Raw genomic sequence first — 115,343 nt, forward strand, 5'->3', positions numbered from 1 at the left:
CTCAAGGAACGGACGCTTCCTTTGTACTCACCCGAGTGTTTCTCGGGCTTTCCTCCGGGCGCTTCCCTTCGGTCTTGCGTTTCCGACTCTATCAGTGTTTTTCCGTCTCCCTGACCACTCTCCCGCAGACATGCAGAAGGGACCCCGAGATAGGATCTGACAAGTTGGATGCCGCTTGGGGCGGTACGCGCAGTTGCGCCGCTCGACCCCGAGCAGGTCTACGACTGTACAGCGGGCTCCGGAGCGCGTGCAAATCGGCTGGACTGGTGGTCTAGACCACTAGGCTGTATCTTCCGTGCGGAACCCTGCATCTGACATACGCTGCTGGGCAGAGCCGCCCGATACAAGCGGTGACGGCCGTACACGCAGCTCCACCCTGGGAGGCTTCCCATGACCACCGTGACGTCCCCACTTGCCGGACGTGCCATCGGACTGGCCGCCGTGCCGGACCCCGTGTTCTCGGGAGCGATGGTGGGCCCCGGCACCGCGATCGACCCAGCGCGTGACGCGTCCGAGGCCGTCTCCCCCGTCGACGGAGTCATCGTCTCGCTGCACCCGCACGCGTTCGTCGTGGTCGACAGCGAGGGGCACGGTGTGCTGACGCATCTCGGGATCGACACCGTGCAGCTGAACGGCGAAGGGTTCGAGCTGCTCGTCAACAAGGGCGACACCGTGCAGCGTGGTCAGGCCGTGGTCCGCTGGGACCCGGCTGCCGTCGAGGCCACCGGCAAGTCGCCGATCTGTCCCGTCGTGGCCCTGGAGGCCACGGCCGACGCCCTCTCCGATCTCCGGCTCGACGGCGATGTGAAGACCGGGGACGCGCTCTTCGGCTGGCAGTGACGCCAGGTCCGTACCGCACGGAAAGTTCGACAACCACCGCGGCGGCGGGGCCCGCCGCACTACCGGAGACGGGTGAGATGGAGACAACGCTGCGAGGCGTCGGTGTCAGCCACGGTGTGGCGATCGGCGAGGTTCGGCACATGGGCACGGCGGTACTGGAGCCGCCGGCCAAGCAGATACCGGCGGAGGACGCGGAGCGCGAGCAGGGGCGGGCCCGTAAGGCCGTGGACGCCGTCGCGGCCGACTTGACGGCGCGCGGCAATCTGGCGGGCGGCGAGGCGCAGGCGGTGCTCGAGGCCCAGGCCCTGATGGCCCAGGACCCGGAACTGATGGCGGATGTGGAGCGCCGAATCGCCGTGGGGAGCACGGCGGAGCGGGCGGTCTACGACGCCTTCGCCGCGTACCGGGCTCTGCTGGCGGGTGCCGGGGAGTACCTCGCGGGCCGGGTGGCCGACCTCGACGACGTGCGGAACCGTATCGTCGCGCGGTTGCTCGGGGTCCCCATGCCGGGGGTGCCGGACAGCGACGAGCCGTATGTCCTCATCGCCCGCGATCTCGCGCCTGCGGACACCGCGCTGCTCGACCCGACCCTCGTCCTCGGTTTCGTCACCGAGGAAGGCGGGCCGACCAGTCACAGCGCGATCCTGGCGCGGGCACTCGGTGTACCGGCCGTGGTGGCGCTGCCGGGGGCCGGGGAACTCGCCGAGGGCACGGTGATCGCCGTGGACGGCAGCACCGGTGAGATCTTCGTGAACCCGAGTGCGGAGAAGAAGGCCGAGCTGGAGGCCGCCGCCGCGGAGCGCAGGGCGGCGCTGGCCGCGTCCAGCGGGCCGGGGGCCACCTCGGACGGGCACAAGGTGCCGCTGCTGGCCAATGTGGGCGGTCCCGCCGACGTGCCGGCGGCCGTGGAGGCCGGGGCCGAGGGTGTGGGCCTCTTCCGGACCGAGTTCCTCTTCCTGGACGACAGCAAGCAGGCGCCCTCGGAGGAGAAGCAGGTCGAGGCGTACCGGAAGGTACTGGAGGCGTTCCCCGAGGGGCGCGTGGTCGTACGCGTGCTCGACGCGGGCGCCGACAAGCCGCTGGACTTCCTGACTCCGGCCGACGAGCCGAACCCCGCGCTGGGTGTGCGGGGGCTGAGGACGCTGCTGGACCACCCGGAGGTGCTGCGCACGCAGTTGACGGCGCTCGCCAAGGCCGCGGAGGGGCTGCCGGTCTACCTCGAGGTCATGGCGCCCATGGTCGCTGACCGCACGGACGCGAAGGCGTTCGCCGACGCGTGCCGTGAGGCCGGATTGCGGGCCAAGTTCGGCGCCATGGTCGAGATCCCGTCGGCGGCGCTGCGGGCGCGGTCGATTCTGCAGGAGGTCGAGTTCCTTTCGCTGGGGACCAATGACCTCGCGCAGTACACGTTCGCGGCCGACCGGCAGGTGGGTGCGGTGTCACGGCTGCAGGATCCGTGGCAGCCCGCACTGCTCGACCTGGTGGCGCTGTCCGCGGAGGCGGCGAGGGCCGAGGGCAAGAGCTGCGGTGTGTGCGGTGAGGCTGCTTCGGATCCGCTGCTCGCGTGTGTGTTGACGGGTCTGGGCGTCACCTCCCTGTCCATGGGTGCGGCGTCGATTCCGTATGTGCGGGCGACGCTCGCGAAGTACACGCTGGCGCAGTGCGAGCGCGCTGCGGCAGCCGCTCGGGCGGCAGACACGGCCGAGGAGGCGCGCGGCGCCGCCCAGGCGGTGCTGTCGGGCGAGTGACATCGCGGTGATCGGTCGGGCGAGGGGCGCTCCACCTGCGGGTGGGGCGCCCCTCGCCCGTTCAGCCGAGGTGTCCGTCCGTGGGGGCGCCTCCCCGGCCGAGGTCGTCCCCGAGGTCGGGCGGGGTGCAGTAGTCGACGCCGGACTCCGGGGAGACGAGGTCTCCGGAGTCCACGTCGGTGCAGTAGGCGTCGAAGACCTCACCCGCGGTGAGGGGTTCGAGGCCTTCGCCGCGCAGACGCCAGCCGTAGACGCGGTCGGTGGTGTCGGGGGCGCTGGTGCGCATGACGAGTCCGCCGGGGCTTCGGGTGGCGATACCGAGGGCGAGTACGGTGGCGAACTCCAGGGCTTCTGCCTCGTCCAGGCGGCTGGCTCCGTCGGTGTCCTGGTCCGCGCGGAGGGCGGCGACGAGTGCCTGGGGCTTGGCGGAGACGCTGCACACGAGGTGGCGCTCGCCGGGGTCCGCCGTGTCGAGGATGCGGGTGAGCAGTTCCATGGCCCGGGCGAAGGCCGCGCGCCCGATGTCCTCGCCGCAGCAGGCGCAGGAGCCGATCTGGGCGAGGAGTGTGGTGGCGTATTCCCAGGTGGCCTGGCGGACCGCTTCGTCGATCAGGTCGGGAACGAGTTCGGTGAGGGGCTGCCCTTCGTAGGGGACGGCGGCGCCCGTCGCGGCCAGTTCGGCGGTGAAGCGGGTGCGGCTGGAGGGCGTGTCCGGTTCGAGGCCCGTGTCGGCGCAGAACTCCGCGTACTCCTCGGGGTCGAAGAGGGCGACGGTGGTGTGGTCGCCCTGCTCGGCACGAGTGCGCAGCAGGGCTTCCACGGCGTCGAGGTAGGTCGTGTGGTCGTCGAAGGCGAAGCTGCGGTAGCGCCGCATCGCCGTGAAGTCGTGCTCGTCCGCGAGCAGGCCGATGGTGCCCGCGATCTCGCGGCGCAGGATCATTCGCATGCTCCGGTGGCCGGTGTGTGCCATGGTTCTCCCCCTGTGCGAGCAGTCGATCAATGCTCACTCACAGTAATCGGGGGCACTGACAACGGGTGCCGGCCCGGCCATCGGCGCATGGCTCCCGGTGCCCGTCAGGCTCGTTCGCGGGCCAGGTCCTGGTAGAAGTTCAGCAGGTCGAGGTTGTCGATGGAGCCGGGGTTGACCGCCTTCTCCATGGGGGTGCCCTGGAGGAGACGCTTGACGGGGACCTCGATGCGTTTGCCGGTCAGGGTGTGGGGGATTCCCGGGACCTCGATGATCTCGTCGGGAACGTGGCGGGGGGAGAGCTGTTCACGGATGGTCCGTTTGATGCGGTTCAGCAGGGCTTCGTCGAGGGTCGCGCCCGGGGCGAGGTGCACGAAGAGGGGCATCCAGTAGCCGCCGTCGGGCTGTTCGATGCCGATGACGAGGGATTCCTTGATCTCCGGGAGCCGCTCGACCGCTTCGTAGATGTCGGCCGAGCCCATGCGGACGCCCTGGCGGTTGAGCGTGCTGTCGGAGCGGCCGTGGATGACGACGGAGCCTCGTGAGGTGACGGTGATCCAGTCGCCGTGGCGCCAGACGCCGGGGTAGGTGTCGAAGTAGCTGTCGTGGTAGCGGGTGCCGTCGGGATCGTTCCAGAAGTGGATCGGCATGGACGGCATGGGGTTGGTGACGACGAGTTCGCCGACCTCGTCGGTGAGGGGTTTGCCGCTGGGGTCCCAGGACTGGAGGTCGGTGCCGAGGCAGGGGGCCTGGAGTTCGCCGATGTGGACGGGGAGGGTGGGGACGGCTCCGGCGAAGCAGGAGCAGACGTCGGTGCCGCCGCTGACGGAGGCGATCCACAGGTCTGCTCCTGCTTCTGCGAACTCGTCGTGGAGCCAGCGGAAGCCGTCGGGCGGGAGCGGGGAGCCGGTGGTGCCGACGCACTGGATGCGGGAGAGGTCGTGGTCGCGGCCGGGGTGGACACCGGCCTTGCGGCAGGCCATGACGTAGGCGGCGGAGGTGCCGTAGAGGGTGGCGCCGGTGCGTTCGGCGACGCTCCACTGGGCGCCGGTGTCGGGGTATCCGGGGCTGCCGTCGTAGAGGACGACCGTGGTGCCGGTGAGGAGGCCGGAGACGAGGAAGTTCCACATCATCCAGCCGGTGGAGGTGTACCAGAAGAAGCGGTCCTCGGGGCCGAGGTCGCAGTGCAGGCCGAGCTGCTTGAGGTGCTCGACGAGGATGCCGCCCTGGGACTGGACGAGGGCCTTGGGCAGGCCCGTGGTGCCGGAGGAGTAGAGCACCCACAGGGGGTGGTCGAAGGGGACCTGTTCGAAGGCCGGCTCGACGTCCGCCGAGGTCAGGGCGGACCATTCCAGGGCGCCGTCGGGGGCGTCGGTGCCGAGGAGGGGGATGTGGACGACGGCGCGCAGGGTGGGCAGTTCGCGGCGGAGTTCGGCGACGGTGTCGCGGCGGTCGTGGTCCTTTCCGCCGTAGCGGTAGCCGTCGACGGTGAAGAGGACGGCCGGTTCGACCTGCTGGAAGCGGTCGAGGACGCTGCGGGCGCCGAAGTCGGGGGCGCAGGACGTCCAGACGCCGCCGACGGCGGCGGTGGCCAGGAGAGCGACGACGGCCTGGGGGATGTTCGGGAGGTAGCCGCTGACGCGGTCTCCCGGGCGCACGCCGAGGGCGCGCAGTTCTGCGGCGAGGGAGCCGACCTGGCGGCGCAGTTCGGCCCAGGTCACAGGGCGTGGTTCGTGGGTCTCGTCGACGTGCAGCAGGGCCGGTTCGTCGGCCCGGGTGGCCGCTGCGCGGAGGGCGTGTTCGGCGTAGTTGAGGGTGGCTCCGGGGAACCACTGGGCGCCGGGCATGGCGCGTTCGCCCAGGACGCGCGTGTAGGGGGTGGAGAACCGTACGTCGAACCACTCGGTGACGGCCTTCCAGAAGGTCTCGAGTTCGTCGACGGACCAGCGGTGCAGGGCGGCGTATCCGCCTTCGGCGGGGGCGCCGTGGTGCTCGGCCGCCCAGGTGTGGAACTGGGTGATCCGGGCCCGGGCGATGCGGTCCGCGTCGGGCTGCCAGAGCGGCGAGGGGTTCGCTGAGGTCATGGGTCGGCTCCCGGACTGTGCGCGTCGTGTGCGTCTGGCGCGCACGAGCGGGGTGTGCGCGTGACGCGGCCACCACGGACGATGCCATGTGATCGACTTCGGCACCAGGGTTCGCCGCGGATGGCCGGCGACATGAAGGGTGCCGTCACCATGGGTGAACGGAAGTTGAACGACTCACACAAACGGGCCGGTCAGTGGCAGGGTGAGCGGCATGGAGGGTCGTGACCTGGTGCGTTCGGTGAAGGCGATCGGTTCGGCGGGGGTGGCGCAGGGGCTGCGTACCGTCCGGGCCGCGTGGCGCAGGAGGCGTTCCGACGCCACCGGGCTGGCGGCGCGGGGGGCGGAGCGGGCGCGGGTGCCGGGACTGGTGCGGGATGTGGAGCCGGGGCCGGGCGGTGGGGTCGTCCGGTTCGACCGGTCGGAGCTGCGGATCACCGTCGATGTGAACGGGGCGGTGTTCTGGGGCTGGGACGGGGCGCGGCAGGAGCCGTCGTACGCCCTCGCGGGCCGGTGCCCTGAGCCGGATCCGCGGGCCGTGCTGGAACCGGACAAGGACGGCGGCTGGCGGGTCGTGGCCGAACGGGTGACGGTCGTGGTGTCGCGGTACGGGGCCGTCGAGGTGTGTACGCCCGGTGGGGTGATGCTGCGGCGTGATCTGCCGCCGCGGTGGTGGGGGCCGGTCGGCGGGGGCGAGGCGCGGTGGACACAGCGGTCGGAGGTCGCGGCCGATGCCCGGTTCTTCGGTCTGGGCGGGCGCGCGGCCGGGCCGCGACTGCGTGCCGGAACGTATCGGCTGTGGAACACGGACCCCGGGCACGCGTTCGCGCCCGGTGATGATCCGCTGTACATCACGATGCCGGTGCAGATGGTGGTGGCCGACGCGGGGACGCATCTGGTGTTCCACGACACCACGTGGGACGGCGCGGTGACGTTGCGCGAGGGTGAGGAGGGCGCGGGGTCGGGGCACGACCGGGTCGGCACGTCGGAGCTGCGGATGTCTGGGGGGCCGCTGCGCTGCTGGGTGATAGTGGGTACTCCCGCGCGCGTGCTGCACGCCTGGGCGGCGCTGACGGGGGCTCCGGCGCTGCCGCCGGCGTGGGCGCTGGGGCACCATCACGCGCGGTGGGGGTTCGGCGGCGAGCAGGAGGTGCGGCGGATCGTCGCGGGGTACCGGGAGCACGGGCTGCCGCTCGACGCGGTCCATCTGGACATCGACCACTACGACGGCCACCGGGTGTTCACGGTGGACGCCGAGAACTTCCCGAAGTTGCCGGATCTTGCCGCGGAGTTGCGGGGGCAGGGGATCCGGCTGGTGTCGATCGTGGACGCTGCGGTGAAGGCTCAGCCCGGCGATGCCGTGTTCGACAGCGGGACGGCGGAGGACGTGTTCGTGCGGGATGCCGCCGGGCGGGTCGTGAAGGGGCTGGTGTGGCCCGGGGAGTCGGTCTTCCCGGACTTCACGCGGGCGCGTACGCGCGCGTGGTGGGGCGGTCTGTACGAGGAGAGGCTCGCGCAGGGCTTCGCGGGGTTCTGGCACGACATGAACGAGCCGACGTCGTTCGTGGCGTTCGGGGAGAACACCCTGCCCCGGTCGGCCCGGCACGATCTGGAGGGCCGGGGCGGCGACCATCGGGAGGCGCACAACGTGTACGCGTTGTGCATGGCGCGGGCCGGCTTCGAGGGGCTGCGTGAGCTGGTGCCCGGAGGGCGGCCGTTCGTGTTCTCGCGGTCCGGGTGGGCCGGGATGCAGCGTTATGGGGGCGCGTGGTCCGGGGACGTGGCGACGGGCTGGCCGGGGCTGCGGGCGTCGCTGTCGCTGGTGCTGGGGCTCGGGTTGTGCGGGGTGCCGTACTCGGGTCCGGATGTGGGCGGCTTCGACGGGAGCCCGTCGCCCGAGCTGTTCCTGCGGTGGTTCCAGCTGGGGGCGTATCTGCCGTTGTTCCGCACGCACGCGAGCATGCGGGCGGGGCGCAGGGAGCCGTGGGAGTTCGGGGACGAGGTCGTCGGGCATGCGCGGGCGGCGCTCGTCGAGCGGCGTCGGCTGCTGCCGTACTTCATGACGCTGGCGCATCTGGCGCGGCGTACGGGGGCGCCGTATGTGCGCCCGGTGTGGTGGGGTGCGCCGGAGGACAGGGCGTTGCGGGACTGCGAGGACGCGTTCCTGCTGGGTGGCTGTCTGCTGGTGGCGCCGGTGCTGGAGCCGGGTGCGGACAGGCGTGCGGTGCAGCTGCCGCGGGGGCGCTGGTACGACACGGTGACCGGGAGGGCGTATCAGGGGCCTGGTCGGGTGATGGTCGACGCGCCCCTTTCGCGGATTCCCGTTCTCGCGCGCGCGGGTGCCGTGGTGCCGGTCCGGGGCGCCGACGGCGGCCTGGAGCTGGAGGTGTGGGCACCCGCGCGCGGGCGGACGGGGGGCGGGCTCGTGGTGGCGGACGCGGGCGACGGCTGGGACGAGCCGGAGGTCGAGCGGTACACGACGCGCTGGGAGGGGCGGCGTGTGGTGGTGGAGCGGGACGGGGAGGAGGGGCCGGTCGAGCCCCTGTACCCGGTGCGGGTCCGGGGGCTCGACCGGGAGTGAGCGGGGGTTCGGCTCAGATGTAGCGGCCGTCGAAGAACGCCTGTACCGCCAGGGTGTGCAGCGGGAAGGCGAGTTCGGCCGGTCTGCGCAGCAGGTGCCAGCCCTCCGTCTCGTCCGTGGCCGCGGGTGGCGGGAGGTTGGCCGCCGGGCGCTCGGGGAGCAGCCCGAACAGGAGCAGATGGCCGTCGGGTGAGCTCATGGCGTCGGCGAGGCGGACGTCGCGGTCGGCCGCGCTGATGCCCGTCTCCTCCTTGAGCTCGCGGACGACGGCGTGCCGCCAGTCCTCCCGGTGGTCGACGAAGCCGCCGGGCAGGGCGGTGCCCCCGCGGGCGGGGGCGATGGTCCGTGTGATCACGACGAGGGCTGTGCCCTTGGTGTCGTACACGGGCTGGAGGGCCACCGCGACGGGGAGCGGGTTGCGGTAGGCCACGGTGTGGCAGGCCTCGCAGGTGCGGGGCCAGCCGGAAACGCCCTCACCGTAGGGCGCTCCGCAACCGGAACAATGCGAGTCCGGTGCGGAGTTGGCGGTTGGGTGTTGATTTGCGGACACGCGGCGGACTGTATCCGATCATCTGCTGGTCGTCCTGCTCGGGCGACGCAATGCGCCATCTCGGCGGTGGGCCGGCGCGGGTGAAGGGGGGCCGGAACCACCCCCGTGGGTCCCGGCCACCCCTCCGGATACTGCGACGCCGACGGGGGCCGGATGGTTCGCTCCGGGGCCTGCTCATTTCCCGTGGCCCGTGACAAACTTCTGACGGTTCATCAGATCTGTTGCCGGGGAGGGGCTTTGTCGCGTAGTCGCACACCTGTGGTCGCCGGCTGGTTCTCCGGGGAGGGGGACGAGTTCCGTCTGCTCGGCACGCGCTGCTCGTCGTGTGCCTCGGTGTTCTTCCCCCGGGAGGACGTCTTCTGCCGCAACCCGGGGTGCGGCGGGGGCGACCTGCGGGAGGTGGCGCTGTCCCGGCGGGGGCGTGTGTGGTCGTACACCGATGGCCGGTACCGGCCCCCGCCACCCTTTGTGTCCGATCCGGGCCGTCCGTGGGAGCCGTACGCGTTGGTCGCCGTGGAGCTGGCCGCGGAGCGACTCGTGGTGCTGGGACAGGCGGTTCCCGGGGTCACCGTCGCCGATCTGGCGGTGGGCATGGAGGTGGAGGTCGTCCCCGGTGTGCTGAACGAGGACGCGGAGACGACCTGGACGACGTGGCACTGGCGGCCGACGGGGGTGACGGTGTGACGGACGAGGTGGCGGTGCTCGGTGCGGGCATGCACCCGTGGGGCAAGTGGGGCAGGAGCTTCGTCGAGTACGGCACGGCGGCGGCGCGGGCGGCGCTGGACGACGCCGGGGTCGACTGGCGGGACGTCGGCTCGATCGTCGGGGCGGACACGGTGCGTGGCGGATATCCGGGGTACGTGGCGGGGGCGACCTTCGCCAGGGCGCTGGGCTGGCAGGGGGCGCGGGTCGCGAGTGTGTACGCGGCCTGCGCGTCGGGGGCGCAGGCGGTGGGCGCCGCCAGGGCACAGATCCTCGGCGGTCTCGCGGACGTCGTGCTCGTGGTGGGTGCGGACTCGGCGCCGAAGGGGTTCTTCCGGCCCGCGGGCGGGGATCGCCCGGACGATCCGGACTGGCTGCGGTTCAGGGTTCTCGGCGCGACCAACCCGACGTACTTCGGGCTGTACGCCCGGCGCCGGATGGCGGTGCACGGTGACACCGTGGAGGACTTCGCCCGGGTCAAGGTGAAGAACTCGGCGCTGGGGGCGCTCAATCCGTACGCGCGGTACCGCAAACGGGTGACCGCGGAGGAGGTCGCGGGTTCCGCCGTCGTCGCGGACCCGTTGCGGCTGCTGGACATCTGCGCCACCTCGGACGGGGGCGCGGCGCTCGTGCTGTCCAGCATGGAGTTCGCGCGGCGCCACGGCGCGGCCCGGCCGGTGCGGATCCGGGCGGTGTCCACGGTGACGCCGCGCTACCCCAACACGGTGCTGGATCTGCCGGACATCGCGACGGACTCCGCGGTGGCGGTGGAGCCGGGTGCCGAGACGTTCCGGGCGTCGATAGCGCGGGCGGCGTACGAGGAGGCGGGCCTCGGGCCGGACGACCTGTCTCTCGCCGAGGTCTACGACCTGTCCACCGCGCTGGAGTTGCAGTGGTACGAGGACCTGGGGCTGTGCGGCGAGGGCGAGGGGGCGAAGCTGCTGCGGGACGGGGTGACGGCGCTCGGCGGACGGATACCGGTGAACACGAGCGGCGGTCTCGCGTCCTTCGGTGAGGCGGTTCCGGCGCAGGCGATCGCCCAGGTGTGCGAGCTGGTCCGGCAGTTGCGGGGCGAGGCAGGTGACCGGCAGGTCGCGGGAGCGCGGGTGGGGATCAGTGCGAACCAGGGGTTGTTCGGGCACGGCTCGGCGGTGGTCGCGGTCCGGTGAGGCACCCCGGTCGGGAGCCGGAGCGGAGCCGCCGGGTCGCCATGGTGTCCGAGGCAGTCGGGCAGGTGTGCGCACATCCGCGTGCGGTGCGGGAACCACGCGTGAACAGCTCATGAACCGGGTTCCGGTCGGTCCGGGCGGCGTCATCATGCTGGCGTGCCTTCCTGGTCGGACACGCTCCGCTTCGCCTTTCAGCCGATCGTCAATCTGACGACCGGAGGGGTCTCGGCGCTGGAGATACTCGTGCGTCCCGAGAGAGGTGACGTGCTGGCCGAGGCCCGCCGGGACCCCGAGCTCGACGGCCGGCTGGCCGCGTCCGCGATCCGGGCGGCCACCCGGATGGAGACGCTGCTGCCGCTGCATGTGAACGTCTTCGCCGCGACACCGGCCGACCTGGGCGGCCTGGCCGCGCTGCGGGACGCCGTACGGGAGGCGCGGCGGCTGCCGTGGGAGGTGACCGTCGACATCGTGCCGCCGTATGCGCACGTGCCGCGGTCGGCCCTGGTGGAGGCGGTGGCCGGACTGCGGAGCGAGGGATTCCGGATCTGTGTGGACGGGGTCGGGGACGGCGACGTGCCGCTGCGCTTGCTGGTGGACCTCGCGCCCGACATGGTGAAGCTGGACGCGTCGCTGCTGGCACGGCCCGCGGCGGTGCGGGCGATGCGGACGCTGTGCGACGAGGCGGGCGCGCTGTTGTCGGTCGAGGGGGTCGAGACGGAGGCGCAGTGCGCGGCGGCGATGGCTGCGGGCGCGCAACTGGCTCAGGGCGTGCTGTTCGCGCCGCCCGCCCGCCTGCCCGCGGCGGACGTGTACGTTCCGCGGCTCTCCCCCGTGGTCTCGGCGCCGGTCGCCGGACCCCCGGTGCGGCAGTTCCTGCGTCCGGCCGCACTGTTGCCCGCGTCGGCGTCGGCGGGCGAGGTGCGGGCGCTGCTCACCGGGGCTCCCGAGGTGTCGGGGGTGCTGCTCGTGGACGGCAGCGGGAGCCCGGTGCGGTCGGTGCACCGGTCGCGGTTCCTGCTGTCGTTGTCGGGGCGCTACGGGCACGCCCTGTACGCCGACCGTCCGGCCGCGAGGCTCGCCGATCCACCGCGTACGGTCGGGGTCGACGCCACGGCCTGGGAGGTCCTCGACATCGTGAGGGCCGGCGACCGGGACCGCACCTCGGACGACGTCGCGGTGGTCGACCGGTCCGGGCGGTGTGTGGGCGTCGTACGGCCGGCGGATCTGCTGCGGGCGCTCGCCGAGAGCCGGGTCGAGGAGGCCGCGGGGCTCAATCCCCTCACCCGGCTGCCCGGTTCGGACGCGATCACCGGCGAGGTGGACCGGTGGATCTCGGAGGGGCGCGCGTTCGCGTTGAGCTGGCTGGACATCGACCACTTCAAGCAGGTCAACGACGGGGCGGGGTTCGCGGCCGGGGACGAGTTGATCCGGTCCGTGGGGCGGGCGTTGCAGCACACCGCGTCCCGGGTCGCCAGGGTGGGTCACATCGGCGGTGACGACTTCCTGGTCCTCGCCGAACCGGACGGACTCGATCCGCTGGCCGGGACGATGCTCGACACACCCTGGTCGGCGGGCGGGCGCGCGGTCACGCTGTCACTCGCCACGGTCGTGTGCGCCCCCGGCAGTGTCACGGACCACCGGGAGGCCGCCGCGTGCCTGGCACCGCTCAAGCAGGCGGCCAAGGCGCTGGGCGGCGCCAGTTGGGTGCTGGGGCGGGCCGGACGACCGGGGCACGAGGTGCGGCGCGGCGGTGAGGCGGTGGGGGCGGGGGCCGGGCAGCCGGGTCGGGGCCGAGCCGAGTGACGGACACGGGCGCCGGGCAGGCCGGCGGCGGGCGGCGCACGGCGGGTGGCGGGCGGCGGTACGTGTGTGGGCGTCGGCGCCGGCGTCCCGAGCGACCAGTCGCCCCCGACGCGGCGGAGCAGTGGCCCGCGGCTGTGCGTCGGCGGTTCCCCACAGTGGGTGGTGCCATGCGATGGCGCGTCAGAGGCGGTCGGTGTCCCAGAGGCTCTCGGTGTCGGTGATGCGGTCAGTGTCGGTGAGGTTCCCGTGGCGGCTCGCTTCACCGCCTTCATGTCGGTCGGTGTGCCGGTCGGTCCGCTCCTCACCATTGTTGGTCCTTGTTCTTGACGCCCCCTGGGTGCCGGTGAACACTTCCGGTGTCAGTCGGCATCGCCGCATTCGGGCGTCTTTGTGCACCGCGCCGCTCGGGTCTCCCGCCTGCCTCTCGGGCCGTCCCCCACGGGCGATTCGGCTGTTACGGCACGCTCGTCACGGACGCCGGGCGGGGCGCGGGACTCTCCCTGCCTTCGGCTGAAGTAGCCATGGGAACGCACCCTGCACGGATGGTCCGGGGTCGATCACTCCGGGCCGGGCCTAGGAGCCGCCATGAGCAACGGAGACATCTTCCTCGGCGAGGTCATCGGTACGGCGATCCTGATTCTCTTCGGCGCCGGCGTGTGCGCCGCCGTCACCCTCGGGTTCTCGAAGGCGAGGGCATCGGGCTGGATCGTCATCGCGTTCGGCTGGGGCTTCGCCGTCCTGGCCGGTGCCTACACCGCCGCACCCCTGTCGGGCGGGCATCTGAACCCGGCGGTGACCCTGGGGGTCGCGGTCGACACGGGGACGTGGGACAAGGTCTGGGTGTATCTGCTGGGCCAGATGGTGGGCGCGATGCTCGGCGCGGTCCTCGCCTACCTCGTCTACCTCGCGCAGTTCCAGGCGAACGTCCGCGAGGAGGGCACCACGCAGGGCACGGCGGGCGAGCCGACGCCGACCCTCGGGATCTTCTCCACCATCCCGGAGATCCGGAATCCCGTCGCCAATCTGATCACCGAGATCATCGCGACGATCGCGCTGGTGCTGCCGATCCTCGCCTTCGGCCGGAACACCGGGATAGGCATCGGTCAGATCCCCGGGGAGGAGGCCGGGGTCTACGGCTCCGGCATCTCGGTGCTGCTGGTGTCGTTCCTGGTCGTCGGCATCGGCCTCTCGCTGGGCGGGCCCACCGGCTACGCGATCAACCCGGCGCGCGACCTCGGCCCGCGCATCGTGCACACCTTCCTGCCGATCCCGAACAAGGGCACCTCCGACTGGGGTTACGCCTGGATCCCGGTCGCCGGCCCGCTGGCCGGCGGGGTCCTCGCGGGCCTCGTCCACAACGCGGCCTTCTGACCCACCGACGCAAGACGTGTACCGACGTAAGACGCGTACCGACGCAAGACGTGAGGGGATGTCATGCCGGACAACGCCCAGAAGTACGTCGCAGCCATCGACCAGGGCACCACCTCGAGCCGTTGCATCATCTTCGACCAGGACGGTGCCATCGTCGCCGTGGACCAGCGCGAACACCGCCAGATCTTCCCCAAGCCGGGCTGGGTGGAGCACGACGCCACCGAGATCTGGTCGAAGGTGCAGGCCGTCGTCGCCGGGGCCATCGCCAAGGCGGGCCTGCGCCCGGACCAGATCAGCGCACTCGGCATCACCAACCAGCGCGAGACGACCGTCCTGTGGGACCGGGCCACGGGCAAGCCCGTGCACAACGCGATCGTCTGGCAGGACACGCGTACCTCCGCGCTCTGCAACGAACTCGGCGGCACGGACGGCCAGGACCGGTTCCGGGAGCAGACCGGTCTGCCGCTGGCCAGCTACTTCTCCGGTCCGAAGGCCGCCTGGCTGCTCGACCACGTGCCGGGCCTGAGGACCCGCGCCGAACGCGGCGAGATCGCCTTCGGCACGATCGACTCCTGGCTGATCTGGAACCTCACCGGCGGCACGGACGGCGGCCGGCACGTCACCGACGTCACCAACGCCGGGCGCACCATGCTGATGAACCTGGGGACCCTCCAGTGGGACTCCTCGATCCTGTCCGCGATGGACGTCCCGGAGGCGGTCCTCCCGGAGATCAGGTCCTCCGCCGAGGTGTACGGCACCGCGGTGGGTCAACTCGCGGGCGTCCCCGTGGCGTCGGCGCTCGGCGACCAGCAGGCGGCGGTGTTCGGACAGGCCTGCTACGACGTCGGCACCGCGAAGAACACCTACGGCACCGGCAGCTTCCTGCTCCTCAACACCGGCAACCGGCCCGTGGCCTCGAAGAGCGGGCTGCTCACGACCATGGGGTACAAGATCGGCGACGAGGCGCCGGTGTACTGCCTGGAGGGGTCGATCGCGATCACGGGCGCCCTGGTGCAGTGGTTCCGCGACCAGCTCGGCATCATCCGTACCGCCGACGAGATCGAACCGCTGGCGGCGAGCGTCGAGGACAACGGCGGGGCGTACATCGTGCCGGCGTTCTCCGGGCTGTTCGCACCGTACTGGCGCTCCGACGCCCGCGGCGTCATCACCGGGTTGACGCGGTACGTCACCAGGGCGCATCTCGCCCGCGCGGTGCTGGAGGCGACGAGCTGGCAGACGCGGGAGGTCGTGGACGCCATGTTCCAGGACTCGGGGGTGCGCATCACGACCCTCAAGGTCGACGGCGGCATGACCAGGAACAATCTGCTGATGCAGCATCAGTCGGACGTCCTGGACGTGCCGGTGATCCGCCCGCGGGTCTCCGAGACGACCTGTCTGGGTGCCGCGTACGCGGCCGGGCTGGCGACCGGGGTGTGGAACGACCTGGACGAGCTGAAGTCGCACTGGAGCAAGGACGCCGAGTGGACACCGTCCATGGAGGCTTCCGTCCGCGACCGCGAGTACCACAACTGGCGCAAGGCGGTGGAGAAGAGCTTCGGCTGGCACGAGGACGACGCCGGTTGAGAGCGCGCCCGAGGCCACGGCCCGTACCCCGGTCGGCGGGGGTGCGGGCCGTGCTCAGGTCGTGACGGTCTGGCGGTGCTCCGCGGTGTACGCCATCGCGTGCCGGACGACGGCGACCAGCACGTCCTTGACGGACTCCCGCCGGCGCGCGTCGCACAGCACGACGGGCACGTCGGGGTCGAGGTCCAGGGCCTGGCGGACGGTCTCCGGCGGGTAATGCGCCGCCGTGTCGAAGCAGTTGACGCCGATCACGAAGGGGATGGAGCGGCGCTCGAAGTAGTCGACGGCGGCGAAGCAGTCCTCCAGGCGGCGGGTGTCGGCGAGCACCACGGCGCCCAGGGCGCCGGAGGCCAGCTCGTCCCAGAGGAACCAGAAGCGGTCCTGGCCGGGCGTGCCGAAGAGGTACAGGACGAGGTCCTCGCGCAGGGTGATGCGCCCGAAGTCCATGGCCACGGTGGTGGTGTGCTTGCCCTCCACACCGGTGGTGTCGTCGACCGGGCGGCCCGCCTCGGTCAGCACCTCCTCGGTGCGCAGCGGCTTGATCTCGCTGACCGCGCCGACGAGGGTCGTCTTGCCCACGCCGAAGCCGCCGGCCACGAGGATCTTGAGCGTGACGGGCTCGACCGGGGGTGTGCCGCGCTCAGTGCGCCCGAGGATCATCGGTCTCTTCTCCTGCTGGATGGTTGTCGCGCGACGGCGGACCGCGGCCCGCTCACAGGGCCCGGAGGCCGTTGATCACGTCGCGCAGAATACTCTCGTCCACCAGTTCGGCAGGCGGAACCGGACGATTCACATGGACCAGTTCCTCGTCGACGAGGTCGCCGACGAGGACCCGGACCACTCCGACGGGCAGGTCCAGTTCGGCGCCCAGTTCGGCCACCGACTGCGGGGTGTCACGGCACATCTCGACGATGCGGACGTGCTCCGGGGAGAGCGAGTGGTCCTCATCCGGGTCGTCGACATGCGGCTCGGTGACGACCACGGCGATCAGATCGAGGCGGTGCTGCACCGCGTGGCTGGTCCGGCCGCGCGTCATGGCGTACGGACGGACCACCGGTCCGGCCTCGTCGTCGAACCAGTGGCTTCTTCCCTGACCGTCTCGGCTCATGCCATCCCACTACCCGCCCTGGGGCAGATCGGTGCGTGGGGCGGAGCCCAGATGTACGCCGACCCGCTTGACCAGCAGCGTCATCTCGTAGGCGACCTGACCGATGTCGGCCTCCGCGTCGGCGAGGACGGCGAGTGCACTGCCGTCCCCGGCCGCCGTGACGAAGAGGAAGGCCTCGTCGAGTTCGACGACGGTCTGGCGGACGTTGCCCGCCTCGAAGTGGCGGCCGACGCCCTTGGCGAGGCTGTGGAAACCGGAGGAGACGGCGGCCAGGTGCTCGCTGTCCTCCCTGGTGAGCTCCTTGGAGACGCCCGTGGGCAGTCCGTCGCCGGAGAGCACGAGCGCCTTGCGGATGCTGGCGACGCGCTCCACCAGGTCGTCCAGGAGCCAGTTCAGCTCGCCGGACGTGCCGGTCGCGGTGGGCCCTTCGGCCTTCGGTGCGGTCATCGACCGTCCCCCTCTGTCGTTCCTCGTGGTGCTGAGACGTCTCGGGCGTCGTCGCCCTCGGCGTTCTCCTCGCGGCCTCGCTGCCAGCCTCGCTGGAGCGAGGCCATGCGGCTGCGTACTTCGTCGGCGTCGCGTTCGGCGGTGTCCGGCCGGCCGGTCGCGCGAGCCCTCTCGCGCTCGACCCGCCGGGCGAGGCCGTCCTTCAACTGCGGGGCCAGATTGGCCTGTCGGACTCGACGGGGCAGCGGGCTCGGAGCTGATTCTGCCTGGTCGACCGTCGGGTCCGTACGGGGGGTGGGCGCACCGGGAACCGGCCTCGGTGTGACCGGGGCCGCGCCGTCGGCCGCGGTCGTGCGCCGCCGTTGGGGCAGTGCCGGGGGCTCGTCCCCGCCGGGCAGGGCCCCCGGGCGGTACGCGTCGGGCGGCGCGGCGGGTGCGGTGCGGTCGACGCCGGCGCGGTCCCCGCGCAGGGCGGTGAACGGCCGCGGGTCGGTGATCCCCGCTTCGCGGCCCCGCGGGGGATCGTCCTCCGGGCGGCGCGGCTTCTGGCCCGTCACCGGGCGGCCGTGCGAGCTGACCAGGTGCGGCGTGCGGCGCTGGGGCAGCGGTACGGGGCCGACCGTGGGGTCGGGGTCGGTGAGGGGCGTCCGCTGCGCCTCGCCGTCGTGGGCCTGCCGGGGGTCGCCGTCGACCCCGGCGAGGGGGCGGCGCGACCTGAAGAGCTCGCCGCCCTCCGCGTCGTCGCCCAGGGGGTTCGGGAAGCCGGCGAGGGGGTCCAGGTCGACCGGTGCCTCCAGTTCCACCGGACCGTCGAGGATGGCGGCGGAGAGACCGGGCAGCCGGACCGGCACCTGGGAGAGGGCGGCGTTGCGCTCCTCCTCCAGCTGGGCCTCCCGGGTGGGGTGGGCACGGTCGAGGCGGAAGCCGATGCCGTTGGTGTCGGGGACGTCGTCGGTGAGGAGCGCGTCGGGGATGAACACCACGGCCGTGGTGCCGCCGTACGGCGAGGGCTGGAGGGAGACGCGGACCTTCTGCCGCTGGGCGAGCCGGCTGACCACGAACAGACCGAGCCGGTCGGTGTCGGAGAGCTCGAAGTCGGGGGTCTCCGCGAGCTTCAGGTTGGCGTCGAGGAGCGCCTCGGCCGCCATCCCGAGGCCCCGGTCGTGGATCTCCAGGGTGAAGCCGTTGGCCACGCGCTCCCCGAGGACCTGAACCGCGGTGTGCGGCGGCGAGAACACCGTGGCGTTCTCGAGGAGTTCGGCCACGAGATGGGTGAGGTCGGCGACGGCGGGGCCGGTGACGGCGACCCGGGGCAGCCGTCGGACCTCGATGCGCTCGTAGTCCTCGACCTCGGCGACGGCGGCGCGGACGACGTCCATGAGCTGGATGGGCTTGCGCCACTGCCGTGAGGGGGCGGCGCCGGAGAGGATGACCAGACCCTCGGCGTGCCGGCGCATACGGGTGGTCAGGTGGTCGAGGCGGAACAGGTCCGCGAGTTCCTCGGTGTCGTCGGTCCGCCGCTCCATGGTGTCGAGGAGGGTGAGCTGCTTGTGGAGCAGGACCTGGCTGCGGCGGGCGAGGTTGACGAAGACCTCGGAGATGCCGCTGCGGAGTTCGGACTGCTTGACGGCGGCTTCGACGGCGGCCCGCTGGAGGGTGTTGAGCGCCTGGCTGACCTCGCCGATCTCGTTCTTGTCGTACTCCAGGCGGGGCACTTCGGTCTCGACGTCGACCTGTTCGCCCGCGGCGAGCCGGCGCATCACGCTCGGCAGGCGCACATCGGCCGTCTCGTGGGCCTCCTGGCGCAGTCGGCGCAGGTCGCGGATGAGGACGCGGCCGATGCGCACCGACATGAACAGGGAGACCAGGAGGGCGACGAGACCGAGGACCCCGGCGACGACGGCCTGGAGGATGACGTTGGTGGCCAGGGGGCGCACCCGGTCCTGGTAGCGGTCGCCCGCCTCGATGCTGAGGTCGCGGAGGTCGGAGAGCACCGGTTCCACCGCGCTGTCCCAGCTCTTGGCGCTGACGCCCGCGCGCTGTCCGGCGGCGGAGCCGATGACGTCCTGCTCGACCGAGCGCAGGGGCGCGGTGTTCGCGTTCCGCCAGTAGCTGGAGAAACGGTCGCGCTCGGAGGAGGGCAGCAGCGGCAGGGTGATGTCGTACAGCAGGGTCCGCTGGGCCACCAGGTCGGAGAAGTCGCGGATCTCGTCGCGGCTGATCCGGCCGGCCACGAGGACGGAGCTGAACAGGGCGTCCTCGCGGGAGAGCAGTTCGCGCGCGCGGCCGAGGTTGACCAGGGCGCGGCCCTGCTTGTCCATCTCCACGTTGTCCAGCGCGGGGAGGTTGGACAGCAGGGCGAAGCAGGGGTCCACCAACTCGTTGTAGAAGTCGAGGCCTTGGGTGACGGTGACGGTGCCGTCGTCGACGCCCGTACGCAGGGCCGGGAGGCCGTCGAGTGCGTTGAGGATGGTGGTGAGCCGCAGCGCGGTGGACTCGCCCATCTCGTCGCGCAGTTCCGCGTCCGTGGCGTGGTCTCGGAACTCCGCGACGGCCTTGTCGGTGGCGGTGCGGCTGCGCTCGAGGGCCTCGGTGGCGTCGGAGCCTCGCGGATCGGCGAGATGGACCAGGGTCTGGCGGCGTTCCTGCTGGAGGACACGGATGGTGTCCTCGGTGGGGAATCCGATCTCCTCGACGATGTCGGCCACCCGGAACAGGTCGCCGGCCGCACGCCCCGTCAGCACCGTGGCGAACGCCCAGACGCTGGTCAGGGCGATCAGGGGCACGAGCAGCAGTGCCACGATCTTCCGGCGGATCGACTTCCCGCGAAAGCGCATGGCCTCCCCCAGCTCATCCCCCGCCGGCCCGGGGGCACACATGTGCGTCAACAAACGGCGTGAGCCTACTACCGACACGTGGGTATCTCGAAGAGCCGTCCGGACGCACCTCGCGCCCATGGCGAACCAGACATGGGGAGTTGTCCGTTCATTGGGGGAGATTGCCTCCCTCTGTCGGGCAGTTGAACCTCTGACATCCCGTCGGGAAAGTTGGCCGGTTGGCCGGATTTTTGCGTTCCTTGGGAATCTTTCGACGTACCTCGATCGTCTTTCTGTACGGGAACGGGGGACGGAAGGGGCGACAGGCCCCGCGAACCGTCCCCCGGGTGGCGTAATTCGGAGGAAGTCGGGCACCAGAGGGGGGCCGGGTCTCGTGATCCGGGAGCTCTTGGTCCACCGGCGGTGGGGAGTGACAAGTTGATGGGCACGGCGGAGCGGCAAGTGGCGCCCGATAACGACGCAGTGGCGACGGAGGCGGCAGCGGGAGCCGTTCGAGCAGCGGAGCGCGGTCTCCGGGTGCGCGAGGGTGTCGCGGTGGACGAGAAGGAGTTCTCCGCCAGGGAAGAAGAGCGGATGCGTTACCGGCCGTTGTGGATCGAGGAGCCGGCGCGCAGGCGTCGACTGCCCGACCCCGTGCGGACGGCGGCGGTGCGGGCGGTCCTGATCGTCGCGGTGACGCTGATTCAGGCGATGGTGGCCGTACTGTGCACCCTGGCCGGCTCCTGGCTGGCTTTCCCGATGGTCCTGAGCAGCGTGGCGAGCACGATCGCCGCGACCTGGGGCGTGCTGGACGTATGGGTGACCCGGCAGGTGTGGAGCCAGCGCAACGGCGTGGTGTCGGCTCCGAGCAGCACGGCGCGCGCGCTGCGGCGCGAGCGGCGGCGGGCACAGCGCGAGGCCCGCGCGGCGGAGCGCGCGCAGGCGCGGATACGCCGCCGGGGCGGCGCCGGGCAGCTGTCGCACCCGTAGGGCCTTCCTGATGGATCTCAGCGGCCGCGTCTGAGCATCTGCTGGGTTCCGGCTCGTCTCCTCGTTTCTCCTGCGTTCCTTCCGACCGGGCGTGTCAACCGTCACACTTGGCCGGATCCTTGGCATAGACCGCGGCCTTCCGGTTAGGCGCTCAGCCGCAACGGCGCCTCAGCACGGCGCTGACCAGGAGGAACGAGAGACATGCCCGAACTTTTCATCGGCGGAGCCTGGCGCCCCGCGCTCGGCGGGCGGACACGTGAGATCCGCTGTCCCGCCGACGGCAGCCTGGTCGCCGTCGTCGACGAGGCCGGCCGTGAGGACACCGTGGCGGCGATCGCCGCCGCACGTCGCGCCTTCGACGAGGGCCCGTGGCCCACGACCCCGGCAGCCGAGCGGGGCGCCCTGCTGCTGCGGGTCGCCGACCTGCTCGTACGCGACAAGGACGCGCTCGCCCGCGCCGAGTCGCTCGACACCGGCAAGCGGCTGGTGGAGAGCGAGTACGACATGGACGACATCGCGAACTGCTTCCGCTACTTCGGCCACGCGGCAACCGCCGAGACGGGCCGGGTCGTGGACACCGGACAGGAGGGGGTCGACAGCCGGGTCGTGTACGAGCCGGTCGGGGTGTGCGCGCTCATCACCCCGTGGAACTACCCCCTTCTCCAGACGGCCTGGAAGGTCGCCCCGGCTCTCGCGGCCGGCAACACGTTCGTGCTGAAGCCCAGCGAGCTGACGCCCCACACGGCGATCCATCTGATGCGGCTCCTGGAGGAGGCCGGGCTGCCGCCGGGCACGGCCAACCTGGTCCTGGGCGCGGGCCCCGAGGCGGGCGCCCCGCTCTCCGAGCACCCGGACGTGGACCTCGTGTCGTTCACCGGCGGCCTCCAGACCGGCCGGCGGCTGATGGCCAACGCCGCCGCGAGCGTGAAGAAGGTCGCGCTGGAGCTCGGCGGCAAGAACCCGAACATCGTCTTCGCCGACGCCGACTTCGACACCGCCGTCGACATGGCTCTCACCGCCGTCTTCCTGCACTCGGGCCAGGTGTGTTCCGCGGGCGCCCGGCTGCTGGTCGAGGACTCGCTGCACGACCGCTTCGTCGACGAGATCGTGCGCCGGGCCGGGCGGATCCGGCTGGGCGGCCCGTTCGACGAGCGGGCACAGACCGGGCCACTGATCTCGGCGGCGCATCGAGCGAAGGTCGAGGAGTACGTCGCCAAGGGCGTCGCGGAGGGCGCGGTACTGCGCTGCGGGGGCGAGCGGCCGTCCGGTGAAGCGTACGACCAGGGCTTCTACTATCCGCCGACCGTCCTGGACGAGTGCACGAGCACGATGTCCGTGGTCCAGGACGAGTCGTTCGGGCCCGTGCTGACCGTGGAGCGGTTCCGCACCGAGGACGAGGCCGTACGGCTGGCCAACGACACGGTGTACGGTCTGGCCGGCGCCGTCTGGACGACGGACGAGGCGAGGGCCCGGCGGGTGGCCGCCCGGCTGCGGCTCGGCACGGTGTGGATCAACGACTACCACCCGTACGTCCCGCAGGCGGAGTGGGGCGGTTACAAGCAGTCCGGCTTCGGCCGCGAACTCGGACCCGCGGGGCTCGCCGAGTACCGCGAGACGAAGCACATCTGGCGCAACACGGATCCCGCACCGCAGGGCTGGTTCGCGTAACTCCCTTGTGATGAGCGGGACTTGAGGCGTACGTATGGCTCCCTTTCCGCGTCCGCGGATGCGTCGCCCCCGTTCCCCGCGCGTGCCCCACGGGCACCCCATCCCGGCACCCGCAAGAGCCGCTCCCCCTTCCCCGAGGCCCCCCAGGAGTCCGCTCATGACGACCATCGAGCAACCGACCGGACCGCAGAAATCGAACGACGACGCCGAACTCGCGGAGTTCGGCTACAAACCCGAACTCAAGCGCACCCTCGGCAACTTCCACACCTTCGCCGCCGGGATCAGCTACATCTCGATCCTGACCGGCACCTTCCAGCTGTTCTACTTCGGCTACAGCAGCGGCGGCCCCGCCTACTGGTGGTCGTGGCCCATGGTGTTCGCCGGCCAGTTCATGGTCGCGCTCTGTTTCGCCGAACTGGCGGCGCGCTACCCGGTGGCTGGCTCCGTCTACAACTGGTCGAAGAAGATAGGCAATCCGCATCTGGGCTGGCTCGCCGGCTGGATGATGCTGACCGCGTCGATCGTGTCGATCGCGGCGGTGGCGCTCGCCTACCAGCTGACGCTGCCGCAGATCTCCGACGTGTTCCAGTTCATCGGGGACGGCACCGGCACCTATGACGTGGCGACCAACGCGGTCATCCTGGCCGCGGTGCTGATCCTGTTCACCACGCTGGTGAACGCCTTCGGCGTGAAGCTGATGGCCACGATCAACACGGCGGGCGTGTTCATCGAGCTGATCGCCACCGTCGTGCTCATCGTCCTGTTCGCGGTGCACATCACGCGCGGCCCCCAGGTCGTCCTGGAGACCAACGGGACCGGTCAGGGGTACGGCGGCGCCGGGTACCTGGGCGCGTTCCTCGTGGCCTCGCTGGCGTCGGCCTACGTCATGTACGGCTTCGACACGGCCGCCTCGCTCGGCGAGGAGTCGCTGGACCCGTCCCGGAACGCGCCGCGCGCCATCATCCGCGCGATCGTCGCCTCCTTCGTGCTCGGCGGTCTGATCCTGCTGCTGGCGTTGATGAGCGTCTCCAGCCTGAAGGGCGAGAAGCTGTCCACGGACGGTCTGCAGTACGTCGTGCTCGACGTCCTCGGCCCGACGGCCGGCAAGGCGATGCTCTGGTGTGTCCTGATCGCGGTCACGGTGTGCGCGCTCGCCGTGCACACGGCGGCGATCCGTCTGGCCTTCGCGATGGCCCGCGACAACAACCTGCCCGCGTCCTCGCTGCTGGCCAAGGTCAGCCCGCGCTTCCAGACCCCGGTCCTCCCGGCCGTGATCATCGGGCTGCTGGCCCTCGCGATCCTGGTCGTGAACATCCGCCAGCCGCAGATCTTCACCGTGGTGACCAGCATCGGCATCATCATGATCTACCTCGCCTACCTCGGCGTCACCGTGCCGATGCTGGTGGCGCGGCTGCGCGGCAAGTGGCGGCCGGCGGGCGACGGCAGGTTCTCGCTGGGCCGCTGGGGCATCCTCGTCAACGCCCTGGCCGTCCTGTGGGGCGCTGGCATGACCCTCAACCTGATCTGGCCCCGGGCCTCGGTCTACAACGCGACCGAGCCGTTCCACTGGTACCTGCGCTGGGGCGCGGTCCTGTTCGTCGCGATCATCGCCGGTGGCGGCTTCGCCTACTACTGGTTCGTCCAGCGGCACAAGACCGGTGTGCTCGCCGAGCACGCGATGACGGCCGCCGGGACCGGCCCCGCGCCGTCCGGCCCGACGACGTCCCCCGCCCCGCCCGTCGCCTCCCCGGCGGCCGACTGACCGCATCCGGCCACTGAGAAAGAACCCGGCTGCCGGCAGGACCGGCCACCGACCGGACCGGCCACGGACCGGGGCCGGCTCCCGAAGACAGGACGCAGTACGAACGCGCGTTCCCCGGCGCCGATCCGCCCTGGACTCGCGCACAACCAGGAGGTCAACTCCCCATGACTCCAGAAGAGTTCGATTACGTCGTGGTAGGCGGCGGCACCGCGGGAAACGTGGTCGCGGCCCGGCTCTCCGAGGACCCCTCGGTCACGGTCTGCGTCCTGGAGGCGGGCCCCAGTGACGTCGGCGACGACGCCGTCCTGAGACTGGACCGCTGGATGGGCCTGCTGGAGTCCGGCTACGACTGGGACTATCCCGTCGAGCCGCAGCCCAGCGGCAACAGCTTCATGCGGCACGCCCGCGCGAAGGTGCTCGGCGGCTGCTCCTCCCACAACTCCTGCATCGCCTTCTGGGCCCCCGCGGAGGACCTGGACGACTGGGCGGCGGCCGGCTGTACGGGCTGGTCCGCGGCCGACCTCTTCCCGCTCTACCAGCGGCTGGAGAACAACGACGCCCCCGGCGACCACCACGGCCGCAGCGGCCCGGTCAAACTCCGCACGCTGAAGGGCGAGGACCCGTGCGGGACCGCCCTGCTGGAGGCGTGCGCCCAGGCCGGAATACCGACGACGCCCTTCAACACCGGCACGACGGTGATCCGCGGCGCCAACTGGTTCCAGATCAACTCCGACGAGAACAACATCCGGCAGTCCTCCTCGGTCGCGTATCTGCACCCGATCATGGGCAAGCGGCCGAACCTGGAGGTGCGCACGGGTGTCCGCGCCAAGAAGCTGCTGCTGGAAGGGCGGCGCTGCGTCGGCGCCGAGTACCTCGACCCGGATCTGATCCACACCCGCACGGTCCGGGCCCGGCGCGAGGTCATCGTCTCCTGCGGCTCCATCGACACACCGAAGCTCCTGATGCTCTCCGGGATCGGCCCCGCCGAGCACCTGCGCGAGGTGGGCGTGGACGTGGTCGTGGACTCGGCGGGCGTCGGCGAGAACCTCCAGGACCATCCCGAGGGCGTCATCATGTGGGAGGCCGCGCAGCCGATGACCACCACGTCCAGCCAGTGGTGGGAGGCGGGCATCTTCTACGACACCGAGCCCGGTCTGGACCGCCCCGACCTGATGTTCCACTACGGGTCCGTGCCGTTCGACATGAACACGGCCCGGCACGGCTACCCCACGACCGAGAACGCGTTCTGTCTGACGCCGAACGTGACGCGGGCGAAGTCGCGCGGCACGGTGCGGTTGCGCACCCGCGACTACCGGGACAAGCCGAAGGTCGACCCGCGGTACTTCACCCACGAGCACGACGTGCGGGTGATGACGTACGGGCTGCGGCTGGCCCGGCGGATCGCCGCGCAGCCGGCGCTGAGCGGATGGGCGGGGGCCGAGCTGGCACCCGGCCCCGACGTCCGGACCGACGACGAACTCTTCGACTACATCCGCAAGACGCACAACACCGTCTACCACCCGGCCTGCACGGTGAAGATGGGTGCGGACGACGACCCCTCGGCGCCGCTCGACGCGCGGCTGCGGGTCAAGGGGGTCGAGGGGGTTCGAGTGGCCGACGGGTCGGTGATGCCGGATCTGGTGACCGTGAATCCGTGCATCACGACGATGATGATCGGCGAGAAGTGTGCGGACCTGGTGAAGGCCGACGCGTAGGCGCGGCGTTGCCAGGGCGGTGGGGAACCGCGGGCCCGTCTCGGCCGGCCGCGCGGTTCCCCACGCCCCTCACGGGGTCGCGGCGGGCCTCTTGTACATCCGCGTCGCCGTGATCTCGCTGTGTACGGCCTCTCCCGCCCGGGGCTGCTGGGGCAGTCCCGGGCGGAGGTGTTCCTCGACGCTGATGTACTTCAGGCCGGCACGGAGGTCCGCGTCGTTGCGCAGGCGGATGACCAGGGGGAACTCGGCCAGGGCGGTCGTGTCGAAGAGGCCGGTCGTGTAGAGGAGCTGGACGCCCAGGGCGTCCGACACGGCCCGCTGCAGCTCCAGCAGGTATGTCGCGTTGGCGCGGCCGATCGGATTGTCGAGGAACAGGGTGCCGGCGTGGCGGTGCTTGTCGCGGCCCCGGTCGTTGCTGCGGAGCGCCGCCATCGTGCAGTACAGGGCGATGGCCGCGGTGAGGAGCTGGCCACCGGAGAAGACGTCGCCCATCTGCCCGACGGGGACGCGCTCGGCACGGAGCACGGCGTCGGGCTTGAGGATCTCGACGGCCACGCCCTTGGGCTGGAGCGCCGCGCTGACCCCGCGCAGCAGCAGGGACATGCCGTCCCGCCGCATGTCGGAGTTCTTCCTGACGGCCGCGCGGGTCGCCTCGTCGATGACCTCGCCCAGCCGCTCGGTGAGCGTGGCCTGGTCGGGTTCGTCGAAGCGGATGCGCAGGAACTCCTGGCCGGACCACTCGCCGAGGCCCTCGGGGAGCCTGGACAGCCGCTGGGCCGAGCGCAGTGTGGCGAGCGAGGACTCCACGAGGCCGCGCAGCCGGTCCACGATCGAGTCGCGGTTGCGCTCCAGCTGTGCCAGCTCGTCCGTGAGGACCCTTAGCCGGGGTGCGAAGGCGTCCGCCCACTTCCGGGCGTGCTCGGGCAGCGCCGAGGCGGGCAGCTCACGGATCTGCTGGCGGGCCGGGGTGCGCACCTGCTCGTACCGGGTGGAGTTGGCGTGCCGTACGAGGACGTCGCCGGTCTCGCGTACGGCGCTCTCGGCGGCGGAGAGGTCGGCGGCGCAGCCGCGCAGGGAGCGGCGGTTCTCGGCGGCGGCCCTGCGGGCCTCTTCCAGGCCGCCGGGGTAGGGCTCGGGCTCCTCCTGGTCGTCGTCCGTGGTGTGGTCGCGCAGGAGGTCCCTGAGCAGGGCGGCCGTCTCGTCGAAGCCGCCTGCCGCGTCCTCGGCGGCGCGGTGGGCTTCCAGGAGTTCGGCGTGGGCCTCGCGGGCCTGGGCCAACGCCTCCGTGCGGGAGGCGAGTTCGGCGGTGGCGGTGCGCAGCAGGGCCTGGGCGTGGTCGGCGTCGCGCGGGACCAGTTCCTCGGGCAGCTCCGTGTGTGTCCCGCCGTCCTGGGGCGCGTGTCGCTCGGCCTCGCCGCGCAGCCGCCCGAGCTGTTCGCTCGCGGTCGACATCCGGGTCTCGAGGACCTGCACCAGCTCCTCCGCGCGGGCCGCCGCGGCCTGCCGGGAGGGCCCGTCGGAGCCGTCGGGCGACTGCAGGAGCTGCTCGGCGCGGTTGCGGACCTTGTTGCTGAGCCGGTCCAGTTCCGTGCGGGCGGCGCTCTCGTCGCTCTCGGCCCGGGCCTGTTCGGCGCGCAGGTCGGCGCCCACGCCGACCTTCTCGTACACCTGGGAGGCGGCGCGGTATGCCTCACGGAGGGCGGCGAGGGGCTGCCTGGGCGTGTCGGGGTCCGCGTCCGGTACGTCGTCGGGGGCACCCGCGATCTCCGCGCGCTCGGCGCGCAGCGCGCGCGCCGTGCGGCGGGCGTCGTCGGCGGCGCGCTGGGTGGCGCGGCGGTCCTCGTCGGCGGCGCGGGCCCGCTCCAGGCAGGTCTGGGCACGGGCCTCGGACTCGGCGGCCTCGTCGGCGAGTTCGCGGAGTCTGGCCTGCCAGGCGGCGCGTTCGCGCAGCCGGAAGGCGAGTCCGGCGAGGGCGTCGGCGGCGCGGCGGGCCTTCTGCGCGGCCTCCTGCCGCTCGTCCCGTGCCTGTGCTGCCTCGGCCGCCGCCTCCTCGGCCTCCGCCCGCACGGTCCGGGCCTCGGCCAGCTCTGCCTCCGCCTCCTCGGCGAACGCGCGGGTCTCCCGCGCTGCCGTGGCCAGCTCGGCGAGCCGGCCCGCCGGGCAGCCCGTGCGCCAGGAGGCGAGCCGCGCCGCGAGCTCCCGGTCCTTGCCGAGCCGTACCGCGAGGGCGCGGATCTCCTCGTCGCGCTCGGTGGCCCGGGCGCGCAGCGCCTGTCGTTCCGCGTCGGCGGCGCGCTCGTCGTGCATGGCCGGGTTCGGTGGGACGAGGAACACCTCGGAAGAGGTGCCGTCGCCCGCGTCCAGGGGCGGCGTCCGAGCCAGCAGGGCGGCGGCCGTACCCACCGCGACGGCGGACCGCGGCAGGAGGGCCGCGTCGCTGAGCGCCTCGCGGGCGCGGACGTGCGAGTCGGGGTCGGTGATGATGACGCCGTCGACCAGTTCCGGTCGCGCTGCCAGTACGCGCGCGTGGTCGGCGGGGTCCACCGCCTGGGCGAGGTACCGCCAGCCGGGCAGGGCGGGGATGCCGTGCTCGCCGAGGAACTCGACGGTGGCCAGCACGTCGGGGCCCGGCGGCAGCAGCCCGCCGTCGCCGAGGGCGCCGAGGATGCGGGAGTCGTCGGCCGCGGCGGTGCGCAGCTCGAAGAGGTGGCGCTCGGCGGCGGACACGTTCTCGTCGAGCAGTGCCCGCAGCTCGTCCGCGAAGCGGTCCAGGTCCTCGGGGGTGAGAGGGCCGTCGGCCACGCGACCGGCGGTGCCGGCACCGGTGCCCTCTGCCGTGGCTGCCGGCCGCTCCGGCTCGGCGGGCCCCGCACCGCCCGGGTCGTCGCCGGCGGTGCGGGGCACCGGCACTCCAACCCGGCCCCTGTGTGAGGCGCTGGGCAGGCTCAGCAGCTCGGCGAGGCGCTCCTCCGCCGCGAGCGCCTCGGCGGTGCGCCGCTCCCCGTCGTAGGCGCGCTCGGCGGCGACGGCGGCGTCCGCCGCGCGGGCGGCCGTCAGCTCGGCGCGGGACTCCGCGGAGGCCGCCTCCCTGGCGTGCTCGGAGGCGCGGCGGGCTGTCTCCCGGGCGCTGTCCCAGGCGGCGACGGCGGTCTTCTCCGCGTCGCTGGCGGCGAGGGCGGCCCTGGCGGGGTCGGCGTCGGGCGCGCTGTCGTCGAGCCAGCCGGCCCGGACCGCCTCGGCCGTCTCCTGCTCGACCTCGCTGAGCCGCTGCTTCAGATGCCCGATCTCGCTACGGGCGCGCTGCGCCTCGGTGGCGGCGGCGGTGGAGTCCCGGTGGGCGGCCTCGCCGGCCTCCTGGAGGGCGGCCGACCGCTCCTCCCCCTCGTTGGCGAGGGTCTCGGCGCTCTCGGCGGCCGCGTGCAGGGCGCGGACGAGGTCGACGGCGGCCTTGGTACGGGCGGCGAGGGCGGGGGCCGCGTCCCGCTCGGCCTCCTGGATCGCGGCGGCCACACGGGCGACGCGGTCGGCGGCGGCGCGGTGTCTGAGTACGGCTTCGGCGGCCTGCCAGGCGGAGTGCAGGGTGCGGGCGTCGGCCAGTTCCCGCTTCTGGGCGGCGGCCGACTTCTCGGCGGCGGCCAGCGCGAGGGAGGCGTGCCGGTAGGCGAGTTCCGCCGCGATCAGCGCGCTGCGCTCGCGGGCGCCCTCGGCGTGTGTGACCGCGTACGCGGCGGCCGTGACCCGCTGGGCCAGGTCGGTGCCCCTGACCCGTTCCCGGGTGGCCCGCGCGGAGAGCCGCCGGGCCAGGGTGCGGGTCCGCCGCTCGGCGGCCGTGTGGATGTCACGTGCGCGTGACCGTGCCTCGGCGGCCTCGACGATCCGGCCGAGCAGGTCCACGGACCCGGCGGTGAAGTCACGTTCGGCGATCAGTTCGGCCCGGCGTCCGAGCTTGTTGCCGAATCCGCCGACCAGGTCGGCGAGCCCGTCGGTGTCCCGGGTGTCGGTGACCGCGCGCAGCAGCAGGTCGGTGAAGTCGGAGTCCTTCTTGACCGCGAAGAGGCCGGCGGCCTCACCCTCGTCGGCGTTCATCTCCCGCTGGTAGCGGAAGAGTTCGGGGTCGAGGCCGAGGTCCGTCAGATGTTCGTTCCAGCGGTCGTGGATCTCCTCCCAGTGCACTTCGAGGTGCGGATACGCCTTGCCCGCCTCGGTGAGGGCGTCACGGAAGCCCTTCATGGTCCGCCGCCTCCCCTGCGCGCCGGAGGCGCCCTCCACGGGGGGCCGTACGGCGGTGGACTCGGCGACGGGGAGGTTGTCGAGGCTCAGGCCGGGACCGGGCCGGAAGGAGTACCAGGCCTCGGCGAACTTCCGCGGGTCGTTGGAGACCTGGCGTCCGCGCCACTCGCTCACCTTGCCCACGACCACGCACTCACCGGTGAGCGTGTGCTGCCACTCCAGCGCGACGTGTCCGCAGTCGTCGGCGAGCAGGAACTTGCGCAGCACACCCGAGCTTGCCCCGCCCAGGGTGTTGCGGTGTCCCGGCAGCATCACCGAGAAGATCAGCTTGAGCAGGACCGACTTGCCGCCGCCGTTCTCCAGGAAGAGCACGCCCGCGGGCGCGGGACGGCGCGGCGGCCCGGTGGGCTCCTCCTCGAAGAACTCCGCCTGCTGCGGCGCGGGGTCGGGCACGGGCTCGCCGACACCCCTCAGGTCCAGCACGGTGTCGGCGTAACGCGCACCGGCCGGCCCGATGGAGTAGAGGCGGACCCGGGACAGCTCGTACATGGTGGGGGACTTTCGCGGTCGTGAGGGTGGTTCGTGCGGAGCGTTGGTGAGGGCGGTGCGTGCGGGTCGGGGGCGGTGAGGGGTGGTCGGCGCGGGGTCAGGAGTGGAACGGCAGCCCGGCGTCGGCCAGCAGCTCCAGGTCGTCGGTGTCCTCGGCGGGCAGCAGGGTGGCCGTGCCGTCGGTGACCGGGACGATGCCCAGGTCGAGGAGTTCCGCCATCGCGGCGCTGCCGGCCATGTCCCGTACCTGGAGCTGGTAGCGGGCGGTCGTGCGGTACGTGCCGCCGTTGTCGTCGCTCGTGCGCTGGAGGAATCCGGAGTCGGTGAGGAAGCCGACCGCCTTGCCGACGATGCCGGTGGTGGAGCCGGCCAGCCGGCGGGCGTCCTTGGTGGCTCCGGTGGCACTGCGTCTGGCCCAGATCCGCCAGGCGGCCTCCAGTCCGGGCGCGTCCGTCGCCGGGTCGGTGTTCTCCCCCTGCTCCTCGGCGCGCTCCTCCAGCCGCCGGCAGGCCTGCCGTACGAACGAGTCGACCCCGTTGACCGACACACGCCCGATGTATCCGTCGTCCGCGAGGTCCTCCGGCCGGGGGAACGCCATCGCCGCGACCGCGAGATGGGCGAGCCCGTGCAGGAACCGGTCCACGGAGTCGGCCGAGGTGCGCCGGGCGTAGTCCCCCATGCGCACCGCGAACACGGAGTCCTCGGCGGCCGTCACCGCCATCCCGGCTCTCGGCGACACCTCCAGCACCACCAGCCCGAGTCCGGTGGCGACGGCGTCGGCGAGCCGGGCGAACGCCGGGTCCTCGCGGTAGCGGCGCAGCAGATCGCCGTACTCCTGGTCGCGGGCGGGCTGGAGCTTGGGCTGGAGCCCGAAGGCGACGAGCCGCGCCGCGTCGGCGGCGTCGGCGGGGGTGACGGCGGCGGCCACCGGAGCGGCGGCTTCCGGCTCACTCCACTCGACGTGCTCGCTCACGGCAAGGACTCCTCGGTCTCGGAACAGGGGACGGCGACAGCAAGGTCAGGGGCGTGGTGAATCGTGTGATCGGCCGCGGGCCGTCCGCGGCCGGCGCGTGGCCGGGGGCCCGACGGTGCTCTCATGCCGCCTCCGAACGGTCGGCGGCCATCCCGGCCGCGTCCAGCAGTGCCGTCCCCACTATCAGATCGGCCCCGCCGAACTCCGGATCGTCCAGCTCCGTCCCGTCGTCCACGGCGAAGAGCAGTTTCTCCTCACCCTGCCGGTAGGCCGTACCGACCGGGGGGCTGGCCGCGTGCACGGCCAGCAGCGCGACGAGATACGGCAGTTCGGGGTCCGACCGGCGTGCCTGGGCCAGCAGGCCCGACAGCCGTCGGGGCGCGTCCGCGGGCAGGTCCAGCAGTTCCCTGGCCGCGGCCAGCTGCTCCTCGCTGAAGCGGCTGTCGTCCGGTGTGGCGATCAGGTCCGGCTCGGGCATCTCCGCTCCCAGGTGCTCCCGCTCCACGGGGGGCGTGAACAGCAGGTCGACGAGGTCCCCGATCCGCACGGACCCCGGTGTACGCAGCCCCGTGCCCCGGGCGAAGAAGGCGTCGGTCACCCGCCGCGCCTGTTCCACGGGCAGCGGCAGCAGTGGAGCGAGCAGATGACCGTAGAGGTCCGTGCCCGAGGTCGTCATGGGTGTGGCGAAGGCCTGCCGGTCCTGCTCGGCGCGGAACAGCGGGCCGGCCTCCAGCAGCCGGGACTGCAACTGGGTGTGGCGGCGGATGCAGTCCTTGACGATGTCGACGAGTTCGGCCGCGCGCCGCTTCTGCTCGGGGTCCTCGGACTCGTCACGGGCCTTGCGGATGTTCGTGAGGATCGCGTTCTCGTGGCGGTAGCGGTCGGCGACGTGGTCGAGCGCCTCGGCGATCATGTCGGGGACGGCCTGGAGCCAGTCGACCGCGCGGACGTTGCGCCGGGTGGCGTCCAGTGCCTTGCGGAGCGTCTCGGAGTACTGGACGGTCCGGTACCGCGCCTGTTCGGCGGCGAGCTGGGCGTCGGCGAGCCGGCCCCGGCTGATCAGGACCTCCAGCTTGACCTCGGCGGCGATCTGGGCGCTGGTGACGTCGGTGTCGAGGGCGCCCACGAGGACGTTGACGGCCTCGTCGGTCGTACGGAGGTAGACACCGCCTCCGTAGCCGGGGACCTCCTCGATCAGCTTGAAGTCGTAGTCGCGGCGCACATAGGTGCCGTCGGACGCGAAGGTGCCGTAGACGGCCCGGAAGCCGCGGTCGACGCTGCCGACGTTGATCAGGTTCTCCAGGACCCAGCGCGCCACGCGCTCGTGCTCCTCGGCGGGGCGCTGCGGTGCCTGGGCGGCGATGCGGGGAATGAGCCGGGCGACGATCTGGTCGTGGTCCGCGCCGGTGTCGAAGTCCATGTTGAGCGTGACCAGGTCGATGGCTGCGAGGGCGACCTCCGCCATGCCGTACACCGAGTACTCACCCGCCAGGTTGGCCTTGCGCGCGTCCAGGTCGTGCAGCGGCGCGGTGCAGGCGAGCGCGCGCAGCCGCCGCGCCAGCCCCTCGTCGGCGGCCGGGCCCGGCGCCGGGCGCGGCCCTGTGCCGGGCTGGGGCGGAACACTGTCCGTCGATGCGGGTGAAGTCACGGTGCACAGATTAGGTCCTGGGTCTGACAGCGGCCCAAATCGCTCCGCCGGGCGAGGCCGGAACACCACGGTGGACGCCGGAACGGCACGGCGGAGGCCGCGCCCGGCGTGGCCCCGCTCGGCCGGAGTCCGGTCAGGAGACGTCGGCCACCCGGCGCCCGTAGACCTCGACCAGGCCCTTGAGCGAGTCGTCGAGGTACTCGGCCAGCAACTCCTCGGCCCGGTCGCGCTCGCCCCGCTGGAGCGTCTGGAGGATCAGCAGGTTCCGTGCCAGGTACGGCTCGTACAGCTTGCGCGGGTTGTCCACCACGTGGAACGCCAGCCGGAGTTCGGCGAAGACGCTGCGCATGAGCTCGTCGGTGCGGGCGCTGCCCGCGAGGGCGACCAGTTCGCGGTGGAAGTGGATGTTGGCGGTGGAGACGCCCTTCCAGTCGCCCTCCCGCGCCCGGCGCCGTCCGTCGTCGACCGCCTCGGCGAGTCGGCCGAGGCCGTACGGCGGCTCGCCCAGCCCGCGGACGACGGCGCACTCGACGAGCCGGCGGGTGCGGTAGATGTCCTCGACGTCCTCGACGGTGAGCACCCGGACGAAGACCCCGCGGTTGAGCTCGTGGACGAGGAGCCGTTCATGGGTGAGCAGGCGGAACGCCTCGCGGAGGGTGTTGCGCGAGACACCGAGGGCGCCGCCGATGCTGTCCTCGGACAGCCGGGTGCCCGGCGGGAAGAACCCCTCGGCGATCCGGCTCCTGAGGATGTCCGAGACCCGCTCGGCGGTGCTGGTGCGGCCCAGCAGGGCACGGTCGTCGGCGAGTCCCGTCAGTTCGGCGGCCATGCCCGGAATTCAACCGCAGACATCAGAACGAAACAACATGGGTATTGAAGGATCGTTCAACGATCCTCTACCTTGCTGGACAGGCGCCGTCGAGCCGCACCCCGGTTCGGCTTCCACGGCGCAAGTCGCTCTCGGGCGGCATGGAACGGCACGGCTCACCCCTCAGCACCCTCCGTCCCTCACTGCGAGGTGCCCATGAGCTCGACCCCTCCCTCCCCGACCCCCACGACCACATCCCGGCCCCAGCCGGGCGCACAGACCGCGGACGACGGCGCGTTCGGCTGGCTGCGCGCCCTCGGCCCGCGCGGCCGCCGGGCCTTCGGCGGCGCGTTCGGCGGATACGCCCTCGACTCGTACGACTACTTCACGCTGCCGCTGAGCATGGTCGCGCTCGCGGCCTACTTCGGTCTGGACAGCGGCCAGACCGGCCTGTTCACGACGGTCACGCTCGTCGTCTCGGCGATCGGCGGCGCCGCCGCGGGTGTCCTCGCGGACCGGATCGGCCGGGTGAAGGCCCTGATGATCACCGTGATCACCTACGCGGTGTTCACCGTCGCCTGCGGCTTCGCACCCAACTACGAGACGCTGCTGGTCTTCCGTGCCCTCCAGGGCCTCGGTTTCGGCGGTGAGTGGGCGGTCGGCGCGATCCTGGTCGCCGAGTACGCGAGCGCCAGGCACCGGGGGCGCACGCTCGGCGCGATCCAGAGCTCCTGGGCCGTCGGCTGGGGACTGGCCGTGATCGTCTACACGGTGGTCTTCTCCGTCTTCGGCGACGACATCGCCTGGCGGGTGATGTTCTGGACGGGCGCCCTGCCCGCTCTGCTCGTCGTCTGGGTGCGCCGCTCGGTCGAGGACGCCCCCGAGGCGGCCGCCGCGCGCGAGCGGAGCGCCGAGAAGGGCTCGTTCGCCGCGATCTTCCGGCCCGGCACCGCGGCCGCTCCCGGTCTGCTGCGCACGACGCTCTTCGCCGTGCTGCTCTCCACGGGGGTCCAGGGCGGCTACTACACGCTGGCGACCTGGGTCCCGACGTATCTGAAGACCGAGCGCGACCTGTCCGTCGTCGGCACCGGGGGCTACCTCACGTTCCTGATCTCCGGAGCCTTCATCGGCTACCTGACCGGCGGCTATCTCACCGACCGGCTGGGCCGCAGGCGCAACATCTGGCTCTTCGCGGTGCTCTCGGCGCTCTGCATCCTGGCGTACGCGAACATACCGAGCGGCGCCAACGGCCTTCTCCTGGTGCTCGGTTTCCCGCTCGGGTTCTGCATGTCGGCGATCTTCAGCGGCTTCGGGTCGTTCCTGAGCGAGCTGTACCCGGCGGCCGTGCGCGGCACCGGGCAGGGCTTCACCTACAACACCGGGCGCGCGGTCGGCGCCGTCTTCCCGACCACGGTCGGCTTCCTGGCGGACAGCTGGGGCGTGGGCGGCGCGCTGGTCTTCGGGGCGATCGGCTACGCCCTGGCCGCCGCCGCCCTCCTCGGCCTGCCGGAGACGCGCGGGAAGGAGCTCGTATGAACCCCGTGAGCGCTCAGGACCACATGGCCCGCCCGCTGTCCGTTGCCGGCCGGGGCCGCCGCCCTGCGCCCGACGCCGCCCGGCACCTGAGGCCGTCCGACGCGGTCCCGCCGCGGGACGACGCCGCCGCCCTCTCGCCGGACGACCGTCCCGTGACCCTCGTCGACCCGCACGCGCGCGAGTGGACCCCCGCAAGCGCTCGCGACCGGTTCCGCGCCGGCCTGTCGGGGCCCACCGCCGGGGTCGCCGCCGGCCACACCCAGGCAAACCTGATCTCGGTGCCCGCCGACTGGGCGTACGACATGCTGCTGTTCTGCCAGCGCAACCCGAAGCCCTGTCCGGTGCTCGACGTGACGGACGCCGGAGCCTGGGCCACACCGCTCGCGAAGGGCGCCGACCTGCGCACCGACCTCCCCCGCTACCGGGTGTGGGAGCACGGCGAACTGGTGGCCGAACCGACGGACGTGGTCGACATGTGGCGGGAGGACCTGGTGTCGTTCCTGATCGGGTGCAGTTTCACCTTCGAATGGGCGCTCACCGAGGCGGGCGTCCCCCTGCGCCACATCGAGCAGGGCCGCAACGTCCCCATGTACGTCACCGGCCGCCAGTGCCGGCCTGCGGGGCGGCTGCGCGGCCCGATGGTGGTGTCGATGCGCCCGGTGCCGCCCGAGCACCTCGCCGCCGCGATCCGGGAGAGCAGTCTGCTCCCCGCCGTGCACGGCGGCCCGGTGCACTGCGGGGAGGCGGGCGGTCTGGGCATCGCCGACCTGTCCCGCCCGGACTTCGGCGAGCCCGTGGCCGCGGAGCCGGACGACATCCCGGTCTTCTGGGCCTGCGGAGTCACCCCGCAGGCCGCCGTGACCGCCTCGCGTCCGCCGTTCGCCATCACCCACGCACCGGGGCAGATGTTCCTGACCGACGCCCGCGACGAGCAGTACCGCGTGGCCTGAGGGTTGTCGCGGAAAGAGGAGAATGGGAACCATGACGTCGATCGACCTCAACGCCGACCTCGGCGAGGGCTTCGGCCGTTGGCAGCTGACCGACGACGAGGAGTTGCTGTCCGTCGTCACCAGCGCCAACGTCGCCTGCGGCTTCCACGCCGGGGACGCGGTCACCATGCGCCGGGTCTGCGAGCTGGCGGCCGAGCGCGGGGTACGGATCGGCGCCCAGGTCTCCTACCGCGACCTCGCGGGCTTCGGTCGGCGCGCGATGGACGTGCCGCCCGCGGAGCTGGCGGCCGAGGTGGCCTACCAGGTCGGAGCCCTTGAGGTCTTCGCGCGGGCGGCGGGCACGCGCGTGTCGTACGTGAAGCCGCACGGCGCGCTCTACAACCGTGTCGTGCACGACGCCGAGCAGGCGGCGGCGGTCGTCGACGGGGTGGTTCTCGCCGACGCCTCACTGCCCGTGCTCGGCCTGCCCGGCTCACACCTTCTCAAGGTGGCGGAGCAGGCCGGACTGCCCGTCGTCAGCGAGGCGTTCGCCGACCGCGCGTACACCGCCCGGGGCACGCTGGTGCCCCGCGGCCAGGACGGGGCGGTGATCACGGACGCCACCTCGGTGATCGAGCGGTCGGTGACCCTGGCCTGTTCGGGCACGGTCGTCTCCCACTCCGGCGAGCGCGTCACCGTGCGCGCCCGCTCCCTGTGCCTGCACGGCGACACGCCCGGCGCGGTGGAGCTGGCGCGGCGGGTGCGGGCCGAGCTGACCGCGTCGGGCGTCCGTGTGGAGGCGTTCGCATGAGGGCCATGCCGGTCGGCGATCGCGCGCTGCTCATCGAGCTGGACTCGGGCGAGGAGGCCGAGGCGCTGCACGCCGAGCTGTTGCGCCGCCGCGCCACGGGCGACCTCTCGGTCGCCGAGATCGTCCCCGCGGCCCGAACGGTCCTCCTCGACGGCCTGGAGGCCCCGTCCCGCCTCGCCGAGCGCCTCGCCGCGTGGGAGGTGCCGCCCGCCCCGGCGCGCGCCGAGGAGGTCGTGGAGATCCCCGTCCGGTACGACGGGCCCGATCTGCCGGACGTCGCCGCCCACTGGGGGGTGGACGAGGCCGAGGTGGTCCGTATCCACGCGGCGGCCGACTTCCGCGTCGCCTTCTGCGGTTTCGCACCCGGCTTCGGCTATCTGACGGGCCTGCCCCGTGAGGTGCCGCGCCGGGCGACCCCGCGGACGGCTGTCCCGGCGGGGTCCGTCGCGCTGGCCGGCCCCTACACGGGCGTCTATCCGCGCTCGTCCCCCGGCGGCTGGCAGCTGATCGGCACGACCGACACCGTCCTGTGGGACCCCGCGCGGGTGCCGGCCGCTCTGCTGACACCGGGTACCCGGGTCCGCTTCACACCGGCGGCGGCGCCGTGACCGACCGCGCTCTGGCCGTCGTCCGGGCCGGTGCTCTCACCACCGTCCAGGACCTGGGCCGCCCCGGCCACGCCCACCTCGGCGTGCCCCGGTCGGGCGCGCTCGACGCGCCGACCGCCGTCCTGCTCAACCGACTGGTGGGCAACGTCCCGGAGGCGGCCGTCCTGGAGACCACCCTCAACGGCTGCGCGGTGCGGCCCCGCGCGACAGTCACCGTGGCCGTCGGGGGCGCGCCCTGCCCCGTCACCGTGGACGGCCTGCCGGTGGCCTGGGGAGCACCCGTCCGGGTCCCCGGCGGAGCGTTGCTGGACATCGGGGCCGCCCACGCGGGAGTACGGAGTTATCTCGCCGTCTCCGGCGGTGTGGCCGTCGAGCCGGTGCTGGGCAGCCGCTCCACCGACCTGCTGTCGGGCCTCGGCCCGCCTCCGCTGACGGACGGCAGCGTGCTGCCCCTCGGACGGCCCGGCGGGGCTCATGCACGCGTGGACGTCGTCCCGCACACCGCGCCGCCGTCGGAACTGGTCCTGCGGGTCACCCTGGGCCCCCGGCACGACTGGTTCACCGACACGGCCCTACGCGTCCTCACCACCCGTCCCTTCGCCGTGTCCTCCGCGAGCAACCGCATCGGCCTGCGCACGGAGGGGCCCTCCCTGGAGCGCGCGCGGCCCGGTGAGCTGCCCAGCGAGGGCATGGTGCTGGGGGCCGTCCAGGTGCCGCCGGACGGCCGCCCGGTGGTCTTCCTCGCCGACCACCCGACCACCGGTGGCTATCCGGTGATCGCGGTCGTCGACCCGGCGGATCTCCCCCGCGCGGCCCAGGCCACGCCGGGCACACCCGTGCGGTTCGTCGCCGTACGGCACCGCCGCTGACCGGCCGTACACCGGCCGTCCTGCTCCTTCTCCCCCGCATCCGCCGGAGGTCGGCTCACGCCACCTCCGGCCGCTGTTCGGACACCGTCAGCGCGGCGAGGGCCGACGCCACCGCGTGAGAGGCGGACAGGTCGAGCCGGGTGCTGGCGCCCGCGCAGGCGTGGCGAGGGACCGCTCCGTGGCGCTCGGACAGGGCGTGCACGACGGTGTTGACGACCCGCTGCCGCCGGGCCCGGCGTGTGACCGCGTGTTTCCGGACGAGGAACGTCCCATGAGCGTTGCGCTGCACACATGTCCGGGCCGGACCGTGTCCATGCCCCCCTGACCTCCGGGTCACGGGGTGTTCACATTGCGGGCATGTCAGGACCTATGCGACTGCGTACGGCCGTCTGGACCTCGGCCTCCTCGGCCGGGTCGGCGGCCAGTCGGCGGAGCTGGTCGACGACGCGCGTGTCGCCCGTCTCGGCGTGCCGGGCGGCGATCTCGCGGGTGGTCTCCTCGCAGTCCCAGAGGCACTCGACGGCGAAGCCGGCCGGGAAGGAGGGGTCGGTGGCGGCGAGCGCGCGGGCGGCGCGGCCGCGCAGATGGGAGGAGGCGGTCTCCCGGTAGATGTGGCGCAGGACGGGTGCGGCGCAGGCGATGCCGAGCCGTCCGGCGCCGTCGACGAGGGTCCACAGGGTGGGTGCGTCGGGGCCCTCGCCGCGTACGGCCTCGCGCAGGGCGCCGAGCACCAGGTCGCTGTCCTGTGCGCCGCCCCGGCAGGCGAGGACGCGCCCGGCGGCCGCGCCCAGCGCGTCGGGCCGGTGCACCCAGCCGCGGGCCCGGTCGACGGCGGCCACACTGCGCATCCGTTCGAAGGCGTCGACGGCAGCCTCCACGACCATCGTGGTGCCGTCGGACACCGCGCCCTCGATCAGATCGAGGGCGTCGGTATCGTTGGCGTCGGCGAGATAGCGCAGGGCGGTACAGCGGGCGCCGTCGTCGCCGTACCGGGCCGCCTCGACGATCTCGGGCCGGTCCTCCGGGCCCGCGACGGCCGTGAGGCAGCGTGCCGCCGGCACATGGCGGACGGCTCCGCGTTCGATGCCTTGCCGGGCCCACTCGAAGACGGCGCCGACGCTCCAGCCGGGCCGGGGCCCGCTGGGCCGCATCTGCCGCTGCCAGCGGTCGAAGCAGCCGGTCTCCTGGGCGGCACGCACACGTGCGGCGATCGCTTCGCGGGGGTCGTCGGCCCACAGCCGCCAGGGCCGGGGTTCGAAGGCGTCCCGGACGGTGGCGGCGAGTTCCGCCTCGCCCTCCGGGTCGGTGGTGAAGCGGGCGAGTACGGGCTCGGCGAGGGCGCGCAGCCCTTCGTCGTCGTCCCTGAGGGCCAGTTCGTCCAGGGCCCACGCCCAGTTGGTGCCCGTGGCGGCGTACCTGCGCAGCAGTTCGAGGGCGTCCCGCCTGCCGTACGAGGCGAGGTGCCCGAGGACCGCGAGGGCGAGACCGGTGCGTGACTCGTCGGTGTCCAGCACGTCCTCGGCGTCGAAGAGGTGCCGCTCGATCTCGTCGAGTCCGCCGTGCAGATCGAGGTAGAGCCGGGCGTAGTAGAGGGAGCGGTTCTCGACCTGCCAGTCGTGGCGGGGGTCGCTCAGCACACAGGTGTTCAGTGCCGCGAGCGCCTCGGCCCGCGGGGCGGTGAGCGCGTGCAGGGTGCCGTCGCCACGGCCCCGCTGCAGCAGGCCGAGCAGCGTACCGCTGGGCGCTATGAACGGTTCGAACATGGGAAACAGCCTCACATCAAGCGTCGACGCAACCGGGATCTTGCTCTACCTGGCCGCGTGACAACACGTCGGGGCGCCCGCCGTTTCCTGCTTGCTGTAGACCATCTTCCTCTGCCTCTCGTCAGTGGCCCATGCGGACCGCATCACGGTCCACGTGGTGCGGCAACACCTGCCCAGCCATCGCGTCCGTGAATCACGACGTCATGATGACCCGGCGGTTCTTCCTGCCGCGACCGATATTTCCGGCGGCCCTGTACCGCCTCCCCCGTCTTTTGTGTTTTACCTGGTCAGAACATGCGGATCAGTGTGCGCCGAACAGCTCGAGCAGCCCGGTCCTGCCGAACATCCGCGCCGTGTCGACGGCGTTCGGCGTGCCCTCCAGCGGGTCCGCCCCGCCCTCCAGAAGAACCCGGATGACACCCTCCTCCCCCTTGAAGACCGCCCCCGCGAGGGGGGTCTGGCCCCGGTCGTTGACGCGGCCCCCCTCGGCGCCACGGGCCAGCAACTCCCGTACCGCGTCGGCGTGACCGTGGTAGGCGGCCAGCATCACGAGCGAGTCACCGCGGTCATTGGTGAGATCGGCCGGAACCCCCGCGTCGACGTACGCCACGAGCGCCTCGGTCTCGCCCCGCCGGGCCAGATCGAAGATCTTGGTCGCCAGCTCCACGACCTCGGGGTCGGGGGCTTCGCTCATCGCCGGGTCCACCTCTCACTTCGCGTTACCGCCACGAGCACATGTGCTTCTGGAGCCTACGACGACAACGCCGCCGTACGGGTGAATCGCCAGAGTACTGGCTTCTCGGGCACATGAGCGGAAACGGCCGAGGCAAAAGATCACATCGAGTGGCGCCCGGCGCGGCCCGCCGGCCCGGACGACCGAGGGACCGCTCGGCCACCCAGGTGGATTCACCGGACTTTCCCCCATTTGCACCTTTAATCATATGGATACATGCTGTGACCTTGGAAGAACTCATGGTGACCGTCCCCATCAACCAGGAGAACCCACATGATCCTGAACATCTCCGGCGTCGTCCTGCTCGGCGTCATCGTCTTCCTCTTCTTCCGCAAGGACGGCCTCAAGGCCTCGCACGCCATCATCGTCACGCTCTTCGGCTTCTACCTGGCCAGTACGGGCATCGCCCCGAGCATCACGGCGGGCGGCGAGAGCCTCGCGAGCCTCCTCGGCGGGATCAAGTTCTGATCCCGTCCCCATCCGTACGCACCTCCAGGAGACAGCCGTGGCCCGGGTCACCCTCCCCCGCATTCTGAGCAGCGGCGGCGCGCATCTCGCCAGGAGCCGGGAGCTGGCCCGGACGGCGGCCGACGGCGCGACCGACGTCCTCCACCCGCTGATCACGATCACCCGTGGGCTGCGCCGACTGGCCGCGGCCGGCCGGCGCAGATGGGTGGAGACACCGAAGGACCGCCGCGGGTCACTGCTCTTCCTCGCCGCCTCGGTGGTCCTGGTGGTGACCCTCGTGCCGTACGGAGCGCTGCTCGCCGTCATCACCGTGATGGCGGCGGCAGCCTGGGCGGGCCGCGACAGCGCGGCCCCCGCGCCCGCCGGCCCCGACGAGTCCCAGGCCCAGCGCCTCCGCTCCCTCTACGAGGCCCTGGTCCCCTGCTTCTCGGCCGCCGAGGACCCCGAGCCCCTCTACGCGCACGGCGGGGCCTGGGACAAGGCCTTCCCCACCTACGCGTTCGACGCCACCGGCCGGATCTGTCATCTGCTGGTCCACTACCCGGCCTACTTCGCCGACGGTGAGGCGGAGGCCCGTGCGCGCATCGAGCACCTGCTGCACGCCAAGGCGGGCCGCGGACGCGAGTACCGCTTCGACTGGGACGAGGAGGGCAACACGCTGTCGGTCAGTGTCCTGCCCCCGCTCGCCACCGACATCGCCGCGCAGCGCTTCGTGACCGCCCCGGGCGAGACGGTCCTCGGCTTCACCGACCCGGCCCAGGTGCAGCGCACGCTCCCCATCTCCTTCGGAGATGAGCAGCGCGACGTACCGCCGGTCGTCTGGCGCACCGGCGTCCGCTCCACCGAGCCCCATCTGCTGGCCGTGGGCGAACCGGGCAGCGGTACGACGACGCTGCTGCGCTCCATCGCCCTTCAGGCACTGCAGTACGGCGATGTCGTCATCGTCGACGGCGCCGGCAGCGGCGACTACGCGTGCCTCACCGGCCGGGACGGCGTCCTCGCCGTGGAGAGCGGACTGTCCGGGGCGATGGCGAGCCTGGAGTGGGCGTCCCAGGAGACGGAACGCCGGCTGATCGCCACGAACCGCGCCCGGCAGGCTGAGCATCCACCCCCGGACGACACCAAGCGGCCCCTCTGGCTGCTCCTCGACCGCCCGACCGTGCTGGCGCATCCGGCGGCGGCCGACGGCGGACGCGACCCGCAGTCCCTCCTCCAGGTCCCCCTGCGCCACGGCCGGGCCGCCAACGTCACGGTGGTCGTGGCCGAGCAGTTCGACCACCTGGACGCCCTCGGCGAGGCCGTGCTCCGGCACACCCGCGCGCGCGTTGTGCTCGGCCCCACCACCGCGGAGCGACTGGAGTCCGTCCTGGGCGCCCCACCCCCCACGACGCCCACCCCCGACGTCCCCCCGGGCCGCGGCTACGCCCGCCTGGGCACGGCGCCCGTCCTCCGTCTCCAGGTCCCCGCCACCCCCGACCCCCACGACCCGGACACCCCCGAACCCCACCGGGAGTCCGTCCTCTCACTCCTGCCGCCCCGCACGACCCCGCCGGACGCGATGGAACAGCTCGCGGTGGCCGACAACTGACGCCACCGGCTACCGGTGGACGACCCCCGCCCCGGGGCCTACTGAGCTGCGGGCAGTCGTGCCACCGGAGCGGCACGGGTGGGCGCAGCGGCACCTCGTACCGCCGAGCCGCGGAACCCGCCCCCGTTATGTTTTTCGCGGTCCTGCAAGAGGGCCACTGGCCTCCGGGCCCGGCATGACTGTGTCCCCCTGTCGAAGGGATGACCTGGGGGGTGGTGTCACCGGGCCCGGGAGGTGCCGTCGGAGACGCTGATCAGAGGTCCGGCCGCCACTCGGTCCGGCGCAATGCCGGACAGCTCGCGGGTGGCAGGTCTGCATAACGTGGATGCGCGCGTACGACACCGACGCCGAGGCCGGCACGTTCAACACCTTGGAAAGGGCGCGATGTTCGACACCGAAGACGTGGGCGTGTTCCTCGGCCTGGACGTCGGCAAGAGCGCCCATCACGGGCACGGGCTGACCCCGGCCGGGAAGAAGGTCTTCGACAAGCAGCTGCCCAACAGCGAGCCGAAGCTGCGAGCCGTCTTCGACAAGCTGGCTGCGAAGTTCGGCACCGTCCTGGTGATCGTGGACCAGCCCGCCTCGATCGGCGCACTGCCGCTCACCGTCGCCCGGGACGCGGGCTGCAAGGTCGCCTACCTGCCCGGTCTGGCGATGCGCCGGATCGCCGACCTCTACCCGGGCGAGGCGAAGACCGACGCGAAGGACGCGGCCGTGATCGCGGACGCGGCCCGCACCATGCCGCACACTCTGCGCTCCCTGGAGCTGACCGACGAGATCACCGCCGAGCTCACGGTCCTGGTCGGCTTCGACCAGGACCTCGCGGCCGAGGCCACCCGCACCAGCAACCGGATACGCGGCCTGCTCACCCAGTTCCACCCCTCGCTGGAACGCGTCCTGGGCCCACGTCTCGACCACCCCGCCGTCACCTGGCTGCTCGAACGCCACGGCTCCCCGGCCGCACTGCGGAAAGCCGGCCGCCGCAGACTCGTCGAACTGATCCGGCCCAAGGCCCCGCGCATGGCCACCCGGCTCATCGACGACGTCTTCGACGCACTCGACGAACAGACCGTCGTCGTCCCGGGCACCGGCACCCTCGACATCGTCATCCCCACCCTGGCCAGCTCCCTGGCCACCGTCCACGCCCAGCGCCGGGCCCTGGAAGCCCAGATCAACACCCTGCTGGAGGCTCACCCTCTTTCCCCGGTCCTGAGGTCGATGCCCGGCGTCGGCGTCAGGACCGCCGCAGTCCTGCTGGTCACCGTCGGCGACGGCACCAGCTTTCCCACCGCCGCCCACCTCGCCTCCTACGCCGGGCTCGCCCCCACCACGAGGTCGTCCGGGACCTCGATCCACGGCGAACACGCACCACGAGGCGGAAACCGCCAGCTCAAGCGCGCCATGTTCCTCTCCGCCTTCGCCTGCATGAACGCCGACCCGGCCTCCCGCACCTACTACGACAAACAACGAGCCCGCGGAAAGACCCACACCCAAGCCCTCCTCCGCCTCGCCCGCCAACGCATCAGCGTCCTGTTCGCCATGCTCCGCGACGGCACCTTCTACGAACCCCGCATGCCCCAGGACGACGTCGAACTCGCCGCATGACCCCAGCTAGCCAAACCACCCCAAACCAAACCAGGGTGTCTTGACGAAAGACATAGAGGCACCCCCCCGCCCAGCCACAACGCACCGGCACCCGGCACCCCCGCAGCACGCCGCACCGCACCGCACCGCTCAGGCCACGAACGTCCGCGGTCCGTCGTTCCCCCCGGACGCCCCGTTCCGTACCAGCCGCGCAGCCGCGGCCAACCGCACCGCCGCCTCCTCCGCGACCGCCCCGCCCACGGTGAACGGCAGCCGCACATACCCCTCGAACGCCCCGTCGACCCCGAACCGCGGCCCGGACGGCACACGGACCCCGACCCGCTCCCCCACCTCGGCGAGCCGCGACCCCGACAGCCCCCCCGTGCGCACCCACAGCGTCAGGCCGCCCCGCGGCTCCGTGAACTCCCAGTCCGGCAACTCCCTGCGCACGGCGGCGACGAGCGCGTCCCGGTTCTCCCGCGCCTGCTCCCGCCGCATCCCGACGGCTTGCTCCCAACCCCCCGTGCTCATCAGCCAGTTCACGGCCAGCTGCTCCAGCACGGGCGTCCCCAGATCCGCGTACGCCCGCGCCGCCACCAGGCTCCGGATCACCTCGGGCGCGGCCCGCACCCACCCGATCCGCATCCCGGCCCAGAAGGCCTTGCTGGCCGACCCGACCGTGATCACCGTGGACCCCGCCGGATCGAACGCGCAGACCGGCCGCGGCATCTCCACGTCCGCGTCGAGGTACAGCTCGGCCATGGTCTCGTCCACCACCAGCACCGTCCCGGCGCCCCGCGCCGCGTCGACGAGCCCCCGCCGCCGGTCCTCGTCGGCGAGCGCCCCGGTCGGATTGTGGAAGTCGGCCACGACGTACGCGAGCCGAGGCGCCGCCTCCCGCAGTGCCTGCCGCCAGCGGTCCATGTCCCACCCGGCGAGCCCCTCGGCCATGGCGACCGGCACCAGCCGCGCCTCCGCCTCCCGCATCAGCTGGAGGATGTTGGCGTACGAGGGCGACTCCACGGCGATCCGTTCGCCCCGCCCGGCGAAGAGGTGGCAGATGGCGTCCATGGCGCCCATGGCCCCGGTGGTCACCATGATCTGCTCGGGCATCGTCGGGATGCCGCGCGCCGTGTACCGGTCGGCGAGCATGGAGCGGAGCGCGGGGAGCCCGGCCGGATAGTCGCCGTGCGTGTGGGCGTAGGGCGGCAGCTCCTCCAGGGCCCCCCGCACGGCCCGGGTCAGCCAGGGCTCGGGCGCCGGCAGCGCCGCGCACCCGAGGTCGATCATCGAACCGAGCGCCTCCGGAGGCAGGGGCTCCAGACCACGGGCCGGCAGCGGCTTCCCGGCCGGTACCGCGGTCCAGCTCCCCGCCCCGCGCCGGGACTCCAGGAACCCCTCCGTGCGCAGCGCCTCGTACGCCGCCGCGACGGTCGTACGGCTCACGGACAGCGCGAGCGCAAGCTCCCGCTCGGCGGGCAGCCGGGCCGCCACCGGCACACGGCCTTCGAGGACCAGCAGCCGGACGCCGTCGGCGAGCGCGCGGTAGGCGGGCGGACGCTTGCTGCCCGGCCCACTGGGGCGGTCCTGCTGGGAGTTGAGCATGCGAGCGAGCTGCGCGGCCCCGACCGCGGAAGTCCACTGAGACATGTTTTGCAGTCCACCTTCCCCGAATTGGCCATGGAGGACGTCTCCCCTCAAGCCACAGGGTGACATGCGACAGGCCACTACCACCAACAAGGGGGCATTCTCGTGTCCGCACACGGGCATCTCACGCGGCGCCTGCTTCAGCTCTACGTCGGTCTCACCCTGTACGGGGTCAGCTCGGCGCTCCTCGTCCGGTCGGGGCTCGGGCTGGAGCCCTGGAACGTGCTCCACCAAGGGCTCTCCGAACGGACCGGCCTGTCGATGGGGATCGTCCTCACCATCCTGGGCGCCGCGATCCTGCTGCTGTGGATCCCGCTGCGCCAGCGCCCCGGCCTCGGCACGGTCTCCAACGTCCTGGTGATCGGCGCCGCCATGGACGCGACGCTCGCCCTGGCCCCCGACGCCCGCACCTGGGCGGCCCGCATCGCCCTGATGGCCGTCGCGATCGTCCTGAACGGCGCCGCGACCGGCCTCTACATCGCCGCCCGCTTCGGCCCGGGCCCCCGCGACGGGCTGATGACCGGCCTGCACCGGGTGACCGGCCTGTCGATCCGCCTCGTCCGCACGGGCATCGAGCTGACGGTGGTCGCGACCGGCTTCGCCCTCGGCGGCACGGTCGGGGTCGGCACCCTCCTCTACGCCGTCTCCATCGGCCCGCTGGCCCAGGTCTTCCTGCGGGTGTTCGCCGTTCCCTCCGCATCCGGCAGCACGGTCGTTGCCGCCGGTCCACCGGAGCGGGCCATACTTCCCGGGTGACCGCCCTGATACGCCACCCGTACCTCGACCATCCGGGCCCGATCGCCTTCGCCCACCGTGGCGGGGCGGCGGACGGTCTGGAGAACACCACGGCCCAGTTCCGGCGCGCGGTGGAGTCGGGCTACCGGTACATCGAGACCGATGTGCACGCCACGCTCGACGGCAGGCTCGTCGCCTTCCACGACGCGACGCTGGACCGGGTGACCGACGGGGCGGGCCGGATAGCGGACCTGCCGTGGAAGGAGATTCGGCACGCGCGCGTGGCGGGCGTCGAACCGGTCCCCCTCTTCGAGGAGCTTCTGGAGACCTTCCCCGACGTCCGCTGGAACGTGGACGTCAAGGCGGAGTCGGCGCTGCACCCCCTGCTCAACCTGATCGCGCGCACCGGCTCCTGGGACCGCGTCTGCGTCGGCTCCTTCTCCGAGCCGCGCGTGGCCCGGGCCCAGCGTCTGGCGGGTCCCCGCCTGGCCACCTCCTTCGGCACCGGGGGCGTGTTCGGCCTGCGGCTGCGCTCGTGGGGGGTGCCCGCCCCGCTGCGGCGCTCGGTGATCGCCGCGCAGGTGCCGGAGTCACAGTCGGGGGTGCCGGTCGTCGACCACCGCTTCGTACGGGCCGCCCACGCGCGCGGACTGCAGGTCCACGTCTGGACCGTGAACGAACCGCAACGTATGCACCGTCTCCTGGACCTCGGCGTCGATGGCATCATGACCGATCACATCGACACGCTGCGCAAGGTGCTGGAGGACCGGGGGACCTGGGTCTGAGGCCGCCGCGCGGCCCTTTCCCGGGGAAGCGAGGGGGCACGGGTGGGCACCGACACCGTGCGGACGGACGAGGCCGACGAGGCCGCGGACCGACGACGCGAACAGCGCGGCTGGTACTTCTACGACTGGGCCTGCTCCGTCTACTCGACCAGCGTCCTGACCGTGTTCCTCGGCCCCTATCTGACCGAGGTCGCCAAGTCCGCCGCCGACGCGGACGGTTACGTCCACCCGCTGGGCCTCCCGGTCCGCGCCGGCTCGTTCTTCGCGTACTCGGTCTCCCTGTCGGTGATCGTCGCCGTCGTGATCATGCCCCTGGTCGGCGCGGCCGCCGACCGCACCGGCCGCAAGAAGCCCCTTCTGGGGGCAGCCGCCTACGTGGGGGCCGCCGCGACCGCGGGGATGTTCTTCCTGGACGGCGACCGCTATCTCCTCGGCGGTGTGCTCCTCGTCGTCGCGAACGCCGCGCAGTCCGTCGCGATGATGCTCTACAACTCCTACCTCCCCCAGATCGCCCGGCCCGAGGAACGCGACGCCGTCTCCTCCCGGGGCTGGGCCTTCGGATACGCGTCCGGCTCCCTGGTCCTCGTCGCGAACCTCGTCCTCTTCACCTCCCACGACGCCTTCGGCCTCTCGGAGGGCATGGCCGTCCGCATCTGCCTGGCCTCGGCGGGCCTGTGGTGGGGCGCCTTCGCACTGATCCCGCTGCGCCGTCTGCGGGACCGCCGGAGCCCGGTGCCGGACGCCGGGGAGTCGACCGCCCCCGGTCTGCGCCAGCTGGCGGCGACCGTACGGGACATGCGCCGCCACCCCCTGACCCTCGCCTTCCTCCTGGCGTACCTGCTCTACAACGACGGCATCCAGACGGTGATCTCCCAGGCGTCGGTCTACGGCTCCGAGGAACTGGGCCTCGGGCAGTCCACACTGATCGTGGCGGTGCTGCTGGTGCAGGTGCTCGCGGTGTGCGGCGCGCTCGGCATGGGCCGGCTGGCCCGCCGCCACGGCGCCAAGCGCACGATCCTCGGCTCCCTGGTCGCCTGGACGCTGATCCTCTCCGCCGGCTACTTCCTCCCCGCGGGGGCGCCCCTCTGGTTCTTCGTCCTGGCCGGCGGCATCGGTCTGGTCCTCGGCGGCAGCCAGGCCCTGTCCCGCTCCCTCTTCTCCCACCTCGTCCCGCCCGGCAAGGAGGCCGAGTACTTCTCCGCGTACGAGCTGAGCGACCGCGGGATGAGCTGGCTCGGCCCCCTGCTGTTCGGTCTCACCTACCAGCTGACCGGAAGTTATCGGGACGCGATCATCTCCCTGGTCCTCTTCTTCGTCCTCGGGTTCGCCCTGCTCGCGAGGGTTCCGGTGCGCCGGGCGATCAGTGACGCGGGCAATCCCGTCCCCGAGAGGATTTAGCGCCGGAAGCGAAAGGGCTGTAGTGTACGCGTTTGGCCTGCCAGGCGTACCGTTACTGCGCGTCAAAGATGCCGAAGCACTGGATGACATCTGCTGTCAGATGTGACAAACCGGGCGCGGGTGGGTACAACAAGGGCGGCTACGACGGCGACGCATGACCCGGAACGGGACACGGAACGGGAATCTTTACCGCCGACCGGACGTTGACCGGATGACGACGACAGCGACACCTGTCCTGTGGGCGACAAGCCCGGGAGGCACGATTCATGAGTGAGCGAGCTCTTCGCGGCACGCGCCTCGTGGTGACCAGCTACGAGACGGACCGCGGCATCGACTTGGCTCCGCGCCAGGCCGTGGAGTACGCATGCGAGAAGGGGCACCGCTTCGAGATGCCCTTCTCGGTGGAGGCGGAGATCCCGCCGGAGTGGGAGTGCAAGGTCTGTGGGGCCCAGGCACTCCTCGTGGACGGCGACGGCCCTGAGGAGAAGAAGGCCAAGCCCGCGCGTACGCATTGGGACATGCTGATGGAGCGGCGCACCCGTGAGGAACTCGAAGAGGTCCTCGAGGAGCGCCTGGCCGTTCTCCGCTCCGGCGCGATGAACATCGCGGTCCATCCGCGAGACAGCCGCAAGTCCGCCTAGCCCCCTGAAGGGGCTGGGCGGCAGACCCAGCGCAACCGGAGACCGCGGGCGCCGTATCGTACGGCGCCCGCGGTCTCCGCGTGCGGGGTGTGGGGCCGGGTCCGTACAGGTGCGGCAGCGCAGGTAGCCGGCCGCGCGGTGCTCCGCGCCCCTGGAAGGGAGGGCCTGTGCCCCCCTCGACTCCTCGGTTGCCCCCTCAGTGGCCCAGCGGCGGCCGGGCATCCCGCGGCTCGCCGGCGTCGCCGTCCGCCCCGTCCCTGATGACCTCCCCCGGCACGACCTTGCCGTCGGGCCGGTGGATCCGCGCCTGCGTGAACGCGTCCCCGAGCCCCCCGGCACCCGCCTCCCGGAGCTTCCGCTCGAACGTCCGCTCCGCGTACCGCCCCAGCGCCTTCTGCACCGGCGGCACCAACAGCACCAGCCCCACGGCGTCCGAGACGATGCCCGGCAGCATCAGCAGCAGCCCGCCCAGCATCAGGAAACCGTTGCCCTCGCTCTTGCCGGCCTCGGCACCCGGCGCCGAGTCGCCGCCACCGCCCTGCTGCTGTTGCAGCGTCTCGGCCAGTGCCCGGAACGCCCGCCGCCCGGCCCTCTTGACCACCGCGGAGCCGACGAGGAACCCGGCGACCAGCAGCACGAACACCGCGAGCCCGCCGGCCGCGCCCGCGACCACCGTGAGCAGCCAGATCTCCAGCACGACCCACGCGGCGACCGCCAACGGCAGGAACGTGCGCAGCCGGGAGCGCCGAGGCCGGGCAGGGTATGTCGGGGTCGGAGCGCCAGTCGTCATGCTCCCAGTGTGCCCGCCACCGGCTCAGGACGGGATAAGGGAACGATCAGTTCTTGGCGTCCGGGGCCGCGCCCTTGCCGTCGCGGCCGAGGACCTTGCCGACCCGTTCACCGACACCCCAGGCGGTGACCCGCCACAGCGCCTCGACGAGGATGTCGCGGCTCATCTTGGAGTCGCCCAGCTCGCGCTCGACGAAGGTGATGGGCACCTCGACGACGTGGTAGCCGGCCTTGACCGCCCGGCGTGCGAGGTCGACCTGGAAGCAGTACCCCTGGGAGGCGACGTCGTCGAGGCCGAGCCCCTCCAGGGTCTCGCGCCGGAACGCACGGTAGCCGCCGGTCACGTCGCGGACGGGGACATCGAGCAGGACCCGGGAGTAGAGGCTGCCGCCGCGGGAGATGAACTCACGGGACTTGGGCCAGTTCACCACGCGCCCGCCCGGCACCCACCGGGACCCGAGGACGAGGTCGGCGCCCTTGAGCGCGGTCAGCAGCCGGGGCAGCTCCTCGGGCTGGTGGGAGCCGTCCGCGTCCATCTCGATCAGAACGCCGTACCCGTGCTCCATGCCCCAGCGGAAGCCCGCGAGGTACGCCGCGCCGAGTCCTTCCTTGCCCATGCGGTGCAGCACCTGGACGTGCTCGTCCTCGGCGGCCAGCTCGTCCGCGAGCTTGCCGGTGCCGTCGGGGCTGTTGTCGTCGGCCACCAGGACGTGCGCCTCGGGAACGGCCTGCCGCACCCGGCCGACGATCGTCTTGATGTTCTCCGCCTCGTTGTAGGTCGGAATGATCACCAAGGCCGTGCCGAGCGGGCCGAAGCGCCTCTCCTGGCCTGCTGCCGCGAGGGTCCCGTCGCCGTCGTTCACTGCTGCCCCTTCAAGTCCGTACGCAGGGGTCCACCATAGTGGCCGCGGCCTGCGATGGAGTGTCGCCTCATGTCCAGAGGGGTGTCGAATCGACAGGGGGTGTGCAGGAGCGCGCCCCGCGCAGCCCGTGCGCCGACACCGAACGACGTGCCGGCCGGGGCGGAACGGGCCGGAGCCGGCCGCCCGCCGTTCGCGGGGCCGGCTGTGGTCCGCCCCGGCGGATGGGGGCCCGGTGCCCTTCGGGCCGACCTGGGACCCGCTGGCTGCGGGTCGACCGAAAGCCGTTGTCTACTGAGCTCCCGGGCCCCACCCGGGTCACACCTACCCGACCGGGGCGGAGCACTCCGTCGCCGAGCGCGAACCCTGGGCCTGGCTGCCAGCGGTGGTGCGCCGGTGCGGCGCGCCACCCCTGACCCAGCGGCGCTACGACGACCGCGCGGAAGCTCCTCGGTCGGACGTCCGGTGGTGGACCCGGCCGAACCTACCGGCCCCCTGCCGCCCGCTGTCAACTGCCGTTTGACCTGCGGGTTTTCTCTGTGTCTCCAGGTGGGAGCCGATGACACGCAGGTCGCACGGCGCTGCGGCGGACCAGGCCCGGCTCCGCGCCGACCGTGGAGATCACTCGCCCGGCCGTACGAAAATCGTGCGTCCTGCCACCACGGTCCGCAGGCAGACGGGCAGGTCCCCGCCGGGGCTGAGATCGGGCAGACCGGGGGTGCCGGAGCGGGGGTCGGTGGACCAGCGGGCGACCCGGTCGTCGGGGGCCTGGACGACGAGTTCGCCGGTGCGCCACACCGCGTAGTCGGCGGGAGCGCCCGGGACGAGGACGCCCGCGTCGTCCCGGCCGATCGCCCGCCAGCCGCCCCGCGTGTGCGCCGTGAACGCCGCGCGCACGGAGACCCTGTGCTCCGGCGTGCGGTGGAAGGCCGCCGCGCGGACCGTGCCCCACGGGTCGAGAGGGGTGACCGGGCTGTCGGAGCCGAAGGCGAGTGGCACACCGGCCCGCAGCAGGGCCGCGAACGGGTTGAGGGCACGGGCCCGCGCGGCTCCCAGGCGCTGGGCGTACATGCCCTCCGCGCCGCCCCAGAGCGCGTCGAAGGCGGGCTGTACGGAGGCCGTGAGGCCGAGTTCGGCGAAGGCGGCCACCGTGTCGGGGGTGAGCATCTCCGCGTGTTCGACTCGATGGCGGGCGGCCCTCACCCGGGCCGGGCCGACCTTCTCCGCGGCCGCTCGCATTCCCTCGACCACGGCGGTCACGGCGGCGTCCCCGATGGCGTGGAAGCCCGCCTGGAGGCCCTCCTCGGTGCACGCGACGACATGCGCGGCGACGGCATCGGCGTCCAGATACGCGGTACCGGTGTGCGGGGCGTCCGCGTACGGCTCGTGGAGGCACGCCGTGTGCGAGCCGAGTGCGCCGTCGACGAAGAGGTCGCCCGCCGCGCCGACCGCCCCGAGGGCCCGGGCCTTGGCGACGTCCCGCTCGGCCCAGTAGCCGACGACCCGGGGGCCCGGCTCCTCGTCGGCGAGCCGCAGCAGTCCTGTGAAGTCGTCCTCGGAGGAGATCTCCGGGCCCGCGCACTCGTGGACCGAGCCGATACCGAGCGAGGCGGCGCGGTCGAGGGCCGCGCGCTGGGCCTCGGTGCGCTGGGCGGGGGTGATGGCGCCGAGCGCGGTGGCCCGTACGGCGTGGTGGGCGTCACGGGTGAGCGGGCCGTCGTCGAAGCGTTCCCCGCCCGGGACGAGGTCGAGCAGTGCCGTGGTGACGACCGCCGAGTGGACGTCGATGCGGCTGAGGTACAGGGGTCGCCCGCCGGTGGCCTCGTCGAGTTCGGCGCGGGTCGGCGGGCGGCCGCCGGGCCAGCGGGCGGCGTCCCAGCCGTGGCCGAGCAGGACCCGGTCGGCCGGACGGGCGGCCGCGAATTCCCGGACGAGAACGAGTGCGGCATCCAGGGAGGGGGCGGCCGAGAGATCCAGGCCGGTGAGGGCGAGACCGGTGGACGTGGTGTGCACATGGGCATCGGTGAACGCCGGCGTGACCAGGGCGCCTTCGAGGTCGATCACCTCGTCGACGCCGTCCGCGAAGGCGTCGGCGGCACCCTCGGAGCCGACCCAGGCGATCTGGCCGTGTTCCACGACCATCGCGGTGGCGAACGGGTCGGCGGGGCTGTGGACCTCTCCTCCGCGCAGCAACACGGTTTCCGTCGAGGCGGTGCGTTCACTCATGGGGACAGTCTCGCGCCTGCCGCCGGCACGGCCGTACCCGGGCCGTGGTCCGCGGCGCCCGGCCCCGGGTCAGATCCTCGGCGGCCTGGCCTCGTACGGAGTGGAGAGCACCACCGTCGTGCGGGTCGAGACGCCGGCGAGGGAGCGCAACCGGGCCAGCAGTTCCTCCAGCTCGTGGGGGGTGGCGACGCGGACCTTCAGAATGTAGTTCTCGTCGCCGGCGACGCTGTGGCAGGCCTCGATCTCGGGCACGCCGGCGAGGCGTTCCGCGATGTCGTCGGGGGCGCTGGGGTCGAACGGTTTCACCGAGATGAACGCGGTCATCGGCAGCCCGACAGCCTCCGGGTCCACGACCGCGGCGTAACCCCGGATGACACCGCGCTGCTCGAGTCGGCGCACGCGCTGATGCACGGCCGACGTGGACAGGCCCGTGGCCTTGCCCAGGTCGGTGTAGCTCATCCGCCCGTCCGCGACGAGCAGCTGCACGATCTGTCGGTCCAGCTCCTCCATGGCGCAAGAACCTACAGGGCGGTTGATCTCCTCGGATACCTCAGCGGCGCAGGTCATGCCCGGTTCGTGATGTCGCTGCGCGCCCGCCGTGCGCCGTCGGGCTGATCGCGCCGGTGGGCGGGGCATCTGCGAGCGGCATGTGACGAAGACCACATCACCCGAACAACCTGCGTGATGATCTCGTGATTACCGCCGACACGGGGCGGGAAGTGCTTGCTGTGGTCGAGGCCGCAGTGCCCGAACGGCCCAGCCCGAGGGGGAGAATCCCATGCAGAGTCTTAAGCGCCCTGGTCGCACCGCACCCAAGCGCCTCCAGCCGGTCATCGAGCCCGAGCCGGAGGGTGTCGAACCGGACGACGAGTTCGACGCGTACGACACCTTCGAGATGTACCGGGTCATCTGCCCGGACTGCGCTCAGCCCATCGCCCTGCTGTCCGACGAGGACGTCCTGCCGGAGCACGCGCTGGTCGTGTCGCCGTGGAACCCGTTCGGGCTCACGGTCTGTGCCGGTACGGGTCGTTCGGCCACCGACGCCCGGTCCGCGGACGAGTCCGTGGAACCGCAGGAGCAGGACACCGCCCTTCTGCTGACGCTTCCGCAGGGGCTCGACTGGCGGACGCAGCCGTTCTCGCACGTCGGCGGCCCGGGTTCGCGCCCGATGCGCGTGCCGATGACGCGGCGCCAGGCCGCCTGATCCACGGGCCGTTCGGCCCTGCGCGTCCCGCGGCCTCCCGCTGACGCGGCCGTCGCCCCCGGGACCCTTGTACGTGGTCGCCCCGCGCCATGACGTCTTCCAGGCCGCCATGGCGCGGGTTCGGTGCGCCGGCGGCGGCCCTGCACGCAGTCCGCCGGGCCGTCGCGAACGCAGGCACGATTCACCGGAGCGGTGACCGCCGTGCCGGTCGTCGCGTTGACCCGGCATGACGCCTTCGTATCCGGCGGCCGGACGTCGCCACCACATCTTCGTCCCGGCGCCGGCAGAATCGGTTCCCAAGGGCGCGTCCTCGCATCAGGACCCGCCCATCTACCGGGCCCTGATGCGTACATGGGCCGACGGGGGCCGCACTCTGCCGGGGCGTCACGACCCGGAGTGGGCGAGGCTGGCGAAGCCGCCGAGCGGCCTCGGCCAGTTCGGCGCCGCCGTGGACCCGTTCGCCACGAGCAGTTCCTCCGGCAGCTCGACTCTCGGCTTCCACGGCCCTTTCGACGGCTCCCCCGCCGACTTCGTCAATTCCTTCAGCGTGACTCGGGACCAGCGAGGTGCCGGGCGATGACCATGCGCTGGATCTGATTGGTGCCCTCGACGATCTGGAGCACCTTGGCCTCACGCATGTACCGCTCGGCCGGGAAGTCCGCCGTGTAGCCGTATCCGCCGAGGATCTGGACGGCGTCCGTGGTCACCTTCATCGCGTTGTCGGTGCACAGCAGCTTCGCCATCGCCGCCTGCTTGGAGAACGGCCGGCCCGCGTCCCGCAGCCGTGCGGCGGACAGGTACAGCGCCCGGCCCGCCTCTATCCGGGTCGCCATGTCGGCGAGCATGAAGCGCAGCCCCTGGAAGTCCGCGATCGGGCGCCCGAACTGCCGCCGCGAGGTGGCGTAGGCGACCGCCTCGTCCAGTGCCGCCTGGGCCACGCCGATCGCGCACGCCGCGATGCCGAGCCGCCCGGAGTCGAGCGCCGCTAGGGCTATCGCGAAGCCCTGGCCCTCCTCGCCGACGCGCCGGCTGTCGGGGACGCGCACGCCGTCGAAGTGGACCTGTGCGGTGGGCGAGCCCTTCATGCCCATCTTCTTCTCGGGCACCGCCCCGCTGAGCCCCTCTGCGTCACCCGGCACCAGGAAGGCCGTGATGCCGCGCGCGCCCTCGCCACCCGTGCGTGCCATGACCGTGTAGAAGTCGGCGATCCCGCCGTGGGTGATCCATGCCTTGGTGCCGGTGATCACCCATTCGTCACCGTCGCGGACCGCCTTCGTGCGCAGGGAGGCGGCATCCGAACCGGATGACGGCTCGGAGAGGCAGTAGGCGCCGAGCAGGCCGCCGCCGAGCATCGCGGGCAGATGCTCGACCTGCTGCTCCTTGGTGCCGTAGGTGGCGAGTGCGTGGCACGCGAGGGAGTGGACGCTCACACCGAGACCGACGGTGAGACGGGCCGCGGCCAGCTCCTCCAGCACCTGCAGATACACCTCGTACGGCTGATCGCCGCCGCCGTGCTCGGAGTCGTACGGCAGGCCGAGCAGTCCCGCCTCCGAGAGCAGGCCGAAGAGTTCGCGCGGGAAGCGACCGGCGTCCTCCTCCTCGGCCGCGTACGGGGCGATCTCCCGCTGCGCGATCTCACGGACGAGCGAGATCAGATCCCGGGCCTCTTCCGTGGGCAGTTGACGGTCCACCGGCTGCGGGGCGCGGTCGGGCATGGCAACGCTCTCCTCCCTGTCGGGCACTGCGGCGGCGCACACCAGGGATGGGGCGGCCCCGCCGGGTCTTACGGGCCATGGCCGATGCTGCCCCTCCGGATCTCGGAAGTGTGCTGGTCAGCGGCTGTGGCGCTTGGAGTATGCCCGATCGGCGGCACCGAGTCACCAGTTAACGACCGCTAATTAGAAGAAACGCCGGGAGGCGACTCGCCGAAGTCAATTGGTCCAAACCATTGACCAATTGGTCTAGTCCTTCTACTGTTCCGGCAACGCTGCACCGCGGCCATGCCGACCAGCCGCCTCCTGGGCCGCGCAGGTCGGCGCCCGGCGCGGCATCAGCAGGTCGGCATCCCCTCCCCCGCCCGCTCCGCGCTCCCTCACGAGGAGACTTCCCCATGCTCGGACCGTCCCACCCCCGCCCCCGATCCCTGGCGCTGATCTCCACCGCGTGCTGCGCCGTGCTCGGCGCGGGCCTCCTGGCCGGCGCGGACCCCGCGTCCGCCGAGGAGACGACGACCGGTGCGACCGCGCACCGGGCCGCCCCCGGCTCCAAGGTCGTCGGCTACTTCATCGACTGGGGCATCTACGGCCGCCAGTACTACGTCAAGAACATCGAGACGTCCGGTTCGGCGGACCGGCTGACCCACATCAACTACGCCTTCGGCAACGTCGTCGACGGCAAGTGCGCGCTCGGCGACGCCTGGGCGGACACCGACAAGCCGTTCACCGCACAGGAGTCGGTGGACGGCGTCGCCGACTCCGCGGGCCAGCCCCTGAGCGGCAGCTTCAACCAGCTCCGCAAGCTCAAGAAGCTGCACCCGAACCTCAAGATCATCTGGTCGTTCGGCGGCTGGACCTGGTCCGGCGGCTTCGGCGAGGCCGCGAAGAACCCGGAGGCCTTCGCGAACTCCTGCTACGACCTCGTCGAGAACTCCAGGTGGAAGGACGTCTTCGACGGCATCGACATCGACTGGGAGTACCCCAACGCCTGCGGTCTCACATGTGACACCAGCGGCAGGGATGCCTTCGAGGACCTGATGGCGGCGCTGCGCAAGCGATTCGGCAAGAAGCAGCTGGTCACCGCCGCGATCACGGCCGACGCCTCGAAGGGCGGCAGGATCGACGCGGCCGACTACGCGGGCGCTGCGAAGTACGTCGACTGGTACAACCCGATGACGTACGACTACTTCGGCGCCTGGGACGCGACCACCGCCCCGCACTCGCCGCTGTTCCCGTACCCCGGCATCGCGAACCCGGTCTTCAACACGGCGTCGACCATCGCGAAGCTCAAGAGCCTCGGCATCCCGTCCTCGAAGCTGCTGCTGGGCCTGGGCTTCTACGGGCGGGGCTGGACCGGGGTCACCCAGTCGAAGCCCGGCGGCACCGCCACCGGACCCGCCCCGGGCACGTACGAGGCCGGCTACGAGGACTACAAGGTGCTCAAGGCCAGGTGCCCGGCGAACGGCACGGTGGGCGGCACCGCCTACGCCAGGTGCGGGGACGAGTGGTGGAGCTACGACACCCCGGCGACGGTCAAGGGGAAGATGAAGTACAGGAAGGCGCAGGGCCTCGGCGGCACCTTCTTCTGGGAGCTCAGCGGCGACACCCCGGACGGCGAGCTGATCAGGGCGATCAACTGACCCCGGACGCACAGCACAGGGGGCGGAGGGCCTCGGCGGGCCTCCGCCCCCCGTCCCCGATGGACCCGGCCGTCAGCCGTCGCGGCGGGCGGGCGCCGGGGCCACGTACGACGGGTCGATCTCCTCGATGGCGCGCAACGCCCCGCCCAGCATCCTGACCAGCAGGTCACACATCGTGTCGCGGTCCAGCCCCGGGCGGTCGATCCAGTCGAGAGTGGCGCCCTCGACCCCGCAGACCCAGCCGAACAGGCCCATGCGGACCACCGGCGCTATGTCGGTCCTGCCGTAGGCCCCCTCGGCGATGGTGGCCACGATGGCCTCGCGCACACCGTCCCGGATGGCCTGCACCTGGGTGTCGAAGCCGACACCGCCGCTGACGATGGTGCGGTAGGCGGCCTGGTTGTCGTGGGCGTAGCGCAGATAGCAGTCGATGGTGCGCTGGACCCGCTCCACCGGGGGCAGTTGGAGACCGCCGGCGGCGTGCGTGATCAGATCGGCCACCGAGTCCTCGACGATCGCCAGGTAGTAGCCGCGCTTGGACTTGAAGTAGTAGTAGATCAGTCCCTTGGCCACATGCGCCTGTCGCGCTATGTCGTCCATCGACAGCGCGTCGTAGGAGGTGTCGGCGAACAACTTGCGCCCGATGGAGATGAGTTCGGCGCGGCGCGCGAGGGATCGGCCGGTGCCCCGGGCCCGCGGACGTTCGATCCCACGCTGTTGACTGCTATTCAATTTCCGGTCCTGGTCTCCAGCTGCCGGCGGGACAACCCGCAGTATGGCAGACCCGTACCACCAGCCTGTTCGAGTCTGGTTCGACAGGATCGGACGGTGGGTCAGACCTCGGAAGCGGCAGGGGGGCGGGTCACAGCAGACCCAGCTGAACCACCAGCATCGCGACGACCACGACCAGGGTCCAGCCCATGAGGTGTTCGACGATCTTCGGGCCGTCGTCCTCGGGGCCGCCCGTGCGGGTACGGACGACGGCGGTGGCGGAGGTCGCGGTCATGGCAGCTCGCTGGTGTGATCGATGTGCGGTGGACTTCCCCCCTACCGTCCGTCCACCTTGCCACCGGTCGGCGTGGTCGCGGCCGAGAGCTTGGTCACACGCGCACCCCGACCGCCGCGAGTGCCGCGCGCTGGCGGGAGGTGGGCCGCGCCGGGAAGTAGAGGTAGCAGACGCCGCCGGTACCGGAGACGACCTTCCCGGAGGCGTTGTACCGCTTGGTCCGCAGCCAGATGTTCTCCCACTCGCGCCGCAGGTAGACCCGGCGCACCGCCTCGTTGGTCGGCGAGTTCGGGTCGTTGGCGATGACGTCTCCGTCGGGGGTGAAGCCGATCACCGTCATCAGGTGGCCGGCCGTGCCGTAACCCGCCCCCGTCAGCTCGGCCGCGAGGAAGGACTGGGAGGTGATCACCGGGATGCCCGCCGCGATCAGCTTCTCCAGGTCGGTGAGCGAGCCCAGCCGGGTCACCACACCCTGGAGGTCCTGGTAGGTGGCGGCGTACGCGGCGTTGAAGGGCCAGTTGCCGCAGCCCTGGTACGCGTAGTCGTAGGTGTACCGGGCCGCGTGGCACACCTGCGGGTCCGCGTATTCGGGGTTGACCCAGGCCAGGTCTTCGGGGCTGGGCCTGCGCCCCCAGTACTCGATGATCATCTGGGACGAGGTGGGGCTGCACCAGGCCTCGCCGCCGTTGTCGTACTCCGGGTACTGGCCCTTGTGGGTCTCCTGCGAGTAGCGCGGGACGTCCAGCTCGCGCGCGAGCCCCGGGGTGGAGGCCGGCACGGTGAAGCGGTCGGGGATGTCGGATCCCATGGCTCCGGCCCGCCAGACCGTGGGGGTGAGGCGGGTGCCGGGCGTGCGGTACAGGGTCAGCCGCAGCCGGTACGAGACGAGGCGCAGGCCCGTGGCCGGGTCGTCGATCGCGAAGGTGTCGGTCCAGACGCTGCTCCTGCCGTCCTTCTGGCCGTCGAGGGAAGTCCGCCGGATGTCCCGGTCGCCTGCCGCCCACCGTCCCATGACGTACCAGGGCGTGGCCGTCCCGTCGGAGTACGCGCCCCTCAGTTCGATCTGGAGCCAGGTGCCGTCCGGGGTACGCGCGTTCCAGGAGGGGATGACCTCGGTCGCGGGCACGGCGAGCCGGTGCACGGGGGACGTCCAGGTCGCGTACTCCCAGGTGGCCGTACGGCCGGTGTGCGGGTCGGTGTAGTCGGTGGTGCCGACCGGGGAGCCGATCACCAGCCCCGGCCGCTCCCCCGCCTTCGCGCGGGTACCCTCGGCGCTGCCGCGGCGCCAGTCGGTGTACGACGTCCAGCCGTGGTGGTCGACGAGGCGCCCGGGGGCATGCGCCGGGCGCGCGGGAGCGTCGGTGCGGACCGCGGGCGTGGCGGCGGTGGCGGGGAGGGCGGCTCCGCCGGCCGCAGCGGCGGTGGCGACGGCTGCGGTCAGGACGGTCCTGCGGGAGGGCTCGGAAAGTCTCGACATGGGCGGGTGACCCCCAGTGGTCCGGAGACGACGGTTCGGAGACGACGGTTCAGACGCACGACTGTTCGCCAACTATGGACGCCGAACGCGGACTTCTGCCAGCATCCCGGGCCGCGCCACGCCCTCCAATATTGGTCGATACCACTGGCGCGTTCCGGCATCGCCCGTCCCGGTGTTCAATCGCCCCATGCGTACCTTCCCCGCTTCCGAGGACCCCGCCGTCAGTGACCTGGCCGACCGGCTGCGGCTGCTACCGCCGTCCTGTGGGCCTGTCCGGTTGATCGGCGTCGACGGTCACGCCGGCTCCGGGAAGTCCACGTTCGCCGGACGGCTGGCCCACGCGCTGGGGAACGCCCCCGTGCTCCATCTGGACGACATCGCCACCCATGAGGAGCTGTTCGCCTGGACCGGGCGACTGCTGGGTCAGGTGATCGAGCCACTGCGGCTCGGCGGGACGGCGCGCTACGCCCCCTACGACTGGCGGGAGCGGACCTTCGGCCCCCCTCGCGCCCTGCCCCCGGAGCCCGTGATCCTCGTCGAGGGGGTCGGTGCGGGCCGCCGGGCGCTGCGCCCGTACCTGGCACGGCTGGTGTGGATGGAACTGGCGGACGAGGAGGCCTGGGCGCGGGGGCGGGCGCGGGACGGGGCGGAACAAAGTGACTTCTGGGCCGGATGGGTCGGGGCGGAACGCCGGCACTTCGCCGAGGACCCGTCCCGGCCCTACGCCGATCTACTGGTTCGCGTGGGAAAGAAGGGGTACGAGGTGCTGGCGGGACCTGGCATGACTCCGGCATCGAGACCCGATCTCACTCAGGGTGACGACCCATCGGCAATGTGCTGAACCTGTGAAAATCCTCGGCGGGGAAGTTCCCCAAGCGCTCCAACTCGGCTTGACCGGGGGGCCGTACAGGTCTTACGTTCTCAATGTGCGGACTATCAGATCCGCCCCTCTACGCGAAGCCCCCGGTTGTTCCCCCGTGATCGGGGGCTTCGTTCTGCCCTCAGCCGGTGTCCCGGGTACTCCCCCGGCACGATTCCTTCACCCTCGGTCACCGTGCGCTGTGCGCCCCGTCTGCTCCCACCTCACGATTCGAGCCCTGCCGCACCCTTCGATGGGCGCCCGAGCCGCAGGTACGATGCCCTCGGTGCGACCTTCGGACGGCAACGTGACCACGCAACTCCCGTCCGCGGCACAGCGGTTCGAGAAGGCTGCCGACGGGCACCGGCCCGTTCGGTTTCCACACGGGGGCACGGTTTGTGGGGGACGTGATGGACTTCGGCTCGCGGGGCCCCGAGGCCCCGGCCGACCTCGCCTGGCTACGAGGCGTGGACGCCTACACCATGGGCGCGTATCCGCAGGCGGAGGAGGAGTTCCGCACCGCGGTCCGGATGGATCCGGGCATGGCCGACGGCTGGCTCGGGCTGCACGCGCTGCGGGTGGACACGACGACCGCCCTGCTGCGGATGTTCCGGCACCGTGAGCGCTTCGGGGAGCAGCGCGCCCGCCATCGGCGCACCCTCAACTCCTGGTATTGGCTGGGCTGGTGGGTGCAGCCGGTCCTGGAGACACCGCGGGACCTGCTCCTCGCCCACGCCTCCCACTGGCTGGACGGACGCCACGTCCCGGAGCTGGACCGGGCGCTGGCGGGGCTGCCGCCGGTGGACGCCGACCCCCAGGTGCGCTTCCTTCACGCCTGCCGCGCCTACCTCGTCAAGGACTGGGAACAGCTGGTCCGGCACACCGATCCCCTCCTCGACGATCCCCTGCTCGGTATCGAGGCGGGACTCTTCGGCGGGATGGCCCGGGTCCGTCTGGAGACGTACGGCCAGGCCGAGCCGCTGCTGTCCGCGGCGCTGATGCGCTGTCGCAGCGAGCAGCCGCAGCGCAAGGAGCTGCGGTACTGGCTGGCCCGCGCGCACGAGGGAACCGGCCGCAGCGCCGCGGCACTGCCGCTCTACCGCGCGGTGCACCGGGTCGACCCGGCGTTCATGGACACGTCCGCGCGGCTCGCGGCCATCGCCGAGGGGGACGGGTACGACGACGCGGCCGACCTGGCGGCGATCACGCTCGCCGGGATCGGGCAGGACACGCTCGACGCGGGCGACGGCCTCGACCCGCTCTTCGACGCCGAGGGCCGGGATCTGAAGCTCTCCGACCCGGATCCCGTGCCGCCGGGCGGGCTGCCGCCGGAGGCGGGCGACATCTTCGTACGGCAGAAGTCCGTGCTGCGGGTGGACCCGCTACCGGCCGGACCGACCGATCCGGAGCTGCTGGAGGAGGCGCTCGCCGAGCTGGAGCGGATGGTCGGCCTGGAGCCCGTGAAGCGGCAGGTCAAGGCGTTGTCGGCGCAGCTGAACATGGCGCGGCTGCGGGCCGGGCAGGGGTTGCCCGTGCAGCCTCCCAAGCGGCACTTCGTCTTCTCCGGGCCGTCCGGGACGGGGAAGACGACCGTCGCCCGAATACTGGGCCGGGTGTTCTACGCGCTCGGGCTGCTGGGCGGCGACCATCTGGTGGAGGCCCAGCGGGCGGACCTCGTGGGCGAATACCTCGGCCAGACCGCCGTGAAGGCCAACGAGCTGATCGACTCGGCGATCGGCGGGGTGCTGTTCGTGGACGAGGCGTACTCGCTGTCCAACTCCGGGTACGGCAAGGGGGACGCGTACGGCGACGAGGCGCTGCAGGTGCTGCTGAAGCGGGCCGAGGACAACCGGGACCATCTCGTGGTGATCCTCGCGGGGTACCCGGAAGGGATGGACCGGCTGCTAGCCGCGAACCCCGGGCTCTCGTCGCGGTTCACGACCCGGGTCGACTTCCCCTCGTACCGGCCGCTGGAGCTCACCGCGATCGGTGAGGTGCTCGCCGCGGAGAACGGGGACGTGTGGGACGAGGAGGCGCTGGAGGAACTGCGGTCCATCGCGGGGCATGTCGTCGAGCAGGGGTGGATCGACGAGCTGGGCAACGGACGGTTCCTGCGGACGCTGTACGAGAAGAGCTGCGCGTACCGGGATCTGCGGCTGTCGGGGTATCCGAGTGTGCCGACGCGGGACGATCTGTCCACGCTGCGGCTGCCGGATCTCATGCAGGCGTACGGGGAGGTGCTGTCGGGGCGGGGGCCGCAGGATCCGTCGGCGCGGTGAGCCGGGGGCGCGTTGTGGCTCGGGGGTGCGCGTTCATCGGCGGGTGCGGGTTCGTTGTGGTTTCTCGCGCAGTTTCCCGCGCCCCTGAAGGCATGGGCCTTCGGCCCGGCCTTCGTCCTCCCCCGCTCACCCGCACCCGCCCGCGCCCCGCCCCCCTCAGCTCGCCAGGACGTTCTCGGGCGTTTCCGTCGACCTCGGTTCCGCCAGGCGAACCGGCGGAGCCTGACGATGGGCCGGGTCCCGGACCTCGCCGACCAGGAGTTCGAGGACGTCCTCCAGTGCGACCAGGCCCAGCACCTTGCCGGAGGCGTCCACCACCTGCGCGAGGTGCGTGGCCGCGCGGCGCATGACGGTGAGCGCGTCGTCGAGGGGGAGCTCCGAGCGCAGGGTGGTCATGGGGCGCCAGACCTGCTGCGGGACGGCCCGGTCGGAGTCCTCCACGTCGAGGACGTCCTTGACGTGCAGATAGCGGCCCATGAACGCGCCGTTGTCCGCGACCACCGGGAAGCGGGAGTAGCCGGTGCGGGCGGTCAGGGCCACCACCTGCGCGGGGGTGACCGAAGGGCCCACCGTCACCAGTGAGTCCCGCTTGAGCAGGACGTCCGTGACCGGGCGGGAGCCCAGTTCCAGCGCGTCCTCCAGGCGTTCCTGCTCCTCGGGGTCCAGCAGTCCCGCCTGGCCCGAGTCCTCGACCAGCCGGCCGAGCTGGACGCTGGTGAAGACCGCCTCCACCTCGTCCTTGGGCTCGACACGGAAGAGTCTGAGGACGACCCGGGCACAGGCGCCGAGGCCCACCGTGACCGGTCCGCAGACGCGTGCGAAGGCGACGAGGCCGGGGCTCAGCCACAGCGCCGTCTTCTCGGGCGCCGCCATCGCCAGGTTCTTCGGCAGCATCTCGCCGATCACGAGGTGCAGGAAGACCACCACGGCCAGCGCGATGACATACCCCAGGGGGTGGATCATGCCATGCGGCAGGTGAATGGCCTCGAACACCGGCTCAAGCAGCTTCGCCACCGTCGGCTCCGCCACCGCGCCGAGCGTCAGCGAGCAGACCGTGATGCCGAACTGGGCCGCCGCCATCATCTGCGGCAGGTTCTCCAGGCCGTGGAGGACCTGTCGGGCCCGTGCCGTGCCCAGCGGTTCGATCTGGCTGCGGCGGACCGAGACCAGGGCGAACTCGGCGCCGACGAAGAAGCCGTTGGCGAGCACGAGGAGCAGGGCGAAAAGGAGTTGGAGCACGCTCATCGGGCCGCCTCCACCACGGTGAGGGATTCGGTGACGGGGGCGGCGCGCACCAGGCGTACCCGCTCGGCGCGGTAGTGCCCCACCTGGCGTACCGCCAGCCGCCAGCCGGGCAGCTCCACCTTGTCGCCCGGCGCCGGGATGCGGCCGAGGAGGTCGGCGACGAGGCCCGCGACCGTCTCGTAGGGGCCCTCGGGGACGTCGAGGCCGATGCGCTGGAGGACGTCGACCCGGCAACTGCCGTCGACGTCCCAGGCGGGGCGGCCGTCCTCGGGCGGGGCGACGGCGAGTTCGGGCAGGTCCTGCCCGTCGTGCTCGTCGCGCACCTCACCGACCAGTTCCTCGACGATGTCCTCCAGGGTCACCACACCGGCCGTGCCGCCGTACTCGTCGACGACGACGGCGATGGGCTGTTCGCTGCGCAGCCGGGCCAGGAGCGGCTGCACGGGCAGCGTCTCCGGCACGAGCAGCGGGGCCTTGGCGATATGGCCGACGGGGGTGTGCAGCCGGTCCTGGGCGGGGATCGCCAGGGCGTCCTTGAGGTGGACCATGCCGACGATCTCGTCGATCCGCTCCCGGTAGACGGGGAAACGTGACAGGCCGGTGGCGCGGGTCAGGTTGACCACGTCCTCGGCGGTGGCCGAGGACTGCAGGGCGCTGACCTTCACCCGGGGCGTCATCACGTTCTCCGCGGTCAGCTCGCCGAGGGACAGCGTCCGTACGAAGAGGTCGGCGGTGTCCTGTTCCAGGGCGCCGGCCTGAGCGGAGTGGCGGGCCAGGGAGACCAGTTCCTCGGGGGTGCGGGCGGAGGCCAGTTCCTCGGCGGGTTCGACGCCGAGAGCCCGGACCAGCCGGTTCGCGACCGCGTTGAGACCGGCGATGACCGGGCGGAACAGGCGGGAGAAGACGTACTGGGGGCCCGCGACGAAGCGGGCGACCTGCATCGGCCTCGACACCGCCCAGTTCTTGGGCACGAGTTCGCCGATCACCATCTGCACGGCGGACGCCAGCAGCATGCCGACGACCACGGAGACACCGGAGACCGCGCCCTCGGGTATGCCGATGGCGGTGAACGGGCCGTGGAGCAGTACGGCGAGCGCCGGTTCGGCGAGCATGCCGACGACGAGGGAGGTGATGGTGATGCCGAGCTGGGTGCCGGAGAGCTGGAAGGACAGCTCCTTGAGCGCGCCCACCACCCTGTGGGCCCGGCGGTCGCCCTCGGCCGCGGCCTTCTCGGCGTCCGGTCGCTCGACCGTCACCAGGCCGAACTCGGCGGCGACGAAGAAGCCGTTGGCGAGGATCAGGAGGAAAGCGGCTGCGAGCAGCAGCAGAGGGATGGTCATGCCGCCGCCTCGATATGCCGGGAGGGGGCGGCGCAGGTACTACAGGACGATCCGTCCATCGCTGGAGGGAGTCACTCCTCGAAGTAGCAGGGGGCCACTGGCGTACCCGGTGGCACAACAGTGGCGGAGGCGCAACGAAAACGCCTCCGCCAACAGATTAATCAAGACATGGGCCGGTACGGCAGGGGCGACGGCACTGAGTCGGCACTGATCTTGCTAGGTGCCGGCCCTGATCCTGGTCGGGGTCGCCCCGGATGCGCTCGCTGTCGGTCCGGGGTCACTCGGCGTCAGCCCCGGGGCTGTTCGGGCTCGGTGACGGAGCGGGCCTCCACCAGCGCCCGGAGGGTGCGGGCGTCCTCGATCGCGTGCTGCTTGGCGATGCCCGGCTGGATGCCCAGGGCGGGCAGGCTGGTGCCGTCGGTGAGGTCGAGGAAGACCCAGGGGTCGCCGACCCGCAGGTTCACCTGGACGATCTCCGCCCAGCCGAGCTGCCGCTTCCCTGCGATGTTGACGACGGTCACGCCCGACTCCTCCGCGACCACCTTGGGCCGGGAGAGCAGACACAGCACCCCGGCGAGCATGGCCGCCGTGAAGACGAAGCTGAGCCGCTCCCCCGGGCCGAGCGTCGGCAGCAGCAGCGCGACCACCGTGATGACCACGAAGATCGCGGCGGCGGCGGTCAGCAGGACGATCCGGGTGCGCCCCGGCCGGAAGGTGACCGGCAGGGCGGGCAGATCCGACATCGCTACGACTCCCCGGAACTCAGAGGCGGCAGGCGTGGATGGCCGTGGTCAGGATGGCCCGGGCCCCGATGTCGTACAGGTCGTCCATGATCCGCTGGGCCTCCTTGGCCGGGACCATGGCGCGCACGGCGACCCAGCCCTCGTTGTGCAGCGGCGAGACGGTCGGCGACTCCAGACCCGGCGTGAGGGCGACGGCCTTCTCCAACTGCTCGACACGGCAGTCGTAGTCCATCATCACGTAGGTGCGGGCCACGAGGACGCCCTGGAGACGGCGCAGGAACTGCTGCACCTTGGGCTCGTTCTCGGAGGAGGTGTCGGCGCCGACGCGCCGGATGACGACGGCCTCGGACTTCATGATCGGTTCGCCGAAGACCTCCAGGCCCGCGTTGCGCAGGGAGGTCCCGGTCTCGACGACGTCGGCGATGACCCCGGCGACACCCAGTTCGATGGCGGTCTCGACGGCGCCGTCGAGGTGGACGACGGAGGCGTCGATGCCGTGGTCGGCGAGGTGTCCCGCGACGATCCCCTCGTAGGAGGTGGCGACGGTCTTGCCCTTGAGGTCCGCGATGCCGGCCGCCGTGCCGGGCTTGGCGGCGAAGCGGAAGGTGGAGCGGGCGAAGCCGAGCGGGAGGATCTCCTCGGCGCTGGCGCCGGAGTCGATCAGCAGGTCGCGGCCGGTGATGCCGATGTCGAGGCGGCCGGAGGAGACGTAGATCGCGATGTCGCGGGGGCGGAGGTAGAAGAACTCGACCTCGTTCTCCGGGTCGACGATCCGCAGTTCCTTGGACTCCCGGCGCTGGAGGTAGCCGGCCTCATGCAGCATCTCCCCCGCAGGGCCGGACAGGGAACCCTTGTTGGGGACGGCGATGCGCAGCATGAGGCGGGCTTCCTTCGTTCTCGTGGGTGCGGAGGTGGGTGCGGGCTACGGCTCAGAGGTGGGCGTACACGTCGTCCAGGGAGATGCCGCGGGCGACCATCATCACCTGGACGTGGTACAGCAGCTGCGAGATCTCCTCGGCGGCCGCTTCCTTGCCCTCGTACTCGGCGGCCATCCAGACCTCGGCGGCCTCCTCGACGACCTTCTTGCCGATGGCGTGGACGCCCTTCCCGACCAGTTCGGCGGTGCGGGAGGTGGCGGGGTCGCCGCTGGCAGCCTTGTGCTGGAGCTCGGTGAAGAGCTCCTCGAACGTCTTCTTGGACATGGTGGGCCCCACACTACGCCGTCACGGGCGGGCCTCAGCGCCAGGGTTCGGATACTGAGCGGAGCGTGGCCGCCGTCGCCACGGCCGCGGTCACCGCCTCGTGCCCCTTGTCCTCGTTGGAGCCCTCGATACCGGCGCGGTCCAGGGCCTGCTCCTCGGTGTCGCAGGTCAGGACACCGAAGCCGACGGGGACTCCGGTGTCAACGGAGACCTGGGTGAGGCCCTGGGTGACGCCCTGGCACACGTATTCGAAGTGAGGGGTGCCGCCACGGATGACGACGCCGAGGGCGACGATGGCGTCGTAGCCGCGGCCCGCGAGGACCTTGGCGACGACCGGGAGCTCCCAGCTGCCGGGGACGCGCAGGAGGGTCGGCTCGTCGATGCCCAGGTCGCGCAGGGCGCGCAGGGCGCCGTTGACGAGGCCGTCCATCACCTTTTCGTGCCACTGTGCCGCGATGACCGCGACGCGCAGGTCGCCGACGTTGCTGACGGACAGTTCGGGTGCGCCCTTGCCGCTCACGTTGCTCCTTGGTTCCTGTATCTCGGTGTGAGACGTTCGTGCTGGTGTTTCTGGTGTGACTGGCCGGTCACTGCTCGCCGCAGGTGGACACGGTGGTCGCGTCCAGCCAGGGCAGGTCGTGGCCCATCCGGTCCCGCTTGGTGCGCAGGTAGCGGAGGTTGTGCTCGCCCGCCCGGACGGGCATCGGCTCGCGGCCGGTGACCGTGAGGCCGTGGCGGACCAGGGCGTCTGTCTTCTCGGGGTTGTTGGTCAGCAGCCGGAGGCTGCGGACGCCGAGGTCGCGGAGGATCTGGGCGCCGGCGCCGTAGTCCCTGGCGTCGGCGGGCAGGCCCAGTTCGAGGTTGGCGTCGAGGGTGTCGCGGCCGCGTTCCTGGAGTTCGTAGGCGCGCAGCTTGGACAGCAGGCCGATACCGCGTCCCTCGTGGCCGCGCAGGTAGACGACGACACCCCGGCCCTCGGAGGCGATGCGTTCGAGGGAGGTCTCCAGCTGGGGGCCGCAGTCGCAGCGCAGGGAGTGGAAGACGTCGCCGGTGAGGCATTCGGAGTGGATGCGGACGACGACGTCCTCGCCGTCGCCGATCTCGCCGTGGACGAGGGCGACGTGTTCGACGCCGTCGACGGTGGAGCGGTAGCCGTAGGCGGTGAAGTCGCCGAAGGCGGTGGGCAGCCGGGTCTTCGCCTCGCGCTTGACGGTGGGCTCGGAGGAGCGGCGGTAGGCGATCAGGTCCTCGATGGAGATGATCGTCAGGCCGTGCTTGCGGGCGAAGGGGATCAGCTCGGGCAGGCGCAGCATGCGGCCGTCCTCGCCGGCGATCTCGACGATGGCGCCGGCCGGGCGGAGGCCCGCGAGGCGGGCCAGGTCGACGGCGGCCTCGGTGTGGCCGTTGCGCACGAGGACGCCGCCGGTGCGGGCGCGCAGCGGGAAGATGTGGCCGGGGCGGACGAAGTCGCCCGCTTCGGCCGTGCCGCTCGCCAGCAGCTGGAGCGTGGTGGCGCGGTCGGAGGCGGAGATGCCGGTGGTCACGCCGTGCCGGGGAGAGGCGTCGACGGTGACGGTGAAGGCGGTGCGCATCGACTCGGTGTTCTGCTGCACCATCTGCGGCAGTTCGAGCCGGTCCAGTTCGTCGCCCTCCATGGGGGCGCAGATCATCCCCCGGCATTCGCTCATCATGAAGGCGACGATCTCGGGGGTGGCCTTCTCCGCGGCGATGACGAGATCGCCCTCGTTCTCCCGGTCCTCGTCGTCGACGACCACGACGGGGCGGCCGGCCGCGATGTCGGCGATGGCCTGCTCCACGGGGTCGAGCCCGAAGTTCTCGATGTCGTCGGTGCTGTACAGAATCGGCGCCATGGTCATGCCGGGGCTCCTTCCAGGGCGGGCTTGCGGGACCGCAGCCACCAGTCGCGCATGCCCCACAGGACGAGCGCGCCGTAGATGATGTAGACGAAACCGGAGAACGCGTAGCCGTTGGCGAAGTTGAGCGGTACGCCCACGAGGTCGACCAGCAGCCAGGCGAACCAGAACTCGACCATGCCGCGCGCCTGGGCGTACATGGCGACGATGGTGCCGGTGAAGATGTACGCGTCCGGCCAGGGGTCCCAGGACAGGGTGGGGAACGCGGTGAAGAGGCCGCCGACGGCGAGGGTGCCGAGGGCGGCGCCGGCGAGGAGGCAGCCGCGTTCGCGCCAGGTGGCGAAGCGCGGGGCGATGGCGCCGTCCGCGGTCTGCCCCTTGGTGCGGTTCCACTGCCACCAGCCGTACGCGGCGACGGCCATGACGATGACCTGCTTGCCGGCGCTGCCGGTGAGGTGGCCGGCGAAGGCGCCGAAGAGGATGAGTCCGGAGAGGAACTGGACGGGCCAGTTCCACAGGGAGCGCACGGCGCCGAGCGCGAGGGCGATCAGGCCGAAGATGTTCCCGATCATGTCCGCCCAGCGGATCTGCTGGTCGAACACCGTGAAGGCGACGGAGTTCAGCGAGTTCACCGCGGGGCCCCTTGCGACCCGAGGAGCCGCTCGACGTACTTGGCGATGACGTCGACCTCGAGGTTGACCGGGTCGCCGGGCTGCTTGCGGCCGAGGGTGGTCAGGTCGAGGGTGGTGGGGATGAGGCTGACGGTGAAGTAGTCGGGGCCGGCCTCGACGACGGTGAGGCTGATCCCGTCGACGGTGATGGAGCCCTTCTCCACGACGTACCGGGAAAGGTCGGCGGGGAGCGAGATCTTCACGATCTCCCAGTTCTCGGACGGCTTGCGCTCGATGACCTGGCCGGTGCCGTCGACGTGGCCCTGCACGATGTGCCCGCCGAGGCGTTCACCGACGGCCATGGGCCGTTCGAGGTTGACGCGGGAGCCCACGGTGAGGGCGCCGAGGCTGGAGCGGTCGAGGGTCTCCGCCATGACGTCGGCGGTGAACCAGTCGTCCTCGTGCTCCACGACCGTGAGACAGACGCCGTTGACGGCGATGGAGTCGCCGTGCTTCGCGCCCTGGGTGACGACGGGGCCACGCAGTCGGAAGCGGGAGGAGTCGCCGAGGTTCTCGACGGCGGTGACCTCACCCAGCTCTTCGACGATTCCGGTGAACACTTCCCGGGTCCTCCCTGCCTCATGGGGCACGGACTCCGGGGCTGTCGAAGACGACAGATCAGCGGACCACGGCACTTGGGGCGACGCCGCGTGGACGGCCCACTCCTGCTGGAGCAGACCGACAACAGTCGGCGGCGCGCACGCATGCCCGCCCGCCGCGCACTGCCTCCCATCCGGACTTTAACCGTCGGTCCAGGAATTTCACCTGGTCAACCGGCCGCTGGAAGCGACCGGGTCGCGGACTGTAACCGCCGGTTCGGACTTTCACCGACCCCGGAGTGCGCTGCTTCTGGTACATGGCCAGTGTGCCACGCCCGATCGGCACCCATGCGGGTGATTGCTGTGGGGTGGCTCACAGGCCGTGTCACTGGACTTCCACGAGGGCCGGCGCGGGGGCCCGCACCGGACTGACCACGAGTCAGTTTCCGCCCCGCCGCGGCTCGTCGAAGCACGCGGAACGACACCCCGGACCCATTGACCATTTTGGTCTAGTCCTTTTAAGGTCGGCGATCGCGGTTACTCGTACCGATGGCGCGCCGGCCGCCCTCAGTCGGCCCGGCGGCGGTGACGACGGCCCTTGCCCCGCCGCCGGGTCCCTCCCGCCCTCGCCGGCCGATGTCTCCTCACCGCCCGATGTCACATTTCACGGGCGCTGTCCGGTCATTGGCACCGAAAGGCGTTCCAGCGGGGAGCGTCCGGCGTCGAAGGGTTGGACAGCATGACCACGATCCTGGTGACCGGCGGGACCGGTGTCCTCGGCCGGCTCGTCACCGAGCGGCTGCGGGCGGACGGGCACGAGGTGCGGGTGCTCAGCCGGCATGCGCAGCCGTACGCCGTCGACCTGGTCGCGGGCGGGAGCGGGCTGGACTCGGCGGTCGCGGGGGTCGACACCGTCGTGCACTGCGCGTCCTCGCCGCGCGGGGGCGACGAGCAGGCGGCGGCGAACCTGACCGCCGCGGCGCGACGGGCGGGGGTGCGGCACCTCGTGTACATCTCGATCGTCGGCGTGGACCGGGTGCCGCTGGGCTACTACCGGAGCAAGCTGGCGGTCGAGCGGATGGTGGCGGAGTCGGGGCCGGCCTGGACGATCCTGCGGGCGACCCAGTTCCACGAATTGCTGGTGACGCTCTTCGAGGGCCTGTCGAAGTCGCCGGTCATGCTTTTGCCCGCCGGGGTGAGCGACCAGCCGGTCGCCGTCGCCGAGGTCGCCGACCGGCTGGCCGAACTCGCCGTGTCCGCCCCCGCCGGCCGTGTCCCCGACCTGGGCGGCCCCGAGATCCTCACCCTCCCCGCACTGGCCCGCGTCTACCTGAGCGCCACCGGCCGCCGGCGCCCGCTCCTGAACGTGCCGCTGTTCGGCAAGGCGTACACGGGGTTCCGGTCAGGGGGGCATCTGGCACCGGGGCGGGCGGTGGGCAAGGGGACGTTCGGGGAGCACATGGCCGAGCGGTTCCGCGGAGGCCGGAAGGCGGGGTGAGGAAAGACGCCTGGCACGGGCGGGCCGGGCACGCCGGCGCCGGGCGCGGTGTCAGCGTGCCGGCGGTGTGAACAGTTCGTCCTGGGCCGCGTCCCTCGCCATGAGCAGCGCGCCGCGCAGGACGGCTCCGCCGCCGAGGGCGCTCGGCCGGACCTCGGTGGCCAGCGGCGACAGCGCCGCGAGCCGTGCCCCGACCCGGGCGGCGAGGGTGTCCCCGCCGGCCCGCCCGACCTCACCGCCGAGCACCACGCAGCCGGGGTCGAGGACGGCGACCACGGAGGCGGCACCGATGGCGAGGCGGTCGGCCAGGGCGCCGAGGAAGCGGGCGCCGGCGTCGGCCGCCCGGCTCGTGACGCCGGGCGCCCGAGCGGCTCCGCTCGCCGTCGGGCCTCCTCCCGGCCCGCCCGTCAGCGCCTCCGCGGCCGCCCGCACCAGCGTGGCCGCGTGTGGCTCGGCGCCCGTGGGGGCGGCCCTCACCCCGTGCTCCGCGGCCAGGGACGCGATCGCCGCGGCACCGCCCAGGGAGTGGAAACCGCCCTCGCAGTCGGTCGCCGACGGCAGGGTCGCGGTGCCCGGGACCGGAAGGAAGCCGATCTCGCCGGTACCGCCGGACGCGCCGCGGCGGAGGGTGCCGTCGAGGACCACGGCGGCGCCGGTGCCGAGGCCGAGCCAGAGGAGGACGAAGGTGTCGCGGTCGCGGGCGGCACCGTCGCGCTGCTCGGCGAGCGCGGCGAGGTTGGTCTCGTTCTCGACGAGGACCCGGGCCGGGAGGCGTTCACCGAGGGCCGCGGCCAGCCGACGGTGCCATTCGGGCAGCCCGGTGGAGTCGCGGAGTTCGCCGGTGGCCGGGTCGATGAGGCCGGGAGCGCCGATCCCCACGGTGTGCAGCCGGTCGGCGCCCGCCTCCTTCGCGGCACGTTCCACGAGGCCGACGGCCTGCTCCACGGCGGGCCCCGTGCCGGTGTCGTCGGCGATCGGGACGGACGCCCTCGCCAGCTCCGTGCCGAGCAGATCGGCCACGACGACCGTGACGCCCTCGGTGCGCACGTCGAGCGCGGCGAGGTGCGCGCGGTCGGCGACGATGCCGTAGAGGCGGGCGTTCGGCCCGCGCCGCTGCTCGCCCGACTCCCCCACGACCGAGATGAGGCCGGCCTCGGTGAGGCGCTCCACGAGGTCGGCGACGGTGGGCCGGGACAGACCGGTGAGCTGCTTCAACTGTCCCGCCGTCAGCGGCCCTTCCTCCTGCAGCAGCCGCAGGGCGAGCCGGTCGTTGATGGCCCGGGCGGTGCTCGGTGATGCGGGCATGCCGGGATCCTCCCAGATCGACGACGCGTACGGTGGTCGGCCCCGTGCCCGGCGGCCGGCTGTCGGTTCCGTGAGGCGGTACGGACAGCGCTCTCTATCTATCAGGCAGGGTTCCTGATAGTTTACGGGGACGCGAGCTCCGGTCGGGAACGGCCGAGGCCGGACGAGGGCACCCGGCAAGCCAGGGAGGGCGGAGAATGAGCGCAGTGGTCCAGGAGCAGCGCGATGTGCGGCGGGCCCGGTACGCCGTGGCCGCCGTCTTCGCCGTGCACGGAGCGGTGACCGGCTCGTTCGCGACCCGGGTGCCCTGGATCCAGGACCATGCCCAGCTCAGCGCGGGTCAGCTGGGGCTGGCCCTCGCGTTTCCGGCGCTGGGCGCGTCCGTGGCGATGCCGCTCGCGGGCTGGGTCAGTCACCGGCTCGGCGCGCGCACGGCGATGCGCGCCCTGATCGCGCTGTGGACGCTGGCGCTGGTCCTGCCGTCCCTCGCGCCGAACCTGTGGACCCTGTGCGGCGCCCTGTTCGTGTACGGCGCGACGGCCGGCATGGCGGACGTGGCGATGAACGCGCTCGGCGTCGAGGTCGAGAACCGCCTCGGCAAGTCGATCATGTCGGGGCTGCACGGGATGTGGAGCGCGGGCGCCCTGGTCGGCTCGGCCGCCGGGACGCTCGCCGCGCACCTCGGCTCGGACGCCCGGCTGCACCACGCGCTGGCGGCGGCCACCCTCACCGTGCTCGGTCTGGTCTCCTGTCAGTGGGTGCTGGACATCCGGGCCGCCGAGGACGAGGCGGCGCCGCCCCGGTTCGCGCTGCCACCCCGGTCGGCGCTGCTCATCGGCGCGGTCGGGTTCTGCGCGGTGTTCGCGGAAGGGGCGGCGCTGGACTGGTCGGCGGTCTATCTGCGGGACGAGTTGGCGACCTCGGCGGGCCTCGCGGCGGCGTGCACCACGGGGTTCATGCTCACCATGGCGGTGGCCCGGCTGGCGGGCGACGCGGTGGTCAACCGCTTCGGCGCGGTGCGCACCGTGCGGACGAGCGGTGTCCTCGCGACGCTCGGCGGTCTGCTGATCGTCGTCGCGACCCACCCGGCGGTCGCCATGGCCGGATTCGCCCTGATGGGGCTGGGCATCGCCGTCGTCGTACCGCTCTGCTTCGCCGCCGCGGGCCGCAGCGGCCCGAACCCGAGCCAGGCGATCGCCGGTGTCGCGACGATCACCTACACCTCGGGACTGATCGCGCCGAGCGCGATCGGCGGTCTGGCGCAGCTGACCAGTCTGGTCGTGTCGTTCGGTCTGGTGACCCTGCTGGCGTGCGGGCTCGCCGTGTTCGCGGGGGTGCTGCGGGCCGCGGAGGGTGACCGGCTGCGGGTCAGTCGGCCGGACGCAGCAGTTCCCGACCCGAAGCCCTGAAGCCGTCGGTCCACGCCGTGGGCCGCAGGGTGCCCGCGTCCAGCCTCACGAGGACACGGGTGCCCTGCGCGTAGGTCAGCGAGCCGTCGGGCGAGCAGAAGCGGAAGCCGTAGGTCAGGCCGGTGGTGCCGAGCCGCTCCAGCCACAGGTGCACGGCGTAGGTGCCGGGCTGGGTGACCGGTGCCTCGTAGCTGATCCGCAGTTCCTTGACCACGTTGCAGAAGTCGCCGGCCGCGGCCCAGTCGCCGTCGAAGCCGTAGCCCCGTTCCCGCCAGTGCTGGGTCCAGGCGCGCTCGACCATCAGCGGGTAGCGGGCGTTGTGCAGCATGCCGAGCGCGTCCAGGTCGTCGAAGTGCACGGTGACGGGGACGAGCCTGCCGTGGGCGAGGGCGGGTGCGGTCGGGGCTTCGGCGGTCACGGGTGGTGCTCCTGGGGGACGGTGGGCGCGGGACGGGACACCCTCATCCTAAGCAAACGCTCAGTACGGTCGGTGGGCCAGGTGGGAGAGCCCCGCGGGCGGCGTTCGGGAACCGCCGGTCAGCCACACACCGGTGCGTGCGGGGGAACGGCGGGTCAGGCCCGCGCCGGTGTGCACGCGGGAGCCGTCGCTCAGCCCCGCGCCAGCTCGTACGCGTACTCCGGTGAGAACGCCCCGGCCTTCCCCCGGCATCCGTCGGACTCCCCCGGCAGCTTCACCCACAGATACGCGTCGATGCGGGACTCCCCGGTGGTGAGCGTCGGCGGATGGCCGAGACCCCGGCCGGAGGGGTCGCACCAGGTGCCGTCGGCCGGGGCCCCGTTGCCGTTGCGGCTGGTGTCGATGACGGCGCCGAGGTCCGCCGGGCCGCCGAGGGCGTCCAGTACCTCCCGGGTGTAGTCGATCTCGGCGTCGGTGCGGTTGAAGTTCGACACGTTGCTGAAGACGCCGTCGGAGGAGTCCGGGGAGGCGGCGCCCGCCAGGCGGAGCAGGGTGGCCTGCTCGTGCGGCGCGTTCCACTCGGAGTGCCCGGCGTCGTGGTAGACGCGGGCCTCGGGGTTGGCGTCCTTCAGGACGCGGCCGGCCCGGACGAGCGAGGTGAACCGGTCGGCCCGCGCGTCGGCGGAGAGGCAGTCGGACTGGGCGATCGCGTCCGGTTCCAGGATGACGATGACCTCGCCCCTGCCCAGTCCGGCGGCGAACGCGTCGATCCAGGCGTCGTACGCGTCCAGGTTCCGGGCCCCGCCCCGGGAGGCACCGCCGCAGTCGCGGTCCGGGATCGCGTAGGCCACGAGGACGGGCACCCGGTCGTGCTCGGCACCGCCGGAGGCGACCGCGGCGACCTCCGCGGTGACGGTGGCCGGATTCGGGTCGGTGAACCATACGGCCGCCGGGCGGTCGGCGATACGGGAACCGATGACGGCGCTGCGCGGGTCGTCGGGGTGGGCGCGCACCCAGTCGCGGACCTGGGAACCGGGGTACCGGTAGAGCCCGGTGGGGCCGTCCGGCCGGGGACCGCCGTGCCGTTCCCCCGCCTCCGCCGAGGGCGGCGCGCCGGCCGTCCCGGACGGTTCGGGCGACGCCGAGGACGAGGACAAGGACAAGGGCGACGTCTGTGACGGGGAGGGTGTGACCGGGCTCGGGTGGGAGGGGTGCCCCGGTGAGCGGTCGGACAGGGTCCTGGCCTCGGCGGCGCCTCCGTGGCCGTTCAGCCCGGCCATCGCCCCGGTGACGGTTGCGACGACGGCCACCATCGACACCGCGGCGATCATGGCGCCGCGCCGCACCTTCCGCCTGTGCGCCGCTCGGCGTGCGGCCAGTCGCTGGGCGCGTAAGCCTGGCACGTGGTGCTCCCCCCTGCTCCCGGACCGAGGTTCACCGGCTTCCCGGCACTCCCCGCCGGGCCCGCGTTCCCCCGTTCCGGGGACGCGCCGGGCACGGCGGCTACGGGGTCAGCCTAGGCCTGGGACCCTGCCCCTTATGGCGCAGTTGGAACATTTCACCAATTCCGTGGACTCAGTGGACAGCGTCGTCTCCCGTATGCGAGCCCTCGACGCCACCCTGCCCGAGCGGGACGGGATCGCGGTCTTCAACCGTGTCTACCTCACGGTCACGGAGGCCGTAGGCCGCCGCATCGCCGCCGGTTGCTTCCCGGACCCCGAGGCCGCGACCACCCTCGACGTGCGCTTCGCGGAGCGGTATCTGCGGGTCGCGGAGGGCGGGTGCGCCCCCGCCTGCTGGCGGCCGCTGCTGCAGCTGCGCCGCCATCCCGGCGTACGTCCGCTGCAGTTCGCCCTCTCGGGCATCAACGCGCACATCGGGCACGATCTCGCGCTCGCCGTCGTGGACGCCTGCCGTACGCTCGGCTGCGAACCCGCCGACCTGGAGGACGAGTTCGAGCACGTGGGTGATCTCCTCGTGTCGCTGGAGGAGCGCATCCGCGAGGAGCTGATGCCGGGCCCCGATCTCCTCCAGGTCGCCGATCCGCTCACGCATCTGCTCGGGGCATGGAGTCTGGAGCGGGCCCGCGAGGCCACCTGGGCGGCGGCCCGGGCGCTCTGGGCGCTGCGCGGACTCCCCGATCTCGCCGAGGAGTTGGGCCACCGCCTGGACGCGGCGGTGGGCTTCGCGGGAAGGATGCTCCTGACACCGCTGCCGGACTGATCCGCGGAGGGTCAGTCCTCCGGGAGTTCCACGGGCGCGATCTCGTCGTACACGTCGCCCGGGCCGGGGTTGGTGGCGTCGGTCGTGCCGCCGAGGTGGTGCATGACGCCCCAGACGGCGTTGAGCGCGGTCTGGATCGCGCCCTCGGCCCAGCCGGCCGTCCAGGAGATGTCGTCGCCGGCGAGGAAGATGCCCCGCTTGTCCTCGGGCAGCCGGTCCTGCATGAAGTGGGTGAACAGGCGCCGCTGGTAGCGGTAGTGGCCGGGCAGGTTGGCCTTGAACGCGCCCATGAAGTAGGGCTCGTTCTCCCAGGAGACGGTGACCGGGCTGCCGATGATGTGCTTGCGGATGTCGACCTTCGGGTAGATCTCGCCGAGCGACTTCAGCATGACCTCCATCCGCTCGTTCGCGGACAGCGGCAGCCACTTCAGGCTGTCGTCGCACCAGGTGTAGGAGAGGCAGATGACGGCGGGCTTGTCCGGGCCGTCGTCGAGGAGGTAGGTCCCGCGGGTCATCCGGTCGGTGAGCGTCATCGACATGACGTCCCGGCCCGTTTCCTCGTCCTTGTCCAGCCAGAACGGCCGGTCCACCGGGACGAAGAGCTTGCTCGACTCCATGTAGTGGGTCCGCTCGATCGCCGTCCAGTGGTCGATCGGGAAGAGCGAGTCATCGCAGTCGATCTTCGACAGCAGCATCCAGGACTGGGCGGTGAAGACGGCCGCCTTGTAGGTGCGGATCTCGCCGTTCGCGTCGGTCACGGTGATCCTGTTGCCGGCGGTGCGGTGCAGCCGGGTCACGGCGGGGCGGGGCTCGCCGTTCTCGTGCAGCGTGGCGAGGGAGGTGCCGTACGCCCAGTGCACGATCTTCTCGGGCTCGCGCTCCCAGAGCCGGAGCGGGAGCTGCTGGCTGCCGCCGACGATGCCGCGGTGGTGGTCGTCGGCCTCGGTGTAGACGACGCGCAGGATCTCCAGGATGGAGTTCGGGAAGTCGGTGTCCCAGCCGCCGGTGCCGAAGCCGACCTGGCCGAAGATCTCGCGGTGCCGGAAGGACTTGAAGGCCTCGGAGTCGCAGAGGAAGCCGTAGAAGGTCTGGTTGTCGAGCTTCTCCACGAGGCGTGCCCAGATCTCACGGATGCGCGGGACGTCCCGCTCGCGCATGGCCCGGTTCATGTCGGAGAAGTCGGCGCCCTCGTCGAGGCACTTGTTCCAGGCGTCGGCGACATCGCGGTAGACCTGCGGGAGGTCCGCGATCGTCTCGGCGTAGTGGGACTCGCCCTTGAGGTCGATGACGGTCGACGGGGTCGTCTCCGCGAGGGGGTTGGGGAAGGGCCGCGTCTCCAGGCCGACCAGGTCGATGTAGTGCTGGAGGGCGGTGGAGGACGGCGGGAAGCGCATGGCGCCCATCTCGGCGGTGAGCGAGGGGTCGCAGCCCTCGAAGCCGACGGTCCGCAGCCGTCCGCCGATCCGGTCGGCCTCGTAGACGACGGGCTTGAGGCCCATCTTCATCAGTTCGTACGCCGCCACGATGCCGGACAGCCCGCCGCCGATGACCGCGACCTCGGTGCCGTGCTCGGTCGCCGGTATCTGGCCGAGGCCCGCCGGGTGGGCCAGGAAGTCGTCGTACGCGTACGGGAAGTCCGGGCCGAACATGGTGATCGGCGGCTGCTGCTCGTCTGCGTGCTCGATGGCGTTGGGCACGGTGGACGTCATGGGGTACGGACTCCTTGCGGGAAAGCGGCGGGGCGGGACTGGGGGGAGTGTCAGACGAGGGACCCGTAGAGACCGGGGCGGCGGTCCCGCAGATACGGGTTGGCCTCGCGGGAGGCCGCGACGAACGCGGGGTCGACGTCGGCGAGGACGAGGTCCTCGCCCCGTCCGGCGCGGGTGCGCGCGACCCCGTCGGGCCCGGCCAGGGTGGAGAGCCCGACGAACTCGAACTCCCCTTCCCGGCCGACCCGGTTGACGTACGCGACGTACATCTGGTTCTCGAAGGCCCGCACCGGGATCATCGACTCGGCGACGAACTGGAACGGATGCATCTGGGCCGTGGGCACCACGAGCAGATCGGTGCCGGCGAGTGCGTGGGCGCGGACGTTCTCCGGGAACTCCACGTCGTAGCAGATCATGATCCCGACGCGGACGCCGTCCAGTTCGGCCTGGACGACGGGCTGGTCGCCCGGGGTGAAGTGGTCCCGCTCGAAGCAGCCGAAGAGATGCGTCTTGCGGTAGTTGGCGAGCCGGGTGCCGTCGGCGGAGACGAGTTGCGCGGAGTTGAGGACGGCGTCGCCGGACCGCTCGGGGTATCCGTACGCGACGGCGAGCCCGTGGCGTCCCGCGATCTCCGCGACCGCGTCGGCCGAGTCGCCGTCGGCGGGCTCGGCGAGCCGGGCGATGTCGTCGCCGATCGCATACCCCGTCAGGAACATCTCGGGGGCGACCAGCAGCCCCGCCCCGGCAGCGGCGGCGCGGCCCGCGGCCTCGTCGAGCACCTTGAGGTTCTCGACGACCGAGCCGGGGCGGCCGGAGCTCTGGAGCAGGGCGATGCGCATGGGCGTTCCTCACCGGAAGGAGGGGGTCTGGGGTCACGTAGACGGTACGGGCGGCTGACCAGGCGGTACAAGGAGGAGCCGTTGCGCGCCGGTGAGCGGTTCGTTGCGTCCTGGGCGGGGTCCGCGGCGATTCGTTGCGCGCCCCGGACGGTGCTTTCCCGGCGTCCGGGCCCTCACCGGGCTGCCCCCGTCACGGACGGACGGGGGCAGCCCTGCGAGGCTCCGGGGGCGGGGCTCAAGGGGCAGGTTCAGGCGCGTGCCGTGTCCCCGTCCTCGCGGCCAGCACCAGTGCCGTCACCAGGTAGGGCACCGCGAACACCGCGAAGACGGTGCTGTGGGGGTGGTGTGCGCCGATCAGGGCGTACGCGGCGAAGACGGCCACCGTGGCGACCTCCGTGCCCATGCTCGCGACCGAGGTGAGGGTGGCCCGGCGCTCCCCCTCGATACGGTCCTGGAGCCGGGCGTCGACGAGCACGTTGACCAGTTGGAAGCCGCCGAAGGCGACACCCACGAGGGCGACACCGGCCCAGGTCGCCGTCAGCGCGCCGACGGCCAGGGCGAGCGCGGAGCCCGCGAGGACCACGGCGAGCCCGGTCGTGCCCAGTCGCTCCCCCGTGCCGGTCAGCAGGCTGCCGATCGTGGGCCCGGCCCAGATCAGCAGCAGCAGGTACGGCACCGTCTGCTCGGCAACGCCGGTGTCGCGGGCCAGCAGCGGCGTGTACTCGTCAAGGGCGCCCCAGACCGCGCCGACCGCCGGGACGAGGAGCAGGGCGCCGCGGACGGAGCGGTTTCGGCGGGCCTCGGTGAGCCCGGCCCGCAGAGTGGCGAGGGTGGAGGTCCGGTCACCGCCGTCGGCCACCGGCTTCCGGTGCTCCGGGAACCGGGTCGCCAGCGCCGAGGTCAGCACGCAGACCAGCACGCTCGCCGCGCCGACGGCGGGGTAGCCGCCGAGGTCGAGCACCGGCCCCGCGAGCCCCATCGCCGCCATCACGGCGATCATTCCGGCCGCCTGGGCCCGGCCGATCACCCGCGCGTAGCGGTCGGCGGCGCCGAGCCGGTCCAGTTCGTCGTAGACCAGGGCCTCCAGCGCACCGGAGCCGAGCGCTCCGCGCACCCCCCAGAGCACGAAGCCGAGGGCGAAGGCCCAGTAGGACGGCGCCATCACCCACAGGGCGAAGCCGACGGCGGTGAGCAGCGGGCCGAGCCACAGCAGCATCCGCCGGGACACGGCGTCGGCCCAGGCGCCGGAGGGGACCTCCAGCAGGATCCCGGTGATCGACCACAGGGCGAAGAGCGAGGAGATCTGCCAGATCGACAGGCCGGTGTCGCTGAACAGCAACGCGTACACCGGGTAGAGCAGCACGAAGTCGTCGAGGAACGAGTAGCCGTACAGCGTGGCCGTCAGCCGCCGGACACCGGTGCTCCGGATGTCCGCGGTACCGGGCGCACGCGCAGGTGAGAGTGTCATGAGGCCTTCCCGCAGGGGCGATTCGGACGTCGTGGGTACGGCGTCCGAGGCGGCCCTCGGGAGGCACGACTGGTGGATCAATGTCGCCAGGTCATGGCACCGATGCTAGCCGGGCCGTCCCGCCCGGCCCAGTGGATATCGGCGGTCACCGCGCGGCGGCCGCGCCCAGCGGAACGTGGTGGAGACCGCCGCGTGGTCCGACGGCCAGTCGTCGTCCTCGACGTGCGGCCGGGGCGCGGGCTGCCGGGGGCGCGGGCTGCCGGGGGCGCGGGGTGCCGCTGACGTACATGCGGGAGTAGAGCACCGCCGGGCCCCGGTGCAGGACGGAGTCGATGCGGTCCTGCGGCTCCGGCCGGCCGCTTGCGGTCCTGGTGCTCGATGGCGGTTCGGCGACCGGGCACGAGGCGGACCGCACGTCCGTCACCCAGCGGCTGCTCGACGACACACGCTGGTCTTCGCCTACGGCGAGCACGTCATCGACGCCATGACCGTCGGCGCCCGGGACGCCGGACTCCTCCGCCGTACGCCGCACCAGCCCGTTCCTGCGCGTGCGGCGGGACGTCACCACCCGCGGGCCTCGGAGGGGTCTAGCCGTCGAGGCCAAGGCATGCTGCGCACGGGGCACCGCGTCGTCTCTTGGCGCCCAGGCGCCCCGGCACCCCCGGTGCCCCTGATCAGGCTGGCGCGGCGGCCCCCTCTCAGGTGGGCGACCCGGAGGAGAACCTCCGCAGCAGGGGCGACAGCACGAGCACCGATTTCGTCCGCTCGACGAACGGCTCCCCGGCGATCCGTTCCAGGACCCGCTCGAAGTGCCGCATGTCCGAGGCGAAGACCTGCACCACGGCGTCGGCCTCGCCGGTGACCGTCGACGCGGCGACGACCTCCTGGTACCGCTCCAGCCCCTTCTGGATGGTCTCCGGCGACGTGTTGCGCCGGCAGTAGATCTCGACGAACCCCTCGGTCTCCCAGCCGAGCGCGGCGGGGTCCACCCGGACCGTGAACCCGGTGATGGCCCCGGTCGCCCGCAGCCTGTCCACACGCCGCTTGACCGCGGGCGCGGAGAGGCCGACGAGTTGGCCGATGTCGGCAAAGGAGCGGCGGGCGTCCTCGGCGAGGGCGTGCACGATGCGTTCGTCGAGATCGTTCAGCACTGCGGGTGGATCACTTCTCTGGAGTCGCGAGACGGGAACGGCGATAGCCGTAACTGAAGTAGAACACGAGCCCGACGGCCATCCAGACCCCGAAGACGACCCATGTGATGGTGTCGAGGCTGCCCATCATCCACACGCAGAACGCGAGCCCGAGGGCCGGCAGCACCGGCGACAGCGGCACCCGGAAGGTGCGCGGCATGTCGGGCCGCGTCCGCCGCAGCACCACGACCGCCACGTTGACCAGCGCGAACGCGAACAGCGTGCCGATGCTGGTGGCGTCGGCGAGCTGCCCGAGCGGAATGGCGGCGGCGAGCACGCCACAGAACAGCGACACGATGACGGTGTTCACACGAGGCGTCCCCGTCTTCCGGTGGACCCGCGAGAACGCCTTGGGCACGAGCCCGTCGCGCGACATGGCGAAGAGGATGCGCGTCTGCCCGTAGAGCACGGTCAGGACGACGCTGGCGATGGCGATGACGGCGCCGGCGGCCAGCAGCGTCCCCCAGAACGCGTCCCCGGTGACGTCCTTCATGATCCCGGCGAGCGCGGCCTCGGAACCGTCGAAGCCCTTCCAGGGCCGCGCCCCGATGGCGACGGCGGCGACCAGCACATACAGCGCGGTGACGATGATCAGCGACAGCATGATGGCCCGCGGCAGGTCCCGCTGCGCGTTCTTCGCCTCCTCACCGGCGGTGGAGGCGGCGTCGAAGCCGATGTACGAGAAGAAGAGGGTGGCCCCGGCGGCGCTGACGCCGGCCATGCCGAGCGGCATGAAGTCCTCGTAGTTGCCGGAGCGGAAGCCCTGGAGGCCGATCAGGCAGAACAGCAGCAGCGCGGCGATCTTCACGACCACCATGATCGTGTTGGCCCGGGCGGACTCCCGGGCGCCGCCGAGCAGGAACGCCATGGCGAGCAGGACCACGATGAGCGCGGGCAGGTTGAAGATCCCGCCGTCACCGGGCGGCGCCGACAGCGCGGCCGGGATGGTCACGCCGATGGTCCCGTCGAGCAACTCGTTCAGGTACTCGCCCCAGCCGACGGCGACGGCCGACACCGAGACCCCGTACTCCAGGACCAGACACCAGCCGCAGACCCAGGCGACCAGCTCGCCCATGGTTGCGTACGCGTACGAGTAGGAGGACCCGGAGACGGGGATGCTGCCGGCCAGCTCCGCATAGGAGAGGGCCGAGAACAGCGCGGTGAGGCCCGCGATCACGAAAGAGAGGGTGACGGCGGGACCGGCCTTGGGGACGGCTTCGCCGAGGACGACGAAGATGCCGGTGCCGAGGGTGGCACCGATGCTGATCATCGTCAGCTGCCACATCCCGAGGGAACGTCGCAGCGAGCCTCCCTCGCCCTGCCCGCCCTCCGCGACCAGGCGTTCCACGGGCTTACGGCGCATCAGCCGTCCGGCGACACCGCCGGGTGGCGGGACGGGGTGGCTCTGCTGCTGCGGGGGTGCGCCTTGGTCGAGCACGCGCCGGCTCCTTCGTCGAATGAACTCAGGGCGAGAGAGGAACCGACAGCACCGGGGAACCGAGGGCCACCGAGCAGGAGGTCCCCGCCACGCCACGTACAGCGCACGACCCTATGAGCCAGGGCTTTACGAGCGTAATGCGGCAACCTTGCGCAGCCACGCAAGATCGTTGCGTTCCTCCGAGCGGGACGTACGTTCGTTGCACGCCCGCTTCAGACCGTTGCGGACGGCACCTGTCGGGACGGATTCCCGCGGCGGGGTCGGGGGACGAGGGGCGGTACCGGTGTGCGGCTCCGGCGCGTGGGCGCGACAGGGGCCACGACGCACCGGCAGCCGCCGAGCCCCAGTTCCCCCGATCTACCGGGCGCCCCGTCAGCTCCAGCTGGCGTGCAGGGGCTTGCCCTCCGCGTACCCCGCCGCGCTCTGGATCCCCACGACCGCCCGCTCCGCGAACTCCGCCAGGGACCCGGCCCCGGCGTACGTGCACGACGACCGCAGGCCCGCGATGATCGAGTCGATCAGGTCCTCGACCCCCGGCCGCGCCGGGTCGAGGAACATCCGCGAGGTGGAGATGCCTTCCTCGAACAGCGCCTTCCGCGCCCGGTCGTAGGCCGACTCCTCGCTCGTGCGGTTGCGCACCGCCCGAGCCGAGGCCATGCCGAACGACTCCTTGTACAGTCGTCCGTCGGCGTCCTGCTGAAGGTCGCCCGGCGACTCGTACGTCCCCGCGAACCACGAACCGATCATCACGTTCGACGCGCCCGCGGCCAGCGCCATGGCGACGTCACGCGGGTGCCGGACGCCACCGTCGGCCCATACGTGCTTGCCGTACTTCCCGGCCTCGGCCGCGCACTCCAGCACCGCCGAGAACTGGGGCCGTCCCACACCGGTCATCATCCGGGTCGTGCACATGGCGCCCGGCCCGACACCGACCTTGACGATGTCCGCGCCCGCCTCGATCAGATCGCGGACACCCTCCGCCGCGACGATGTTGCCCGCGGCGATCGGCACCCTGGGGTCGAGGCCCCGCACCAGCTTGATCGCGTTGATCATCGACTCCTGGTGCCCGTGGGCGGTGTCGATGACCAGCGTGTCGACGCCGGCGTCGAGCAGCTGCTTCGCCTTGTCGGCGAAGTCGCCGTTGATCCCGACGGCGGCGGCGACGCGCAGCCTGCCGTTGGCGTCGACGGCCGGGGTGTAGAGCGTGGCGCGCAGGGCGCCCTTGCGGGTCAGGATGCCGGCGAGCCGGCCGTCCTTGTCGACGGCGGGCGCGTAGCGGCGGTTGGCGTGGTCGAGGCGGTTGAAGGCCTCGCGGGGGTCGATGTCCGCGTCGAGGAGCAACAGGTCCCTGGACATGACGACTTCGAGCTGGGTGAAGCGGTCGACCCCGGTCAGGTCCCGGTCGGTGACGACGCCGACGGGACGGAGCTGCTCGTCGACGACCACACCCGCGTTGTGGGCGCGCTTGGGCAGCAGGGCGAGCGCGTCGGCGACGGTCTGGTGCGGGTTGAGCACGATCGGGGTGTCGAGGACGAGGTGGCGGCTCTTCACCCAGGAGATGACGTCGGTGACGACCTCGATCGGGATGTCCTGCGGGATGACCACGAGTCCGCCGCGACGGGCGACCGTCTCGGCCATGCGCCGGCCGGCGATGGCGGTCATGTTGGCCACGACGAGCGGGATGGTGGTGCCCGTGCCGTCCGGTGAGGCCAGGTCGACGCCCTGCCGCGATCCGACGGCGCTACGGCTCGGGACCATGAAGACGTCGTCGTAGGTCAGGTCGTACGCGGGCTGGATGTCATTGAGGAAACGCACGTGCCGCACATCCCAGTCGTTCAGAGGTGACCCCCTGACAGGACCGCCAGGGGGAAGAGCACGTACTTCATTGTCCCATGTGGGAGGGCTGGGGCGGCCCCGACGGATCGTCCCAAGGACCGGGCGCCGCCTAGGAGGATCCTCCGAGAGCGAGCACGATGCGCAGCTCGGTGCCGGTGCCCGTCCAGCGGTCCGCGGCCTCGGCGAACACCTCCTGGGCGATGCTCCAGTCGTTCGGCTCGGCCAGCGCGTACTCCTGCCAGCCGGTGACCACGACCAGCCGGCCCCGTACGGGCGGTGCCCACGACAGGTCGGTGAGGCAGTCGGCGAGGGCGTCCCAGTTGCGGCCGAAGTGGTCGGGCAGGTCCAGGGCGCGGGCGCAGCGGTCCATGAACGCGGGTTTGTCGGTGGCCCCGGCGAGGTCCAGCTCCACATGGAGCCAGCCGCCGGCGCCCAGCACCTCGGCGAGTGTGCTGCCGCTCATGTCCGTACCGCCTTCGTCTCGGAACCACCGTGGCCGACGACCGGTGGTCATCGGGTTCCCGCGTCCCCCGCGCCCCCGGGCTGCGAACCCGTCCGGGAGCACGAGGGGCGGACCGCCGCGGCACCATACCGGTGCCACGGCGCCCGCCCCTGCCCGGTCCGCCGCCGGGACCGTCCGGTCTCCCCCGGTGGCCGCTCAGGGCCCGTCCGGGTCCGCGCGGTTGAGCGCGGGGCGGGGGGTCTGTCCGGCCGTCAGCAGATAGTCCGCCGCGGAGGTGTCGGTGACGAGGCTGGTGACCAGGCCCGACCGCAGGACCGCGTCGATCGCCGCCGCCTTGCGCTGACCGCCGGCGATCGCGACGACCTCCGGGATGCGGCGGAGCTGGTCGGCCTTGACCGTGATGCAGCGCTCACCGAGGTCCCGCCCGACGCGACGGCCCTCGGCGTCGAAGAGGTGCGCGGACATCTCGGCGGCGACGCCGAGGGAGGCGTAGTGGGCCCGCTCCTCGTCGCTGAGCATGTCGTGCACCGTGGAGATGCCCGCCTCCCAGGAGCCGATGGAGACACAGGCGACCGTGACCTTGTCGAAGTACTCGAAGGCCCGGGCGATCCCCGTCTGGTGGCGCAGCGCGGCCGCGGTGGCCGCGTCCGGCAGCAGCATCGGCGCGTAGATGGGATGGGCGTCGCCGCCCGACACCTGCGCGGCCCGCCGTACCGCCTCCACCGAGCCGCGCTCGGCGGTCCCCGCGTCGTAGACACCCGTCAGCTGCACCACCGTGCACGGCGGCAGCCGGTCGAGGGCGGCCGCCATGTGAATGGTCGAGCGCCCCCACGCCAGCCCGAGGACATCGCCCTCGTTGAGCAGCTCGCCGAGCAGGTCCGCGGCCACCTCGCCGAGGTTCTCGGGGTCGGGCGACTCCTCGGCATCGGCCGGGGACTCGACGACCACGGCGTGCCGGAGGCCGTAGCGGGCGCGCAGGGCGTCGGAACGCTCCGCGTCCAGCTCGGCGGGGACTCGGATCTCGATACGTACGAGATCCCGCTCGAGGGCGGTCTCCAGGACACGGGCCACCTTGAAGCGGCTCACGCCGAACTCCTCGGCGATCTGGATCTTGGACTTGCCCTCGAGGTAGAAGCGGCGGGCCATCGCCGCCGCCTGAACCAGCTCAGCGGGTCCCATCCGCATGGCTGACCGGCCCGCCGACATACCCGACACGGCCATCTCCTCACTGCTCTTCACACATGGATACGCCGTTCATCCTTGCAGATCCGACGTTTTCGATCAGCCCGAAGGAACGTCGTTCACGTTTCCTTGGCCCGGTGGCCGTCCGACCTGCCCCGCTCGTCCGGCGGTCGCACGGTCGTACGACAGGGTGTCTCAGTGCCCGCAGGCCCACGCCGCGCCGGCCGTGGTGGTGTCGGCCTGGGCGCGCAGCGCGCGGACCGCCTCGGCCGGGTCGTCGGCCCCGTACACCGCGGAACCGGCGACGAAGACGTCGGCGCCCGCCTCGGCGCAGCGCTCGATGGTGGACGCCGAGACGCCGCCGTCGACCTGGAGCCACAGGTCGAGGCCGTGCTTGCTGATCAACTCGCGGGTCCGGCGGATCTTGGGGAGCATGATGTCGAGAAAGGCCTGGCCTCCGAAACCCGGTTCGACCGTCATGATCAGCACCATGTCGAGCTCGGGCAGCAGGTCCTCGAACGGTTCGATCGGCGTCGCGGGCTTGAGCGCCATGGAGGCCCGGGCACCCTTGGCCCGGATCTCACGGGCGAGCCGCACCGGTGCGGCGGCCGCCTCGGCATGGAAGGTGACGGAACCGGCACCCGCTTCCACGTACTGGGGCGCCCACCGATCGGGGGCCTCGATCATCAGATGACAGTCCAGCGGCGTCTGCGTCGCACGGGCCAGGGACTCTACGACCGGCACACCGAGCGTGAGGTTCGGGACGAAATGGTTGTCCATCACGTCTACATGGAGCCAGTCGGCCCCTTCGACCGCCTTCGCCTCGTCGGCGAGACGGGCGAAGTCGGCGGACAGGATGCTTGGGTTGATCTGCGCGGCCATGGACCAAGCCTGCCATGCCCTCCGGGGGTAGCGGGGCCGGGGTCGGCACCGTGGCACGTCGGCCGCGGGCTGTCCGTGCTCGCTCGCGCAGTTCCCCGCGCCCCTGGGGCGGCGAGGTTGCGAGGGTTGTCATGACGGGGGGGCGGGGTGTCGGCCACCTGGTGTGCGGGCGGCGCGCGAAGTGGGTCGTGCTGGTGCTGTGGCTGATCCTTCTCTTCCTGGTGGCGCCGCTCGCCTCCAGGCTGACCGACGCGCAGGACAACGACGCCGCGTCGTGGCTGCCCGGGTCCGCCGAGTCCACACAGGTCCTGGAGATGTCCGAGGACTTCCGGCCCGAGCAGATCCCCGCGGTGGTCGTCTACGCCCGGGAGAGCGGGCTCACCGCCGAGGACCGGGCGGCGATCGAGGAGGACGTGCGGGAGCTCAGACAGCTGACCGATCACGGGATCATCGGTGCCCAGACCCGGGGGCCCGTGTACGACCGGGAGACCGACCCGAGAGCCGCCCAGGTCTTTGTGCCGATCACGATGGACGAGAAGGGCTGGGAGCGGATCGCGCCCGCGGTCGACTCGATCCGGGACGACGTGGGTGAGGGCGGCGACGGGCTCGCCGTGCACATCACGGGTCCGGGCGGTACGAGCGCCGACTTCTCCGAGGCCTTCGAGGGCATCGACTCCACGCTGTTGTTCTCGGCGATGGCCGTCGTCATCGTGATGCTGCTGTTCACCTACCGCAGTCCGACACTGCTGCTGGTCCCCCTGCTCGCGGTGGTCGCCGCCCTCTTCACGGCCCAGGCCCTGATCTACCTGCTGGCCGAGCACGGGGGGCTGACCGTCAACGGGCAGAGCGCCGGCATCCTCACCGTGCTCGTCTTCGGCGCGGGCACCGACTACGCCCTGCTCCTGGTCGCCCGCTACCGCGAGGAACTGCGCCGCCACGAGGACCGCCACGAGGCCATGGCGCTCGCCCTGCACCGGGCGGGTCCGGCAGTGATCGCCTCGGGCGCGACGGTGGTGCTCAGCATGCTGGTGCTGCTGGCCGCCGAGATGAACTCGACGAGCGGTCTGGGCCCGGTCGCCGCCATCGGGGTCACGGTCGCGCTGCTCGCCATGATGACGCTCTTCCCCGCCCTGCTGGTGATCGTCGGCCGCTGGATCTTCTGGCCGGCCATCCCGCACTTCGGCACCCCCGACCCCACCGAGCGAGGGGTGTGGGCCCGGATGGGCCGGCGGATCTCCGGCCGTCCGCGCACGACCTGGGTCGCCACGGCGGCGGCTCTGGCCCTGTGCTCGCTGGGACTGATCCAGCTGCGCGCGGAGGGCATCAGCAACGCGGACGCCTTCACCGGGAAACCGGACTCCATCGTCGGTCAGGAGGTCTCCGCACGTTACTTCCCGGCGGGCAGCGGCGACCCCCTGGTGATCATCAGCAACCAGGCGCAGGCCCGTGAGGTGGGCCGCGTGGTCGCCGACACCCGCGGGGTCGTCCCGGACTCCCTCGGGCTGCCACCGGGCACGAAGCCCTTCCATGACGGCAAGGTCCTCTTCGAGGCGACCATGTCCGACCCGGCCGACAGCGAGGCCGCGAAGGACACGGTCGAGCGGGTCAGGGACGCCGTCCACGCCGTCCCTGAGGCCGACGCGCAGGTCGGCGGGGGCTCGGCTGCCCTGCTGGACATGGACAGGGCCACCACCCACGACAACCTGCTGATCATCCCGCTGGTGCTGCTCGTGGTCCTGCTGATCCTCTGCGCTCTGCTGCGCGCCCTGATCGCCCCGTTGCTGCTGATCGGCACGGTGATCCTGTCGTTCGCCGCGGCCCTCGGCATCAGCGCGCTCGCCTTCCGCCATCTCTTCGACTACGCGGGAGAGACGACGGACTTCCCGCTCTTCGTCTTCGTGTTCCTGGTCGCCCTGGGCATCGACTACAACATCTTCCTCACCACCCGCATCCGCGAGGAGGCCACCCACCAGGGCACCCGCAAGGGCGTCGTGACGGGCCTCGCGGCCACGGGCGCGGTGATCACCTCGGCGGGCCTGGTCCTGGCCGGCACCTTCGCCGCGCTCGCCACCCTGCCCATGGTCGCCTTCGCCGAGATCGGCTTCGCGGTCGCCCTCGGTGTCCTCCTGGACACCTTCATCGTCCGGTCCGTCCTGGTCACGGCCCTCTTCCTGGACATCGGCCGGAAGGTGTGGTGGCCGCACCGGCTGGCCCGCGAGGACAAGCCCCGCAGCGGCGCACCGGTCTGAACCGCGGCCCGGGGCTGCGTACGGCGGTTCGGGGCCGGTGAGCCCTCCGCCGAGGAGGAACCCGGGCCGCGAAGGCGCTCAGAGCTCCGAACAAGAGTGGAGCCCGGCTCGCGGCGTCTGGCACGCACGCTCGCCGCGTTGCCGAAAGCCCCTGGTAGCCCCGCTACAAGGACCTTCCGGCGCCTTGCGATCGCACGCACCAGACGCCGCGAGCCGATCGGACTCCACTTTTGTTCGGAGCTCTCAGGCGGTGCGGCGGATCAGCGCCAGGTACATCGCGTCCGTGCCGTGCAGATGCGGCCACAGCTGCACATCGGGTCCTTCGCCGAGCGCCGGTACGCCGTCCAGCAGCGGCCGGGCGTCGATGAGATCGGCGCCGTCGCCGTACTGCTTGAGGACGTCCGCGACGACCGCGCGGGTCTCGGCGAGGTGCGGCGAACAGGTGGCGTACCCGACGACACCCCCGACCCGCACGGAGTCCAGCGCGGTACGCAACAGCGCCCGTTGCAGCGGGGCGAAGTTCTCGAGGTCCTCGGGGCGCCGCCGCCAGCGAGCCTCGGGGCGGCGCCGCAACGCGCCCAGCCCCGTACAGGGCACGTCCATCAGTACCCGGTCGAACGAACCGGGTCGCCACGGCGGACGCGTACCGTCGGCCGCGATCACCTGGTACGGGCCGGGGTTGCCGTCGAGCGCCCTGGCGACCAGGCCCGCGCGATGCGGCTGCTTCTCGGAGGCGAGCAGAACGGCACCGCGCCCGGCGGCGAGCGCGGCCAGCAGCGCGGCCTTGCCGCCGGGCCCGGCACACCCGTCCAGCCAGGCCTTGTCGGGCCCGTCGAGCGGCGCGTTCGCGAGGGCCAGCGCCACGAGCTGGCTGCCCTCGTCCTGCACACCCGCACGGCCCTCCCGCACCGCGTCGACGGCACCCGGTTCCCCGCCCTCGGTGAGCCGCACGGCGTAGGGCGACCAGCGCCCCGGCATGGCGGACTCCTCCCGGAGCAGTTCGTCGGTGGTGGCCCGCCCCGGGCGGGCGACCAGCGTGACCTCGGGCCGCTCGTTGTCCGCTTCGAGCAGTTCCTCGATCCCGGCCCGCCCGCCGCCGAGTGAGTCCCAGAGCGCGGAGACGACCCATCGGGGGTGCGAGTGGACGACGGCGAGATGGTCCTCGGGGTCCTCGTCGTACGGCGGCGCGATCCGCTCCAGCCAGCCGTCCAGGTCATGCTGCGCGATCTTGCGCAGCACGGCGTTCACGAACTTGGCGCGCCCGTCGCCGAGCACGACCCGCGCGAGGTCCACGGAGGCGGAGACGGCCGCGTGCGTCGGGATGCGCGTCCCGAGCAGTTGGTGCGCGCCCAGGCTCAGCACGTCGAGCACGGGCGGGTCGACCTCGCGCAGCGGCCGGTCCACGCACTCGGCGATCACCGCGTCGTAGGTCCCCTGCCGGCGCAGCGTCCCGTACACCAGCTCGGTCGCCAGCGCCGCGTCCCGCGCGTCGAACGCGTCGGGCCCCTCCCTCTCCCGTGCCTTCCGCAACAGCGGCGGCAGGACGAGGTTCGCGTACGCGTCCCTCTCGTCCACGGCCCGCAGCGCCTCGAAGGCGAGGAGACGAACGGGGTCCTTCTGGGGCCGTCGGTACGGCTTGCCCGGCTTACGGGGACGGCGGGACTGCTCACTCACGAAAAAGGTGCTCCGGAAAAAGGAAGAGATGCCAGGACCAGCGTACGACGCGGGATCGAGCCGCTAGTGCGGTGACCGGGTCTCGGTGCCGAGGGACTCACCGGAGGAGATCCGCACCCCGCGGGCCCAGTCGGCGGCCCGCATCGGCTTCTTGCCCTGCGCCTGCACCCAGAGCAGCTCCACGGCGTACGAGCCGGTCCCGGCGTACACGTTGTTCTTGCCGACCTCCAGCGCGCCCGGCACCAGCTCGGTCCGCTCGGGCACCGGCGCGACCTGGATGAGCTTCAGCCGCTCGCCCCGGAACGTCGTCCACGCGCCGGGCGCCGGGGTGCACCCGCGCACCACCCGGTCCACCCGAAGCGCGGGCGCGGCCCAGTCGATCCGCGCGTCCTCGACGGTGATCTTCGGTGCGAGGGTGATCCCCTCGGCGGGCTGCGGCACCGCCTTCAGCGTGCCGTCCTCGATCCCGTCCATCGTGGCGGCGAGCAGCCCGGCCCCCGCGAAGGCGAGGCGGGTCAGCAGATCGCCGCTGGTGTCGGTGGGCCGGACCTCCTCGGTGACCGTGCCGTACACCGGCCCGGAGTCGAGGCCCTCCTCGATGAGGAAGGTGGACGCTCCGGTGATCTCGTCCCCCGCCATGATCGAGTGCTGCACCGGTGCCGCGCCGCGCCAGGCGGGCAGCAACGAGAAGTGCAGGTTGACCCAGCCGTGAGCGGGGACGTCGAGGGCGACGCGCGGCAGCAGAGCCCCGTAGGCCACCACCGGGCAGCAGTCCGGCCCGATCTCCCGCAGCCGGGCGAGGAAGTCCTCGTCCCGCGGCCGGTGGGGCTTCAGCACCTCGATGCCGGCCTCCTCCGCCCGCTGTGCCACCGGGCTGGCGACCAGCCGCCGTCCCCGACCCGCCGGCGCGTCTGGCCGCGTCACCACCGCGGCCACCTCATGCCGCCCCGACGCGATCAGCGCGTCGAGGGCGGGAACCGCGACCTCGGGGGTACCAGCGAAGACAAGCCTCATGGGTGACTGTCGGCCTCTCGGACGGAACTTCAACAAGCCCTGCACACAGGACACAGGACAACGCACCAGTCTATGTCCCCGGCACGGTGCGCGGGTCGGAAACCGCGTCGCGCACCCGCCCCCACGCGCCCCGCGGAAATGCCCCACGCCCCCACCCCGTTACCAGCGGAGCTGATCCGCGTTGGTCAAGAAAGAGTTGACCACTACCGGCCGCACATCGCGGCACTTCCTTTTCAACGCCGGTTCGAGAGGCTTGTTCATGGCCGACCACGCAACCCACGACGCCCAGGCTCGGGCCAGCCTGCACTTGCTGGTGCGGGACATCGAGCGGGTCCGCCGGCAGGTGGACGCACTTCGCACCCTCACCGCCCAACTGGGCAACGTCTACCGCCCGCGCCGCTCCGGTCCCTCCACGGGCTTCGTCGTCTACGGACGCGCCCCCGCCCCGACCGTCCGCCTCGCACAGGAACTGCGGGACAGCGTCGAGACCCTGGTCACGGCCGCCGTGGACTTCGACCGCTCACTCGGATTCTCGTGGGACGCGGTCGGCTCGGCCCTCGGGGTGACCAAACAAGCGGTGCACCGCCGTTACGGCGCCCGCCGCGCCGCCGCCCAGGCCGCCGCCGAGGCGGAGCGCACGGGAGAGACCCAGGGCACCCGCGCCGTCAACGTGGGTTCCGGCCTGCCGACGGTCCCCGCGGCCCGCTCCATGCCCGGACAGATGCCCGGACAGATGCCCGGACAGATGCCGGGCCAGATGCCCACCCAGCCGACAGCCGGCAGCCCGACCCTCCGCGACGAGGTACGGCCCACCGCCTTCCCCGGCCCGCGCAACGGCTGACGCACCCCGGCTGCCTCCCGGCGTCCACCGGGAGGCAGCCGCGTACCCGGACCGAGCACACTCCTGCCGCGCCGCTCACCCGCCCGGTGATATCTCCTTATGGGGGCACCTGTTTCAGCGCCGGCCCGGCTCAACCGCTCACCTCACCCGATGTCCAGCGGATCCACCCGAATCCGCACCCCCTCGATCCCCCCACGCGCCATCCGCGCGGCCTGCGCGCTCTTCAACGCCGCGGCCAGCGCCGCCCCGCTCCCCGGCGGCACCCGGATCAACACACGCTCCCACGCCTCTCCCTGCGGCGGCGCCCCCGTCCGCCGTGCCCGCCCCGCCTCCACGACGGGCAGCGGCACGGGCCCCAGAACCTCCGCGTCCGGAGGCAGTTCGACCCCGCCAAGGAAGTCGGCGACGGCCTGGGCCGCACCGGACACGGACGCCATTCGCGACACCGGCGGAAACCCGAGTTCGGCACGGTCCGCGAGCTCCCGCACCGCGTGCCCCACCGGATCCCACCGCACGAGCGCCTGCACGGGCCGCAGCGTCGGCTCGGCGACCACGACGACCGTGCCGCCCGCCCCTTGGTCCCGCACGAGCGCGGCAGCACCGATCCACCGGCGCAGCGCCTCTTCCCCCGCCCGCAGATCGGGGCGCCCGAGCATGGCCCAGCCGTCGAGCAGCAGAGCGGCCGCGTACCCTCCCTCGGCGACCGGCTCGGCGCCCGGTGTGCTCACGACGAGCGCCGGAGCCCCCGGCACCGTATCGAGCACATGTTCTCGCCCGGAGGTCCGGACCGGCACGGCGGGAAAGGCCCGCCCCAGTTCCTCGGCGGTCCGCCGTGCGCCCACGACCTGGGCCCTGAGCCGCCGGCTCCCGCACTCCGGGCAGTGCCAGCCGGCCTCCGCACGCCCGCACCATCCGCACACCAGCGCGCCGGCGCCTTCCCGCGCCTCCAGGGGCCCCGCGCAGTGCCGGCAGCGCGCGGGCTCCCGGCACCGCGCACAGGCCATCCTCGGCACGTACCCCCGCCGGGGCACCTGAACGAGGACGGGACCGTCCCGCAGCCCGTCCCTGGCGACCTGCCAGGCCAGACTGGGCAGACGCGCGGCCCGCGCCGCCTCGTCACGCGCCAACTCCCCGTCCCCGACGGTCCGCACCAGTGGCGCGACGGCCCGTACCCGCTCTCTCGTGGCGACGATCGGCGCCGCCCAGCCGCTCTCGACGAGCTGGGCCGCCTCGACGGTGCAACTCCAACTCCCCAGGAGAAATGCGCTCCTGTCGCGAGTCGCCCGGAGCTCCAGCACCTCCCGCACATGCGGGAAGGGAGCGTTGTCATCGCTGTGACCGGCGTCGCCGTCGTCCCAGACGACGACCAGCCCGAGATTCCGCACGGGGGCGAACATGGCGGCCCGCGTCCCGACGACGGCCCGTACGGACCCCCGCCGCACGGCCAGCCACTCCCGGTACCGCCGCTCCTGCCCCGCGTCGGCGGTCAGCAGCGCGTGCTGCCCCTCCCCCAGGAGGTCCCGGAGGGCGTCGTCGACCCGCGCGGCAGGCCGCCCCGCCGGTACGACGACGAGCGCGCCCCGCCCGGAGGCCAAGGTCGCCTGAACGGCCCGCCCGATCTCCTCCGCCCACTCGGGCCCCGGCAGAGCGGTCCACACGGCTCGCGGCGAACGTCCGGCGGCCAGTGCCCGCAGGAATTCCGGGCCTCGCGGGTACCTTCCCCAGGACCCCGGCTCCGGCGCGGCCGGAGGGGGCGGCGGCCCGGCCGTCCGGGCCGCCTCGGCCCGACCGTGGCGCGGCGGCACGGCCAGCTGCAGTACGTCCGCGAGGCTCCCCGCATACCGGTCCGCGACCGCCCGGGCGAGCCCCAGCAGGTCCGGGCTCAGCACCGGCTCCGGAGACACGACCTGCGCGAGCGCGGCCAACGGCCCGGCGTAGTCCGATTCTGCGACCCTCTCGACGAGGAAGCCGTCGATCAGCGAGCCGCCCTCCCGCCGCCCCTCCCTGACATTCCGCCCTCCGGCGCCGAACCGCACCCGCACCCGGACCCCGGGCTGCGCCACGGCGTCCAGTTCCTCGGGCACCGCGTAGTCGAAGTACCGGTCGAGATGCAGCACCCCTTTGTCGACGAGCACCCGGGCGACCGGCAACTCCTTCGCCAGGGCGGCCCCCCGCCACGTCCGCGGCTTGGCCCGCGGCGCCCTGGCCTTCTTCACGGCGTCCCGAATGAGCGCGAGCTGCTCCGGCACCGCACCCCCCGCGCCGGCACCGCTCGTCCCGTCCTCGCTGCTCACGCGTGCATTCTTCCAAACCCCACTGACAACCGGCGGCGCCCGCTCGTCCGGGACCGGCGCCCGGCGCGCCGTGGAGCACGGCGACAACGCCGAGGCCCGGCGCCCCCTCAGGGACACCGGGCCTCGTGAAGAACCGGAGGGTTCCGGGCGTTACAGACCCGCCGCCTCGCGGAGGGCTTCCACGCGGTCCGTGCGCTCCCAGGTGAAGTCGGGGAGCTCACGGCCGAAGTGGCCGTACGCGGCGGTCTGGCCGTAGATCGGGCGGAGCAGGTCGAGGTCGCGGATGATCGCGGCCGGGCGGAGGTCGAAGACCTCGTCGATCGCCTTCTCGATCCTGTCCGTGTCGATCTTGGCGGTGCCGAAGGTCTCGACGAAGAGGCCGACGGGCTCGGCCTTGCCGATGGCGTAGGCGACCTGGACCTCGCAGCGGGAGGCCAGGCCCGCCGCGACCACGTTCTTGGCGACCCAGCGCATCGCGTACGCGGCGGAGCGGTCGACCTTGGACGGGTCCTTGCCGGAGAAGGCGCCGCCGCCGTGGCGGGCCATGCCGCCGTAGGTGTCGATGATGATCTTGCGGCCGGTCAGGCCCGCGTCGCCCATCGGGCCGCCGATCTCGAAGCGGCCGGTCGGGTTGACCAGGAGGCGGTAGCCCTCGGTGTCCAGCTTGATGCCGTCGTCCAGGAGCGCCTTCAACTCCGGCTCGACCACGAACTCACGGATGTCCGGAGCGAGCAGGGACTCCAGGTCGATGTCGCTGGCGTGCTGGGAGGAGACGACGACAGTGTCGAGGCGGACCGCCTTGTCGCCGTCGTACTCGATGGTGACCTGGGTCTTGCCGTCGGGACGCAGGTAGGGGATGGTGCCGTTCTTGCGGACCTCGGAGAGGCGCTTGGACAGGCGGTGCGCCAGGAAGATCGGCAGCGGCATCAGCGTCGGCGTCTCGTCCGTCGCGTAGCCGAACATCAGGCCCTGGTCACCGGCGCCCTGGCGGTCCAGCTCGTCCTCGTCACCCTCGACCCGGTTCTCGTACGCCGTGTCGACACCCTGCGCGATGTCCGGGGACTGCGAACCGATCGACACCGACACACCACAGGACGCGCCGTCGAAGCCCTTCTTCGACGAGTCGTAGCCGATGGCCAGGATCGTGTCGCGCACCAGCTGGGCGATCGGCGCGTAGGCCTTGGTCGTGACCTCGCCGGCCACGTGCACCAGACCGGTCGTGATGAGCGTCTCCACCGCGACACGGGACTTGGGGTCCTCGCGCAGCAATGCATCGAGAATGGCATCGCTGATCTGGTCAGCGATCTTGTCGGGGTGACCCTCGGTCACGGACTCCGAGGTGAACAGGCGACGGGACACAACGCTCCCTGTGGTTGCAGCGGCTGCTGTCTGATCATTGGCGGACGGGACGGGGGCTGCGCCCGGCGTCGTCCAAGAACAGTTTATCGGTCGGTCTCGACCACCGGCCCACCTGTCTCGCCTCTCGGGAGCTCTGTGACCTGCGGCACGTGCATTCTGCCCAATGGCCATCGGTGTCCGCCAGGGTCGCCACACCCCCAAGTTGCTTACACCGGACGACCCGTGACTCGAATGGAGCAGTCAGCCCAGGCGCGTCACGACCAGATCCCAGACCGTGTCGGCCAGGGCTTCTTTCGGACCGTACGGCACCGCGGTCTCACTTCCGTCGGCTCCCAGCACGACGGCCTCGTTCTCTTCGGAGCCGAAGGTCTTGCGTTCCCCGACCTCGTTCACCACGAGCAGGTCACATCCCTTGCGCGCCAGCTTGGCGCGGCCGTTGGCGAGGACGTCGTCGGTCTCGGCGGCGAAGCCGACGACCAGTTGGTCCGGACGGGGGCGCTCGGCCGATATCTCCGCGAGGATGTCCGGATTACGGACCAGGACGATCGGTTCCGGGTCCTGGCCGTCCTTCTTCTTGATCTTGCCGGTGACGTAGGTCTCCGGGCGGAAGTCCGCCACGGCGGCCGCCATCACCACCACGTCCGCGTCTGACGCGGCCTTGAGCACCGCCTCGCGCAGCTGGACCGCGGTGCCGACGCGGACGATGTCCACGCCCGCCGGGTCCGGCAGCCCCGTGTTCGCCTCGATGAGCGTGACCCGGGCGCCCCGGGCGGCGGCGGTACGGGCGAGGGCGTACCCCTGCTTGCCCGAGGAGCGGTTGCCGAGGAAGCGGACCGGGTCGAGGGGTTCCCGAGTGCCCCCGGCGCTCACCACGACATGCCGTCCGGCGAGGTCGGGTCCGGTGACCCCGCGGGCGAGTACCCGTCGGCAGACCTCGAAGATCTCGGCGGGGTCCGGCAGCCGGCCCTTGCCGGTGTCGACGCCGGTCAGCCGGCCCACCGCCGGGTCGATGACGAGGGCGCCGCGGCGGCGCAGCGTCGCCACGTTCTCCTGGGTGGCGGGGTGTTCCCACATCTCGGTGTGCATCGCCGGGGCGAAGACCACGGGACAGCGGGCGGTGAGCAGGGTGTTCGTCAGCAGGTCGCCGGCCAGGCCGTGGGCGGCCCTGGCGAGCATGTCGGCCGTCGCCGGGGCCACGACCACCAGGTCGGCCTCCTGGCCGATACGGACGTGCGGCACCTCGTGGACACCGTCCCAGACCTCGGTGGAGACCGGGTTCCCGGAGAGCGCGGACCAGGTGGCGGCGCCGACGAAGTGCAGCGCGGAGTCGGTCGGCACGACCCGCACGTCATGCCCGGACTCGGTCAGCCGGCGCAGCAGCTCGCACGCCTTGTAGGCGGCGATGCCACCGCTGACCCCCAGAACGACCTTCGGCTTGCCCACCGGGCCTCCCCGCACTCGAACCCGAACCTGACAGACGCACACCGCGGCTCGTCGGCGTACGCATCCATCACACACCACAGGCCCGACAGTCGCGCTGCCGGGCCTGTGGAAAAACCTACTGCGGTCTACAGATATGACTGATCGGCTGTAGAAACCGTCGTGCGCTGCTTACGCGGGGCCGTCGACGGCCTCGGACGTCAGCAGACCCGCGTTGATCTCGCGCAGGGCGATCGAGAGCGGCTTCTCGTGGACGTGGGTGTCGACGAGGGGACCGACGTACTCGAGGAGGCCCTCGCCGAGCTGCGAGTAGTACGCGTTGATCTGGCGGGCACGCTTGGCCGCGTAGATCACGAGGCTGTACTTCGAGTCGGTGGCCTCGAGGAGCTCGTCGATCGGCGGGTTGATGATGCCCTCGGGCGCGGAGATGGAAGAGGACACGCTCTACCTTCCGATGGATGGGAAAGATTCAGTGTGCATGGTCAGTGACGATCACACAACGTCCATCAAGGCTAGCAGCTCGCGCGCCACGTCCTCGACGGAGGTGTTGACCAGGGTGACGTCGAACTCCGGCTCGGCCGCGAGTTCGACCTTCGCCGCGTCGAGGCGGCGTTCGATCACCTCGGGCGGTTCGGTGCCCCGACCGGTGAGCCGGCGCACCAGCTCGTCCCAGGAGGGCGGAGCCAGGAACACCAGCTGGGCGTCCGACATGGTCTCGCGGACCTGCCGGGCGCCCTGGAGGTCGATCTCCAGCAGGACCGGCTCGCCCCGCTCCAGGCGTTCGACCACGGCGCCCCGCGGAGTGCCGTAGCGGTTGCCGGCGAACTCGGCCCACTCCAGCAGCTCTCCGTTGGCGATCAGCTTGTCCATCTCGTCGTCGGTGACGAAGAAATAGTGGACGCCGTCCCTCTCGCCCGGGCGGGGCTTGCGGGTCGTCGCCGACACCGAGAGCCAGACGTCGGGGTGCGCCTTGCGCATATGGGCGACGACCGTGCTCTTGCCGACCCCTGAGGGGCCGGAGAGCACGGTCAGCCGCGGACGTACGTCCGGGGGCTCGGGGGTCGTCCCCCGGAATGTTGCAGCCATGCAGCGATTATTCCAGCAATCCCGGAGTGCCCGGGACTCCCTGCCCGCAGCAGCCGGGTCAGGAACCGGTGCTGCCGAACTCACGCTCCAGGGATGCGATCTGGTTGGAGCCGAGGCCGCGCACTCGACGGCTCTCGGAGATGCCGAGTCGCTCCATGATCTGCTTGGCGCGGACCTTGCCCACGCCGGGCAGCGACTCAAGGAGGGCGGAGACCTTCATCTTGCCGATGACGTCGTTCTCCTGGCCCTGCTTGATGACCTCGTGCAGGGAGGCGCCGGAGTGCTTGAGTCGATTCTTGACCTCGGCCCGCTCCCGGCGAGCCGCGGCGGCCTTTTCGAGCGCGGCTGCGCGCTGTTCAGGGGTAAGGGGCGGAAGAGCCACGCCTACGTCACCTCGGATGTCGAACTGTCGGATACGGACCGGTGAGGAACCTAGTCGCCCCACACCTGGGGAGGCACGAGCAACACGCTTGCCCGTTCTCCCCCTACTGCCTGGAGGGCGTGGGAGGTGCCCTCACTCGTCGGAGACTAGCGGCCAACTCCGCCAGAGTCAGCGAGAACAGCGGAAAAGTCCTGGTCAGCCTCCCTGGAGTCGGACATAAGCGGCATATTGCCCCGGATTTGAGAATGTATTCAGACTCAACCCGTCCGGTAAGCGCCGCCGGAGCACTCATCGGAGGTCTCAGGCGGCCTCCACGGCGCCCCTGATCTCGTCCGCGAAACGATCCGAGGCGTCACGCAGCGCGACGACATCGGGACCGTGACGAAGAACACCCCGGCTGACATTGGGCACCACATGGCGCACGGCCGCCCCGAAGACCGCCGGGAGATCGGACGGGGTGGCCCCCTGTGCCCCGATGCCGGGGGCGAGGAGAGGTCCGTTGATCTCCAGGTCGTACGACGAGAGATCGCCGAGCGTGGCGCCGACGACGGCACCGAAGGACCCCAGGGGCTCCTCCCCCGCGTTCTCGGCCGCCAGGTGCGCCAGCATCGTCGCCCCGACGTTACGTCCGGCGGCGTCCTGAGTGCGCACGGCGTGCTGCACCTCGGCGCCCTCCGGGTTGGAGGTCAGCGCCAGCACGAACAGCCCGGCGCCGTTCTCCCGCGCGAGGTCCACGGCGGGCTTCAGGGAGCCGTAACCGAGGTACGGCGAGACCGTCAGCGCGTCCGAGAACAGGGGCGCGTCCTTGTGCAGGAAGGTCTCGGCGTACGCGGCCATGGTGGAGCCGATGTCGCCGCGCTTGGCGTCCATGACGACCAGCGCGCCGGCCGCCCGGGCCTCCTCGACCGACTTCTCCAGAACGGCGATGCCGCGCGAGCCGAAGCGCTCGAAGAACGCGCTCTGCGGCTTGAGGACGGCCACCCGGCCCGCCAGCGCCTCGACGACCGTACGGCTGAAGCGCTCCAGGCCCGCGACGTCGTCGTTCAGTCCCCAGGCGGTGAGCAGGGCGGAGTGCGGGTCGATCCCGACGCAGAGCGGGCCCCGCTCGTCCATGGCGCGGCGCAGTCGCGCGCCGAAGGGCTCGGTCATGCGGTCTTCCTCCTCACGTCGGCGCCGACCGCGTCGGCGAGGGTGGCGTACGGGCTGGTGCGCAGGCGGGCGGCGAGGCCCTTGTGGACGGCTCGTGCCCAGAAGGGACCCTCGTAGACGAAGGCGCTGTAGCCCTGGACGAGGGTGGCGCCGGCGAGGATGCGCTGCCAGGCGTCCTCGGCGTTCTCGATGCCGCCGACGCCCACCAGGGTGATCCGGTCGCCCACGCGCGCGTAGAGGCGGCGCAGGACCGCCAGGGAGCGGGCCTTCAGGGGAGCACCGGAGAGTCCGCCGGTCTCCTTCACCAGGGAGGGTTCGGAGGTCAGACCGAGCCCCTCGCGCGCGATGGTGGTGTTGGTGGCGATGATCCCGTCCAGGCCCAGCTCCACGGCCAGGTCGGCGACGGCGTCGATGTCCTCGTCGGCGAGGTCGGGGGCGATCTTCACCAGCAGCGGCACCCGGCGGGTGCGCACCGTGCGGTCGGCGGCCTCGCGGACGGCGGTCAGCAGGGGGCGCAGCGCCTCGGTGGCCTGGAGGTTGCGCAGACCGGGCGTGTTGGGCGAGGAGACGTTCACGACCAGGTAGTCGGCGTACGGGGCGAGGCGCTCGGTGGACTTCACGTAGTCCGCGGCGGCCTCCTCCTCGGGGACGACCTTGGTCTTGCCGATGTTGACGCCCACGACCGTCCGGAAGACGGGGTTGCGGGAGGCCAACCGGGCGGCGACGGCCAGGGAGCCCTCGTTGTTGAAACCCATGCGGTTGATCAGCGCCCGGTCGGCGACCAGGCGGAAGAGCCGCTTCTTGGGGTTGCCGGGCTGCGCCTCGCCGGTGACCGTGCCGATCTCGACGTGGTCGAAGCCCAGCATCGACATCCCGTCGACGGCGACGGCGTTCTTGTCGAAGCCGGCGGCCAGCCCGAACGGGCCGTGCATGCGCAGGCCGAACGCCTCCGTACGCAGTTCCTCGTAGCGGGGTGCCAGGGCGGCCGCGAGGTAGGTGCGCAGCACGGGGACGCGGGCGGCGAGGCGGATCCAGCGGAAGGCCAGGTAGTGGGCCTCCTCCGGGTCCATCCGGGTGAAAACCAGACGGAAGAACAGCTTGTACATCTCGAAGTCCTCGGGTCCTCATGAGGGCGGACGTCCTCATGACAGGTGTCCTCATGAAGAGGGGGACACCGTTTCCGGTGTCCCCCTCGGGGCTGCTAGTCGCGGGCCGCGGTCAGGTGTTCGGCGTGTTCCTGGAGGGAGCGCACGCCGACGTCGCCGTGGTTGAGCGCGTCGATGCCCTGGACGGCCGCGGCGAGCGCCTGGACCGTCGTGAGGCACGGCACGGACCGGGCGACGGCGGCCGTACGGATGTCGTAGCCGTCGAGGCGGCCGCCGGTGCCGTACGGGGTGTTGACGATGAGATCGACCTCGCCGTCGTGGATGAGCTGGACGATGGTCTTCTCGCCGTTCGGACCGGTGCCCTCGGACTGCTTGCGGACCACGGTGGCGTTGATGCCGTTGCGCTTGAGCACCTCGGCCGTGCCGGACGTGGCGAGCAGCTCGAAGCCGTGGGCCACGAGTTCACGCGCCGGGAAGATCATCGAGCGCTTGTCGCGGTTGGCGACCGAGATGAACGCGCGTCCCTTGGTGGGCAGCGGGCCGTACGCGCCGGCCTGCGACTTGGCGTAGGCCGTACCGAAGACCGAGTCGATGCCCATGACCTCGCCGGTGGAGCGCATCTCCGGGCCGAGGACCGTGTCGACGCCGCGTCCGTGGATGTCGCGGAAGCGCGACCAGGGCATGACGGCCTCCTTGACGGAGATCGGCGCGTCGAACGGCAGCTCGCCGCCGTCGCCGTTCCTCGGCAGCAGCCCCTCCTGGCGCAGCTCGGCGATGGTCGCGCCCAGCGAGATCCGGGCGGCGGCCTTGGCCAGCGGCACCGCCGTCGCCTTCGAGGTGAAGGGGACCGTGCGGGAGGCGCGCGGGTTGGCCTCCAGTACGTAGAGGATGTCGCCGGCCATCGCGAACTGGATGTTGATCAGGCCGCGCACGCCGACGCCCTTGGCGATGGCCTCGGTGGAGGCCCGCAGGCGCTTGATGTCGAAGCCGCCGAGGGTGATCGGGGGCAGGGCGCACGCCGAGTCGCCGGAGTGGATGCCGGCCTCCTCGATGTGCTCCATGACGCCGCCCAGGTACAGCTCCTCGCCGTCGTAGAGGGCGTCGACGTCGATCTCGATGGCGTCGTCGAGGAACCGGTCGACGAGGACGGGCCGGGAGGGGCTGATCTCGGTCGACTCGGCGATGTACGCCTCCAGGCGCGCCTCGTCGTAGACGATCTCCATGCCACGTCCGCCGAGGACGTAGGACGGCCGGACGAGGACCGGGTAGCCGATCTCGTCGGCGATGGCCTTGGCGCCCGCGAAGGTGGTCGCCGTGCCGTGCTTGGGGGCCGGGAGGCCCGCCTCCGCGAGGACACGGCCGAAGGCTCCGCGGTCCTCGGCGGCGTGGATGGCCTCCGGGGAGGTGCCCACCACCGGTACGCCGTTGTCCTTGAGCGCCTGCGACAGGCCCAGCGGGGTCTGGCCGCCGAGCTGGACGACGACACCCGCGATCGGGCCGGCCAGCGACTCGGCGTGCACGATCTCCAGCACGTCCTCGAGCGTGAGCGGCTCGAAGTAGAGGCGGTCGGAGGTGTCGTAGTCGGTGGAGACGGTCTCCGGGTTGCAGTTGACCATCACGGTCTCGTAGCCCGCGTCGCTGAGCGCGAAGGAGGCGTGGACGCAGGAGTAGTCGAACTCGATGCCCTGGCCGATGCGGTTCGGGCCGGAGCCCAGGATGATGACGGCCGGCTTCTCGCGGGGCGCGACCTCGCTCTCCTCGTCGTAGGAGGAGTAGAAGTACGGCGTCCTCGCCGCGAACTCGGCGGCGCAGGTGTCGACCGTCTTGTACACCGGGCGTACGCCCAGCGCGTGCCGGACCTCGCGCACCACGTCCTCGCGCAGGCCGCGGATCTCGCCGATCTGCTGGTCGGAGAAGCCGTGGCGCTTGGCCTCGGCGAGGAGGTCGGGGTCGAGCTTGTCGGCGGCGGCCAGCTCGTCCGCGATCTCCTTGATGAGGAAGAGCTGGTCGACGAACCAGGGGTCGATCTTCGTGGACTCGAAGACCTCTTCCTGGGTGGCGCCGGCGCGGATGGCCTGCATGACGGTGTTGATGCGCCCGTCGGTCGGCCGGACCGCCTCGCGCAGCAGCTCCGCCTTGTCGCCGGGCTCGCCGACGAAGGTGAACTGGCTGCCCTTCTTCTCCAGCGAGCGCAGTGCCTTCTGCAGCGCCTCGGTGAAGTTGCGGCCGATCGCCATGGCCTCGCCGACCGACTTCATGGTGGTGGTGAGCGAGGAGTCGGCGGAGGGGAACTTCTCGAAGGCGAAGCGCGGGGCCTTCACGACGACGTAGTCGAGCGTCGGCTCGAAGGAGGCCGGGGTCTGCTCGGTGATGTCGTTCGGGATCTCGTCCAGCGTGTAGCCGACGGCGAGCTTCGCGGCGATCTTGGCGATCGGGAAGCCGGTCGCCTTGGAGGCGAGGGCGGACGAGCGCGAGACACGGGGGTTCATCTCGATGACGATGACCCGGCCGTCCTCGGGGTTCACCGCGAACTGGATGTTGCAGCCGCCGGTGTCGACGCCGACCTCGCGGATGATCGCGATGCCGACGTCACGCAGCACCTGGTACTCGCGGTCGGTGAGTGTCATCGCGGGCGCGACGGTGATCGAGTCGCCGGTGTGCACGCCCATGGGGTCGAAGTTCTCGATGGAGCAGACGACCACGACGTTGTCGTTCTTGTCGCGCATCAGCTCCAGCTCGTACTCCTTCCAGCCGAGGATGGACTCCTCCAGGAGCACCTCGGTGGTCGGCGACAGGGTGAGACCCTGGCCGGCGATCCGGCGCAGTTCCTCCTCGTCGTGCGCGAACCCGGAGCCGGCGCCGCCCATGGTGAAGGACGGGCGGACGACGACGGGGTAGCCGCCGAGGGTCTCGACGCCCTTGATGACGTCGTCCATGGAGTGGCAGATGACCGAGCGGGCGGACTCGCCGTGGCCGATCTTGGCGTTGACCGCTTCGACGACCAGCTTGAACTGGTCGCGGTCCTCGCCCTTGTGGATCGCCTCGACCTTGGCGCCGATCAGCTCGACGCCGTACTTCTCCAGGACGCCGTTGTCGTGGAGCGAGATGGCGGTGTTGAGCGCGGTCTGACCGCCGAGGGTCGGGAGCAGCGCGTCGGGGCGCTCCTTGGCGATGATCTTCTCTACGAACTCGGGGGTGATCGGCTCGACGTAGGTGGCGTCGGCGATCTCCGGGTCGGTCATGATCGTCGCCGGGTTGGAGTTCACCAGGACGACGCGCAGGCCCTCGGCCTTCAGGACGCGGCACGCCTGCGTGCCGGAGTAGTCGAACTCGGCGGCCTGGCCGATGACGATCGGGCCGGAGCCGATGACCAGGACGGACTGGATATCGGTGCGCTTAGGCACGCTGGCCCTCCATCAGGGATACGAAGCGGTCGAACAGGTAGGCGGCGTCGTGCGGGCCGGCTGCCGCTTCGGGGTGGTACTGGACGCTGAAAGCCGGGCGGTCGAGGAGCTGGAGCCCCTCCACCACGTTGTCGTTGAGGCAGACGTGGGAGACCTCGGCGCGGCCGTAGGGGGTCTCGGAGACCTTGTCGAGCGGGGCGTCGACGGCGAAGCCGTGGTTGTGCGCGGTGACCTCGACCTTGCCGGTCGTACGGTCCTGCACCGGCTGGTTGATGCCGCGGTGGCCGTACTTCAGCTTGTAGGTGCCGAAGCCGAGGGCGCGGCCGAGGATCTGGTTGCCGAAGCAGATGCCGAACAGCGGGGTGCCGCGCTCGAGGACCGCCCGCATCACGGAGACGGGGTGGTCGGCGGTGGCCGGGTCGCCGGGGCCGTTGGAGAAGAACACGCCGTCGGGGTTCACGGCGTACACCTCCTCGGCTGTCGCCGTCGCCGGGAGCACGTGCACCTCGATGCCGCGCTCGGCCATGCGGTGCGGGGTCATGCCCTTGATGCCGAGGTCGACGGCGGCGACGGTGAACTTCTTCTCGCCGATCGCGGGGACGACGTACGGCTCCTTGGTGGCGACCTCGGCGGAGAGGTCGGCGCCCTTCATCTCGGGGGCCTGGCGGACCTCGGCGAGCATGGTGCCCTCGTCGGGCAGGGCGTTGCCGGAGAAGATGCCGACGCGCATGGCGCCGCGTTCGCGCAGGTGGCGGGTGAGGGCGCGGGTGTCGACGCCGCTGATGCCGACGACGCCCTGCTGGGCGAGCTCCTCGTCGAGGGTGCGCCGGGAGCGCCAGTTGGACGGCACGCGCGCGGGGTCGCGTACGACGTAGCCCGCGACCCAGATCCGCTGCGACTCGGGGTCCTCGTCGTTGACACCGGTGTTGCCGACGTGCGGAGCGGTCATCACGACGACCTGGCGGTGGTACGACGGGTCGGTGAGGGTCTCCTGGTAGCCGGTCATACCGGTGGAGAACACGGCCTCGCCGAAGGTCACCCCCACGGCCCCGTAGGCGCGGCCGCGGAACATCCGGCCGTCCTCCAGGACGAGTACCGCGGGAACCTTGGTGGCTCCCCTAGTGGAGGTCGTCATCGTGCGCCTTCCGTTTCCGTCTTCTTGATCATCTGGTTCAGGGTCTCGACCCACTCGTTGTGTTCGGCCGCGTGGTCGGAGCGGAACCCGGAGTCGAGGAGCTTGTCGCCGTGTGCCCAGGTGACGACGAGCAGTCCGCCCTCGGTGAGGACCTTGCCGGCGATGCCCTTGTCGAGCCGGGCCTCGCGCAGCGCCTCACGGGGGACGAAGAAGTCCGTCGCCCCGGGTCGTACGACGTCCAGGCCCGCGTCCGTCAGGGTGAGCTCGACCCGGCTGCGGGTGCCCAGGCCGTGCGCCACGATGCGGTCGAGCCACTGCCCGGCGGTGGTGGAGCCGTGGTAGCGGCCGCTCATCGTCAGTCTGGCCGCACCGGGCTCCTTCGGCGCGGTGGGCAGTTCCGGCAGGTCGCTCTGGAGCGTGCCGCGCCACTTCCAGCCCTCGCGCATCAGCCAGTAGACGAGGGCGACGAAGAGGGCGAGTCCGACGACCCAGCCGATGCGTCCGGCCCAGTTGGTGACCTCGGCCGATTCCTTCTGGGCGGCCAGCAGAATTACAGGTGTCACGTGAGCTTCCCGTCGACGAGCGTGGCCTTGCCCCGCAGCCACGTGTGCGTGACACGGCCCGGCAGCTCGCGGCCCTCGTACGGGGTGTTGCGGCTGCGCGAGGCGAAGCCCGCGGGGTCCACCGCTCCACGGTATGCCGTGTCGACGAGCGTGAGGTTGGCGGGCTCACCTGCCGAGACGGGACGGCCGTGACCGGCGGCCTGCCCGATCCTGGCGGGCTTGAAGGACATCCGGTCCGCGACGCCCGCCCAGTCGAGCAGCCCGGTCTCGACCATCGTCTCCTGGACCACCGACAGGGCGGTCTCCAGACCGACCATGCCCATGGCGGCCGCGGCCCACTCGCAGTCCTTGTCCTCGTGCGGGTGGGGGGCGTGGTCGGTGGCGACGATGTCGATCGTGCCGTCGGCGAGCGCCTCCCGCAGGGCCAGCACGTCGCGCTCGGTGCGCAGCGGCGGGTTGACCTTGTACACCGGGTTGTACGTGCGTACCAGCTCGTCGGTGAGGAGGAGGTGGTGCGGGGTGACCTCGGCGGTGACGTCGATGCCGCGGGACTTGGCCCAGCGGACGATCTCCACGGACCCGGCGGTCGACAGGTGGCAGATGTGCACGCGGGACCCGACGTGCTCGGCGAGCAGCACGTCGCGGGCGATGATCGACTCCTCGGCCACCGCGGGCCAGCCGCCGAGCCCCAGCTCGGCGGAGACGACGCCCTCGTTCATCTGGGCGCCCTCGGTGAGCCGCGGCTCCTGGGCGTGCTGGGCGACGACCCCGTCGAAGGCCTTCACGTACTCCAGGGCGCGGCGCATGATCACCGCGTCGTGGACGCACTTGCCGTCGTCGGAGAAGACGGTGACGCCGGCGGCCGACTCGTGCATGGCGCCCAGCTCGGCAAGCTTCTGGCCTTCGAGGCCGACGGTGACGGCGCCGATGGGCTGGACGTCGCAGTAGCCGTGTTCCTGGCCGAGCCGGTAGACCTGCTCGACCACGCCGGCGGTGTCGGCGACCGGGAAGGTGTTGGCCATGGCGAACACGGCCGTGTAGCCGCCGGAGGCCGCGGCACGGGTACCGGTGAGGACCGTCTCGGAGTCCTCGCGGCCGGGCTCGCGCAGATGGGTGTGCAGGTCGACCAGGCCCGGCAGGAGGACCTTGCCGCCGGCCTCGACGACCTCGGCGCCCTCGGCGGACAGGCCGACGCCCACCTCGGCGATGGTCTCGCCGTCGATCAGCACGTCCTGCGGCTCGCCGCCGAGCACCTTCGCACCACGGATCAGGATCTTGCTCATTGTGTTACTTCTCCTCGGTGGTGCGGGCGTGGGTGACGGCGGGCTCGTTGCCCCCGAGCAGCAGGTACAGGACGGCCATGCGGATGGAGACACCGTTGGCGACCTGCTCGACGACGGTGCAGCGGTCGGAGTCGGCGACCTCGGCGGTGATCTCCATGCCGCGGACCATCGGGCCGGGGTGCATCACGATCGCGTGCTCGGGCATCCGCGCCATGCGGTCGCCGTCGAGGCCGTAGCGCCGGGAGTACTCGCGCTCGGTCGGGAAGAACGCGGCGTTCATCCGCTCCCGCTGCACCCGCAGCATCATCACCGCGTCGGACTTGGCGAGGGTGCTGTCGAGGTCGTACGAGACCTCGCAGGGCCAGGTCTCGACCCCGACCGGGACCAGGGTGGGCGGGGCGACGAGGGTGACCTCCGCGCCGAGGGTGTGCAGCAGGTCGACGTTGGAGCGGGCGACCCGGCTGTGCAGGACGTCGCCGACGATCGTGATGCGCCTGCCGGACAGGTCCTGGCCGAGCCCGGCGTCCCGGCCGACGAGCCGGCGGCGCATGGTGAAGGCGTCGAGCAGGGCCTGGGTGGGGTGCTGGTGGGTGCCGTCACCGGCGTTGATCACGGCGGCGTCGATCCAGCCGGAGGTCGCCAGGCGGTACGGGGCCCCCGAGGCGCCGTGCCGGATGACCACCGCGTCGACGCCCATGGCCTCCAGGGTCTGGGCGGTGTCCTTGAGGGACTCGCCCTTCGACACGCTCGATCCCTTGGCCGAGAAGTTGATCACATCGGCGGAGAGGCGCTTCTCGGCGGCCTCGAAGGAGATGCGTGTGCGGGTGGAGTCCTCGAAGAAGAGGTTGACGATCGTGCGGCCGCGAAGGGTCGGCAGTTTCTTGATCGGCCGGTCGGCGACCCGGGCCATCTCCTCGGCGGTGTCGAGGATCAGGACGGCGTCGTCGCGGGTGAGGTCGGCGGCCGAGATGAGATGACGCTGCATCTGTCAGGCTCCGTAAAGGCGGTTCGGTGTCGGGAGGCGAGGCCCCGGACCGGCCGGTCACAGCCGGGCGGGCGGGCGCGCGGGCGGGCGACTTCGGGCGCACGGCAGCGCCGTACGCCGGCTGGTCGCTACTGCTGCGCGCCCCGGGCGGTCCGCTGCGCACCGAGCAGCACGGTGTCCCGGCCGTCCTCCTCGGCGAGCTGGACCTTGACCGTCTCCCGCAGCGACGTGGGGAGGTTCTTGCCGACGTAGTCGGCGCGGATGGGCAGTTCGCGGTGGCCGCGGTCGACGAGGACCGCGAGCTGGACGGCGCGCGGGCGGCCGATGTCGTTCAGCGCGTCGAGCGCGGCGCGGATGGTGCGGCCGGAGAAGAGGACGTCGTCGACGAGGACGACGAGACGGCCGTCGATCCCGTCACCGGGGATCTCCGTGCGGGCCAGCGCACGCGGCGGGTGCATGCGCAGGTCGTCGCGGTACATGGTGATGTCGAGCGAGCCGACCGGGATCTTGCGGTCGGTGATCTCCGCCAGCTTGTCGGCGAGCCGCCGGGCGAGGAAGACGCCCCGGGTGGGAATGCCGAGGAGCACCACGTCGTCGGCGCCCTTGGCGCGTTCGACGATCTCGTGGGCGATGCGGGTCAGTACGCGTGCGATGTCGGGGGCCTCGAGGACGGGCCGGGCATCGGACTGCTGCGAGTCCTGTTGCGGATTTTCCTGCGTGTCCATACGAAACGGACCTCCTTCTCCGCCTCACGGGACGGACCTTAAAGGACGTCGGATTTGCGCCATCCACGGTAGCAGGCCCGCGGAACGCCCCTGATCACCCCCCTGGCCCAATGGACAGCGTTTGCCGCGGAAGAGTCGGTCCGGACCATTCGGCTTGACGGGGCAGAGTCACGCTGCGTAACCTCACAGTGAGTCACCAGCCTTCGTCCGGGGAGCTATATGTCCAGCGAATACGCCAAACAGCTCGGGGCCAAGCTCCGGGCCATCCGCACCCAGCAGGGCCTTTCCCTCCACGGTGTCGAGGAGAAGTCCCAGGGACGCTGGAAGGCGGTCGTGGTCGGTTCGTACGAGCGCGGCGACCGCGCCGTCACCGTGCAGCGCCTTGCGGAGCTGGCGGATTTCTATGGGGTCCCTGTGCAGGAGCTGCTTCCCGGGACGACCCCCGGTGGCGCCGCTGAGCCGCCGCCGAAGCTCGTCCTGGACCTGGAGCGCCTGGCCAATGTGCCGGCCGAGAAGGCGGGCCCGCTCCAGCGGTACGCCGCGACGATCCAGTCCCAGCGCGGTGACTACAACGGCAAGGTGCTCTCCATCCGCCAGGACGACCTGCGCACACTCGCCGTCATCTACGACCAGTCCCCCTCGGTCCTGACCGAGCAGCTGATCAGCTGGGGTGTCCTGGACGCGGACGCGCGTCGCGCGGTCTCCCACGAGGAGGGCTGACCCCCTCGGGCGGGGCTCAGCAGAAACGTGCCGCCGGGGTGGCCGGGACCTTTGGGTTCCGGCCACCCCGGCGGTTTTTTGTCGACAGGGATGTCGGGCGGGCCTCAGCGACTCGGCCGCGGGCCGGCCCATGTCGTTCTCATGTCCTGCGAAGGGGCGGGGAGCCGAGCGACCGGCCACGAGACAGCCGCGGCCGGCGTCGCTCAGGTCTCCCCGCGGCGCTCCCCTACTCGGCTTCCCTGCGGAGCGACGGCTTCAGGTCCTTCAGGCGGCCGAGGAGTCCGTTCACGAACGACGGGGAGTCGTCCGTGGAGAACTCCTTCGCCAGCTGCACCATCTCGTCCAGCACCACCGCGTCGGGGGTCTCGTCCACCCAGATCAGCTCGTAGGCACCGAGCCGCAGGATGTTGCGGTCCACCACCGGCATCCGGTCGAGGGTCCAGCCGACCGAGTACTGCGCGATCAGCTCGTCGATCCGCTTGGCGTGCTCGGAGTACCCCTCGACCAGCTGCATCGTGTACTCGCTGACCGGCGGCTGCCTGGTGTCGGACCGGGAGTGCCGGATCCAGTCCGCGAGGACGGTCAGGACGTCGGCCCCGCGCTGGTCGCTCTCGAAGAGGATCTGGAAGGCACGCTTGCGGGCCGTGTTACGGGCAGCCACGGTTAGCTGTTCACCCGGCCGAGGTAGTCGCTCGTGCGGGTGTCGACCTTGATCTTCTCACCGGTGGTGATGAAGAGCGGCACCTGGATCTGGTGACCGGTCTCCAGGGTGGCGGGCTTGGTGCCACCGGTGGAGCGGTCGCCCTGGACGCCCGGCTCGGTCTCCTGGACGACGAGCTCGACGGCGGCCGGCAGCTCGACGAAGAGGACCTCGCCCTCGTGCTGCGCGACGGTGGCCGTGAAGCCCTCGATCAGGAAGTTGGCGGCGTCGCCGACGGCCTTGCGGTCGACCATCAGCTGGTCGTAGGTCTCCATGTCCATGAAGACGAAGTACTCGCCGTCCATGTAGGAGAACTGCATGTCACGCTTGTCGACGGTGGCCGTCTCGACCTTCACGCCGGCGTTGAAGGTCTTGTCGACGACCTTCCCGGAGAGCACGTTCTTGAGCTTGGTGCGCACGAAGGCCGGGCCCTTGCCGGGCTTGACGTGCTGGAACTCGACGACGGACCAGAGCTGGCCGCCGTCGAGCTTGAGCACCATGCCGTTCTTGAGGTCGTTCGTGGAAGCCACGGTTGCTTCAATCTCCTGGACTTACGTGGACGACCCCGGGGCACGCGCGCAGCTCGAGGGCTAGAGCGCGAGCAGTTCCTTGGTCGTGATGGTGAGTAGCTCGGGTCCGCCGTCCGCCTCGGGGCGTACGACGAGCGTGTCATCGATCCGGACACCGCCCCGGCCCGGGAGGTGGACCCCCGGTTCGACGGTGACCGGCACGCAAGCGTCCAGTTTACCCATGGCCGCGGGGGCCAACTGCGGGTCCTCGTCGATTTCGAGTCCCACACCGTGCCCCATCAGTGCCGGGAGGTCCGCGCCGTGGCCCGCGGAGTCCAGCAGGTGGCGGGCGGCGCGGTCGACGGCGCCGTGGACGGCGCCGGGGGCCAGGCTCTCCCGGCCCGCCCGCTGGGCTGCGAAGACGAGGTCGTAGAGCTCGATCTGCCAGTCGGCGGGCGAGGTCCCGATGACGAAGGTGCGGCCGATCTCGCACCGGTAGCCGCGGTAGACGGCGCCGAGGCACACGGAGAGGAAGTCGCCCTCCTCGACGCGGCGATCGGTGGGCACGTGGCCGCGGCGGCCGGAGTTCGGGCCGGTGGCGACGGAGGTGGTGAAGGCCGGGCCGTCGGCGCCGTGGTCGACGAGGCGGCGGTCGAGTTCCAGCGCGAGGTGTCGTTCGGTGCGGCCGACGAGGATGGATTCCAGGAGTTCGCCGAGGGCCTGGTCGGCGATTTCCGCGCCGATCCGCAGGTAGGAGAGCTCCTCCTCGTCCTTGACGACTCTGAGCTGCTCGACCGCGCCGCCGAGGTCGTCGAGCCGTAGTCCGGGCGCGACCGAGTGGATCGCTCGGTGCCGGGCCACGGTGAGGTGGTGTTCCTCCACGGCGAGGGAGTCGGCGCCGCCGGCCGTGACGAGATCGGCGGCCGTGAGAGCCGGGTCGCCGCCGGGCTTCGGCAGCACGTGGACGCGTACGGCTTCGTCGGGACGGCCC

The 115,343-nt window shown here is 71.9% G+C and carries 99 protein-coding genes and 1 riboswitch (1 of these 100 running past the window's edge); of the genes, 34 read left to right on the forward strand and 65 right to left on the reverse strand.

Translation table 11 applies throughout. The features are described from left to right. Nucleotides 1-390: 390 nt before the first annotated feature. Both AC067N_RS26530 and ptsP read left to right on the forward strand, forming a co-directional pair. Nucleotides 391-840 (forward strand): PTS sugar transporter subunit IIA, encoded by a 450-nt coding sequence (locus AC067N_RS26530; RefSeq protein WP_478681391.1) that lies wholly within the window; start codon nt 391-393, stop codon nt 838-840. Between the two features lie 77 nt (nt 841-917). Beyond that, entirely contained in the window at nt 918-2,588 is a 1,671-nt protein-coding gene (gene ptsP, locus AC067N_RS26535; RefSeq protein WP_478681392.1) for a phosphoenolpyruvate--protein phosphotransferase, read from the forward strand. Between the two features lie 61 nt (nt 2,589-2,649). On the opposite strand, the gene AC067N_RS26540 is transcribed toward ptsP, so the two are convergent. Then, nucleotides 2,650-3,558: a hypothetical protein gene (locus AC067N_RS26540; protein ID WP_478681393.1), complete on the reverse strand. Its 909-nt coding sequence runs from the start codon at nt 3,556-3,558 to the stop codon at nt 2,650-2,652. Between the two features lie 104 nt (nt 3,559-3,662). Continuing rightward, nucleotides 3,663-5,639: an acetoacetate--CoA ligase gene (locus AC067N_RS26545; RefSeq protein ID WP_478681394.1), complete on the reverse strand. Its 1,977-nt coding sequence runs from the start codon at nt 5,637-5,639 to the stop codon at nt 3,663-3,665. Between the two features lie 211 nt (nt 5,640-5,850). On the opposite strand from AC067N_RS26545, the gene AC067N_RS26550 reads away from it, so the two are divergent. Continuing rightward, nucleotides 5,851-8,217, forward strand: a complete 2,367-nt coding sequence (locus tag AC067N_RS26550) for a glycoside hydrolase family 31 protein (protein WP_478681395.1) — start codon at nt 5,851-5,853, stop codon at nt 8,215-8,217. 13 nt (nt 8,218-8,230) lie between these two features. On the opposite strand, the gene AC067N_RS26555 is transcribed toward AC067N_RS26550, so the two are convergent. Beyond that, the gene (locus AC067N_RS26555; RefSeq protein ID WP_478681396.1) at nt 8,231-8,767 is read right to left on the reverse strand and encodes an NUDIX domain-containing protein; all 537 of its coding nucleotides are present in this window, start codon (nt 8,765-8,767) and stop codon (nt 8,231-8,233) included. Nucleotides 8,768-9,025: 258 nt separating this feature from the next. On the opposite strand from AC067N_RS26555, the gene AC067N_RS26560 reads away from it, so the two are divergent. From AC067N_RS26560 to glpK, 5 genes are all read left to right on the forward strand, one after another. Further along, complete coding sequence (locus tag AC067N_RS26560) at nt 9,026-9,451, forward strand: Zn-ribbon domain-containing OB-fold protein (RefSeq protein WP_478681543.1); 426 nt, start codon at nt 9,026-9,028, stop codon at nt 9,449-9,451. After that, entirely contained in the window at nt 9,448-10,638 is a 1,191-nt protein-coding gene (locus tag AC067N_RS26565; RefSeq protein ID WP_478681397.1) for a lipid-transfer protein, read from the forward strand. The genes AC067N_RS26560 and AC067N_RS26565 overlap by 4 nt, the downstream gene beginning before the upstream one ends. Nucleotides 10,639-10,794: 156 nt before the next feature. Continuing rightward, entirely contained in the window at nt 10,795-12,441 is a 1,647-nt protein-coding gene (locus AC067N_RS26570) for an EAL domain-containing protein (RefSeq protein ID WP_478681398.1), read from the forward strand. Between the two features lie 585 nt (nt 12,442-13,026). After that, entirely contained in the window at nt 13,027-13,812 is a 786-nt protein-coding gene (locus AC067N_RS26575) for an MIP/aquaporin family protein (protein WP_478681399.1), read from the forward strand. Between the two features lie 63 nt (nt 13,813-13,875). Further along, nucleotides 13,876-15,396, forward strand: coding sequence for a glycerol kinase GlpK (gene glpK / locus AC067N_RS26580; protein WP_478681400.1), 1,521 nt, complete (start codon nt 13,876-13,878; stop codon nt 15,394-15,396). 54 nt (nt 15,397-15,450) lie between these two features. On the opposite strand, the gene AC067N_RS26585 is transcribed toward glpK, so the two are convergent. The 4 genes from AC067N_RS26585 to AC067N_RS26600 are packed head-to-tail and all read right to left on the reverse strand — an operon-like array spanning nt 15,451 to nt 19,788. Further along, the gene (locus AC067N_RS26585; protein ID WP_055717221.1) at nt 15,451-16,056 is read right to left on the reverse strand and encodes a GTP-binding protein; all 606 of its coding nucleotides are present in this window, start codon (nt 16,054-16,056) and stop codon (nt 15,451-15,453) included. Between the two features lie 52 nt (nt 16,057-16,108). Beyond that, the gene (locus AC067N_RS26590; protein ID WP_478681401.1) at nt 16,109-16,504 is read right to left on the reverse strand and encodes a DUF742 domain-containing protein; all 396 of its coding nucleotides are present in this window, start codon (nt 16,502-16,504) and stop codon (nt 16,109-16,111) included. 9 nt (nt 16,505-16,513) lie between these two features. Then, nucleotides 16,514-16,951 (reverse strand): roadblock/LC7 domain-containing protein, encoded by a 438-nt coding sequence (locus AC067N_RS26595; protein ID WP_055717220.1) that lies wholly within the window; start codon nt 16,949-16,951, stop codon nt 16,514-16,516. Further along, entirely contained in the window at nt 16,948-19,788 is a 2,841-nt protein-coding gene (locus AC067N_RS26600) for a nitrate- and nitrite sensing domain-containing protein (protein WP_478681402.1), read from the reverse strand. Before AC067N_RS26600 ends, AC067N_RS26595 begins: the two co-directional genes overlap by 4 nt. A 420-nt stretch (nt 19,789-20,208) precedes the next feature. Here AC067N_RS26600 and AC067N_RS26605 point away from each other — a divergent pair, with 420 nt between their 5' ends. The 4 genes from AC067N_RS26605 to AC067N_RS26620 all read left to right on the forward strand — a co-directional run bounded on the left by AC067N_RS26605 (nt 20,209) and on the right by AC067N_RS26620 (nt 25,902). Then, entirely contained in the window at nt 20,209-20,757 is a 549-nt protein-coding gene (locus tag AC067N_RS26605) for a hypothetical protein (RefSeq protein WP_478681403.1), read from the forward strand. A 201-nt stretch (nt 20,758-20,958) separates the two neighbouring features. Beyond that, complete coding sequence (locus tag AC067N_RS26610; protein ID WP_478681404.1) at nt 20,959-22,425, forward strand: aldehyde dehydrogenase family protein; 1,467 nt, start codon at nt 20,959-20,961, stop codon at nt 22,423-22,425. A gap of 157 nt (nt 22,426-22,582) precedes the next feature. Next, nucleotides 22,583-24,187 carry an APC family permease gene (locus tag AC067N_RS26615; protein WP_478681405.1) on the forward strand — a complete coding sequence of 535 codons (1,605 nt, stop codon included), beginning with the start codon at nt 22,583-22,585 and terminating at the stop codon, nt 24,185-24,187. A 164-nt stretch (nt 24,188-24,351) separates the two neighbouring features. Next, nucleotides 24,352-25,902, forward strand: a complete 1,551-nt coding sequence (locus AC067N_RS26620; RefSeq protein ID WP_478681406.1) for a GMC family oxidoreductase — start codon at nt 24,352-24,354, stop codon at nt 25,900-25,902. Nucleotides 25,903-25,971: 69 nt separating this feature from the next. Here AC067N_RS26620 and AC067N_RS26625 read toward each other — a convergent pair whose 3' ends face one another. The 4 genes from AC067N_RS26625 to AC067N_RS26640 form a co-directional block, all read right to left on the reverse strand. Beyond that, nucleotides 25,972-30,681 (reverse strand): hypothetical protein, encoded by a 4,710-nt coding sequence (locus AC067N_RS26625; protein WP_478681407.1) that lies wholly within the window; start codon nt 30,679-30,681, stop codon nt 25,972-25,974. 97 nt (nt 30,682-30,778) lie between these two features. After that, nucleotides 30,779-31,654, reverse strand: a complete 876-nt coding sequence (locus tag AC067N_RS26630) for a hypothetical protein (RefSeq protein ID WP_478681408.1) — start codon at nt 31,652-31,654, stop codon at nt 30,779-30,781. Between the two features lie 121 nt (nt 31,655-31,775). Further along, entirely contained in the window at nt 31,776-33,302 is a 1,527-nt protein-coding gene (locus AC067N_RS26635) for a hypothetical protein (protein ID WP_478681409.1), read from the reverse strand. Between the two features lie 133 nt (nt 33,303-33,435). Continuing rightward, on the reverse strand, nt 33,436-34,131 hold the full coding sequence (locus AC067N_RS26640; RefSeq protein ID WP_478681410.1) for a GntR family transcriptional regulator: 696 nt from the start codon (nt 34,129-34,131) through the stop codon (nt 33,436-33,438). 195 nt (nt 34,132-34,326) lie between these two features. Here AC067N_RS26640 and AC067N_RS26645 point away from each other — a divergent pair, with 195 nt between their 5' ends. Genes AC067N_RS26645 through AC067N_RS26665 form a run of 5 tightly spaced genes read left to right on the forward strand, consistent with a single transcriptional unit; the run spans nt 34,327 to nt 38,863 of the window. Continuing rightward, nucleotides 34,327-35,646: an MFS transporter gene (locus AC067N_RS26645; protein WP_478681411.1), complete on the forward strand. Its 1,320-nt coding sequence runs from the start codon at nt 34,327-34,329 to the stop codon at nt 35,644-35,646. Then, nucleotides 35,643-36,596 carry a putative hydro-lyase gene (locus tag AC067N_RS26650; protein ID WP_478681412.1) on the forward strand — a complete coding sequence of 318 codons (954 nt, stop codon included), beginning with the start codon at nt 35,643-35,645 and terminating at the stop codon, nt 36,594-36,596. Before AC067N_RS26645 ends, AC067N_RS26650 begins: the two co-directional genes overlap by 4 nt. 31 nt (nt 36,597-36,627) lie before the next feature. Further along, complete coding sequence (locus tag AC067N_RS26655) at nt 36,628-37,386, forward strand: LamB/YcsF family protein (RefSeq protein ID WP_478681413.1); 759 nt, start codon at nt 36,628-36,630, stop codon at nt 37,384-37,386. Further along, nucleotides 37,383-37,994 carry a 5-oxoprolinase subunit B family protein gene (locus AC067N_RS26660; RefSeq protein WP_478681414.1) on the forward strand — a complete coding sequence of 204 codons (612 nt, stop codon included), beginning with the start codon at nt 37,383-37,385 and terminating at the stop codon, nt 37,992-37,994. The genes AC067N_RS26655 and AC067N_RS26660 overlap by 4 nt, the downstream gene beginning before the upstream one ends. Beyond that, nucleotides 37,991-38,863, forward strand: coding sequence for a 5-oxoprolinase subunit C family protein (locus AC067N_RS26665; protein WP_478681415.1), 873 nt, complete (start codon nt 37,991-37,993; stop codon nt 38,861-38,863). The genes AC067N_RS26660 and AC067N_RS26665 overlap by 4 nt, the downstream gene beginning before the upstream one ends. 55 nt (nt 38,864-38,918) lie before the next feature. Here AC067N_RS26665 and AC067N_RS26670 read toward each other — a convergent pair whose 3' ends face one another. From AC067N_RS26670 to AC067N_RS26680, 3 genes are all read right to left on the reverse strand, one after another. Further along, nucleotides 38,919-39,152 (reverse strand): hypothetical protein, encoded by a 234-nt coding sequence (locus AC067N_RS26670; protein WP_478681550.1) that lies wholly within the window; start codon nt 39,150-39,152, stop codon nt 38,919-38,921. Between the two features lie 55 nt (nt 39,153-39,207). Beyond that, nucleotides 39,208-40,626 carry a HEAT repeat domain-containing protein gene (locus tag AC067N_RS26675; RefSeq protein ID WP_478681416.1) on the reverse strand — a complete coding sequence of 473 codons (1,419 nt, stop codon included), beginning with the start codon at nt 40,624-40,626 and terminating at the stop codon, nt 39,208-39,210. Between the two features lie 301 nt (nt 40,627-40,927). Continuing rightward, nucleotides 40,928-41,320, reverse strand: coding sequence for an ankyrin repeat domain-containing protein (locus AC067N_RS26680; RefSeq protein ID WP_478681417.1), 393 nt, complete (start codon nt 41,318-41,320; stop codon nt 40,928-40,930). Nucleotides 41,321-41,632: 312 nt separating this feature from the next. On the opposite strand from AC067N_RS26680, the gene AC067N_RS26685 reads away from it, so the two are divergent. The 3 genes from AC067N_RS26685 (at nt 41,633) to AC067N_RS26695 (ending at nt 45,020) form a co-directional block, all read left to right on the forward strand. Continuing rightward, complete coding sequence (locus AC067N_RS26685; RefSeq protein WP_055519898.1) at nt 41,633-41,827, forward strand: hypothetical protein; 195 nt, start codon at nt 41,633-41,635, stop codon at nt 41,825-41,827. 37 nt (nt 41,828-41,864) lie between these two features. Then, nucleotides 41,865-43,415, forward strand: coding sequence for a hypothetical protein (locus AC067N_RS26690; RefSeq protein ID WP_478681418.1), 1,551 nt, complete (start codon nt 41,865-41,867; stop codon nt 43,413-43,415). 384 nt (nt 43,416-43,799) lie between these two features. After that, nucleotides 43,800-45,020 (forward strand): IS110 family RNA-guided transposase, encoded by a 1,221-nt coding sequence (locus tag AC067N_RS26695; RefSeq protein WP_478681419.1) that lies wholly within the window; start codon nt 43,800-43,802, stop codon nt 45,018-45,020. A 129-nt stretch (nt 45,021-45,149) separates the two neighbouring features. Here AC067N_RS26695 and AC067N_RS26700 read toward each other — a convergent pair whose 3' ends face one another. Continuing rightward, nucleotides 45,150-46,649, reverse strand: a complete 1,500-nt coding sequence (locus tag AC067N_RS26700) for an SCO1417 family PLP biosynthesis transcription factor (RefSeq protein ID WP_478681420.1) — start codon at nt 46,647-46,649, stop codon at nt 45,150-45,152. A gap of 102 nt (nt 46,650-46,751) precedes the next feature. Here AC067N_RS26700 and yczE point away from each other — a divergent pair, with 102 nt between their 5' ends. The 4 genes from yczE (at nt 46,752) to AC067N_RS26720 (ending at nt 50,205) form a co-directional block, all read left to right on the forward strand. Beyond that, nucleotides 46,752-47,402, forward strand: coding sequence for a membrane protein YczE (gene yczE, locus AC067N_RS26705; protein ID WP_478681421.1), 651 nt, complete (start codon nt 46,752-46,754; stop codon nt 47,400-47,402). Beyond that, nucleotides 47,399-48,166: a glycerophosphodiester phosphodiesterase family protein gene (locus tag AC067N_RS26710; protein ID WP_478681422.1), complete on the forward strand. Its 768-nt coding sequence runs from the start codon at nt 47,399-47,401 to the stop codon at nt 48,164-48,166. The genes yczE and AC067N_RS26710 overlap by 4 nt, the downstream gene beginning before the upstream one ends. Nucleotides 48,167-48,208: 42 nt before the next feature. Next, nucleotides 48,209-49,564, forward strand: a complete 1,356-nt coding sequence (locus AC067N_RS26715; protein ID WP_478681423.1) for an MFS transporter — start codon at nt 48,209-48,211, stop codon at nt 49,562-49,564. Nucleotides 49,565-49,830: 266 nt separating this feature from the next. Then, nucleotides 49,831-50,205: an RNA polymerase-binding protein RbpA gene (locus AC067N_RS26720; protein WP_003977404.1), complete on the forward strand. Its 375-nt coding sequence runs from the start codon at nt 49,831-49,833 to the stop codon at nt 50,203-50,205. A gap of 196 nt (nt 50,206-50,401) precedes the next feature. On the opposite strand, the gene fxsA is transcribed toward AC067N_RS26720, so the two are convergent. From fxsA to AC067N_RS26740, 4 genes are all read right to left on the reverse strand, one after another. Next, nucleotides 50,402-50,995, reverse strand: coding sequence for an FxsA family membrane protein (gene fxsA, locus AC067N_RS26725; protein ID WP_478681424.1), 594 nt, complete (start codon nt 50,993-50,995; stop codon nt 50,402-50,404). Between the two features lie 46 nt (nt 50,996-51,041). After that, nucleotides 51,042-51,857 carry a polyprenol monophosphomannose synthase gene (locus tag AC067N_RS26730; RefSeq protein WP_478681425.1) on the reverse strand — a complete coding sequence of 272 codons (816 nt, stop codon included), beginning with the start codon at nt 51,855-51,857 and terminating at the stop codon, nt 51,042-51,044. A 618-nt stretch (nt 51,858-52,475) separates the two neighbouring features. Beyond that, the gene (locus AC067N_RS26735) at nt 52,476-54,080 is read right to left on the reverse strand and encodes an amidohydrolase (protein ID WP_478681426.1); all 1,605 of its coding nucleotides are present in this window, start codon (nt 54,078-54,080) and stop codon (nt 52,476-52,478) included. Between the two features lie 69 nt (nt 54,081-54,149). Continuing rightward, nucleotides 54,150-54,590 (reverse strand): Lrp/AsnC family transcriptional regulator, encoded by a 441-nt coding sequence (locus tag AC067N_RS26740; protein ID WP_033532524.1) that lies wholly within the window; start codon nt 54,588-54,590, stop codon nt 54,150-54,152. A 268-nt stretch (nt 54,591-54,858) separates the two neighbouring features. On the opposite strand from AC067N_RS26740, the gene AC067N_RS26745 reads away from it, so the two are divergent. Next, nucleotides 54,859-55,284, forward strand: coding sequence for a hypothetical protein (locus AC067N_RS26745; RefSeq protein WP_478681427.1), 426 nt, complete (start codon nt 54,859-54,861; stop codon nt 55,282-55,284). Between the two features lie 384 nt (nt 55,285-55,668). Here AC067N_RS26745 and AC067N_RS26750 read toward each other — a convergent pair whose 3' ends face one another. Next, complete coding sequence (locus tag AC067N_RS26750) at nt 55,669-55,821, reverse strand: hypothetical protein (protein ID WP_478681428.1); 153 nt, start codon at nt 55,819-55,821, stop codon at nt 55,669-55,671. Nucleotides 55,822-55,826: 5 nt separating this feature from the next. Beyond that, nucleotides 55,827-56,999 (reverse strand): acyl-CoA dehydrogenase, encoded by a 1,173-nt coding sequence (locus tag AC067N_RS26755; protein ID WP_478681429.1) that lies wholly within the window; start codon nt 56,997-56,999, stop codon nt 55,827-55,829. A gap of 395 nt (nt 57,000-57,394) precedes the next feature. On the opposite strand from AC067N_RS26755, the gene AC067N_RS26760 reads away from it, so the two are divergent. After that, nucleotides 57,395-58,639, forward strand: coding sequence for a glycoside hydrolase family 18 protein (locus tag AC067N_RS26760; RefSeq protein WP_478681430.1), 1,245 nt, complete (start codon nt 57,395-57,397; stop codon nt 58,637-58,639). Nucleotides 58,640-58,711: 72 nt separating this feature from the next. Here the strand turns inward: AC067N_RS26760 and AC067N_RS26765 are convergent, their stop codons facing one another. The 3 genes from AC067N_RS26765 to AC067N_RS26775 all read right to left on the reverse strand — a co-directional run bounded on the left by AC067N_RS26765 (nt 58,712) and on the right by AC067N_RS26775 (nt 61,122). Beyond that, entirely contained in the window at nt 58,712-59,371 is a 660-nt protein-coding gene (locus tag AC067N_RS26765; RefSeq protein WP_478681431.1) for a TetR/AcrR family transcriptional regulator, read from the reverse strand. A gap of 130 nt (nt 59,372-59,501) precedes the next feature. Beyond that, nucleotides 59,502-59,645: an SCO1431 family membrane protein gene (locus tag AC067N_RS26770; RefSeq protein WP_478681432.1), complete on the reverse strand. Its 144-nt coding sequence runs from the start codon at nt 59,643-59,645 to the stop codon at nt 59,502-59,504. A 94-nt stretch (nt 59,646-59,739) separates the two neighbouring features. Beyond that, nucleotides 59,740-61,122 (reverse strand): peptidase C39 family protein, encoded by a 1,383-nt coding sequence (locus AC067N_RS26775; RefSeq protein WP_478681433.1) that lies wholly within the window; start codon nt 61,120-61,122, stop codon nt 59,740-59,742. A 187-nt stretch (nt 61,123-61,309) separates the two neighbouring features. Between AC067N_RS26775 and AC067N_RS26780 the strand changes: the two genes are divergently transcribed. After that, a complete protein-coding gene (locus AC067N_RS26780; protein WP_478681434.1) occupies nt 61,310-61,963 on the forward strand; it encodes a uridine kinase family protein in 654 nt (217 codons plus the stop codon). 428 nt (nt 61,964-62,391) lie between these two features. Continuing rightward, on the forward strand, nt 62,392-64,260 hold the full coding sequence (locus AC067N_RS26785) for an AAA family ATPase (protein ID WP_478681435.1): 1,869 nt from the start codon (nt 62,392-62,394) through the stop codon (nt 64,258-64,260). A 156-nt stretch (nt 64,261-64,416) separates the two neighbouring features. On the opposite strand, the gene AC067N_RS26790 is transcribed toward AC067N_RS26785, so the two are convergent. The 9 genes from AC067N_RS26790 to AC067N_RS26830 form a co-directional block, all read right to left on the reverse strand. Beyond that, nucleotides 64,417-65,505, reverse strand: a complete 1,089-nt coding sequence (locus tag AC067N_RS26790) for a hemolysin family protein (RefSeq protein WP_478681436.1) — start codon at nt 65,503-65,505, stop codon at nt 64,417-64,419. Continuing rightward, nucleotides 65,502-66,845: a hemolysin family protein gene (locus AC067N_RS26795; protein ID WP_478681437.1), complete on the reverse strand. Its 1,344-nt coding sequence runs from the start codon at nt 66,843-66,845 to the stop codon at nt 65,502-65,504. Before AC067N_RS26795 ends, AC067N_RS26790 begins: the two co-directional genes overlap by 4 nt. 287 nt (nt 66,846-67,132) lie before the next feature. Next, entirely contained in the window at nt 67,133-67,588 is a 456-nt protein-coding gene (locus AC067N_RS26800) for a PH domain-containing protein (protein WP_478681438.1), read from the reverse strand. Nucleotides 67,589-67,607: 19 nt separating this feature from the next. Then, on the reverse strand, nt 67,608-68,465 hold the full coding sequence (gene hisG / locus AC067N_RS26805) for an ATP phosphoribosyltransferase (RefSeq protein ID WP_478681439.1): 858 nt from the start codon (nt 68,463-68,465) through the stop codon (nt 67,608-67,610). 52 nt (nt 68,466-68,517) lie between these two features. Beyond that, a complete protein-coding gene (locus AC067N_RS26810) occupies nt 68,518-68,790 on the reverse strand; it encodes a phosphoribosyl-ATP diphosphatase (RefSeq protein WP_119106228.1) in 273 nt (90 codons plus the stop codon). Nucleotides 68,791-68,824: 34 nt separating this feature from the next. Further along, a complete protein-coding gene (ribH, locus tag AC067N_RS26815; RefSeq protein WP_478681440.1) occupies nt 68,825-69,310 on the reverse strand; it encodes a 6,7-dimethyl-8-ribityllumazine synthase in 486 nt (161 codons plus the stop codon). A gap of 67 nt (nt 69,311-69,377) precedes the next feature. Next, entirely contained in the window at nt 69,378-70,667 is a 1,290-nt protein-coding gene (locus AC067N_RS26820) for a bifunctional 3,4-dihydroxy-2-butanone-4-phosphate synthase/GTP cyclohydrolase II (protein ID WP_478681441.1), read from the reverse strand. Continuing rightward, a complete protein-coding gene (locus AC067N_RS26825) occupies nt 70,664-71,296 on the reverse strand; it encodes a nicotinamide mononucleotide transporter family protein (protein WP_478681442.1) in 633 nt (210 codons plus the stop codon). The genes AC067N_RS26820 and AC067N_RS26825 overlap by 4 nt, the downstream gene beginning before the upstream one ends. Continuing rightward, nucleotides 71,293-71,895 carry a riboflavin synthase gene (locus tag AC067N_RS26830; protein WP_478681443.1) on the reverse strand — a complete coding sequence of 201 codons (603 nt, stop codon included), beginning with the start codon at nt 71,893-71,895 and terminating at the stop codon, nt 71,293-71,295. Before AC067N_RS26830 ends, AC067N_RS26825 begins: the two co-directional genes overlap by 4 nt. Nucleotides 71,896-72,050: 155 nt before the next feature. Beyond that, nucleotides 72,051-72,181: riboswitch (FMN riboswitch) on the reverse strand. A gap of 432 nt (nt 72,182-72,613) precedes the next feature. Here AC067N_RS26830 and AC067N_RS26835 point away from each other — a divergent pair. After that, nucleotides 72,614-73,372, forward strand: coding sequence for an SDR family oxidoreductase (locus AC067N_RS26835; protein WP_478681444.1), 759 nt, complete (start codon nt 72,614-72,616; stop codon nt 73,370-73,372). Nucleotides 73,373-73,423: 51 nt separating this feature from the next. Here AC067N_RS26835 and AC067N_RS26840 read toward each other — a convergent pair whose 3' ends face one another. Beyond that, nucleotides 73,424-74,677, reverse strand: coding sequence for an ROK family transcriptional regulator (locus tag AC067N_RS26840; protein ID WP_478681445.1), 1,254 nt, complete (start codon nt 74,675-74,677; stop codon nt 73,424-73,426). A gap of 197 nt (nt 74,678-74,874) precedes the next feature. Here AC067N_RS26840 and AC067N_RS26845 point away from each other — a divergent pair, with 197 nt between their 5' ends. After that, complete coding sequence (locus tag AC067N_RS26845; RefSeq protein WP_478681446.1) at nt 74,875-76,086, forward strand: MFS transporter; 1,212 nt, start codon at nt 74,875-74,877, stop codon at nt 76,084-76,086. Here the strand turns inward: AC067N_RS26845 and AC067N_RS26850 are convergent. Then, entirely contained in the window at nt 76,046-76,504 is a 459-nt protein-coding gene (locus tag AC067N_RS26850) for an acyl-CoA thioesterase (protein ID WP_478681447.1), read from the reverse strand. The two genes, AC067N_RS26845 and AC067N_RS26850, sit on opposite strands and share 41 nt — an antisense overlap. A gap of 191 nt (nt 76,505-76,695) precedes the next feature. Next, entirely contained in the window at nt 76,696-77,835 is a 1,140-nt protein-coding gene (locus tag AC067N_RS26855) for a glycoside hydrolase family 6 protein (RefSeq protein ID WP_478681448.1), read from the reverse strand. A gap of 208 nt (nt 77,836-78,043) precedes the next feature. Here AC067N_RS26855 and AC067N_RS26860 point away from each other — a divergent pair, with 208 nt between their 5' ends. Beyond that, on the forward strand, nt 78,044-78,727 hold the full coding sequence (locus AC067N_RS26860; RefSeq protein WP_478681449.1) for a DUF5995 family protein: 684 nt from the start codon (nt 78,044-78,046) through the stop codon (nt 78,725-78,727). 11 nt (nt 78,728-78,738) lie between these two features. Here AC067N_RS26860 and AC067N_RS26865 read toward each other — a convergent pair whose 3' ends face one another. The 10 genes from AC067N_RS26865 to rpe all read right to left on the reverse strand — a co-directional run bounded on the left by AC067N_RS26865 (nt 78,739) and on the right by rpe (nt 89,734). Further along, on the reverse strand, nt 78,739-80,436 hold the full coding sequence (locus AC067N_RS26865; RefSeq protein WP_478681450.1) for a flavin monoamine oxidase family protein: 1,698 nt from the start codon (nt 80,434-80,436) through the stop codon (nt 78,739-78,741). A gap of 50 nt (nt 80,437-80,486) precedes the next feature. Beyond that, complete coding sequence (locus AC067N_RS26870; RefSeq protein WP_478681451.1) at nt 80,487-81,275, reverse strand: carbon-nitrogen hydrolase family protein; 789 nt, start codon at nt 81,273-81,275, stop codon at nt 80,487-80,489. 235 nt (nt 81,276-81,510) lie between these two features. Then, entirely contained in the window at nt 81,511-82,743 is a 1,233-nt protein-coding gene (locus AC067N_RS26875; RefSeq protein ID WP_478681452.1) for an MFS transporter, read from the reverse strand. 145 nt (nt 82,744-82,888) lie between these two features. Further along, entirely contained in the window at nt 82,889-83,275 is a 387-nt protein-coding gene (locus AC067N_RS26880; protein WP_478681453.1) for a hypothetical protein, read from the reverse strand. 166 nt (nt 83,276-83,441) lie between these two features. Then, a complete protein-coding gene (locus tag AC067N_RS26885; RefSeq protein ID WP_478681454.1) occupies nt 83,442-83,894 on the reverse strand; it encodes an Lrp/AsnC family transcriptional regulator in 453 nt (150 codons plus the stop codon). Nucleotides 83,895-83,904: 10 nt separating this feature from the next. After that, on the reverse strand, nt 83,905-85,371 hold the full coding sequence (locus AC067N_RS26890) for an amino acid permease (RefSeq protein ID WP_478681455.1): 1,467 nt from the start codon (nt 85,369-85,371) through the stop codon (nt 83,905-83,907). A 372-nt stretch (nt 85,372-85,743) separates the two neighbouring features. Beyond that, nucleotides 85,744-87,186, reverse strand: coding sequence for a GuaB1 family IMP dehydrogenase-related protein (locus AC067N_RS26895; protein ID WP_478681456.1), 1,443 nt, complete (start codon nt 87,184-87,186; stop codon nt 85,744-85,746). A gap of 130 nt (nt 87,187-87,316) precedes the next feature. Further along, entirely contained in the window at nt 87,317-87,670 is a 354-nt protein-coding gene (locus AC067N_RS26900; protein ID WP_478681457.1) for a barstar family protein, read from the reverse strand. A gap of 195 nt (nt 87,671-87,865) precedes the next feature. After that, entirely contained in the window at nt 87,866-88,909 is a 1,044-nt protein-coding gene (locus AC067N_RS26905; protein WP_478681458.1) for a sugar-binding transcriptional regulator, read from the reverse strand. 138 nt (nt 88,910-89,047) lie between these two features. Next, nucleotides 89,048-89,734: a ribulose-phosphate 3-epimerase gene (gene rpe / locus AC067N_RS26910; RefSeq protein ID WP_478681459.1), complete on the reverse strand. Its 687-nt coding sequence runs from the start codon at nt 89,732-89,734 to the stop codon at nt 89,048-89,050. A 131-nt stretch (nt 89,735-89,865) separates the two neighbouring features. Here rpe and AC067N_RS26915 point away from each other — a divergent pair, with 131 nt between their 5' ends. Next, nucleotides 89,866-91,983 (forward strand): MMPL family transporter, encoded by a 2,118-nt coding sequence (locus AC067N_RS26915; RefSeq protein WP_478681460.1) that lies wholly within the window; start codon nt 89,866-89,868, stop codon nt 91,981-91,983. Nucleotides 91,984-92,226: 243 nt separating this feature from the next. Here AC067N_RS26915 and AC067N_RS26920 read toward each other — a convergent pair whose 3' ends face one another. Together AC067N_RS26920 and fmt are read right to left on the reverse strand one after the other, a co-directional pair. Further along, nucleotides 92,227-93,657, reverse strand: a complete 1,431-nt coding sequence (locus AC067N_RS26920) for an RsmB/NOP family class I SAM-dependent RNA methyltransferase (protein ID WP_478681461.1) — start codon at nt 93,655-93,657, stop codon at nt 92,227-92,229. A 63-nt stretch (nt 93,658-93,720) separates the two neighbouring features. Continuing rightward, on the reverse strand, nt 93,721-94,671 hold the full coding sequence (gene fmt / locus AC067N_RS26925) for a methionyl-tRNA formyltransferase (protein ID WP_478681462.1): 951 nt from the start codon (nt 94,669-94,671) through the stop codon (nt 93,721-93,723). A 259-nt stretch (nt 94,672-94,930) separates the two neighbouring features. Between fmt and AC067N_RS26930 the strand changes: the two genes are divergently transcribed. Continuing rightward, the gene (locus AC067N_RS26930; RefSeq protein ID WP_478681463.1) at nt 94,931-95,512 is read left to right on the forward strand and encodes a hypothetical protein; all 582 of its coding nucleotides are present in this window, start codon (nt 94,931-94,933) and stop codon (nt 95,510-95,512) included. Nucleotides 95,513-95,655: 143 nt separating this feature from the next. Here the strand turns inward: AC067N_RS26930 and AC067N_RS26935 are convergent, their stop codons facing one another. From AC067N_RS26935 to pyrR, 14 genes are all read right to left on the reverse strand, one after another. After that, complete coding sequence (locus AC067N_RS26935; RefSeq protein WP_478681464.1) at nt 95,656-97,806, reverse strand: primosomal protein N'; 2,151 nt, start codon at nt 97,804-97,806, stop codon at nt 95,656-95,658. 150 nt (nt 97,807-97,956) lie between these two features. Beyond that, nucleotides 97,957-99,165, reverse strand: coding sequence for a methionine adenosyltransferase (metK, locus tag AC067N_RS26940; protein WP_478681465.1), 1,209 nt, complete (start codon nt 99,163-99,165; stop codon nt 97,957-97,959). A gap of 240 nt (nt 99,166-99,405) precedes the next feature. Beyond that, complete coding sequence (coaBC, locus tag AC067N_RS26945) at nt 99,406-100,608, reverse strand: bifunctional phosphopantothenoylcysteine decarboxylase/phosphopantothenate--cysteine ligase CoaBC (RefSeq protein ID WP_478681466.1); 1,203 nt, start codon at nt 100,606-100,608, stop codon at nt 99,406-99,408. Between the two features lie 168 nt (nt 100,609-100,776). Next, a complete protein-coding gene (gene rpoZ / locus AC067N_RS26950) occupies nt 100,777-101,046 on the reverse strand; it encodes a DNA-directed RNA polymerase subunit omega (RefSeq protein ID WP_055541593.1) in 270 nt (89 codons plus the stop codon). A 51-nt stretch (nt 101,047-101,097) separates the two neighbouring features. After that, a complete protein-coding gene (gene gmk / locus AC067N_RS26955; protein ID WP_478681467.1) occupies nt 101,098-101,691 on the reverse strand; it encodes a guanylate kinase in 594 nt (197 codons plus the stop codon). Nucleotides 101,692-101,749: 58 nt separating this feature from the next. Continuing rightward, the gene (locus tag AC067N_RS26960; protein ID WP_003977346.1) at nt 101,750-102,073 is read right to left on the reverse strand and encodes an integration host factor; all 324 of its coding nucleotides are present in this window, start codon (nt 102,071-102,073) and stop codon (nt 101,750-101,752) included. A gap of 300 nt (nt 102,074-102,373) precedes the next feature. Then, nucleotides 102,374-103,222, reverse strand: coding sequence for an orotidine-5'-phosphate decarboxylase (pyrF, locus tag AC067N_RS26965; protein ID WP_478681468.1), 849 nt, complete (start codon nt 103,220-103,222; stop codon nt 102,374-102,376). Next, nucleotides 103,219-104,328, reverse strand: a complete 1,110-nt coding sequence (locus AC067N_RS26970; RefSeq protein ID WP_478681469.1) for a quinone-dependent dihydroorotate dehydrogenase — start codon at nt 104,326-104,328, stop codon at nt 103,219-103,221. The genes pyrF and AC067N_RS26970 overlap by 4 nt, the downstream gene beginning before the upstream one ends. Nucleotides 104,329-104,423: 95 nt before the next feature. Further along, nucleotides 104,424-107,732, reverse strand: coding sequence for a carbamoyl-phosphate synthase large subunit (gene carB / locus AC067N_RS26975; protein ID WP_478681470.1), 3,309 nt, complete (start codon nt 107,730-107,732; stop codon nt 104,424-104,426). Beyond that, a complete protein-coding gene (carA, locus tag AC067N_RS26980; protein WP_478681471.1) occupies nt 107,725-108,867 on the reverse strand; it encodes a glutamine-hydrolyzing carbamoyl-phosphate synthase small subunit in 1,143 nt (380 codons plus the stop codon). The genes carB and carA overlap by 8 nt, the downstream gene beginning before the upstream one ends. Then, nucleotides 108,864-109,430 carry a PH-like domain-containing protein gene (locus AC067N_RS26985; protein WP_478681472.1) on the reverse strand — a complete coding sequence of 189 codons (567 nt, stop codon included), beginning with the start codon at nt 109,428-109,430 and terminating at the stop codon, nt 108,864-108,866. Before AC067N_RS26985 ends, carA begins: the two co-directional genes overlap by 4 nt. Beyond that, nucleotides 109,427-110,713, reverse strand: coding sequence for a dihydroorotase (locus AC067N_RS26990; protein WP_478681473.1), 1,287 nt, complete (start codon nt 110,711-110,713; stop codon nt 109,427-109,429). Before AC067N_RS26990 ends, AC067N_RS26985 begins: the two co-directional genes overlap by 4 nt. A 4-nt stretch (nt 110,714-110,717) precedes the next feature. Next, nucleotides 110,718-111,698: an aspartate carbamoyltransferase catalytic subunit gene (locus AC067N_RS26995; RefSeq protein WP_478681474.1), complete on the reverse strand. Its 981-nt coding sequence runs from the start codon at nt 111,696-111,698 to the stop codon at nt 110,718-110,720. Between the two features lie 128 nt (nt 111,699-111,826). Further along, complete coding sequence (pyrR, locus tag AC067N_RS27000; RefSeq protein ID WP_478681475.1) at nt 111,827-112,423, reverse strand: bifunctional pyr operon transcriptional regulator/uracil phosphoribosyltransferase PyrR; 597 nt, start codon at nt 112,421-112,423, stop codon at nt 111,827-111,829. A gap of 219 nt (nt 112,424-112,642) precedes the next feature. On the opposite strand from pyrR, the gene bldD reads away from it, so the two are divergent. After that, on the forward strand, nt 112,643-113,143 hold the full coding sequence (bldD, locus tag AC067N_RS27005) for a transcriptional regulator BldD (RefSeq protein WP_159766275.1): 501 nt from the start codon (nt 112,643-112,645) through the stop codon (nt 113,141-113,143). A 226-nt stretch (nt 113,144-113,369) separates the two neighbouring features. Here the strand turns inward: bldD and nusB are convergent, their stop codons facing one another. The 3 genes in view from nusB to AC067N_RS27020 are tightly spaced (at most 60 nt apart) and all read right to left on the reverse strand, a layout consistent with a single transcriptional unit that may run on beyond the window. Next, entirely contained in the window at nt 113,370-113,804 is a 435-nt protein-coding gene (gene nusB / locus AC067N_RS27010; protein ID WP_478681476.1) for a transcription antitermination factor NusB, read from the reverse strand. Nucleotides 113,805-113,806: 2 nt separating this feature from the next. After that, on the reverse strand, nt 113,807-114,373 hold the full coding sequence (gene efp, locus AC067N_RS27015; RefSeq protein ID WP_018549008.1) for an elongation factor P: 567 nt from the start codon (nt 114,371-114,373) through the stop codon (nt 113,807-113,809). Nucleotides 114,374-114,433: 60 nt separating this feature from the next. Further along, nucleotides 114,434-115,343, reverse strand: the 3' portion of a protein-coding gene (locus tag AC067N_RS27020; protein ID WP_478681477.1) for an aminopeptidase P family protein. The gene runs 197 nt beyond the window's last position; the window shows 910 of its 1,107 coding nt (coding positions 198-1,107); the start codon falls outside the window, past its right edge; its stop codon occupies nt 114,434-114,436.

Source organism: Streptomyces sp. NPDC042364 (assembly GCF_056437585.1).

Bases quoted from the DNA above. Each gene is read 5' to 3' on its own strand.
- AC067N_RS26530 (WP_478681391.1), top strand. From the start codon at position 391: ATGACCACCGTGACGTCCCCACTTGCCGGACGTGCCATCGGACTGGCC.
- ptsP (WP_478681392.1), top strand. From the start codon at position 918: ATGGAGACAACGCTGCGAGGCGTCGGTGTCAGCCACGGTGTGGCGATC.
- AC067N_RS26540 (WP_478681393.1), bottom strand. From the start codon at position 3,558: ATGGCACACACCGGCCACCGGAGCATGCGAATGATCCTGCGCCGCGAG.
- AC067N_RS26545 (WP_478681394.1), bottom strand. From the start codon at position 5,639: ATGACCTCAGCGAACCCCTCGCCGCTCTGGCAGCCCGACGCGGACCGC.
- AC067N_RS26550 (WP_478681395.1), top strand. From the start codon at position 5,851: ATGGAGGGTCGTGACCTGGTGCGTTCGGTGAAGGCGATCGGTTCGGCG.
- AC067N_RS26575 (WP_478681399.1), top strand. From the start codon at position 13,027: ATGAGCAACGGAGACATCTTCCTCGGCGAGGTCATCGGTACGGCGATC.
- glpK (WP_478681400.1), top strand. From the start codon at position 13,876: ATGCCGGACAACGCCCAGAAGTACGTCGCAGCCATCGACCAGGGCACC.
- AC067N_RS26585 (WP_055717221.1), bottom strand. From the start codon at position 16,056: ATGATCCTCGGGCGCACTGAGCGCGGCACACCCCCGGTCGAGCCCGTC.
- AC067N_RS26590 (WP_478681401.1), bottom strand. From the start codon at position 16,504: ATGAGCCGAGACGGTCAGGGAAGAAGCCACTGGTTCGACGACGAGGCC.
- AC067N_RS26595 (WP_055717220.1), bottom strand. From the start codon at position 16,951: ATGACCGCACCGAAGGCCGAAGGGCCCACCGCGACCGGCACGTCCGGC.
- AC067N_RS26600 (WP_478681402.1), bottom strand. From the start codon at position 19,788: ATGCGCTTTCGCGGGAAGTCGATCCGCCGGAAGATCGTGGCACTGCTG.
- AC067N_RS26605 (WP_478681403.1), top strand. From the start codon at position 20,209: ATGGGCACGGCGGAGCGGCAAGTGGCGCCCGATAACGACGCAGTGGCG.
- AC067N_RS26610 (WP_478681404.1), top strand. From the start codon at position 20,959: ATGCCCGAACTTTTCATCGGCGGAGCCTGGCGCCCCGCGCTCGGCGGG.
- AC067N_RS26615 (WP_478681405.1), top strand. From the start codon at position 22,583: ATGACGACCATCGAGCAACCGACCGGACCGCAGAAATCGAACGACGAC.
- AC067N_RS26620 (WP_478681406.1), top strand. From the start codon at position 24,352: ATGACTCCAGAAGAGTTCGATTACGTCGTGGTAGGCGGCGGCACCGCG.
- AC067N_RS26625 (WP_478681407.1), bottom strand. From the start codon at position 30,681: ATGTACGAGCTGTCCCGGGTCCGCCTCTACTCCATCGGGCCGGCCGGT.
- AC067N_RS26640 (WP_478681410.1), bottom strand. From the start codon at position 34,131: ATGGCCGCCGAACTGACGGGACTCGCCGACGACCGTGCCCTGCTGGGC.
- AC067N_RS26645 (WP_478681411.1), top strand. From the start codon at position 34,327: ATGAGCTCGACCCCTCCCTCCCCGACCCCCACGACCACATCCCGGCCC.
- AC067N_RS26650 (WP_478681412.1), top strand. From the start codon at position 35,643: ATGAACCCCGTGAGCGCTCAGGACCACATGGCCCGCCCGCTGTCCGTT.
- AC067N_RS26655 (WP_478681413.1), top strand. From the start codon at position 36,628: ATGACGTCGATCGACCTCAACGCCGACCTCGGCGAGGGCTTCGGCCGT.
- AC067N_RS26660 (WP_478681414.1), top strand. From the start codon at position 37,383: ATGAGGGCCATGCCGGTCGGCGATCGCGCGCTGCTCATCGAGCTGGAC.
- AC067N_RS26675 (WP_478681416.1), bottom strand. From the start codon at position 40,626: ATGTTCGAACCGTTCATAGCGCCCAGCGGTACGCTGCTCGGCCTGCTG.
- AC067N_RS26680 (WP_478681417.1), bottom strand. From the start codon at position 41,320: ATGAGCGAAGCCCCCGACCCCGAGGTCGTGGAGCTGGCGACCAAGATC.
- AC067N_RS26685 (WP_055519898.1), top strand. From the start codon at position 41,633: ATGATCCTGAACATCTCCGGCGTCGTCCTGCTCGGCGTCATCGTCTTC.
- AC067N_RS26695 (WP_478681419.1), top strand. From the start codon at position 43,800: ATGTTCGACACCGAAGACGTGGGCGTGTTCCTCGGCCTGGACGTCGGC.
- AC067N_RS26700 (WP_478681420.1), bottom strand. From the start codon at position 46,649: ATGTCTCAGTGGACTTCCGCGGTCGGGGCCGCGCAGCTCGCTCGCATG.
- AC067N_RS26720 (WP_003977404.1), top strand. From the start codon at position 49,831: ATGAGTGAGCGAGCTCTTCGCGGCACGCGCCTCGTGGTGACCAGCTAC.
- fxsA (WP_478681424.1), bottom strand. From the start codon at position 50,995: ATGACGACTGGCGCTCCGACCCCGACATACCCTGCCCGGCCTCGGCGC.
- AC067N_RS26735 (WP_478681426.1), bottom strand. From the start codon at position 54,080: ATGAGTGAACGCACCGCCTCGACGGAAACCGTGTTGCTGCGCGGAGGA.
- AC067N_RS26740 (WP_033532524.1), bottom strand. From the start codon at position 54,590: ATGGAGGAGCTGGACCGACAGATCGTGCAGCTGCTCGTCGCGGACGGG.
- AC067N_RS26745 (WP_478681427.1), top strand. From the start codon at position 54,859: ATGCAGAGTCTTAAGCGCCCTGGTCGCACCGCACCCAAGCGCCTCCAG.
- AC067N_RS26755 (WP_478681429.1), bottom strand. From the start codon at position 56,999: ATGCCCGACCGCGCCCCGCAGCCGGTGGACCGTCAACTGCCCACGGAA.
- AC067N_RS26760 (WP_478681430.1), top strand. From the start codon at position 57,395: ATGCTCGGACCGTCCCACCCCCGCCCCCGATCCCTGGCGCTGATCTCC.
- AC067N_RS26770 (WP_478681432.1), bottom strand. From the start codon at position 59,645: ATGACCGCGACCTCCGCCACCGCCGTCGTCCGTACCCGCACGGGCGGC.
- AC067N_RS26775 (WP_478681433.1), bottom strand. From the start codon at position 61,122: ATGTCGAGACTTTCCGAGCCCTCCCGCAGGACCGTCCTGACCGCAGCC.
- AC067N_RS26780 (WP_478681434.1), top strand. From the start codon at position 61,310: ATGCGTACCTTCCCCGCTTCCGAGGACCCCGCCGTCAGTGACCTGGCC.
- AC067N_RS26785 (WP_478681435.1), top strand. From the start codon at position 62,392: ATGGACTTCGGCTCGCGGGGCCCCGAGGCCCCGGCCGACCTCGCCTGG.
- AC067N_RS26790 (WP_478681436.1), bottom strand. From the start codon at position 65,505: ATGAGCGTGCTCCAACTCCTTTTCGCCCTGCTCCTCGTGCTCGCCAAC.
- AC067N_RS26795 (WP_478681437.1), bottom strand. From the start codon at position 66,845: ATGACCATCCCTCTGCTGCTGCTCGCAGCCGCTTTCCTCCTGATCCTC.
- AC067N_RS26800 (WP_478681438.1), bottom strand. From the start codon at position 67,588: ATGTCGGATCTGCCCGCCCTGCCGGTCACCTTCCGGCCGGGGCGCACC.
- hisG (WP_478681439.1), bottom strand. From the start codon at position 68,465: ATGCTGCGCATCGCCGTCCCCAACAAGGGTTCCCTGTCCGGCCCTGCG.
- AC067N_RS26810 (WP_119106228.1), bottom strand. From the start codon at position 68,790: ATGTCCAAGAAGACGTTCGAGGAGCTCTTCACCGAGCTCCAGCACAAG.
- AC067N_RS26820 (WP_478681441.1), bottom strand. From the start codon at position 70,667: ATGACCATGGCGCCGATTCTGTACAGCACCGACGACATCGAGAACTTC.
- AC067N_RS26835 (WP_478681444.1), top strand. From the start codon at position 72,614: ATGACCACGATCCTGGTGACCGGCGGGACCGGTGTCCTCGGCCGGCTC.
- AC067N_RS26840 (WP_478681445.1), bottom strand. From the start codon at position 74,677: ATGCCCGCATCACCGAGCACCGCCCGGGCCATCAACGACCGGCTCGCC.
- AC067N_RS26845 (WP_478681446.1), top strand. From the start codon at position 74,875: ATGAGCGCAGTGGTCCAGGAGCAGCGCGATGTGCGGCGGGCCCGGTAC.
- AC067N_RS26855 (WP_478681448.1), bottom strand. From the start codon at position 77,835: ATGATCGCCGCGGTGTCGATGGTGGCCGTCGTCGCAACCGTCACCGGG.
- AC067N_RS26860 (WP_478681449.1), top strand. From the start codon at position 78,044: ATGGCGCAGTTGGAACATTTCACCAATTCCGTGGACTCAGTGGACAGC.
- AC067N_RS26865 (WP_478681450.1), bottom strand. From the start codon at position 80,436: ATGACGTCCACCGTGCCCAACGCCATCGAGCACGCAGACGAGCAGCAG.
- AC067N_RS26870 (WP_478681451.1), bottom strand. From the start codon at position 81,275: ATGCGCATCGCCCTGCTCCAGAGCTCCGGCCGCCCCGGCTCGGTCGTC.
- AC067N_RS26875 (WP_478681452.1), bottom strand. From the start codon at position 82,743: ATGACACTCTCACCTGCGCGTGCGCCCGGTACCGCGGACATCCGGAGC.
- AC067N_RS26900 (WP_478681457.1), bottom strand. From the start codon at position 87,670: ATGAGCGGCAGCACACTCGCCGAGGTGCTGGGCGCCGGCGGCTGGCTC.
- rpe (WP_478681459.1), bottom strand. From the start codon at position 89,734: ATGGCCGCGCAGATCAACCCAAGCATCCTGTCCGCCGACTTCGCCCGT.
- AC067N_RS26915 (WP_478681460.1), top strand. From the start codon at position 89,866: ATGACGGGGGGGCGGGGTGTCGGCCACCTGGTGTGCGGGCGGCGCGCG.
- fmt (WP_478681462.1), bottom strand. From the start codon at position 94,671: ATGAGGCTTGTCTTCGCTGGTACCCCCGAGGTCGCGGTTCCCGCCCTC.
- AC067N_RS26930 (WP_478681463.1), top strand. From the start codon at position 94,931: ATGGCCGACCACGCAACCCACGACGCCCAGGCTCGGGCCAGCCTGCAC.
- gmk (WP_478681467.1), bottom strand. From the start codon at position 101,691: ATGGCTGCAACATTCCGGGGGACGACCCCCGAGCCCCCGGACGTACGT.
- pyrF (WP_478681468.1), bottom strand. From the start codon at position 103,222: ATGACCGAGCCCTTCGGCGCGCGACTGCGCCGCGCCATGGACGAGCGG.
- AC067N_RS26970 (WP_478681469.1), bottom strand. From the start codon at position 104,328: ATGTACAAGCTGTTCTTCCGTCTGGTTTTCACCCGGATGGACCCGGAG.
- carA (WP_478681471.1), bottom strand. From the start codon at position 108,867: ATGACGACCTCCACTAGGGGAGCCACCAAGGTTCCCGCGGTACTCGTC.
- AC067N_RS26990 (WP_478681473.1), bottom strand. From the start codon at position 110,713: ATGAGCAAGATCCTGATCCGTGGTGCGAAGGTGCTCGGCGGCGAGCCG.
- AC067N_RS26995 (WP_478681474.1), bottom strand. From the start codon at position 111,698: ATGCAGCGTCATCTCATCTCGGCCGCCGACCTCACCCGCGACGACGCC.
- pyrR (WP_478681475.1), bottom strand. From the start codon at position 112,423: ATGGACACGCAGGAAAATCCGCAACAGGACTCGCAGCAGTCCGATGCC.
- bldD (WP_159766275.1), top strand. From the start codon at position 112,643: ATGTCCAGCGAATACGCCAAACAGCTCGGGGCCAAGCTCCGGGCCATC.